Below are 115,343 nucleotides of genomic sequence, written 5' to 3'. Positions count from 1 at the left end.
ACGTGCGGCCCCACTCGTCGTCGCCGCAGAGCGCCGCGAGCGCCTTGCGCAGATCACCGGGAGGCAGCACGCCGAGCTCCTCCCGGAGCCGGCCGCTGGAGCCGCCGTCGTCGGCGACCGTGACCACGGCCGTGAGATCACCGGTGATCCGGCGCAGTGCGGTCAGGGACGCCGACAGCCCCATGCCTCCGCCGAGGGCGACGACCTTGGGCTGCGCGCCCCGTTTACGGCCGGAGAGGGCGGCCGTGGCCCTGCTCAGACGCCGCTGACGCAGATGGCGACTGGTCACTCGCGCCCCATGTCCCGGTGGACGAGGACGGTCTCGATGCCTTCGGTGGACAGCCGGGCGGCCAGCTTCTCCGACATCGCCACGGAGCGGTGCTTGCCGCCCGTGCAGCCGACGGCGATGGTCACGTAACGCTTGCCCTCGCGGCGGTAACCGGCGGCGATGAGCTGCAGGAGCTCCGTGTACTGGTTGAGGAACTCCTTGGCGCCGGGCTGGTCGAAGACGTAGTCGGACACCTCCTCGTTGAGCCCGGTGAACGGACGCAGCTCCGGGACCCAGTGCGGATTCGGCAGGAAGCGGCAGTCGACGACGAGGTCGGCGTCGACGGGCAGGCCGTACTTGAAGCCGAACGACATCACCGTGGCGCGGAGCTCCGGCTCCTCGTCGCCGGCGAACTGGGCGTCCATCTTGGCGCGCAGCTCGTGGACGTTGAGGCTGGAGGTGTCGATGACGAGGTCGGCGTCGCCGCGCAGCTCGCGCAGCAGGTCCCGCTCGGCCGCGATGCCGTCGACGATGCGGCCGTCGCCCTGCAGCGGGTGGGGACGGCGGACGGATTCGAACCGGCGCACGAGGGCGTCGTCGGAGGACTCCAGGAAGACGATCCGCCGGGTGACGCTCTTGGCGGCCAGGTCCGCGAGGGACTCCCGGAGGTTGTCGAAGAAGCGTCGCCCCCGCACGTCGACGACGACGGCGATGCGGGCGACGTTGCCCTGGGAGCGGGCGCCGAGCTCCACCATGGTGGGGATCAGCGCGGGCGGCAGGTTGTCGACGACGAACCAGCCGAGGTCCTCCAGACACTTGGCGGCGGTGCTGCGCCCGGCGCCCGACATGCCGGAGATGATGACCAGCTCGGGGATGGCGGGCGTGGTGGCCTCGGCCGTCTCCGTGGTGCTTCCGCTTCCCGTACTCACGTGTACCGCTCCGTCTGCTCGGTCGCCTTCGTCCTGGCGTTCATGCGCGTGCTCGGTCATGTCGTGCTGCCCCCGTCGTCCTCTTCAATGATCTCTCCTGTGGCGGTGTTCACGGCGGGTGCGGCCGGGGCCGCCGTGGCGAGGGCGGCGGCCACGGATTCCGCCGTCCTGCGCCCTATCCCCGGCACCTCACAGATCTCGTCGATTGTGGCCTGCCGCAGCCGCTTCACGGAGCCGAAGTACTTGATCAGCGCCTGTTTGCGGGTCTCGCCGAGCCCGGAGACGTCGTCGAGCGGGCTGGTGCGGATGCGCTTGGCCCGCTTGGCCCGCTGGTAGGTGATGGCAAACCGGTGGGCCTCGTCCCGGATGCGCTGGAGGAGGTAGAGGCCCTCGCTGGAGCGGGGCAGCACCACCGGGTCGTCGTCGTCGGGCAGCCAGACCTCTTCCAGCCGCTTGGCGAGACCGCACACGGCGATGTCGTCGATGCCCAGCTCGTCCAGCGCCCGCTTCGCGGCGGCGACCTGGGGCTGTCCGCCGTCGACGACGACGAGCTGCGGCGGGTAGGCGAAGCGCTTGGGACGGCCGTCGTCCTCGCGGGACTCCTCCCGCGACGGCGTGCCCGCGGGGTCAGTGGCTGCCGGATCCGTGGCTGCCGGATCCGTGGCTGCCGGGTCCGTGGCTGCCGGGTCCGTCCCGGGGGCGGGGACAGGGCCGGTGGGCGCCGGAGTCTCCTCCCACTCCCCCGTCCGCTCCTTCTCCTGGAGGTACCGCCTGAAGCGGCGGCTGATGACCTCGTGCATCGACCGGACGTCGTCCTGCCCCTCGAAGCCCTTGATCTGGAAGCGGCGGTACTCGCTCTTGCGTGCGAGCCCGTCCTCGAAGACGACCATGGACGCGACGACGTCGTCGCCCTGCAGGTGCGAGATGTCGAAGCACTCGATGCGCAGCGGCGCGGTGTCGAGACCGAGGGCCTCCGCGATCTCCTCCAGGGCGCGGGAGCGGGTCGTGAGGTCGGAGGCGCGCTTGGTCTTGTGCAGCCCCAGCGCCTGCTGGGCGTTGCGCTGGACCGTGCCCATCAGGTCCTTCTTGTCACCTCGCTGCGGGATGCGGAGGCTGACCTGGGAGCCGCGCCGGCCGGCGAGCCACTGGGACACGGCGTCGGGGTCCTCCGGGAGTGCCGGGACGAGTACCTCCTTGGGGACGGAGTCGCCGGACTCCTCGCCGTACAGCTGCTGCAGTGCGTGCTCGACCAGGCCGGCGGTATCGACCGCCTCGACCTTGTCCGTGACCCAGCCGCGCTGCCCCCGCACCCGGCCACCCCGGACGTGGAAGATCTGCACCGCCGCTTCGAGCTCGTCCTCCGCGACGGCGATCAGGTCCGCGTCGGTGGCGTCGGCGAGGACCACGGCGCTCTTCTCCATGGCCCGCTTCAGCGCCCCCGCGTCGTCGCGCAGCCGCGCCGCCCGCTCGTACTCCATGTCCTCGGCCGCCTGCACCATGTCCTTCTCCAGGCGGCGGATGTACGTCCCGGTGCGGCCCGCCATGAAGTCGCAGAAGTCCTCGGCCAGTTCCCTGTGCTCCTCCGGGGTGACGCGGCCGACGCACGGTGCGGAGCACTTGCCGATGTATCCGAGGAGACAGGGACGGCCCGTGCGCTCGGCGTTCTTGAACACCCCGGCGGAACACGTCCGCACGGGGAAGACCCGGAGCATCAGGTCGACGGTCTCGCGGATCGCCCAGGCGTGCCCGTACGGACCGAAGTAGCGCACACCCTTCTTCTTGGCACCGCGCATGACCTGGACGCGCGGGAACTCCTCGTTGAGCGTGACGGCGAGGTAGGGATAGCTCTTGTCGTCCCGGTACTTGACGTTGAACCGGGGGTCGAACTCCTTGATCCAGCTGTACTCCAGCTGCAGCGCCTCGACCTCGGTGGAGACCACGGTCCATTCGACGGATGCGGCCGTGGTGACCATCGTGCGGGTGCGCGGGTGCAGGCCGGCCAGGTCCTGGAAGTAGTTGGCCAGGCGCTGGCGCAGGTTCTTGGCCTTGCCGACGTAGATCACCCGGCGGTGATCGTCACGGAACTTGTAGACCCCCGGGGAGTCGGGGATCTGTCCCGGCTTGGGGCGGTAGCTGGAGGGGTCTGCCATGTCTCACACCCTACTTGCGGGCGGTGACACAGCGGCATTTCCGTGAACCGGTGACCAGTGACACGCGTGCCCGGACGGACCGCCTCGCGAGGCCGCGGGCCCCGGGTGCACCGGGCCCCGTCAGGCATCGGGGCCGGCGACGAGCCGTCCGCCCTCGACCTTCACGGGGACCGCGGGCAGCGGCACGGTGGCAGGCCCCTGTACGGCCTTGCCGGTGGTGACGTCGAAGCGGCTGCCGTGGCAGGGGCAGTTGCCCACGTTGTCCTCGACCTTGTCCAGCAGACAGCCCGCGTGGGTGCACTGCGCGCTGAACGCCTTGTACTGACCGGCAGCGGGGCAGCTCACGACGACCCGCTGTTCCCGGTAGAGCTTCGATCCGCCGACCGGAACCTCGTCCGGGGCACCGAGTTCCACGGGTGCGGTGGGCGTCGGCGTCTGCGCGTGGCCGAGCTTCGACTCGGTCGAGCAGGCGGCCGCTCCCAGCCCTGCGACGCCGGCGAGCGCGGCGCCCTTCAGCACGGTACGGCGGGCGGCGGGCAGGCCGGACATGCGGTCTCCACGGGTAGGGGGACAGAGGGCCGCCGTATCCGTCCGGGGCACCGGGTGCACGGACCCGGGTCGCGCCCGGGGGCATGGGCGACAGACCCGACGATACCGGCGGAGATCGACGGCCTTCCCACCGGCCCCACCGGCCCTCACCGCCCGCCGCCGGCACCGGACGCGGCACGGCCCCCGGCACCGGGGCCGGCCCCTCGGTACCGGGGGCCGCCCCCGTGCGTGCGGTGTCAGGCCTTCCGCGTGCGGGTGGCCTTCTTCGCGGCGGGCTTGCCGTCCGCCGCCTTCGCGGTCGTCCTCGCCGTGGCCGTCCGGCGGGCGGTGGTCGCCTTCGCGGCCACCGCCTTCTTCGCGGCCGCCCGGCCGGCCGGCTTACGCGCGGCAGGCACCGTGGCGTCGGCGACCCGGTCCGCGCCGAGGACCTCCTGGAGGAACTTCCCGGTGTGGCTGGCGGGGACCGAGGCGATGTACTCCGGGGTTCCCTCGGCGATGACGAGACCTCCGCCGCTGCCGCCCTCGGGACCCATGTCGACGACCCAGTCGGCGGTCTTGATGACATCGAGGTTGTGCTCGATGACGATCACCGTGTTGCCCTTGTCGACGAGGCCCGACAGCACCGAGATGAGCTTGCTGATGTCCTCGAAGTGCAGACCCGTCGTCGGCTCGTCCAGGACGTAGACCGTGCGGCCGGTGGAGCGCTTCTGCAGTTCGCTCGCCAGCTTCACCCGCTGTGCCTCACCGCCGGAGAGGGTCGGCGCGGACTGGCCGAGCCTGACGTATCCGAGGCCGACCTCGTTGAGTGTGCGCAGGTGACGGGCGATGGTCGGGACGGCCTCGAAGAACTCCAGGCCCTCCTCGATCGGCATGTCCAGCACCTCGGCGATGGACTTGCCCTTGTAGTGGACCTCCAGCGTCTCCCGGTTGTATCGCGCACCGTGGCAGACCTCGCACGGGACGTACACGTCGGGAAGGAAGTTCATCTCGATCTTGATCGTGCCGTCACCGGAGCAGTTCTCGCAGCGGCCGCCCTTGACGTTGAAGGAGAAGCGCCCCGGCAGATAGCCGCGCACCTTCGCCTCCATCGTCTCGGCGAACAGCCTGCGGACGTGGTCGAACACACCGGTGTACGTCGCCGGGTTGGACCGGGGCGTGCGGCCGATGGGCGACTGGTCCACGTGCACGACCTTGTCGACGAGGTCGTCGCCGTCGACCCGGGTGTGCCGCCCGGGGACCGACTTGGCGCCGTTGAGCTCGCGTGCCAGGTGGGTGTAGAGGATGTCGTTGACGAGGGTCGACTTGCCCGAGCCCGACACGCCGGTCACGGCCGTGAGCACACCGAGCGGGAAGGAGACGTCGATGTCCTGGAGGTTGTTCTCCCGGGCGCCGTGCACCGTGAGCCGGCGCTTCGGGTCGACGGGACGCCGCACGTCCGGCATCTCGATGACCCTCCGGCCCGAGAGGTACTGGCCGGTGATCGACTCCTTGTTGGCCAGGAGTTCCTTGAGCGATCCCGAGTGGACGACCTTGCCGCCGTGCTCGCCGGCGCCCGGGCCGATGTCGACGACCCAGTCGGCGACCTTGATGGTGTCCTCGTCGTGCTCGACGACGATGAGCGTGTTGCCCATGTCCCGGAGTCGGACCAGGGTCTCGATGAGCCGGTGGTTGTCGCGCTGGTGCAGCCCGATGGACGGCTCGTCCAGGACGTAGAGCACGCCGACGAGACCGGAGCCGATCTGGGTGGCGAGCCGGATGCGCTGGGCCTCGCCGCCGGACAGGGTGCCCGCGGCACGGTTCAGCGAGAGGTAGTCGAGACCGACGTCCACGAGGAACCTCAGCCGCTCGTTGACCTCCTTGAGCACCCGCTCGGCGATCTTCTTGTCGCGGGCGTTCAGCTTGAGGCGGCCGAGGAACTCGGCGCACTCGCTGATCGACATCGCGGCGACCTCGGCGATGGACTTCTCCATCACCGTGACGGCGAGCACCAGGGGCTTGAGCCGGGTGCCCTTGCACGTCGGGCAGGCCACCTCGCGCATGTAACCCTCGAGCCGCTCCCTGCTGGAGTCGCTCTCGGCCTCGGAGTGACGCCGCTTGACGTACTGCACGGCGCCTTCGAAGCGCGGGGTGGTGTAGGCGCGCTCGCGGCCGTACCTGTTGCGGTAGCGCACCTCGGTCTGGATCTTGTGGCCATAAAGCAGGGCCTTCTTGGCGCGCTGCGGCAGTCCGGCCCACGGGATGTCCGTGCGGAATCCGAGGGCCTCCGCCAGCGCGTTGATCTGGCGCCCGAAGTACTCCTTGGTGTGGCCGTGCGACCAGGGGTGGATCGCGCCCTCGTCGAGGGACTTGTCCTCGTCCGGGACGATCAGCTCCGGGTCCACCTCCATCCGCGTGCCGATGCCCGTGCAGTCGGGGCAGGCGCCGAAGGGGGAGTTGAAGGAGAAGGAGCGGGGCTCCAGCTCCTCGAAGGAGAGGTCGTCGTACGGGCAGTAGAGGTGCTCGGAGTACATCCGCTCACGCTCGGGGTCGTCCTGCTCGAGGTCGACGAAGTCGAGGACGACCATGCCGCCCGAGAGGCCCAGCGCGGTCTCGACGGAGTCGGTCAGCCTGCGCTTGGCGCTGTCCTTCACCGTGAGGCGGTCGATGACCACCTCGATGGTGTGCTTCTCCTGCTTCTTCAGCGTGGGCGGCTCGGACAGCTGGATCGTCTCGCCGTCCACCCGTGCCCTGCTGTAGCCCTTCGTCTGGAGGTCGGCGAAGAGGTCGACGAACTCGCCCTTGCGTTCGCGCACCAGCGGGGAGAGGACCTGGAAACGGCTGCCCTCGGGCAGGCCGAGCACCTTGTCCACGATGGCCTGCGGCGACTGGCGCGAGATCGGCCGGTGGCACTCGGGGCAGTGCGGCTTGCCGATCCTGGCGAAGAGCAGCCGGAGGTAGTCGTAGACCTCGGTGATCGTGCCGACCGTCGAGCGCGGGTTGCGCGAGGTCGACTTCTGGTCGATGGAGACGGCGGGCGAGAGGCCTTCGATGAAGTCCACGTCCGGCTTGTCCATCTGGCCGAGGAACTGGCGTGCGTACGAGGAGAGGGACTCCACGTAGCGCCGCTGCCCTTCGGCGAAGATCGTGTCGAACGCGAGGGACGACTTGCCCGATCCGGAGAGCCCGGTGAAGACGATGAGGGAGTCACGGGGCAGATCGAGCGAGACGTTCTTCAGGTTGTGCTCGCGCGCGCCACGGACGATGAGACGGTCGGCCACGCCGGTTCGCACCTTTCTGGAGAGAAGCGGGGGAACTGAGCCCCGTCCCAGGGTATGGGGGGCGCCACAGCGATGTATGAAGCTTTCGACTCCGAGCGTATAGCACGCACATTCGATTTACGGACGACCGCAGACACCTTCACCCGAACGAGTGTCGGAGGCTACGCTCGGCGCATGATCGACCATGCGCGTGACCTGGAAGCTGTACGTGAAGCGACCGATCGGCTGCTCAGTGCCACGGGCAAGACGGACGACGGATTCCTTGCCGGAGCCTCACGACTGCCGGGCTGGAGCCGCGGCCATGTTCTTGCCCACCTGTCACGTAACGCCGACGCCCTCGTAAATGTTCTCCACGGGCGTCCGATGTACGCGAACAGCGAAACCCGGGACGCGGACATCGAGAGGGACGCACCCCGTCCGCTCGAGGAGCAGCTCGCCGATCTGCGCGGGAGCGGCGAGGCCTTCCTGGCCGCCGCCGCGACGCCGGCCGACTGGTCGCGCACGGTCACCCTGCGCAACGGCGTGACGGACTCCGCCTCCCGGATCCCCTTCCGCAGGTGGGTGGAGGTCGAACTGCACCACGTCGATCTCGGGGCGGGCTACGAGCTGGAGGACCTGCCGGAGGAGTTCGTGATCCGGGAGAACGACTTCCTCGCGGAGCGGTTCGCCGGGCACCCCGGTGTCGTCCCCACCACGGCGGTCACCGGGGACGGCCGGATCTGGACCACCGGCGGCGGCGCCGACGGCGCCGCGGTCACGGTCCGGGGCAGCGCCGCGGACATCCTCGGCTGGCTCTGCGGGCGCCGCGACGGCTCCGCGCTCACCGCCGAAGGCGGCGGCCTCCCCGCTCTGCCTCCGCTATAGGCTGCGTCACATGACGTACAGCGGAGCGGTCAGGGTCGGCGGACCCGCGGATGTGCACGAACTGACGGATCTGATGATCTCGAAGGTCGCCGTCGGGCCGATGAACAACAACGCGTATCTGCTGCGCTGCCGGAACACGGGTGAGCAGCTCCTGATCGACGCCGCCGCGGATGCCGCGATCCTGTTGCGCCTGATCGGGGAGGACGGCATCGCGTCCGTCGTGACGACGCACCGGCACGGCGACCACTGGCAGGCCCTGGACGAGGTGGTGGCCGCGACCGGAGCGCGTACGTACGCCGGGAGGTACGACGCCGAGGGGATCCCCGTCCCGACCGATGAGCCGGTCGAGGACGGCGGCACGATCCGGGTCGGTACCGTCTCGCTGACCGCCAGGCACCTGACGGGGCACACCCCCGGTTCGATCGCCCTGGTCTACGACGACCCGCACGGCGCCCCGCACCTCTTCACCGGGGACTGCCTCTTCCCCGGTGGGGTCGGCAACACGCACAAGGATCCCGAGGCGTTCGCGAGCCTGCTCCACGACGTGGAGACCAAGCTCTTCGACCGGCTGCCGGACGAGACGTGGGTCTACCCGGGGCACGGGCACGACACGACGCTCGGAGCCGAGCGGCCGCACCTGCCGGAGTGGCGCAAGCGCGGCTGGTGAGGCGACGGGAACGCCGGACGGCCGGGCACCCCCTGGGGGCCCGGCCGTCGGCTTGTCCGCCCGGCGCTACTTCCGCGCGCCGACGTTCTCGTTGCCGTCCTCCTTGGCGGCCTCCTCGGCCGCCGTCTTCTTCCTGGTGGCGATCAGGCTGGTGATCGTGGTGACCACCAGGACGCCGCAGATGACGGTGAGGGAGAACGGGATGGAGATCTCGGGGACGTGCACCCCGGACTCGTGCAGTGCGTGCAGCACCAGCTTGACCCCGATGAATCCGAGGATCACCGACAGGCCGTAGCTGAGGTGGACCAGCTTCTTCAGCAGGCCGCCGATGAGGAAGTACAGCTGCCGCAGACCCATCAGGGCGAACGCGTTGGCCGTGAACACGATGTACGGGTCCTGGGTCAGGCCGAAGATCGCGGGGATGGAGTCGAGCGCGAAGAGCACATCGGTGGTGCCGATGGCGAGCATGACCACCATCAGCGGGGTCATGACGCGCTTGCCGTTGTTCCGGATGAAGAGCTTGGTCCCGTGGTACTTGTCGGCCACGCCGAAGCGGTGCTCGATCGACTTCAGGAGCCGGTTCTCCTCGAACTCCTCGTCCTCGTCGTCGGCCCGCGCCTCCTGGATCAGCTTCCAGGCGGTGTAGATCAGGAACGCGCCGAAGATGTAGAAGACCCACGAGAAGTTGGCGATGACCGCGGCGCCGGCGGCGATGAAGATCGCACGCAGGACCAGGGCGATCAGCACACCGACGAGGAGTACCCGCTGCTGCAGGTGGGAGGGCACCGAGAACTTCGCCATGATCAGGACGAAGACGAAGAGGTTGTCGACACTCAGCGACTTCTCGGTGATGAAGCCGGCGAAGAACTCGCCCGAGGCCTGGCTCTCGCCGAAGACCAGCAGACCGAGCCCGAAGAAAGCGGCCAGCGCGATCCAGACGACGGTCCAGATTCCGGCTTCCTTGGTCGACACGTCATGGGGCTTGCGCCCGATGAAGAAGTCGACGGCGATGAGGGCACTCAGACCGAGAATGGTCAGCGCCCAAAGAGTCCATGAAACGTCCACTGCGCCTCCGGCAGTTCGCTACGGCTATAGATCAGCGTCGTCGCTGCCGGAGGTCTCTTCCACCCGGGAGCGCGGGCTGCGCGCCGGGCCGACGCCCCGGGACCGGTCACAGTCCGTACTGACGGGAACGCCGCGATCGGGAGTACTCCCCTCCGCACCAAGAACAGTACATGAAGCACCAAGAAAAGGTAAAGTCCTTGCCAAGCCGTGATCAAAGTACCTGGTCAGGGGCGAGCGGGACGTGACCCGCGGCAGGCCTCGGCCTTCAGCGGCGACCGTCGCGCCGGGCCGCCGCCACCAGCGCGAGGACCTGTTCCAGGACGCGACTGCCCCGAGGAGTCCTGAGGGGCTCGTACGTCCACGCGTGCCCCACCCAGGGGTCGGCGAGGTGGTCGTCGGCCACGGGGGTGATGCGCAGCAGGGAACGCCACAGGGGGTCGAGCACCGGGCCGTAGGCGCGGGCGTCCTCCCGGTCGGCCACCATCATCAGGTGCACGCCCACCGAGGGGCCCTCGTCAGCGAGGTAACGCAGTTGGGTGACGGCACGGTCGTCGAAACCGTGCGGGAAGTCGTTGACGATCAACAGCTGCTCGCCGGGGTCCAGGTCCGGTGGCAGTGAGTCGGCGGCGCCGGCCCGGATCGCCATCTGCACCAGGTCCACGCGCCGGGTGAGCTGCGCGAGCACCGAGGACACGCCAGCGGCGCCGGCCGCGGGCGGCCCGTCGAGGGCGCCCGCGGCGACCAGGGGCGCGAGAGCGCCGGCGCCGGACCCCGCCGGGTCGATGACGTGGACCGAGAACTCGTGGGCGGGATGGACGGCGATGAGCCGCGCCGCCAGGGCCACCGCGGTCCCCATCGCGAGCCCGCGCAGCTGGTCACCGTCCGTGGCCGCGGCGGCCTCGGAGGCGGTGCGGCCGCTGTCGACCCAGATCCCCCGCTCCAGCGGCAGCCGCACCAGCAAAGGGATGCGCAGGTCGGCCCGCTCGGGAAGGTGGAGGTCACCGATGCGCAGCGCCATGGGGATCTCCATGGGAACGCGGTACGCGTGCCAGACGGGGTTGTCCCAGCCCGCGTACGCTGCGGGCAGGGCCGGCTCGACGACGGCGGCCTCGGCGGCCAGCTGGGCCAGGTCGCGGTCGAGCACCTCGCGTGCCCGGGCGGTCAGCTCGTCACGCCTGGCGATGGCCTCGGCCCGGGCCCGGTCACCCGTCCCGCCGATGCGGCTGCGCGGGTCGGAGAGGGTCCGTTCGAGCTCCTGGTCCATGCGGGACTCGGCGAAGTCGACGGCGCTGCGGTGGGCGGCGACCGCTCGGGCGAGGTCCTCGAACATGCCCCAGATCTGGTTGTAGAGGCGCTCGTCCATGGACCAGCCCGTGGCGTCGCCGGCGACGGGCTGCGCGGGCTGTCCGGGCGCGGTGGGCGGCGCCGCCGGAGGGGGCGGGGGCGGGGCGGAGGCCCGACGACGCGGGTGCGCGTAGTCGACGGGCCCGCCGGCGGTCGCGTCGGCGCCCTGCGGGGCGGTGCGTTCGCCCTGCGGGACGGGGGAGGGACCCGGCCCCGGGGCATCGGGCCGGGTGTCCCCCGCGGCCGGCACGGGGCCCGCGGGGTGGCGGCCCCCCTCACCGTCCGGGGTACGCGGCGGGGGCGCCACGGAGCGGGCGAGTCCGGACACCACCGCCTCCTGGATGGAGGCGGCCAGCTCCGCCGCCTCGGGAAGGCCTTGGTCGGCGAGCATCTCGGCGAGTCCCGCGGCATATCCCTGGCCGACGGCACGCACCTTCCAGACGCCCTGGCGGCGGTAGAGCTCGACGGCGGTCACGGCGGACTCGGTGTCCAGTCCCGTGAGGGTGAAGGTGGCGATCGCCGTGCCGTCGAGTCCCGTGACGGCGACGAACGGCGCGGCGACGGCGCCGAACCGGGCGGGCCGTCCGGCACCCAGGGGCAGCGCCAGGAGAACGGTGACGCGGTGCACCGCGTCGGGCAGTGCGTCGAGATCGACGGCCAGCCGGTGATCGGCCGCCGCCTGCTGCGACACCTCCAGCCCGGGCAGCCGGTGCGAGCCGGGATGGGCGATCCACTCGACGCCGCGGACCGTGCCCCGCTCGTCCCCGAGGGTGGCCCCGGCGACGACGGGCGAGCCCGCCGACACCCTGATCTCCAGACGGGTCCGGGGCAAGGCGTGGTTCTGCCCCCGGACCAGCTCGGCCGTCATTGCCCCGTCCCCTCGACGTTCGATGTGGAGCCCTGCCGTGGGCGCAGCTCCCGGCGGCTGTTGCCTCCGGGAGCTGCTCGTACGGATGGTGCGGGCCGGGTACGGCCCCCGCGGGTCTACAGGTGCGGCAGGATCGCCGGCATCAGGTCCTGGAAGGTCCGGCCGTTGGCGGGGTTGCCGAGGGCGGTCATCTGCCATCCGGCGCCGGAGCGGTGCACCTTCGCCATGATCTGCGCCGTGTACTGGCCCCCGCCGTCGAGCGTGTAGCGGGCGAGCTCCTGGCCGTTGGTCTCGTCGACGATGCGGCAGAAGGCGTGTCGCACCTCCTGGAACGTCTGGCCGGTGAAGGAGTTCACCGTGAAGACGATCTGGTCGATGTGGACCGGGACCCGCTGCAGGTCGACCAGGATGGCCTCGTCGTCGCCGCCCGAGCCCGCGCCGCCGACGAGGTTGTCGCCGGTGTGCTTGACCGAGCCGTCGTCGCTGACGAGGTGGCGGAAGAACACGACGTCCACGGGCTGCTTGTCGGCGAAGAGCACCGCCGACGCGTCCAGGTCGACCTCCCGGGTGCGTGAACCGAACAGCCCGCGGCGCGGGGCCGCCTGCCAGCCGAGCCCCATCCGTACCGCGGTCAGGGTCCCCCCGTCGCTCTTCTGCAGGCTGATGGCCTGGCCCTTGGTCATGTTGACCGTCACGCGCTGTCCCCTCTCCGCTTGCCCCGCAACCATCGGTGTGCGGCGTCCCCGCACCCTAGCCAGTGCGCCGGGGCGAGAAGCAGTGGTAGGCCGTTTTTGTGTCGGTCCTGCAACACTGCGGGCCCCACCGGTCAGGCCAGCCCCGCCTCCCTCATCTGGCGCAGCTCCTTCTTCAGCTCCCCCACCTCGTCCCGCAGGCGCGCGGCCACCTCGAACTGCAGGTCGGCGGCGGCCGCCCGCATCCGGTCGGTCATCTCCTCGATGATCCCGGCGAGCTCGGCGGCGGGGCGGTCGGTGACCGCCACGGCACCCTTCTTCGCCTTGCCTCCCGCGGCGGCCTTGCCCCCGAGCGAGGGGACGGGCGCCTTGGTGTCCTTCGCCTGCCGGTAGCCGCTGCCGAGCAGTTGCTCGGTGTCGACCTCCTCGCGGGCGATGGACGCCACGATGTCGTTGATCTTCTTGCGCAGCGGCTGCGGATCGACACCGCGCTCGGTGTTGTAGGCGATCTGCTTCTCCCGGCGCCGGTTGGTCTCGTCGATCGCCTGCGCCATCGCCGGGGTGATCTTGTCGGCGTACATGTGGACCTGCCCCGAGACGTTACGGGCGGCGCGGCCGATGGTCTGGATCAGCGAGGTGCCCGAGCGCAGGAAGCCCTGCTTGTCGGCGTCGAGGATGGCCACGAGCGACACCTCCGGCAGGTCGAGGCCCTCGCGCAGGAGGTTGATGCCGACCAGGACGTCGTACTCGCCGGAGCGCAGCTCGCGCAGCAGCTCGATACGGCGCAGGGTGTCGACGTCACTGTGGAGGTAGCGGACCTGGATGCCGAGCTCGAGGAAGTAGTCGGTGAGGTCCTCGGACATCTTCTTCGTGAGGGTGGTGACCAGGACTCGCTCGTCCTTCTCGGTCCGCTTGCGGATCTCGTGGACCAGGTCGTCGATCTGGCCCTCGGTGGGCTTGACCACGACCTCCGGGTCCACGAGCCCCGTGGGCCGGATGATCTGCTCGACGAACCCGTCGCCGCGGGACAGTTCGTACTTTCCGGGGGTCGCGGAGAGGTACACCGTCTGGTTGATCCGGCCGAGGAACTCTTCCCATTTCAGTGGTCGGTTGTCCAGGGCCGAGGGGAGCCGGAAGCCGTGGTCCACGAGGGTCCGCTTGCGGGAGGCGTCGCCCTCGTACATCGCACCGATCTGCGGCACGGTCACGTGCGACTCGTCCAGGACGAGGAGGAAGTCCTCGGGGAAGTAGTCGAGGAGGGTGTTGGGGGCGGTGCCCGGGAGGCGGCCGTCGAAGTGCATCGAGTAGTTCTCGACGCCGGAGCAGGTGCCGATCTGGCGGAGCATCTCGATGTCGTACGTGGTGCGCATGCGCAGCCGCTGGGCCTCCAGCATCTTGCCCTGCTTCTCCAGCTCGGCGAGGCGCTGCTCCAGCTCCTGCTCGATGCCGGTGACGGCCTTCTCCATGCGCTCGGGGCCCGCGACGTAGTGGCTCGCGGGGAAGACGTGGAGCGACTGGTCCTCGCTGATGACCTCACCGGTGAGCGGGTGGAGGGTCGACAGCGCCTCGATCTCGTCGCCGAACATCTCGATGCGGACGGCCAGCTCCTCGTACACCGGGAAGATCTCGATGGTGTCGCCGCGGACCCGGAAGGTCCCGCGGGTGAACGCCAGGTCGTTGCGGGTGTACTGGATCTCGACGAAGCGGCGGAGCAGCGCGTCGCGGTCGACCTCGTCCCCGACCTTGAGCTGGACCATCCGGTCCACGTACTCCTGCGGGGTACCGAGGCCGTAGATGCACGAGACGGAGGCGACGACGACGACGTCGCGCCGGGTGAGCAGCGAGTTGGTGGCGGAGTGCCGCAGCCGCTCGACCTCCTCGTTGATCGAGGAGTCCTTCTCGATGTAGGTGTCCGACTGCGGGACGTACGCCTCGGGCTGGTAGTAGTCGTAGTACGAGACGAAGTACTCCACGGCGTTGTTCGGGAGGAGCTCGCGGAATTCGTTGGCCAGCTGGGCGGCGAGCGTCTTGTTCGGTGCCATGACCAGGGTGGGGCGCTGCAGCTTCTCGATCATCCAGGCGGTCGTGGCCGACTTGCCCGTGCCCGTCGCGCCGAGGAGGACCACGTCCTTCTCGCCCGCGCGCACACGCCGGTCCAGCTCCGCGATGGCCGCGGGCTGGTCGCCGCTGGGCCGATAGGGACTGACGACCTCGAAAGGCGCCACAGAACGTTCGATCTTCGAGACTGGCCGCATGCATCCACGGTACGGCCACCCACTGACAACGGCGTCGGATCAACGCTCGCGCGACTGCCGGTACTCCCTGCGCGAGGCGGTCTCGTAGGCACGCGGAGGGCGGCGCTGGACGGGGATCGACGTCATGTGCCCGCCGCGCCGGGGCGCCTGCCCGGACTCCCGCGCGGGCTCCTCGTGGCCACCGGTCACCACGAGTGGGTCGATCATCACGACCACGGCGGCCAGCAGCAGGAAGCAGCCGGGCCCGACCATCATCGGCAGGAGCAGCGAGGTCGGGGCCTCGCCGGGCGGCGACGCCGCGGCGCCGGGGTGCAGGTGGACGACGAGCGCGGCCATGCCCGTGTAGTGCATGCCGCTCACGGCCACGCCCATGACCACGCTGGCGCCGAGGCTGGGGAGGAAGCCGTGGATGGAGACGGCCGCCCACAGGGCCGCTGTCGCGGCGACCACGGCGATGACGACGGACAGCGAGACGGTGAGGGTGTCGTAGGCGAACTCGCCGTCGAAGTTCATTCCGGCCATGCCGAGGTAGTGCATCGAGGCGACGCCGAGGCCGGTGATGGTCCCGCCGGTGACCAGCGCCATGCGCGTGGCACCCCGGTAGCCGACGAGGAAGATGCCGATGCCGACCATCAGGATCGCCACGGCGAGGCTCGCGTAGGTGAGGGGCCGGTCGTAGGTGACCGGGGCCTCCTGGACGGTGAAGCCCAGCATCGCGATGAAGTGCATCGTCCAGATGCCCGAGCCGATGGAGGTCGCGCCGAGGGCCAGCCAGCCGGCTCTGGAGACGCCGCGCGTGCGCAGGGAGCGTGTGGTGCAGCGCAGGCCGAGGGCCGCGCCCAGGCACGCCATGACGAATGCCGTCAGCGGCGTCACTAGGCCGTAGGTGAATCCGTCAACTGTGCCCTGCATGCGTGTACGCCCTTCGCGGTGGCCCGGGTTCGGGGGTGACCCTAAAGGGCAAGGCCCGGCAGGCAAACATAAGAACGGCATTTTATCCGGCCCCGGAGGCGCTCCGGTTCCGGTCCCGACAATCCGTTCACATCATGACCGTCATCGTTCTGGCGCGCTTCGGAGGGTGGCCGGGGTCCTCAGGACGCGCGGTGTCTCCCCGTCACCCCCGGGGGCTCGACCGCACTCGCGTTCGACCTCCGGCCGGCCGGCCGAAGCCCCGGTGCAGAGAGTGTGAAAACCGTCGCCCGGACGTCGTCACCGGCTTCCTGGGCACCCCGGCGGTGGCCGGCTCCGGCGTGGACGGCGTCATCACCGGCCACCCGGACGTGGCGCGGACCCAAGCCGTCGACCGCACGCCCCGGGGCCCGCGGGACTCACCCACCGACCGCACGCCCCGGGGCGTTGTCGGTGGCCGGCCGTACGGTTGGTCCATGGAGAGCAGCGAGCAGGTCGTGGAGTGGTCCGTCGTGCCGAGCACCATCGGACCCCTCCTGCTCGCCGCGACCCCGGCGGGGCTGGTGACCGTGGGCTTCCACGCCCGCCCGCCGGTCCTGGACACGGCACTCGCGCAGCTGCGGACACGGCTGGGCGCGGAGCCCGTCCGGGCGCCGGATTCCGCGCTGCTGGCCGAGCCGGTGCGCCAGCTCGCCGCGTACTTCTCCGGGGAACTGCGGGATTTCTCGCTCCCGTTGGACTGGTCACTGACCTCCGGCTTCCACCGTGAGGTGCTCCGCGAGCTGGCCTCCGGCGTGCCGTACGGGGCGGTCGTGGGGTACGGCGACCTGGCCGCCCGGGTCGGCCGGCCCGACGGGGCGCAGGCCGTGGGCGCGGCCATGGGGTCCAACCCCCTGCCGGTGGTGGTGCCGTGCCACCGGGTGGTGGAGAGCGACGGGGGCCTCGGCGGGTTCGGCGGAGGGCTGGAGACGAAGCGGCAGCTGCTGGCCATCGAGGGTGTGCTCCCGCAGCCTCTGTTCTGAGCCGCCGGGCGCTCCGGGTCGCGCGGCGCCCGGCGCACCGTGGCCCGGCCCGGCGGGCTTCCGTTTACGGCACGACCGGGGCGCCGCAGCCCGGGCCCCGCCCCTCGGGCCGATGTCGTACACGGGTGCGAGCTGGCACACTGCGGCGGTGACGACAGCCTCCTCCCCCTCACGGATCACCGCCGCCGATCTGCCGGCGCTGCAGCGCCGGACCTCCGCCGTGCTCATCGGCAGCCAGATACTCGGCGGCCTCGGCGTGGCCGTCGGTATCGCCCTCGCCCCTGTGCTCGCGGCCGAGGTGAGCGGGTCCGAGGCCCTGTCGGGGCTCGCCCCCACCGCGTCCGTGACGGGCACGGCGCTCCTGTCCCTGCCGCTGGCCGCGCTGATGGCGTCACGGGGCAGGCGCCCTGGACTCGTCCTCGCCTATCTGATGGGATCGGCCGGGGCCCTCCTGGTGGTGACCGCCACCGTGATGGGCAGTTTCCCGCTGCTGCTGCTCGGGATGGCCGGTTTCGGGGCCGGCTCGTCGGCCAACCTCCAGGCGCGGTTCGCGGCCGCCGACCTCGCGGAGCCGGACCGGCGCGGCCGCGCGATCGCCACCGTCATCTGGGCCACCACGATCGGTTCGGTGCTGGGCCCCAACATCGCCGCCCCGGCGAGCCACGTCTTCAGGGACACCTTCGTGCCCGAGACGGCGGGTCCCTTCGCCTGGGCGTCGGGCATCTTCCTGATCACCGGCGTCCTGGTCGCCGTGCTGCTGCGCCCGGACCCGCTGCTGACCGCACGCGCACTCGCCCCCCAGGACACGGCGACCGCCGCGAACCGATCGCTGCGGGCGGGCGTCGCGGCGGTCCGCGCCTCCCCGATGGCGAGGCTGGCCCTGGTGACCGTCGCCGTGTCCCACACCGCGATGGTCTCCATCATGGTCATGACCCCCGTCCACCTGGGGCACCACGGCGCGGACATCCAGCTGATCGGCCTGGTGATCAGCGGGCACATCGCGGGGATGTACGCCTTCTCCCCCGTCATGGGCCGGCTCGCCGACCGGGTCGGACGACTGGCCGTGATCGGGCTGGCCGCCGGACTGCTGTGCTGCGCGGCGTTGCTGGCCGGCACGTCGGGCGGCGGTCACGCCCGGACGGCCGCGGGTCTGTTCGTCCTGGGCCTCGGCTGGTCCGCGGGGCTGGTCGCCGGTTCGGCGCTGCTCACGGACTCCGTGCCGCAGGCCGCGAGGGCAGCCGTGCAGGGACTCTCCGACCTCACGATGAACACGGCGGCGGGCGTGGGCGGCGCCCTCGCCGGAGTGATCGTCTCCCGGCTGGGATACGGCTGGCTCAACGCGGCCGCCGCCTGCCTCCTCCTGCCGATGGCCGCGCTGGCGCTGCGCAGGTCGCTCGTGCGGCCCGACCGGGACTCCGCGAAGGCCTGACCTCCGGGCGGGTCGTGAACGACCCGGCCGTGCGGGTTTGCGGCCGGGGCCCCCGCGACAGGGATGGGGCATGCCTCTGAACCCATCGTCATCAGCGACGTCGGACCATCAGGAGACGGGCCGCTACGCCCCGTTGCTCTCCGCCGAGGTGCGCGAAGCCCTCGGCGCGGGCGCACCCGTCGTCGCCCTGGAGTCGACGATCATCGCGCACGGCCTGCCACGCCCCCGGAATCTCCGGGTCGCGGAGGAACTGGAGGAGGCCGTACGCGAGGCGGGAGCCGTGCCGGCCACGGTCGCCGTGCTGGACGGACGGGCGCACGTCGGCCTGACCGCAACCCAGTTGGAGCGCGTCGCCGTGGACCCGGACGTGCGCAAGCTGGGTCACCGCGACCTCGCGCCCGCGCTGGCCCTGGGCGCGAGCGGGGCGACCACCGTGTCGGCGACGGCGTTCCTCGCGGCCGGGGCCGGCCTGCGCGTCTTCGCGACCGGCGGGCTCGGCGGTGTGCACCGGGAGTGGGCGCAGACCCAGGACGAGTCCGCCGATCTCCGCCTCCTCGCACGTACCGGCATCACGGTGGTGTGCGCGGGCGTGAAGTCGATCCTGGACGTTCCCGCCACCCTTCAGCGCCTGGAGACGCTCGGCGTGGGTGTCCTCGGTTACGGCACGGAGTACTTCCCCGGCTTCTATCTGAGCAGTTCCGGCGAGCCGGTCGACTGGACGGTGGACACGCCGCAGGAGGTGGCGGACGTGATGCGGGCCCGGGAGGAGCTGGGCGGCGCGCAGGCCTCGCTGATCGTCGCCAATCCGGTGCCGGAGAAGGATCAGTTGGATCCGGAGCTGCACGACCGGGTGCTCGCGCGCGCCCTGGACGCCTGCCGCAGCAAGGGCGTCATGGGGCAGGCCGTCACCCCGTTCCTCCTGGAGTACCTGATGCGGGAGACCGGCGGTGCCTCCCTGGAGGCCAATCTCGCGGCCGTGCGCGGGAATGTGCGGCTGGCCGCGCGGATCGCCGTCGCGGCGGCACGGTGAGCGGCGGCGCGCTGCTCGTCGTCGGGGAGGTGGTGACCGATGTGGTCGTCCGGCACGCCTCGGCGCCGGTCCACGGCACGGACACGCCCGCGCGGATCACGACGCTGCCCGGTGGCGCGGGTGCCAACGTGGCGTGCTGGGCAGCACGTTCGGGGTGCCGGACCGTACGGCTGCTCGCCCGGGCCGGTGCCGAGTCGGTGTCCTGGCACGGGGAAGTGCTGCGGAGGGCGGGGGTGTGCCCGCTGCTGGCCGTGGACGCGGAGGTACCGAGCGGCACGGTGGTGGCCCTCGTCGACCCCTCGGCGGAGCGCACCTTCCTCACCGACAGCGGCGCGGTCCTGCGCCTGTGTCCCGACGACTGGTCCCCGGCGCTGCTCGACGGTGTCGCCCGCCTCCACGTCTCCGGTTACCTCCTGTTCGGGGAACCCAGCCGGACGACGGCGCTGCTGGCCCTGCGCGAGGCACGCCTCCGGGGCGTACCGGCGAGCGTGGACCCGGCGTCGGCGGGTTTCCTGGCGGAGCTGGGCGCGGGGGCGTTCCTCGGTCTGGTCGACGGTGTGGACCTGCTGCTGCCCAACGCGGACGAGGCGCGTGAGCTGACCGGACTGCCGGACCCCGCGGACGCGGCGGCCAAGCTGAGCCGTCACGCCGGCCGGGTCGCCGTCACGCTCGGGGACCGGGGTGTCGTGCTGGCTTCCGGCGGCGCGGTGACCGCACGCGTGCCCGCCGCGGCGGGAGCGGTGCCGGTGGACTCGACGGGGGCGGGTGACGCGTTCACCGGGGGCTTCCTCGCGGCCCTCGTCGCCGGGGCGGACGAGGTCGCGGCGGCCCGGGCGGGCTGCCGGGCGGGGGCGGACGCGGTCGCCACGCTGGGCGGGCGTCCCGGTCCGGGTCGACCCGCGTAGTCATCCGCCGAGGCCTGTCCACGCCGGGTGCCTGGGGTCGTCGGCGCGTACGACCACGTCCGCGCGGGCTGCCGGTGCGACCTCGTCGTCGTACCGCGCGAAGGCGGGCAGAGTCCACCGCTCGTCCTCCGCGGTGCGCCGTCGCAGCGCCCCCGGGGTGAGGCTCAGGTGGATGCCCAGGTCGAAGGGGAACCACTGGCCGAGGAGCAGCGGGCCGTGCAGGACGAGCACCCCGCCCTCGGGCAGCTCGACGTACGGGCTGCGGGTCGCCCGGTCCGTGACGGGGTCCCAGAGGTCGGGCAGTACGCGCCCGCTGCCGCCCGCGTCCAGCGGCCGGAACACCTCCCGCCACAGCGCGCCGGTGTCGAACCAGCCGTCGGCGTAGCTGTCGGGGTCCTCCTTGCCGTACTCGTAGCGCAGACTGGCCGGCCTCAGGAAGCCGTCGGTGGAGACGGTGAGCACGGGGCGCCCGAGGGAGCGCAGCGCCTCGGCCAGGCGTCCGGCGGGCTCCTCCGGGCGGGCCGCCGGTGCGCCGTCGACCCCGATCCGCAACCAGGACCCGCCGTCGGCCGGTTCGAGTCCGTCGGCGTGGGCCGCGAGGGTGCCGGCCAGCTTTTCCCAGGTGATGGCTTCATATCGCACGTAGGCATCATCGCCCCCCGCGCGTGTGATGCGTGGGGATCTCGCGCACCCTCCGGCAGGTGACGGCTCAGCCGGCGGACGCGCCCCGGGCGGCAGGACAGGCGACCGCGTCCGCGTCGTCGGAGAGTGCGCTGCCCGCGGGGAGGAGGTAGGTCACCCACAGCACGACGGGCTCCGTCCCGAGATTCCGTCCGATGTGCCGGTGTCGGGTGCCGGACGGCTCGATGAAGGACGTACCCGCGGGCGTCACCTCGACGGAGCAGTCGTCGAGGGTCCTGGTCAGCGTCCCGGACTTGACGACGGCGATCAACTGCCCGCTGTGCGTGTGCCAGCCGGTGGACCCGCCGGGCGCCACGGTGATCTCCCGGAAGGTCACGTCGGTGCGGCCCTTCGGTGTCTTCACCTTGAGCTTGCCCTGGGACGTGCCGACGGCGACGACCGTGGCGCTCACCCCGCTGCCCGGTGTGGCGACCGCGGCCGCCGGCAGCAGTCCGAGCACACCGACACCCGCACCGACGAGCAGGGCTCTGCGTCCCGCCCGCCACTTCTTCGCACCGCTGCCGCTCCTCGCACCGATCGTCCCGCCGAATCCCATGAACGACTCCTCAGCATCCGCGCCCGATGAACGCCCACACGCTACCGCCGAGTTGGGCTCAGCGCGTCAGGCGCGCTGCTGTCGGGCCCGCACGGAGTTCGGCGGCGAGGGGGCCGTCGCCGAGTACCTGCGCGACTCCGTCCCGCACCGCTTCGGCGAGCGTGCGGTCGCCGCGCCCGATGGCCAGGGCCACGTCGGTGGTGAGCGCGAGGCAGGCGTCCGGCTGCACGGCGGGGCCGTAGCCGTACACCTGGCCGGCGCTTGTCTCCGCTCCGGTACTGATGTGGAACTCCCCCTCCTCCAGCCTCACTTCGACGACCCCGTGACGCGTGAGGCCGTCCAGGGCGCGCAGCAGGGGCAGCGCGAACCAGTGCGCCCTGACCGCGTCGGTGGGGCGGCGCTCGGCGAGCGCGGGCGCCCCCCACCGGGCGAGGGCCGTGAGGACCGGGAGCAGTCCCCGGCCGTGCTCGGTCAGTTCGTAGACCGCCGCCGCCGCCGGGGGCGGGAGCCTGCGGCGCACGGCGAGGCCCCCCTGCTCCATGTCCCTCAGCCGGGAGGCCAGTACGTCCGTGCTCACTCCGGGCAGATCGGCGTGCAGGTCGGTGTACCGGCGTGGACCCGCCAGCAGTTCACGGACGATCAGCAGCGTCCACCGGTCACCGACGGAGTCGAGGGCCCGTGCGGCGGCGCAGTACTGGTCGTAGCTCCGGCGGCGGGCGGGGCGTGCGGGCTGTTGCTGACGAGGCATGAGACGCAGTCTAGACATGTTGTTGGACTTTCCAAGCCCGAGCTTGGTAAAACCAAGTATCGCAATCCAGGGTTGGGGAGGCACCGCATGGAGTTCCGGCAGTCCAGCAAGCTCGACGAGGTCTGTTACGAGATCCGGGGTCCGGTCATCGAACAGGCCAACGCCCTCGAGGAAGCGGGCCACAGCGTCCTGCGGCTCAACACGGGCAATCCGGCGCTCTTCGGCTTCGAGGCACCGGAGGAAATCGTCCAGGACATGATCCGGATGCTCCCCCAGGCGCACGGCTACACCGATTCACGCGGCATCCTGTCCGCGCGCCGCGCCGTGGCCCAGCGCTACCAGGCGATGGGGCTCGCCGACGTCGACGTGGACGACATCTTCCTCGGCAACGGTGTGTCCGAGCTGATCTCCATGGCGGTGCAGGCGCTCCTGGAGGACGGCGACGAGATCCTGATCCCCAGCCCCGACTACCCGCTCTGGACCGCGGTCACCACGCTGGCGGGCGGCAGGGCCGTCCACTACACCTGCGACGAGGGGGCGGACTGGAACCCCGACCTCGCCGACATGGCCGCGAAGATCACCGACCGCACCAGGGCCCTGGTGATCATCAACCCGAACAACCCGACGGGCGCCGTCTACTCCCGCGAGGTCCTCGACGGGATGCTCGACCTGGCCCGCAGGCACGGCCTGATGGTCTTCGCCGACGAGATCTACGACCAGATCCTCTACGACGACGCCGAGCACCACAGCGTTGCCGTCCTGGCGCCGGACCTGCTCTGCCTCACCTTCAGCGGGCTGTCCAAGACGTACCGCGTCGCCGGGTTCCGCTCGGGCTGGATGGTCGTGTCCGGCCCGCGGCAGCACGCCCGGAGCTATCTGGAGGGTCTGACCACGCTCGCCTCCATGCGGCTGTGCCCCAACGCCCCGGCGCAGTACGCGATCCAGGCCGCGCTCGGCGGCCGGCAGTCCATCCGGGAGCTCGTGGCCCCGGGCGGCAGGCTCCACGAACAGCGCAACCGGGCGTGGGAGCGTCTCAACGAGATCCCCGGGGTGTCGTGCGTGAAGCCGAAGGGCGCCCTGTACGCGTTCCCACGCATCGACCCGAAGGTGCACCCCATCGTCGACGACGAACGCTTCGTCCTCGATCTGCTACTGCGTGAGAAGATCCAGGTGGTGCAGGGCACCGGCTTCAACTGGCCCCGCCCGGACCACTTCCGCATCCTCACCCTGCCGCACGCCGACGACCTGGACGCGGCGATCAGCCGCATCGGCCGCTTCCTGAACGGATACCGCCAGTGACGATCTGCCGGGCCTGCCACGTCCCCGTCCTCACGCAGTTCGCCTCGCCGGATCTGGTGGGCTCGATCGTGGAGGGCGGCCTCGACCCGGCGGAGGACCCCCGGTGGGCGGAATCGGGCGCCTCGTCGCCCGCCGAATACGCACGCTGGTCCGGGCACCTGTGCGGCATGACGTGTCTGCGCATGGCGCTGGGCCCGGACTCTCCGGACCTGTTCACGCTGCGGGACGGGGCGGTGAAGTACGACGCCTACACCGAGGACACCGACGGCGTGATCAAGGGGCTGGTCTACGCGCCCTTCGCCCGGTACGCGTCCGAAGTGCACGGCCTCGACGCGGTCGTCCACCGCGAACTGTCCCCCGCCGCACTGCTCGGACTGCTGGACGAGGGGCGGAGCGTCATGGCGTCGGTGCACTACGGCATCAGGCATCCGGGGACACCGGCCCCCGGGCGTGGCGGCCACCTCGTGCTGGTCACCGCCCGTGCGGCGGACGGGGACGGCGTGCACTTCCACAACCCGTCGGGGACGACGGCGGGGACGCGTGACGCGACCCTGACGCTGCCGGTCTTCGAGCGCTTCTTCGCCCGCCGCGGAGTGTCCCTGCCGGGCGGTACGGCCGGCGGCTGACGCCCGGAGCCGCCACCGGAGAACCGCTGATCGCGCCGCGGACGCGGCCGCCGGACCGCGGGTCAGTGCCGTAGCGCCGTGAGAGTCGCGACCGGGTCGGGGTCCGGTGCTCCCCGGGGCCACCAGTCGTCCTCTCCGGGGTCGGACTCGTAGCCGTACCACCTGCCGTCGTGGGCGAAGCGGAGCTGGAGCGTGCCCGCCGCGTTGGTCAGGTGGTTGCGCCAGGGCTGGAAGCGCGGGAAGTCGGCCGCGGCGAGGGCCGGTCTGGCCCGGTCGAACGGGCCGGCCGGCGGGTCCCATGGGGTTTCCAGCATGGCGAGCCCCTCGGCGCCGCCCTGCCGCCAGGCGGCGACCGCCCGGGCCAGATCGGTGGTGCTGCGGCCGGTGGCGAAGGCGAGCTCGCGATACAGCGCCCTGGTCGTGGCGGTGAGCCCGGCGGTGGGCCTGGACGCGGCGATCCGCACGGCGTCCTGCCAGGTGTCGAAGCCGGCGAGCGGGTCCTCCCCGGTGGTCAGGAGTGCGTGGGCACGGGCGGCGGCGTCGGAGGCGAGGTGTTCGAGGCCGAGCGGGTCGCGGGCACCGGGCAGCTCCGGGTAGCCCGGCGGCTCCCCGGGGTGCGGCGGGACGGGCAGCGGCGCGGGAAGCGGCGGCAGGAAGCGCTCGGCCAGGGCCTCGCCGGCGGGGACGGAGGGCATCGTGGCGGCTTCGGGACGCTCGCGGGCGGAATGCTCGGCGTTGCGGCGGCCGAGCTCGTCGAGGAGTTCGCGCTCGCCTCGGCCGCGCATCAGCAGCAGGACGAACGGATCGCTGTCCAGCAGCCGTGCCGTCTGGTAGCAGAGCGCCGCCACGTGTTTGCAGGGCCGGCCCCGGTCCGGGCACGAGCAGTCCGGGTCCAGGTCACCGGCGGTGGGCAGCAGCCGGATGCCGATCCCGTCGGCCGTGTCCACCAGGGAGTGCGGCATCTCCTTGTCGAGCAGTGCGGACAGGTGCCCGGGCCTGGCCGCGACCGCGTCGAGGAACGTGTCCCAGTCGGCCGCCGAGAACGTACGCAGGTGGAGCTCGGCACGGTAGGGGCGGGGGCGGCTGCCGTGGACGTAGGCGATGACCCTGCCCGGGGTGACGGTGACCGCGGCGACGTGACCGCCGTCGGCGTACGTACGGCCGCGGGCGAGCCGCGCCCCGTCCATCGACAGGGACTCCAGTGCGTCGACCCAGGCCCGGCCCCACCAGCTGTCCGCGAAGGGCCCGTCTGCGGCCGCGGCACGGGCGGGCACCGCCTCGAAGGTGCGCCGCAGGTCGTCCGGGCCCGGCCGCGCCGCCGGACCGGCGCCGGGGCTCACGGCGTCCGCCTCAGCGACACGAGGTCGGCCAGGTCGCGGTCGCTGAGCTCGGTCAGCGCCGCCTCGCCCGAGCCGAGCACGGCGTCGGCGAGGGCCCGCTTGGACTCCAGGAGCTCGCCGATCCGGTCCTCTACCGTGCCTTCGGCGATCAGCCGGTGCACCTGCACGGGCTGGGTCTGCCCGATGCGGTACGCACGGTCGGTGGCCTGCTCCTCGACCGCCGGGTTCCACCACCGGTCGTAGTGGATGACGTGGGCGGCCCTGGTGAGGTTCAGTCCGGTGCCGGCCGCCTTGAGGGAGAGCAGGAAGACGGGGACCTCGGCGGACTGGAAGCGGTCCACCATCAGCTCCCGTTCGGGCACCGGTGTACCGCCGTGCAGCAACTGGGAGGGGATCGCGCGGGAGGCGAGGTGGGCGGCGAGGAGCCGCGCCATCGACACGTACTGGGTGAAGACGAGGACGGAGCCGTCCTCGGAAAGAATCGTGTCGAGCAGCTCGTCGAGCAGGGCGAGTTTGCCCGAGCGCCCGGCGAGCCGGGTCGGCTCCTCCTTCAGGTACTGCGCGGGGTGGTTGCAGATCTGCTTGAGCGATCCCAGCAGTTTCATGATCAGCCCGCGCCTGGCGATGCCCTCCGACTGCTCGATGAACGCCATCGTCTCGCGGACCGCCGCCTCGTACAGCGTGGCCTGTTCCCGGGTGAGGAAGACGGGGTGGTCGGTCTCGGTCTTGGGCGGCAGCTCGGGTGCGATACCGGGGTCGGACTTCTTGCGGCGCAGCAGGAAGGGACGGACCAGCCGGGAGAGCCGCTCGACCGCTTCCTCGTTGCCCAGGCCGGCGGCCGTGCCGGTGTTCTCCACGATCCGGGCGTGCCGTGAGCGGAAGGCCTTGAGCGGGCCGAGCAGACCGGGCGTGGTCCAGTCGAGCAGGGCCCAGAGCTCGGAGAGGTTGTTCTCGACGGGGGTGCCCGTCAGGGCGACGCGGGCCGGGGCGGGGATGGTGCGCAGTGCTCTGGCCGTGGAGGAGTGCGGGTTCTTGACGTGCTGCGCCTCGTCGGCGACGACGAGTCCCCAGGTGTGGCCGGCGAGCTGCTCGGCGCTCGATCGCATCGTGCCGTAGGTCGTCAGCACGAAGCCGCCGTCGGGGCCGGCGAGCGTGCGGTCGGCGCCGTGGAAACGGCGGACGGGCACGCCGGGCGCGAAGCGGGTGATCTCGCGGTGCCAGTTGCCGAGGAGGGAGGCCGGACAGACCACCAGCGTGGGGGCGGCGTGCGCCCGGTGCAGGTGGAGCGCGATGACCGTGATCGTCTTGCCCAGGCCCATGTCGTCGGCGAGGCAGCCGCCGAGGCCGAGGGACGTCATCCGGTCCAGCCAGGCGAGCCCGCGCAGCTGGTAGTCGCGGAGGGTGGCGTCGAGACCGGGCGGAGCCGGAAGGGTGGCGTCCTCGTCGAGGATGCGTTCGCGCAGGGCGGCGAGCGCCCCGGCCGGCACCGCCTCGACCTGCTCGCCGTCGACCTCCGCGCTGCCGGTCAGGGCCACGGCGAGCGCGTCGACGGGGTCGAGGAGTCCGAGCTCCCGCTTGCGCGCCTTGCGGACGAGCGCGGGGTCCACGACGACCCACTGGTCGCGCAGCCGCACCACGGGCCGGTGCGCCTCGGCCAGGGTGTCCATCTCCGCCTCGGTGAGGGGGTCGTCGCCCAGGGACAGCTGCCAGTCGAAGGCGAAGAGCTGTTCGGCGTCGAAGAAGGAGGTGCCGTCGGTGGCGGAACCCGGCGCGGGCCGGACCACGGCCGCAGCGGTGAGCGAGCGGGCGAGCTCCCGGGGCCAGTGGAGCGCGACCCCCGCGTCCGCGAGGCGCGCTCCGGCGGCACCGATCAGCTCGTAGAGTTCGTCCTCGGTGACGGCGAGCACGTCGGGCACGGGCTGGTCGAGCAGCCGCTCCAGTGGCGGCCAGACACGTGCGGCGCGGCGCAGCGCGAGCACGGCGTCGATCCTCGCCCTCGGCCCGAACGGTTCGCCGGCCGCACCGCTCCACAGCGCGGCGGCGTCGGTGACGTAGGTCGGATCGGCCAGGCTGTGCACCTGGGTGATGGCCGCGGCGGCATGCCGTGGGGTGCCGCCGCCCTCCGCCGCCGTCTCCGGGGCCTCGTCGGCGCGGTCGAAGGCGTCGTACGACGACAGGTCGAGGCGGAGCGAGATCCGCACCCCGGCGTCGAGCCCGGCGGCCACGTCGACGGCCCATGCGCGGGCGTCCGGCAGGTGCTGCGCTTCGTGGGCGGCGAAGGGCGCGCCCATGGCGTGGGCGGCGGCCGGTGTCCGGGGCAGGGTGTCGGCGACGGCGTCGAGGAACGCACCGAGCAGTGCGCGGGGTTCGGGGACGCGCAGGGGTGCGCTCCCTGTCGGGACGGCGTGTCCCTCGGGCGGCATCGAGGCGGCGACGGCTCTCAGATGGGCGACGTCCTCGGCATCGCGCGGTCCGGCCCGCCACGCGTCGTGGTCCTCCGCGGTCAGGCCCGGCAGGAGTCTGCCGCGCGCGACAAGGGTGAGGGCGTGCAGCGCCGCGGCCCCCCAGGCACGGGTCGCGGGGTGGGCCACGGCCCGGTGCCGGGCCCGGGCGAGCAGCGGGACCGCGTCCGCGACGGGGAGTTCCACGGCGGGCACCGTCCGGGTGCGGGCGCCGCCGTCGCCGTCGGGGACGACGACCGTGATGTCGGTGACGGTGTACGGGGTGCCGCCCGGGCCCGGGTACCCGAAGTGGCTCATCGGACCGACCGCACCCTCGGGGTCCCAGAACGCGATCCGGCCGTCCCTCGGGAGCGCGTCCGGCACGAACACGGCGGCGCACCGCATCAGCCGGTCGGTGGTCTCGTCGGACGTCTGCCGCACCACGTGCACCACCCCCTCCTGCCTCGGTCCGGTCGCACTTCGCCTGTTCGGACGAGTCTAGGCGGGGGGTGTGACAGCCTTCCGTCCCGGCCGTGTCCCCACGGGCGGGGCAGGTTCAGTGGCGGACGAAGGGCAGCGCGCCGGACTCCCGCTCCGCGGCGGACTCCGATTGCTCCGGGGGGTCGAATTCGGGCAGGCCGTCCGCCTCCGGCCCGGCCCCCTCGGAATCCGGGTCCCCGGCGGAGAGGTCCGGCGCGGGGGAATCGGGCCCGGCGGGCGCCGCATCCGGCGAGACCCCGTCCCCGGACGTCTGGGGCCGGTCCTGCTGTGCGCGCTCCAGGAAGCGGAGCAGTTCTACGGGGAAGGGCAGTACCAGCGTGGAGTTCTTCTCCGCGGCGACCGCGACCACGGTCTGCAGCAGGCGGAGCTGCAGCGCGGCGGGCTGGGTGGACATCTGCTGGGCCGCCTGCGCGAGCTTCTTCGACGCCTGCAGCTCCGCGTCGGCGTTGATGACCCGTGCGCGCCGCTCACGGTCGGCCTCGGCCTGCCGGGCCATGGAACGCTTCATCGTCTCCGGCAGGGAGACGTCCTTGATCTCGACCCGGTCGATCTGCACGCCCCAGCCGACGGCAGGGCTGTCGATCATGAGCTCCAGGCCCTGGTTCAGCTTCTCCCGGTCGGACAGCAGGTCGTCCAGGTCGCTCTTGCCGATGATCGACCGCAGCGACGTCTGCGCCATCTGGGAGACCGCGAACCGGTAGTCCTCCACCTGGATGACCGCGCTCGCGGCGTCCACCACCTTGAAGTAGATGACCGCGTCGACCCGCACCGTGACGTTGTCCCGCGTGATGCCGTCCTGGGCCGGCACCGGCATCGTGACGATCTGCATGTTGACCTTGCGGAGGCGGTCGACACCCGGAACGATCATGGTCAGTCCTGGGCGGCGCACCTCGTCGTGGAGCTGCCCGAGGCGGAGCACCACACCTCGTTCGTACTGCTTGACGACCCGCGCAGCGGCCATGGCGTAGAGCGCGCAGACCGACAGCACCGCCACCACCGCGATCACGAGTACCTGGACCATCACGACACCCCGCTTCCGGGAGCGCGTCGCGGTACTCCGTCCGGGAATGCGCTGCCGCGCCCTTCCATATCATCCCTGTTACCACGATATGCCCGATCCCGGCATCCGCGAACCCCTGTCCGGGTGTCAACGGCCCCGGCCGGCCGCCCACCGGATGCCGAGACCGGGTGGACCGGGCAGGGTGGCCAGCGCCAGCACGTCTCTGTGACGTACCGATGAGCCGGACGAGCAGATGAGGACCCGCCCATGTCCCTCAGCGCGACCCCCACCGTTCTCCGCCGACGTACCCGCATCGCGGTCGGCGCGGCCGTCCTCACCCTGACCGTCACGGGCTGTTCCGGCCTCGGACGTACCGCGGTCGGACCGGTCACCTACGTCACCGAGGGGGACAAGGTCGTCAGCGTGCACAGCCCGTCGGTGAAGGGCTGCCACAAGCTCGCGCCCGGGGGCGCGAGCAAGGTCGACAACCGGACCCTGATCGACATGGTCCTGTACCCCACCCCCGACTGCTCCGGCCGCGGGACCGCCTATGTGGCGACGACGTTCACCGACACCAACACCCCGCGCACCCTGTGGCGCAGCTACCGCTTCATCCACTGACCCGCACCGGCCTCCCGCCCACGCCCGCGCAGGAGTGCCAACAGGTGCGCGGTCCGCTCGCGCCGTTCGCGCGCGATGAGAACGACCAGGACGACGAGCACCGCCGGCATGACCGCGTTCGGCGGATCGAGCAGGGTCAGCTGGACGACGGCCGCCCCGGCCAGCAGCCCGACGAGGGCGACGGCCGCCACGCCGGCCAGCAGCGGGACCAACAGGGCCACCGCTCCGGCGAGTTCCAGGCCACCGATCGCGTACATCGCGCCACTGCCCCAGCCCATCCGGCCGAAGGACGCGACGGCGGAGTCGTGGGCCACGAGCTTCGCCACCGCGCTGAAGCCGAGGAACAGCGCGAGCGCGTAGCGCGCCCCGGTCAGGGCGGCGGAGGCCATCCGGCGGCGCGGCGCGGCAACGCCTCGGGCGTCGCTCGGGACGGGAGTGGTGGTTCCGTACATGGCGGTCTCCTCGGAGTGCCTCATGGGTGGAGTGCGCCCATGAGGGGCGCGACTCCTGCCGCGGGCCTCACCGGCGCTTACGCTTACGGGGAGACAGACCGCTCCGGGTCCCGGAACTCATCGCACCACGCGCCCTCGATCCGGAACTCCCGGTGCGCCCTCGCCCGACCTGCTCGCCGACCGCTCCGCGGCCGGCCCGGCACCCGCCCGGGGGTCGTCGTGTTCAGCGCTCGCCCGGCCTGGCGAGCACCCAGACACCGTCCGGGGTGAGATAACGGTCGACGACGAGGCCGGCGTCCCCCAGATACGTCTCGAACCGCTCCACGGACAGCCGCCGCGACCGGAACGTCTGGGTCCAGCGCGCGTCCTCGAAGACGTACTCCGCGCGCACCTCGTCCACCCCGTCGCCGACGGGGTCCGCGGACAGGATCCGGATGACGCAGCCGGCGGCGGAGTCCTCCCGCTCCCGGGGGACGTCGGTGTGGTAGACCGCGCCCTCCCGCTGCACGAGCACGACTCCGCCGTCCTTCACGTACGTACGGCAGGTCCGCAGCAGCCCGTCCCGTACCCGGTGTTCGCTGCTGTGCACCAGGAACGAGCCCAGCACGACAGCGTCGAAGCGCTCCTCCCCGAGGTCCAGCGACTCGATGGGGCTCCGCACCGTGCGGGCGCCACGGACGCGTTCCAGCATCTGCGCCGACTCGTCGACCGCGGTCACGGCATATCCGAGTCCGACCAGCGGATGTGTCACCCGGCCTGCCCCGCAGCCGAGTTCGAGCACGCTCGCCCCCGGTGGCACGACCGATCCGATCACCTCGGGCTCGGTACCGGCGGACAGCCGTGCGTACAGCTCGACCGCGCAGCCGTCGGGGGTGATCGAGCCGGGCCCCGTCCCCGCATGTCCCTGACGTGTCAGTTGTCCGCTCATGCCGCCCGAACGTCCCGGCGGCACGCGGCGTTCCTCCTCAGCGGTCCGGGTAGCGGTTTTCCGGCCACGCCACCGGGTGCTCGAACTCCATGCACAGGTCGTCGGCGAGCTCCGCGATCACCGACCTGCCCTCGGTCGCGGCGAGCCACGACGCCGGCAGCCCCGCGTCCCCGTGGAGGGCGCCCAGCAGGTTGCCGCAGACCGCGCCCGTGGAGTCGCTGTCGCCCGAGTGATTGACCGAGAGCAGCAGCGCCTCGGCCACCTCGTCGGCCTCCGGGAGCACCAGCACGCAGTACACGGCGATGGCCAGGGCCTCCTCGGCGACCCAGCCCGCACCCAGGGTCTCGACCCGCTCGGCCGCCGGCCGGCCGCGCGCAGCAAGGACGACCGCGGCCCGCAGTGCGGCGGTCGTCTCCTCGTGGCCGGGATGGCGGCCCAGCAGTTCCATGGCGCGCAGCACGGCGCCCTCCGGGGAGTCGCCCTCCAGCAGATACGTGACGATCGCCGCGAACGCACCCGCCGCGTATGCCCCGGTGGGGTGTCCATGGGTGATCAGCGCGCACCTGGCGGCCAGCCCGAAGCCGGTCGCCGCCTCCTCGCCCAGCAGGCCGAAGGGGGCCGACCGCATCACGGTGCCGCAGCCCTTGGAGTGCGGATTCACCGCGCCGGGGAGCGCGAGCGGCGTCTCCGTGCCCGGTGTGTGGCCGGACGACAGCCCGGTCAGACACGCGTTGCCGGGGGCCCGGCGCGCGTACAGCCAGGGCTGCTGCCTGAGCCACCCGGTGCGTACCTGGTTCTCCCCGCCGCGGGCCGGGGGTGACGGGTGGTTCTGGGTGTCGAGCCATCGCAGGTAGGCATTGCGGACGAACGGGACCTCGGTGCCAGCGATACCCGTGGAGGCGGCCCGGACATGGGATCTGATCAGGCCCTCGACCGTGAACAGGGTCATCTGGGTGTCGTCCGTGACGCGCCCGGTGACGCCGTCCTCGTCGGGGACGAACCCGCGTATGCCCCGCTCGCCGTGCGCCCGGCGGATCCCGTCGAGCGAGAGGAATTCGACCGGGTTGCCCAGTGCGTCACCGATCGCACCGCCCAGAAGCGTGCCCCGGACCCTGGCCCGCCGGACGGCGCCGCCCCACGAAGTCGCGCCGCGCGCCGCACGTCCTTGCTCCGCCGTCGTCACAGTCCGCTTCCCGTCGTCGTCGTGCCGTCATCGGGTTTCCCCTGCACCGCTCCGCGGGGTCATGCTGGAGGGGAGGCGATGGAGATGCGTACCGGAAGTGAACCGTCCACTGCGCGCAGTCCCCTGCGGATGCGACTCTGGCTGAGTCTATGGGGCATGCTCTGGGCCGCGTTCGGCCTGGCGGCCTTCCTGATCGTCGGCCGTGCCGGCTGGGCGACCGCCTGCGGCGTGCTGCTGGTGGTCACGGTCACGGACTTCTGCCTCGTGGTCCGCCACATGCGGCAGGGCGCGCGCTTCCAGCCCGGCAGGGACGTCCCTCCGTACGTCCCCGAGCCGGTCGGCCGGAGTCGTCACGGCCGGGGTGACCCGCCGCGGCGGGTGGGGACAGGTGGCCGGGACGAGCGGCCGTGAGCGGTCGCCGCAGGGCCACGCCTTACGGTCCCCCGCGGCGGCGGCGGGGGACCTGAAGCGTGTACCGCGGTCGCGCGCGGTCGGTGCGTGTGGTGGTCAGGGCGGGTCGTCAGGGCGCGCTCCCGTGAACAGGGCCTCACGCACGGTCTCCGCAGCAGGCCTCCGGGGCCGCTGCGGTCACGGCCTGTCGTCGAAGCGCGCGGCCTGGAGGTACTCCGGCTTCGGGTCGAGCGCCGCGGCCAGCCGGAAGTGACGCATGGCCTGCTCCGGGCGTCCCGCCCGCTGGAAGGTACGGGCCAGCGCGAAGTGCGCGAAGGCGTTGTCGGGTTCGCGCTCCAGGACGAGCTCGAATTCGAGCTCGGCCGGGCGCAGTTGCGCGGCGGCGAAGAAGGCCCGGGCACGCAGCAGCCTGGCCGCCGTGTTCTCCGGGTGGGCGGCGATCACGGAGTCGAGCAGCTTCACCGCGCCCCGGGGGTCCCGTGCGGCGAGCAGTTGCTCCGCCGCACGGAAGTCGATGACATGTGTTTCCGGGTTGCTCTCGGGCACGGTCCTATCCTTCCCCTCGCGTTCCGCTTCTCAACATCCGGTCGCGGGCCGGTATTCCGTCCGGTCGTGGGGGTCAGGTGGCGGCGGCCTTCGCGGTGAGCTCCGACCACAGCCTGCGCACCTGGGGTTCCAGCTCGTCGAGCGGACCGTCGTTGTCGACGACGAGATCGGCGACGGCCAGCCGCTGGTCGCGAGTGGCCTGCGCGGTCATCCTCGCCCGGGCGTCGGACTCCGTCATGCTGCGAAGCGTGACGAGCCGGTGGAGCTGCGTCTCGGGGCTGGCGTCCACGACCACGACGAGGTCGTAGAGCGGGGCCAGGCCGTTCTCCGTGAGCAGCGGTACGTCGTGGACGACGACGGCGCCCGCCGCGGCGGCCCGTTCCAGCTCGGCCGACCGGGCCCCGATCAGCGGGTGCACGATGCCGTTGAGCGTAGCCAGGCGACCGGGATCGGAGAACACGATCGAGCCGAGCGCGGGACGGTCGAGGGAGCCGTCGGGCTTGAGGATGTCCGGCCCGAAGGCCTCGACGACGGCCGTGAGCCCCGGGGTGCCGGGTTCGACGACCTCGCGCGCGATCCGGTCGGCGTCGATCACCACGGCTCCCAGATGTGCGAGCAGCCGCGACACTTCGCTCTTGCCGGCGCCGATCCCGCCGGTCAGGCCCACTTTCAGCATGCGCCGAGCATAGGGGCTGCCCTGCGGCGCTCCTGCGGGACACCCCCTGAGCTCCTGGCCGGGGAGCGGGAGAGGGGACGCCGGGGACGCCGTCCCGTCACCGGGAGCCGGGGGCGACGCGGCGGGCGGAAGCCGCCGCCGGCCGAGGGCGGCAGCTCAGGAATCGCCCTCGCGTTCGGCGAGGAAGCGCTCGAATTCGAGGCCGATCTCGTCCGCCGACGGAAGGTCGACCGGCTCCGCGACGAGGTTGCCGCGGCTCTCGGAACCCGCCACCGCGTCGTACTGGTGCTCCAGCCCCTCGACGAGTGTGACGAGCTCCTCGTCCCCCTGCCCGATCTGCCGCTCGATCTCGGTCTGGGTGCGGTGCGCCTCGGTGCGCAGCGTGTGAGCGATGGCCGGCAGCACCAGGCCCGTCGCGGCCGTGATCGCCTCCAGGACGGTCAGGGCGGCGTCGGGGTAGGCGGAGCGGGCGACGTAGTGCGGGACGTGGGCGGCCACACCGAGGACGTCGTGCCCGGCCTCCATCAGCCGGTACTCGACGAGCGCCTCGGCCGAGCCGGGCACCTGCGCCTCGTCGAAGGGACTGCGGTGCCCTGGCATCAGGTCGGTGCGGTTGCCGTGCGGGGTGACACCGACCGGGCGGGTGTGCGGGACGCCCATCGGGATGCCGTGGAAGTTGACCGCGAGGCGCACTCCGAGCCGCTCGACGATCTGCTCCACCGCGGCGGCGAACCTCTCCCACTCCACGTCGGGCTCGGGCCCGGACAGCAGCAGGAAGGGGGCACCGGTGGCGTCCTGCACGACCCGGACGTCCAGTGTGGGCGCCTCGAACGCGGTCCACCTGTCGCGCTTGAACGTGAGCAGCGGGCGGCGCGCCCGGTAGTCGACGAGCCGGTCGTGATCGAAGCGGGCCACGACCTGGTGCGGCAGTGTCTCGAGCAGGCCGTCGACGATCTGCTCGCCGGTCTCACCCGCGTCGATGTATCCGTCGAAGTGGTAGAGCATGACCAGACCGGCCGACTCCTGGGCGAGCGCCATGTCGACGACGGCCAGGCCCTTCGGCTCCCATTCGTACAAACTCTGCGGTTCAGGCACGGTTACCGCTCCTCCTTGTGTTCCCCGGCAAGAACACCCCGCCTGGCCACGGCATTCCCGCCCGGACCGCATTCACACGCGGTGGTGCGAGGACGGGGCTGCACCGCGCCGTGGCGGCGGGCCCCACGGAGGAGACGTTCCGGCCTTCCGGGCGTCCGCGCGGCCGAGCCGGTCACCGGCGAAGTCCGCCCGGCATCCCGCCTGTTGGGCGGAGCGAAGGCGGTCCGCCGCCGCAACTGCGTGTTCCACCGGTGGAGTTGCACGGGCGTGCGCCTCACGGACGCCGCGGGCCGAGGACGCAGAACTCGTTGCCTTCGGGGTCCGCCAGAACGACCCACGGCTGCTCGCCCTGGCCGATGTCGACGCGCCGTGCGCCGTGCGCCACCAGCCGGGCCACCTCGGCGTCCCGGTCATCGGGCCTGAAGTCCAGGTGCAGCCTGCTCTTGGACTTCCTGGTCTCTTCGAGCCGTACGAAGTCCAGCCCAGGCAGGCGGTCGGGCTCCGGGCGGATCTCGAACTCGTCGTCGGAGGAGTGGACGACCACCCAGCCGAGCGCGTCGGCCCACCACTGCCCCAGGGCCGCCGGGTCGTCGGAGTGAACGATTACCTGTTCCCATTCCAAGGTCATCCGGGGATCCTAGACCTGCCGGAGCCTCGAACGACAGGCGATTTCGTCGGCTCGCTCACGCACGCGCCCCGCCCTTCCCTGCCGGGTCCGTGGACACGAGTGAGGCCCGCCCCCCGAAGGGGACGGGCCTCACCTACAGCTCTACAGCTACCGCAGCCGATGAGCGGTCGGGGTCAGAGCGTCAGCTCTGGCCGCCGGCCAGCTTCTCGCGCAGGGCGGCCAGGGCCTCGTCCGACGCCAGGGCGCCGGAGTTGTCCGCGGACTCCGAGGAGTACGAGCCGCCGCCGCCACCGCTGCCGCCGGAGGCAGCCGGGGCAGCGCCGGCCGGGGCAGCAGCGCCCTCGGCCGCAGCGGCCTCGTCGGCCTCGCGGGACTTGATGACCTGGGCCTGGTGCTGCTCGAAGCGCTGCTGCGCCTCGGCGTACTGCGTCTCCCAGACCTCACGCTGCGACTCGAAGCCCTCGAGCCAGTCGTTGGTCTCGGGGTCGAAGCCCTCGGGGTAGATGTAGTTGCCCTGGTCGTCGTAGGACGCGGCCATGCCGTACAGGGTCGGGTCGAACTCGACCGAGGCCGGGTCCCCACCGAAGGCCTCGTTGGCCTGCTTCAGCGAGAGGCTGATGCGGCGGCGCTCGAGGTCGATGTCGATGACCTTGACGAAGATCTCGTCGTTGACCTGGACGACCTGCTCCGGGATCTCCACGTGGCGCTCGGCCAGCTCGGAGATGTGGACCAGGCCCTCGATGCCCTCGTCGACGCGCACGAACGCACCGAACGGAACGAGCTTGGTGACCTTACCGGGAACGACCTGCCCGATCTGGTGCGTGCGGGCGAACTGCTGCCACGGGTCTTCCTGCGTCGCCTTGAGCGACAGCGAGACGCGCTCGCGGTCCATGTCGACGTCGAGGACCTCGACGGTGACCTCCTGGCCGACCTCGACAACCTCGGAGGGGTGGTCGATGTGCTTCCAGGACAGCTCGGAGACGTGCACGAGACCGTCGACGCCACCCAGGTCCACGAAGGCACCGAAGTTGACGATCGAGGAGACGACGCCGGAGCGGACCTGACCCTTCTGGAGGGTCGTGAGGAACGTCTGGCGGACCTCGGACTGGGTCTGCTCGAGCCAGGCACGGCGGGACAGGACCACGTTGTTGCGGTTCTTGTCCAGCTCGATGATCTTGGCCTCGAGCTCCTTGCCCACGTAGGGCTGGAGGTCGCGGACGCGACGCATCTCGACGAGCGACGCCGGGAGGAAGCCACGGAGGCCGATGTCGAGGATGAGACCACCCTTGACGACCTCGATGACGGTACCGGTGACGATGCCGTCTTCTTCCTTGATCTTCTCGATGGTGCCCCAGGCACGCTCGTACTGAGCGCGCTTCTTCGAGAGGATCAGGCGGCCTTCCTTGTCCTCCTTCTGGAGAACCAGGGCCTCGATCTCGTCGCCGACCTTGACGACCTCGTTCGGGTCGACGTCGTGCTTGATCGAGAGCTCGCGGCTCGGGATGACGCCTTCGGTCTTGTAACCGATGTCGAGGAGGACCTCGTCCCGGTCAACCTTGACGATGACGCCGTCAACGATGTCGCCGTCGTTGAAGTACTTGATCGTCTCGTCGATCGCCGCGAGGAACGCGTCCGCGTCGCCGATGTCGTTGACCGCAACCTGCGGAGTGGTGGCGGTGGTCTCGGTGCTGCTCGTCATGTGGGAAAGGGCTCCGGTACGGACAGTGAGTCGTAGGTACTGCTACGCCGAAAGCCCGTATCGCCTCTGCAGAAGCCGGACAGCCGGGAAAGCACCTGCCCGTTTCCGGAAAGGCGCCTCGACAACCGAGGGGACATGCAACAGACGCGAGCGCGGCCTGCTAGGTCTGAGGCGCGCAGGCTCGCAGCGCAACTTGTAGCATACGGGGGCAGCCGGACAGGGTCAATGCGCGAAGGCGCACACCCGGGGCAGAGCGCCCCAATCCCGGCACAACTCACGTTCGCCGAGGCCACATCGGCCACGGCGAAGTGCCGCGCGCACACGGGCGCACTCACCCGTACGACCCGTGGAGGCACCGCGCGCAGCGGGTGAAGGCAAACTACAACGACGGGCACGATGAGCCAAGACATGCACGGGTCCGAACCCGAAGCGACCCGCCGGGACGCCGGTGAGGCCGAGAGCAGCCGGGCGAGCCGCGGCTGGTGGGACCGCAACGCCGACGAGTACCAGAGCGACCACGGGTCCTTCCTCGGGGACGACCGTTTCGTCTGGGGCCCGGAGGGCCTCGACGAGGCCGAGGCCGCCCTGCTGGGGCCCGCGTCCGCCCTGGAGGGGCTCGACGTCCTGGAGATCGGCGCGGGCGCCGCCCAGTGCTCCCGCTGGCTCGCCTCCCGGGGGGCCAGACCGGTGGCCCTGGACCTCTCCCACCGCCAGCTCCAGCACGCCCTGCGCATCGGTGGTGACGTGCCCCTCGTCGAGGCGGACGCGGGGCGGCTCCCCTTCCGGGACAGCTCCTTCGACCTGGCCTGCTCCGCCTACGGCGCGGTGCCCTTCGTCGCCGACCCCGTGCGGGTGTTCCGCGAGGTGCACCGGGTGCTGAGGCCCGGCGGGCGCTGGGTCTTCTCCGTGACGCACCCGATCCGCTGGGCGTTCCCCGACGAGCCAGGGCCCGAGGGCCTCTCCGTCGCCGCCTCGTACTTCGACCGCGTGCCGTACGTCGAGCAGGACGAGGCGGGTGACGCCGTGTACGTGGAGCACCACAGGACGCTCGGCGACCGCGTCCGGGACGTGGTGGCGGGCGGTTTCCGGCTGGTCGACCTGGTGGAGCCGGAGTGGCCCGCCTGGAACCACCAGGAGTGGGGCGGCTGGTCCCCGCTGCGCGGCAACCTCATCCCCGGGACCGCGATCTTCGTCTGCGAGCGGGACGGCCGCGACGACGCGTAGGCACCGGCCGCGCTCCCGTCGCGGGGACGGCGTACGAGACTGGGGGCGTGATCCGTACCGACGCCCTGGACCAATTGCCCGTCCGCACCGCCGTGCCCGCCCTGCAGCGGGCGCTCGACGAGCGCGGTGCCGCAGTGCTCTGCGCCCCGCCGGGGACCGGCAAGACGACCCTCGTCCCCCTGGTGCTGGCCGGCCTGGCCGGGGGCGGGCCGGCCCGCCGCGTGCTCGTCGCCGAACCGCGCCGGATCGCGGCCCGGGCGGCGGCGCGGCGGATGGCGTGGCTGCTCGGCGAGCAGCCCGGCGGCCGGGTCGGGTTCACGGTGCGCGGGGAACGGGTGGTGGGGCCCGGGACCGTGGTGGAGGTCGTGACCACGGGCGTGCTGCTCCAGCGCCTGCAGCGCGACCAGGAACTCCCCGGCACCGATGTGGTGGTCATCGACGAGTGCCACGAACGCCACCTGGACGCGGACACGGCCGCGGCCTTCCTCCTCGACGTACGCGAGACGATCCGACCGGAGCTCCGGCTGGTCGCGGCGTCGGCGACCACGGACGCGGAGGGCTGGGCACGCCTGCTGGGCGACGCCCCGGTCGTCGAGGCCCGGGGCGTGTCGCACCCGGTGGAGGTGGTGTGGGCGCCGCCCTCCACGCCGGTGCGCCCGCCGCACGGGGTCAGGGTCGACCCGGCCCTGCTGACGCACGTGGCCGGCGTGGTGCGCCGGGCTCTCGCCGAGCGGGAGGGCGACGTCCTGTGCTTCCTGCCCGGCGTCGGGGAGATCGGCCGCGTCGCGGGGATGCTCACCGGGGCGGGAGCGGAGATCCTCCAGGTCCACGGCCGCGCCCCGGCGGCGGTGCAGGACGCGGTGCTCGCCGGGCCGTCGGGCGGGCGCCGGGTGGTGCTGGCCACGTCCGTCGCCGAGTCGTCCCTGACGGTGCCCGGGGTACGGGTCGTCGTGGACTCCGGGCTGGCCAGGGAGCCGCGCACCGACCACGCGCGGGGGCTGAGCGCGCTGACGACCGTACGCGCGTCGCGGGCGGCCGGACGCCAGCGGGCGGGCCGCGCGGGACGTGAGGCTCCGGGCGCGGTGTACCGCTGCTGGGACGTGGCGGAGGACGGGAGGCTGGCCGCCTACCCCTCCCCCGAGATCAAGGTGGCCGATCTGGCGGCGTTCGCCCTGCAGGCGGCGTGCTGGGGCGACCCGGACGCCTCCGGGCTCGCACTCCTGGACGCTCCGCCCGCCGGGGCGATGGGCGCGGCGCGCGAGGTGCTGGTTGCGGTCGGCGCGGTGGACACCGCGGGCCGGGCGACGGACCGGGGCGTGCGGATGTCCCGTCTCGGCCTGCACCCCCGGCTGGCCCGCGCCCTCCTGGACGGTGCGCGGGAGGTGGGCGGACGTCGGGCGGCGGAGGTCGTGGCCCTGCTGAGCGAGCAGCCTCCGCGCGAGTACGGCGACGACCTGGCACACGCGTTGCGCACGGCACGGCGGGGCGGGGACGGCTACGCCGCGCGGTGGCGGCAGGAGGTGCGGCGGCTGTCGCAGTCCTCCGGCCGGGGAAAGGACGACGGAATCGGTACGGACGACGCCGCGGTGGGTCTGGTCGCGGCGCTGGCGTTCCCGGAGCGCGTGGCTCGCGCCCGGGGTGAGGGGGCGTTCCTGATGGCGTCGGGAACGGGCGCCACGCTGGGTGACGGCTCACGGCTGCGCAGCGCCCCGTGGCTCGCCGTCGCGGTCGCCGACCGGCCCGCCCACGCGGCCTCCGCGCGGGTGTGGCTGGCGGCCGTCATCGACGAGGACACGGCTCGGCTGGCGGCCGGGCACCTGCGGTTCTCCGGCGAGGAGGTCCGCTGGGCGGACGGCGACGTCGTGGCGCGGTCCGTGGAACGCCTGGGCGCGATCGAGCTGTCGGCGCGCTCCCTGCGCCGGCCGGCCCCGGAGCTGGTGCGCGGGGCGCTGCTGGAGGGGCTGCGCCGCGAGGGGCCCGGGCTCCTGCGGTGGAGCAGGGACAGCGAACAACTGCGGCTGCGACTCGCGTTCCTGCACCGGGTGCTCGGCACGTCCTGGCCCGACGTGTCCGACGAGGCGCTGCTCGCGCGTGCCGACGAGTGGCTGGAGCCGGAGCTGTCACGGGCCGGGCGACGCGCGGACCTGGGGCGGATCGACGCGGGGCAGGCGCTGCGCAGGCTCCTGCCGTGGTCGACGGGCGACGCGGCCCGCCTCGACGAACTCGCGCCGGAGCGGATCGAGGTGCCCACCGGCTCAAGAATCCGCCTCGACTACGCCGGCGAGCAGCCCGTACTCGCGGTGAAGCTCCAGGAGCTGTTCGGGCTGCGGGAGACGCCCCGGGTCGCCGGGGTGCCACTCCTGGTCCACCTGCTGTCGCCCGCGGGCCGGCCCGCGGCGGTGACGGCGGACCTGGCGTCGTTCTGGCGGGAGGGGTACAGGAGCGTGCGGGCGGAGCTGCGGGGCCGCTACCCGAAGCACCCGTGGCCGGAGGACCCGACGACGACGGAGGCGACCCGCTTCACCTCGGCGCGGCTGCGGCGGGAGTAGGCGTCCGGGGGCGGGGCGGCGTGTGCGGGCTCCGGTGGCCCGCCCTCCCACGGCATCTCAGGCGCGCGCCGACGCGGCGGCGACGATCCGGTTCCTGAACTCGGCTGCGTAGTGGCGGAGATGCTGCTCCAGCACGTCCTGCGGACGCTCGGTGGGCAGGTAGACCGTCAGGCTCGCGGTGAAACCGTCGGCGGTGTCACCGAACTGGGTCAGCGCCCGCCCGACGACGGTGCCGTCGGCCTGCTCGCCACCGGGCGCCCGCTCCACGGCGCCCGGTGTCCTCGCGGGCGGGTCAGGCCGCGGGGGCGGCCTCGACCTTCAGCTCGATGACCAGCGTGACGCCGTTCGCCGTGGTGAGCCGCAGCTTGTAGGTGCCCTCGACGCCGTCGGCGTAGATCTCCGGGAGCTCCAGGAGCCCGTCGGCGCCGGTGGTCAGGTCGAGGGTGCGTACGGCCTTGCCGTCCGCGTCCTTGAAGTGCGGTCCCTTGTCGTTCTCGGCCGGCGTCTCCGCGTCGGTGATCATCGTGGCCGTGACGGCGGTGTCCGCGAGCCCCTTGCCCCTGTACGTCGCCCGGACCTGGACCCGGTCGGCGAACTGGGCACCCGGAGCGGCCGTCAGCACCTTGTCGTCGGTCCGTGCGATGGCGTCCGCCTGCCGGGCGGTGACGCTCGCCGTGTAGGTGAGGGTGCGCGGTTTGACGGTGCCGGCGACGGCCGTCACCTTGAATTCGCCGGTCTTCTCACCCGCCGTCAGAACCGGTGCCGTGACGGTGCCGTCGCTTCCGGTGCTCGCGGTGACCATGGTCCTCCCGCCGGCGAAGCGGGCGTCCGTGTCACCGACCACGGTGAAGGTGACCGATGCCTTGGCGAGCGGGGCGCCGAGGGTGTTCCTCGCCCGGACCTTGACGCGCTGCGCGAACGCGTCGCCGGCGGTGGCCTTCAGAGGCGCGGTACCCGCGTTCTCCAGGCTGCCGAGGGTCGCCGGTGCGGGCGGGGTCGTCGGCGGGGTGGTCGGGGGCTTCGTCGGAGGAGGCGGCGTGGGGTCGGTGCCTGGAGGCTTCCCGCCGCCCTGCGCCGGCGGCTTCGGGCCGCTGCTCGGCGGAGGTGTGCTGCCGCCGCCCTGCCCGGACGGGGGCGTGGGTGACGGGCTGGTCATGCCGTTGCCCGCGTCCACGGGGAGGACACCGGTGCCGTCGGGGACCTCGTGGGTGCCCCGGTTGTAGAAGTCGAACCAGGAGCGCACCGTGCGCAGATACTCCTGCGAGTGGTTGTAGCTCAGCACCGCCCGGTCGAGGTCCTGGGCGAGCGACAGGTCGCGGGTGCCGGCGCAGAGGTACCGCCCGGCGGCCAGCGCCGCGTCGTAGATGTTGTTGGGGTCCTTGCGACCGTCGCCGTTGCCGTCCTGGCCCCAGGTCTCCCAGGTGGACGGGATGAACTGCATCGGGCCGACCGCACGGTCGTGGGTCGAGTCCCCGTCGTACGCACCGCCGTCGGTGTCCTTGATCAACGCGAAGCCCTGGCCGTTGAGGGCCGGGCCGAGGATCGGCGAGAAGGTCGTGCCGTTCGTGTCGACCTTGCCGCCGCGGGCCTGGCCCGACTCGACCTTGCCGATGGCGGCGAGGAGCTGCCAGGGAAGCCTGCAGGCGGCGTCGGTGCTCGCGAGACCCTGCTCGGCCTTCTTGTAGGCCGCCAGGATCGAGGCGGGTATCCCTGATTCGGCGCTGCCGGTCACCGGAAGATTCGATGACGAGCCGGGCTTGTTCGGGGTGACGAGCGGCGGAAGGTCCGTGTGGTACGGGGAGTTGCCGGTGGCGGCACTGTCCCCGGACGGCGTCGCGCCGGCCGCCTTCTGGTCGCCGGCGCTGTCGGGCTGCGGTGCCGCGGGAGCCTGCGAGGCGGACAGGGCTGCCACGGCTGCCGCCGCCACCGCGGTGGTGGTGGCCCCCCTGCGCAGTCTGCGGCCGAATTGCGCTGCCATGTGTGTCGGTCCCTCCCCGTCGGCGGCTGCCCGCGCTCCCCAGCGCGAGGACTCAGGCGACCCTACGACAACTCCCGGCGCCCGGACACCGGCCCCCACTGGTTCTTACCGTTTCTTCAGCTTCACGTCGCCAAGTCGTCGCTTCGCCCCGGACGGATGACGCGGGCTCACCCGCATACTTGCCGCCATGCCGTTCACGCTCGGCCACGCTGCCGCGGTTCTCCCCGGTGTCCGCCGGTCCGGGAGGGGCCGGGGCCCTCTGGTCGCCTCCGCACTCGTCGCGGGCTCGCTCGCACCGGACTTGACCTACTACGCGGACAGCGTCGTCCCCGGGGCGATGGGGTTCGGCGCGGTCACACACGCGGCGTGGGGGGTGGTCAGTGTCGATGTCCTGGTCACCGGCGTCCTGGTCGCCCTGTGGCTGCTGTTGCGCGAACCGCTCCTCGCTCTGCTGCCGGGGACGTCGCAGGGCCGCGTCCACAGCTTCGTGCGGGGGCGGCGGTGGGAGCCGGGCGGCCCGGTCCTGCCTCTGGCGGCGTGGTTCTCCGTGTCCGCCGTCATCGGCTCGGGCACCCACGTCGTGTGGGACGCCTTCACCCATCACGATCGATGGGGCACGGAGCTGATCCCCGTCCTCGGCCGGAGCGTCGGCGGCTTCCCCGTGTTCCAGATCGTCCAGTACGGCAGTTCGGCGGTGGCCGCGGCGGTGCTCGGCCACTTCGTGTACGCGGGTCTGCGGGACGCCGGACCCGTGCCCCGGCCGGAGTCCGTGCCCGTGCTCGGCCGGGCCGAACGCCTGGGCGCGTGCTGGCTCCTGGCACTGTGTGTCCTGCTGGGCACCGTCCACCGGTGCGCCCGCCTGTACGTCCGGTCCGGACGGATCGACAGTCCCCTCGACATCGTCCCGACGGCCTGCTTCGGGGCCGGGGCGGGCCTGGCGGCCGGTCTCGTCCTTTACGGGGCGTGGATGCGGCTGCGGAGGGGGCAGTCAGGCCCCGGCCGGCCGGAGGGGCCCGGTGCGGAGAGCGCACGGACGGGTCCGGCCGGCCGGGACGCCGGCTGAGACGTCAGTGCGCGGCGGTCTCCCAGTCCGTGCCGACGCCGACCGAGACGTCCAGCGGCGCACGGAGTTCGACCGCCGTGGACATCTCGCGGCGCAGGATCTCCTCGACCTGTTCGCGCTCGCCCTTCGCGATCTCCAGGACGATTTCGTCGTGGACCTGGAGCAGCATCCGCGACGTCAGCCGTGCCTTCGTCAGCGCACGGTCCACGTTGAGCATCGCGACCTTCACGATGTCGGCCGCCGTGCCCTGGATGGGAGCGTTGAGCGCCATCCGCTCGGCCGTCTCGCGCCGCTGTCGGTTGTCGCTGTTGAGGTCGGGGAGATACCGGCGGCGGCCGAAGACCGTCTCGGTGTAGCCGGTGGACCTGGCCTCCTCGACGACCCGGCGCAGGTAGTCGCGCACCCCGCCGAACCGCTGGAAGTAGGTGTCCATCAGCCCGCGCGCCTCGCCGGCCTCGATGTTCAGCTGCTGGGAGAGGCCGAACGCGGAGAGCCCGTAGGCCAGTCCGTACGACATCGCCTTGATCTTGCGGCGCATCTCGGCGTCGACGGCCGTCTTCTCCACGCCGAACACCTGCGAGGCGACCGTCGTGTGCAGGTCCTCGCCCGAGTTGAACGCCTCGATCAGCCCGGCGTCCTCGGAGAGGTGGGCCATGACCCGCAGCTCGATCTGGCTGTAGTCGGCCGTCATCAGCGTCTCGAAGCCCTCGCCGACGACGAAACCCCGGCGGATCGCACGGCCCTCGTCCGTACGCACGGGGATGTTCTGCAGGTTGGGGTCGGTCGAGGAGAGCCGGCCGGTCGCCGCGACCGTCTGGTTGAACGTGGTGTGGATACGGCCGTCCGCGCCGATCGTCTTGATCAGGCCCTCGACCGTCACCCGCAGCTTCGCCTGCTCCCGGTGGCGCAGCATGAGGACCGGCAGCTCGTGTTCGGTCTGCGCGGCCAGCCAGGCCAGGGCGTCGGCGTCGGTCGTGTAGCCCGTCTTCGTCTTCTTCGTCTTCGGCAGGGCCAGTTCACCGAAGAGGATCTCCTGGAGCTGCTTGGGCGAGCCGAGGTTGAACTCCCGTCCCACCGAGGCGTGCGCCTCCTTCACCGCCTGCTGCACCGCACCGGCGAACTGCTGCTCCATGCCTTCCAGATGGGCGCGGTCGGCGGCGATGCCGTGCCGCTCGAGCCGGGCCAGCATGATCGACGTGGGCAGTTCCATGTCGTGCAGCAACTCGGTGGCCCCGACCTCCCGCAGCCGGGCGGTGAAGGCGTCTCCGAGGTCCAGCACGGCCCGCGCCTGCGCCATCAGGGCGTCGGCCTCCGCACGGTCGTCCGCGCCGAAGGCGAGCTGCCCGTCGGCCGACGCGGCCGGTGCCAGCTCACGGCCGAGGTACTCGACGGTCAGCGCGTCCAGGGCGAAGGAACGACGTCCCGGCTTGACGAGATACGCGGCGAGCGCCGTGTCCATGGTGATGCCGTCCAGCCGCCAGCCCTGCTCCGGGAAGACCCGCAGGGCGTTCTTGGCGTTGTGCATGACCTTGGGCCGCTGCGGGTCGGCGACCCACGCGGCGAACGCCTGCTCGTCGGCCTCCACGAGCGCGGCCGGGTCCAGCCAGGCCGCCGACCCGTCGGCGGCGGCGAGCGCGACCTCCGTGACCGTGCCGACGCCCAGCGACCAGGTGTCCACCGTCATGACGCCGAGGGGCTGCGCCCCGTGCGCCTCCAGCCACGGGGCGACCTCACCCGGACCCAGCACCGCACCGTCCAGGTCGATACCGGCCGCCGGCTCCGGCGGCGCCGCCTCCTCCGCACCGGGGTCGACGGCCAGCAGCCGCTCACGCAGGCTCGGGTTACGGATCTCCAGGACGTCCAGCACACCGGTGACCGCCGTGCGGTCGTACGGAGCGCGCTCGAGCTCGGAGGGGACCTTCGGCAGCTCCACGTCGCGGACCATCTCGGTCAGCACACGGTTCATCTTCACCGCGTCCAGGTGGTCGCGGAAGTTCTGGCCGGCCTTGCCCTTGACCTCGTCGGCCCGCTCGACCAGCTCCGCGAACGAACCGAACTGGTTGATCCACTTCGCCGCCGTCTTCTCCCCCACGCCGGGGATGCCCGGAAGGTTGTCCGACGGGTCACCGCGCAGCGCCGCGAAGTCCGGGTACTGGGCGGGCGTGAGGCCGTACTTCTCCTCGACCTTCTCCGGGGTGAAGCGCGTCAGCTCGGAGACGCCCTTCGTCGGGTACAGCACGGTCACGTTGTCCGTGATCAGCTGGAACGAGTCCCGGTCACCCGTCACGATCAGGACCTCGAAGCCCGCCGCCTCGGCCTGCGTGGCCAGCGTCGCGATGACGTCGTCCGCCTCGAACCCGTCCACCGCGAACCGGTCCGCGTGCATCGCGTCCAGCAGTTCGCCGATCAGCTCGACCTGCCCCTTGAACTCGTCGGGGGTCTTGGAGCGGTTCGCCTTGTACTCGGGGAACTCCTGCGCACGCCAGGTCTTGCGGGACACGTCGAACGCCACCGCGAAGTGCGTGGGCGCCTCGTCGCGCAGCGTGTTCGCCAGCATCGACATGAAGCCGTACACGGCATTCGTCGGCTGCCCCGTCGCCGTCGTGAAATTCTCCGCGGGCAGGGCGAAGAACGCCCGGTACGCCAGGGAGTGCCCGTCCATGAGGAGCAGGCGCGGTCGGTTGTCTGCCGTCTTCTTCGATGCCGTCTCAGCCACGCCCCCGATCCTGCCACGTACCACCGACAATCCGGACCGGCCGCCGCTCGTCCCCGGCTCGGGCGCCGCTCGGCCCCCACCGTCACGCGCACCGGCCGGACCCTGCCGCCCGCTTCCCATTCCCGCCGGGTGCCCCGGCCCGCCTGCATGACAGGATCGAAGGACAGTGGAAGCGCGGGTGGACGTGCCAGGACGCGCCTGGACGAACGCGCGCCCGCAAGCGCTCGAAGGGGAGCACCATGGCCACCAAGCCCCCGACCGGTGACCCGGTCCAGGACGCCCCGCAGGTCGAAGAGGCCCAGCACGCCGCCGCCGGACTGCCCGCCGTCGCCCACACCCTGCGTATCGCGCAGCAGCAGATGGGCGTGCGACGCACCGCGCAGACCCTCCTCAAGGTCAACCAGAAGAACGGCTTCGACTGTCCCGGCTGCGCCTGGCCCGAGGGCGACAAGCGGCACACCGCCGAGTTCTGCGAGAACGGTGCCAAGGCCGTCGCCGAGGAGGCGACCCTGCGCCGCGTCACCCCCGACTTCTTCGACGCCCACCCCGTCGCCGATCTGGCGACCCGCAGCGGCTACTGGCTCGGCCAGCAGGGGCGCATCACCCAGCCCGTGTACCTGCCCGAAGGCGGCGACCGGTACGAGGCCGTCACCTGGGAGCGCGCCTTCGCGATCATCGCCGAGGAACTCACCGCGCTCTCCTCCCCCGACGAGGCGCTCTTCTACACCTCCGGCCGCACCAGCAACGAGGCCGCCTTCCTCCTGCAGCTCTTCGCCCGGGAGTTCGGCACCAACAACCTGCCCGACTGCTCCAACATGTGCCACGAGTCGTCCGGCTCCGCCCTTACCGAGACGATCGGCATCGGCAAGGGCAGCGTCAGCCTCGAGGACCTCCACCAGGCCGACCTGATCATCGTCGCCGGCCAGAACCCCGGCACCAACCACCCCCGAATGCTGTCCGCCCTGGAACAGGCCAAGGCCGCCGGAGCGAAGATCATCTCGGTGAACCCGCTGCCCGAGGCCGGCCTCGAACGGTTCAAGAACCCGCAGACCGCCCGCGGCATGCTCAAGGGCGCCGACCTCACCGACCTGTTCCTGCAGATCCGCATCGGCGGCGACCAGGCACTCTTCCGCCTCCTGAACAAGATGATCATCGAGGCCGACGGAGCCGTCGACACCGAATTCATCACCGAACACACCCACGGATACGAGGACTTCGCCGAGGCAGCCCGCACCGCGGACTGGGACGAGACCCTCACCGCCACCGGCCTCGACCGCGACACCATCGAGCGGGCGCTCACCATGGTCCTCGCGTCGAAACGCACCATCGTCTGCTGGGCCATGGGCCTCACCCAGCACAAGCACTCCGTGCCCACCATCCGCGAAGTGGTCAACTTCCTCCTCCTGCGCGGCAACATCGGCAGGCCCGGCGCCGGGGTCTGCCCCGTACGCGGCCACTCCAACGTCCAGGGCGACCGCACCATGGGCATCTTCGAACGCCCCGCCCCCGCCTTCCTCGACGCCCTCGACCGGGAATTCGGCATCACCTCGCCGCGCCACCACGGCTACGACGTCGTGCGGTCCATCCAGGCGCTCCGCGACGGCGACGCCAAGGTCTTCTTCGCCATGGGCGGCAACTTCGTCGCCGCCACTCCCGACACCACCGTCACCGAGGCCGCGATGCGCCGCGCACGGCTCACCGTCCACGTCTCGACCAAGCTCAACCGCTCCCACGCCGTCACCGGGACCCGCGCCCTGATCCTGCCCACCCTCGGCCGTACCGACAAGGACGTGACCGCCGGCGGGAAGCAGTTCGTCACCGTCGAGGACTCCATGGGCATGGTCCACTCCTCACGCGGCAACCTCACCCCCGCGAGCCCGCACCTGCTCTCCGAGCCCGCGATCGTCGCCCGCCTCGCCCGCGCCGTCCTCGGCCCCGCGTCCACCACACCCTGGGAGGACTTCGAGAAGGACTACGGGACGATCCGCGACCGCATCTCCCGCGTCGTGCCCGGCTTCGAGGACTTCAACGCCCGCGTCGCAAGGCCCGGCGGATTCACCCTCCCCCACGCACCCCGCGACGAACGCCGCTTCCCCACCGCCACCGGCAAGGCCAACTTCACCGCCGCCCCCGTCGAGTACCCCGAACTCCCCGAAGGCAGGCTGCTGCTCCAGACCCTGCGCTCCCACGATCAGTACAACACCACGATCTACGGCCTCGACGACCGCTACCGCGGCATCAAGGGCGGCCGCCGCATCGTCATGGTCAACCCCGAGGACGCCCGCACCCTCGGCCTCGCCGACGGCTCCTACACCGACATCGTCAGCGAGTGGAAGGACGGCGTCGAGCGCCGCGCCCCCGGCTTCCGGGTCGTCCACTACCCCACCGCACGGGGCTGCACCGCCGCCTACTACCCGGAGACGAACGTCCTCGTCCCGCTCGACGCGACCGCGGACACCAGCAACACCCCCGCCAGCAAGTCGGTCGTCGTCCGGTTCGAGACCGCCTGACGCCCCCCGGGGGCCCGGCACCGGGCCCCCGGGCACCCACAGCCCTAAGCGCACGCTCAGCGGTCTGATAAGAACAGTGCACACAGCAACGGACGAGCACACGATCGGAGCCGGACCCATGGGCGAGCACACCGCACCCACGTTCCCCCAGGAGATCATCGACGAGTACGCGGCACTCGGGGTCGATCTCCCCGCCCTCTTCTCCGCCGGACACCTCGGCGAGCGCATGGGCGTCAGGATCGTCGAGGCGTCCGCCGAGCGCGTCGTGGGCACCATGCCCGTCGAAGGCAACACCCAGCCCTACGGACTCCTCCACGGCGGCGCCTCGGCCGTCCTCGCCGAGACCCTCGGCTCCGTCGGCACCATGCTCCACGGCGGCGCCTCCAGGATCGCCGTCGGCGTCGACCTGAACTGCACCCACCACCGCGGCGCCCGCAGCGGCCTCGTCACCGGCGTCGCCACCCCCGTCCACCGCGGCCGCACCACCGCCACGTACGAGATCGTCATCACCGACGAGCACGACAAGCGCGTCTGCACCGCCCGCCTCACCTGCCTGCTCCGCGACGCACCTCGCCCCGACGCGGGCTGACCGCCCCCTCCCAACACCCCACTGCCCGGCCGGAAACGCACCGCATTCCGGACCGGGCAGACCCATATCCGAAGCAAAACACCGAAGTTGGCGGACACACACGGTCAACACCCCTGACCGCCCATGTCCTTCCATGAGCCACTTCACCGACCACACCGCCCCACCGTGTCTTCAAACACCTCCCACGGATGTAACACTCCGTAACATGTGTGCAATACACGAAAAAGCTCACGCACCGCGCGCGCACCCACCACACCGCCACCCCCCGCGCCCCATGCGCCCCATTCGCGTGACAGCACCAAGATCGCCCCAAGCCCCTTAGCAGAGCTGCGCGTTCTCACGATGCGGTCACCTCGCCGCCCACCGGAAAGCGGTACATGTCCACACAGTGACCACCAAGCCTTCCCCACGGCATAACAAGACAGTCACATCATCAGCGGACCCGTCCCGCACCCCCTCACCTGCCCTTAGAGTCACGGCCAGTCACCGCGCCGCCGGGTGCGTCTGCTGCACGGCCCTGTATCGGCCAGTACGGCCCGGCGATCGTTACGGCACCTCATGCAGAGGAGGCCGCGCCAGGGAAAGGACCTTTCGTGCGACACCGTTCTTTGATCATCCTCACAGCAGTGCTCACCACCGGTGCCCTCACACTCACCGCCTGCGGGTCGCGCGACGACAACGGCAAGGGCGACAAGGGCGGCGACAGCAAGACCACCGTCGTCATCGGCGTCGACGCCCCGCTCACCGGATCCCTCTCCGCACTCGGCCAGGGCATCAAGAACTCCGTGGACCTCGCGGCCAAGACCGCGAACAAGAACAACGAGGTCCCCGGCATCGAGTTCAAGATCGAAGCCCTCGACGACCAGGCCGTCCCCGCCTCCGGACAGGCCAACGCCACCAAGCTCGTCGGCAACAAGGACGTCATCGGAGCCGTCGGCCCCCTGAACTCCGGCGTCGCCCAGTCCATGCAGGGCGTCTTCGAGAAGGCCGACATGGCCCAGGTCTCCCCCGCCAACACCAACCCCGCCCTCAGCCAGGGCGACAACTGGGGCAAGGGCGACTCCAAGCGCGTCTTCAAGACGTACTTCCGCACCTGCGCCACCGACGTCGTCCAGGGCAAGTTCGCCGCCCAGTACCTCTACAACGACGCCAAGAAGAAGAAGGTCTACGTCGTCGACGACAAGCAGACCTACGGCGCCGGCCTCGCCGCCATCTTCTCCGCGGAATTCGAACGCCTCGGCGGCAAGGTCGTCGGCACCGACCACGTCACCGTCAAGGAGACCGACTTCTCCAGCACCGCCGACAAGGTCAAGTCCTCCGGCGCCGACTCCGTCTACTACGGCGGCCAGTACCCCGAGGGCGGCCTGCTCTCCGACCAGATCAAGAAGACCGGCGCCAAGATCCCCACCATGGGCGGCGACGGCATCTACGACCCCGCCTTCATCAGCGCCTCCGGTGAGGCCAACGACGGCGACTTCGCCACCTCCGTCGGCTACCCCGTCGAGGCCCTCCCGACCGCCAAGCAGTTCATCGCGGACTACAACGCCGGCGGCTACAAGGACCCCTTCGCGGCCTACGGCGGCTACTCCTACGACGCCGGATGGGCCATCATCCAGGCCGTCAAGGCCGTCGTCGCCGACAACGACGGCAAGCTCCCCGAGGACGCCCGCGCCAAGATCACCGAGGCCATGGCCAAGGTCTCCTTCGACGGCGTGACCGGCAAGGTCTCCTTCGACCAGTTCGGTGACACCACCAACAAGCAGCTCACCGTCTACGAGGTCCAGAAGGGCGCCTGGAAGGACGTCAAGAGCGCCACGTTCGAGGACTGATCACCCAGCACCACCCCAGCACACGCTCCTGACCGCGCGAGGGCGCAAACAGCGCCCTCGCGCGGTGTCATATCCGACAAGCTCATCGGAGGCACTGCGGTGAACGAACTGCCGCAACAGCTGGCGAACGGCCTCGCACTCGGCGCGCTCTATGGCCTCATAGCCATCGGGTACACCATGGTGTACGGCATCGTCCAGCTCATCAATTTCGCCCACGGCGAGATCTTCATGATCGGGGGCTTCGGCGCCCTCACCACCTACCTCGCGCTCCCCGGCGGAACCTCGCTCATGGTGGTCATTCCCCTCATGATCATCGGAGGCGCCATCGCCTCCGTCGCCGTAGCGACAGCCGCGGAACGCTTCGCCTACCGCCCCCTGCGCGGCGCACCACGGCTGGCACCCCTCATCACCGCGATCGGCCTCTCGATCGTCCTCCAGCAGCTTGTCTGGGGCTTCTACCCCGACGCGAAGAAGCCGCGCAGCTTCCCGGAGTTCAAGGGCGAGTCGTTCAAGATCTTCGACAACCTCTACCTCCAGCGCGCCGACGCCTTCATCCTCGTCCTCGCCCCCCTGTGCATGCTCGCCCTCGGCATGTTCGTCGCCAAGAGCCGCAGCGGCCGCGCCATGCAGGCCACCGCACAGGACCCCGACACGGCCAAGCTCATGGGCATCAACACCGACCGCATCATCGTGATGGCCTTCGCCATCGGAGCCGCGTTCGCCGCCATCGCAGCCGTCGCCTACGGCCTCGACAAGGGCCAGATCAACTTCGAGATGGGCTTCCTCCTCGGGCTGAAGGCCTTCACCGCCGCAGTCCTCGGCGGCATCGGCAACATCTACGGAGCCATGGTCGGCGGAGTCGTCCTCGGCCTCGCCGAAGCCCTCTCCATCGCCTACATCGAAGAAATCCCCGGCATGCAGCAGCTCGGCGGCGGCGCCTGGGCCAACGTCTGGGCATTCGTACTTCTCATCGTCGTCCTCCTCGTCAGGCCACAAGGCCTGCTCGGCGAGCGCGTCGCGGATCGGGCGTGAGAGCCATGACAACCGACACCACCAAAACCGCAGCCGTCACCACCCCCGCCGACACCGGCACCCGGACCGCAGGCCTGCGCCGCCTCACCGCCCTCGGCGGCATCGCGACCATCGCCAGCACCTTCATGGCCTGGACCTGGACCAGCGAATTCACCGGCGACCTCACTATCTACGGCTACCCCGCCGGCCTCCAGCTCCTCACCCTCACCTCAGGCGCCCTCGTACTCCTGTACGCACTCGCCGCCCTCGACGTCCGAGGCCTCCGCTGGATCGCCCCCACCGGCACCACCAAAGCCCTCCAGTTCCTGGCCATCGGTACCTTCACGACCACCTGGTTCACCGTCTTCGCCATTGCCATCGAACTCGGCGGTGTCGTCAACCTGGAACCCGGCGGCTACGTCGCGGCAGTGGCCTCCGCGATCCCCCTCGTCGCCCTCCTGCTCCCCGACGACACCCGCAAAGCATCCCGCCCCAAGGAACTCCCCTCCTGGGCCGAGATCCTCATCATCGTCGCAGCCTTCGCAATCGGCCTCTTCGTCGTCACCTACGGCATCGACATCGAACCCCCCGAGCTCTTCACCGGCTACCTGATCACCGCGGGCTTCGCCGTCGGCGCCCTGTTCAAATCCGGCATCATGGCCCGGCTCTCGGCCCTCACCACCAAGTACCGCTCCATCGCCGTAGCCGCCGCCTTCGTGGCCGCCGCAGCATTCCCCTTCACCCAGAGCACCGACCAGTTCACCCTCATCGCGGTCAACATCCTCATCTTCGCGACCGTCGCACTCGGGCTGAACATCGTCGTCGGCCTCGCCGGACTCCTCGACCTCGGATACGTCGCCTTCCTCGGCGTCGGCGCCTACACCGCCGCCCTCGTCTCCGGCACCACCGCATCCGCGTTCGACGTCCACTTCCCCTTCTGGGCAGCCGTCCTCACCGGAGCAGCCGTCTCCCTCATCTTCGGCGTCGTCATCGGAGCACCCACACTCCGCCTCCGCGGCGACTACCTCGCCATCGTCACCCTCGGCTTCGGCGAAATCTTCCGCATCACCGTCGGCAACCTCGACGGCGTCTCCGGACCCCAGATCACCAACGGCCCCAACGGCGTACCCAACATCCCCGACCTCGTCTTCTTCGGATACGACTTCGGCGAATCCCACACGATCCTGGGAATCGAACTCGGCGGATACGCCAACTACTACCTGCTCATGCTGCTCGCGATGATCCTCGTGGTCCTCGTCTTCAGCCGCGCCGGCAGCTCCCGCATCGGCCGCGCCTGGGTCGCCATCCGCGAGGACGAAACAGCCGCCACCGCCATGGGCATCAACGGCTTCCGCGTCAAACTCATCGCCTTCGCCCTCGGCGCCACCCTCGCCGGCCTCGCCGGCACCGTCCAGGCCCACGTACAGAGCACCGTCGTCCCGGAGATGTACGTCTTCGCCGGCCCCGTGCCGCCCAACTCCGCCTTCCTCCTCGCCGCAGTCATCCTCGGCGGCATGGGAACCATCAGCGGACCCCTGATCGGCGCGACCCTCCTGTACATGATCCCCGCGAAGCTGCAGTTCCTCCAGGACTACCAGCTCCTCGGCTTCGGCCTCGCACTCATCCTGCTCATGCGCTTCCGCCCCGAAGGCCTCATCGCCAACCGGCGCGCCCAGCTCGAATACCACGAGACCGGCCAACTCGACACACCCGAAGGCACACTGCCCGAATCCGGCGTCGGCACCGTGAAGGCGGGGGCGTGAACACCATGACGACCACCACCGAAACGACCACCACCCAGACCACCACGACGCCCGTCCTCGACGCCTCCGGCGTCACCATGCGCTTCGGCGGACTCACCGCCGTACGCGACGTCGACCTCAAGGTCAACGCAGGCGAGATCGTCGGACTCATCGGCCCCAACGGCGCCGGCAAAACCACCTTCTTCAACTGCCTCACCGGCCTCTACGTCCCCACCGAGGGCACCGTCCGCTACAAGGGCACCGTCCTGCCGCCCAAGCCCCACCTCGTCACCCAGGCAGGAATCGCCCGCACCTTCCAGAACATCCGCCTCTTCGCCAACATGACCGTCCTGGAGAACGTCCTCGTCGGACGCCACACCAGGACCAAAGAAGGCCTCTGGTCCGCCCTCCTGCGCGGCCCCGGCTTCAAAAGGGCCGAAGCAGCCTCCCACGCACGCGCCATGGAACTCCTCGAGTTCATCGGCCTCCAGGACAAGGCCGACCACCTCGCACGCAACCTCCCCTACGGAGACCAGCGCAAGCTGGAGATCGCGCGCGCACTCGCCAGCGACCCCGGCCTCCTCCTCCTGGACGAGCCCACCGCCGGCATGAACCCGCAGGAAACCCGCGTCACCGAAGAACTCATCTTCGCCATCCGCGACATGGGCATCGCCGTACTCGTCATCGAGCACGACATGCGCTTCATCTTCAACCTCTGCGACCGCGTCGCCTGCCTCGTCCAAGGCGAAAAACTCGTCGAAGGCACACCCGCCGTCGTCCAGGGCGACGAACGCGTCATCGCCGCCTACCTCGGCACACCCTTCGAAGGGGACACCCCCGAGAACGCCGACGCCCCCGCCCCCGCCCCCGCAGAGACACCGGAGACACCGGACACCGCCGAGGCCGAAGCCCCCGAGGCCCAGGCCGACAAGGCGGAGCGCACCACCAGCACAGAAGGGGAAGGCCAGTGACCGCACTGCTCGAGGTCGAAGACCTCAGGGTCGCCTACGGCAAGATCGAAGCCGTCAAGGGAATCTCCTTCAGCGTCGAAGCCGGCCAGGTCGTCACCCTCATCGGCACCAACGGAGCGGGCAAGACCACCACCCTGCGCACCCTCTCCGGCCTCCTCAAGCCCTCCGGCGGCCGGATCCTCTTCGACGGGAAGCCCCTCGCGGGGATCCCCGCCCACAAGATCGTGGCACTCGGCCTCGCCCACTCCCCCGAGGGCCGCCACATCTTTCCCCGCCTCACCATCGCCGAAAACCTCCAGCTCGGTGCCTTCCTCCGCACCGACAAGGCCGGCATCGAGAAGGACATCCAGCGCGCCTACGACCTCTTCCCCATCCTCGGGGAACGCCGCAAGCAGGCCGCGGGAACCCTCTCCGGCGGCGAACAGCAGATGCTCGCCATGGGACGCGCCCTCATGTCCCAGCCCAAACTGCTCATGCTCGACGAGCCCTCCATGGGCCTCTCCCCGATCATGATGCAGAAGATCATGGAGACCATCGTCGAACTCAAGGCGTCCGGCACCACGATCCTGCTCGTCGAGCAGAACGCCCAGGCCGCCCTCTCCCTCGCGGACCAGGGCCACGTCATGGAGGTCGGCAAGGTCGTCCTCTCCGGCACCGGCGCCGACCTCCTCCACGACGAGTCGGTCCGCAAGGCCTACCTCGGCGAGGACTGAACACCCGCCCACACGAAAGGGCCCGCCCACGGAAGAACATCCGGGGCGGGCCCTTTCGTGTACGGCCGATGACCTACTCGGCCGACTTCTTCTTCTCCTCGGCGTCCTCGATAAGCGCCTCGGCCAGCTGCTGCATCGACATCCGGCGGTCCATCGACGTCTTCTGGATCCAGCGGAACGCGGCAGGCTCCGACAGCCCGTAATCCGTCTGCAGAATGCTCTTCGCCCGGTCCACCAGCTTCCGCGTCTCCAGCCGCTGCGAGAGATCCGCGATCTCACCCTCCAGCGCCTTCAGCTCCGCGAACCGCGACACCGCCATCTCGATCGCCGGCACCACATCGCTCTTGCTGAACGGCTTCACCAGATACGCCATCGCCCCGGCGTCCCGGGCCCGCTCCACCAGATCCCGCTGTGAGAACGCGGTCAGCATCAGAACCGGGGCGATCGACTCCTCGGCGATCTTCTCCGCGGCCGAGATCCCGTCCAGCACCGGCATCTTCACGTCCAGGATCACGAGATCCGGGCGGTGCTCCCGGGCCAGCTCGACGGCCTGCTGCCCGTCCCCGGCCTCACCGACGACCGAGTAGCCCTCCTCCTCCAGCATCTCCTTGAGGTCCAGGCGGATGAGCGCCTCGTCCTCGGCGATGACGACGCGGGTCGTCAGCGGCGGGACGTGCGACTTGTCGTCGTCGGCGGCGTCTGCGGGCTGGGGCGACTCGGGCGTGGTCACGGGGCTCCTTGGTGTGGGGCGTACTGCTGCGGAGCAGCCTACCTACCCGCCACCGCCAGCAGTCACCAGGTACACTTCTGTCCGGCTACCCCGCCGGGTTGGCGCAATTGGCTGACGCGGAGGTCTCAAACACCTCTGCCCGAAAGGGCATGTGGGTTCGAATCCCATACCCGGCACTTCAGGCGATGCGGATGCTCACGTTCTCGTGAACATCCGCATTCTGCTACGCATTGCCTCGGAACGTCACACACAGTGTTGCCATGATCTTCCATGGCGCGGAAGTGCGGCAAAACGCCCTCGCCCTTCTGAATTCCGGCATCAGGAGCGCGGAAGTCGCGCGCCGCCTGCAAGTACCTCGCGGCACGGTTTCGTACTGGCTGCACATGGACCGCTCCAAGCGGAACGCCTGTCCGGGCGCACATAACCCCAGCTGTCATCGATGCGACGGTGTCACGCTCGCGGCGTCTGACTACGTCTACCTCCTGGGCCTCTACCTGGGCGACGGCCACATCAGCCAGTACTCACAGCATCGGGTGCCGAACCTCATGATCACTTTGGACGACGCCTGGCCCGGCGTTCAAGCCGAGGCGGAAACGTCGATGCGCAGGGTCTTTCCTGACAACGCCACGTGTCGCGTACGCAAGACCGGCTGCCACAACATCAAGGTCTACTCGAAGCACCTGCCCTGCCTGTTTCCGCAACACGGACCGGGCCGGAAGCACGAACGGAAGATCGAACTGGAAGCGTGGCAACAAGAACTCGTCGATGCGGACCCCCTGGGCGCTCGTTCGCGGACTCGTTCACTCCGACGGTTGCAGGATCACCAACTGGACGACACGAGTGGTCGGCGGAGAGCGCAAGCGATACGAGTATCCGAGGTACTGGTTCACCAATGTCTCGGACGACATCCGCCGGCTCTACACCGACACCCTGGACAAGCTTGGTGTCGAGTGGACGCACTGCACCCGCGCGGGCAAGGAGTACAACATCTCCGTAGCCCGACGGGCGTCCGTAGCGCTCATGGACGCTCACGTCGGGCCGAAGTACTGACGACCTCTACTTCGGGCTGTCGTCCTCGCCGATGTGGTGCACCCGTACCAGGTTCGTCGAGCCGGCGACTCCGGGCGGGGACCCCGCCGTGATGACCACGACGTCGCCCTTCTTGCAGCGCCCGATCCGCAGCAGTTCCTCGTCCACCTGCGCCACCATGGCGTCCGTCGAGTCCACGTGCGGTCCGAGGAAGGTCTCGACGCCCCACGTCAGGTTGAGCTGCGCGCGGGTGGCCGGGTCCGGGGTGAAGGCGAGGAGCGGGATCGGGGAGCGGTAGCGGGAGAGGCGCTTGACCGTGTCGCCGCTCTGGGTGAAGGCCACGAGGAACTTGGCGCCGAGGAAGTCGCCCATCTCGGCCGCAGCGCGTGCGACGGCGCCGCCCTGGGTGCGGGGCTTGTTGCGGTCGGTGAGGGGCGGGAGACCCTTGGCGAGGATGTCCTCCTCGGCGGCCTCGACGATGCGGGCCATGGTGCGGACGGTTTCGACGGGGTACTTGCCGACGCTGGTCTCGCCGGACAGCATGACCGCGTCCGTGCCGTCGATGACGGCGTTGGCGACGTCCGAGGCTTCGGCGCGGGTGGGGCGGGAGTTGTCGATCATCGAGTCGAGCATCTGGGTGGCGACGATGACCGGCTTGGCGTTGCGCTTGGCGAGTTTGATGGCGCGTTTCTGGACGATGGGGACTTGTTCCAGGGGCATTTCGACGCCGAGGTCTCCGCGGGCGACCATGATGCCGTCGAAGGCGGCGACGATGTCGTCGATGTTGTCGACGGCCTGGGGTTTTTCGACCTTGGCGATGACGGGGAGGCGGCGGTCCTCCTCGTCCATGATGCGGTGGACGTCGTCGATGTCGCGTCCGGTGCGTACGAAGCTGAGGGCGATGATGTCGGCGCCGGTGCGGAGGGCCCAGCGGAGGTCGTCGATGTCCTTTTCGCTGAGGGCGGGGACGGAGACGGCGACGCCGGGGAGGTTGAGTCCCTTGTGGTCGGAGACCATGCCGCCTTCGATGACGGTGGTGTGGACGCGGGGTCCGTCGATGCCGGTGACTTCGAGGGTGACGCGGCCGTCGTCGATGAGGATGCGTTCGCCGGTGGTGACGTCGGTGGCGAGTCCGTCGTGGGTGGTGCCGCAGGTGTGGCGGTCGCCTTCCATGGGTTCGACGGTGATGGTGAAGTCGTCGCCGCGTTCAAGGAGTACGGGGCCTTCGGCGAAGCGGCCGAGGCGGATCTTCGGGCCTTGAAGGTCGGCGAGGATTCCTACGCTGCGGCCGGTTTCTTCGGAGGCTTTGCGTACGTGGCGGTAGCGCTGTTCGTGTTCGACGTAGGTGCCGTGGCTGAGGTTGAGGCGGGCGATGTCCATTCCCGCTTCGACGAGTGCCTTGATCTGCTCGTATGTGTCGGTTGCGGGTCCCAGGGTACAAACGATTTTTGCTCGTCGCATGGTTCGAGCCTAGACCTTACCTATGGGTAGGTATTTGTCTCTGCATGACTTTCCAACGGCCCTTGTGTGACTGGCTATTGACAATTGTTGAATTGTGCGGCGGCGCGCTCCGATGAGCGCGCGCGGGGGTGGGGTGGGGGCGCCGGGCGGCCTGGTCATCAGATCGAAACCTGTTGGGGGTGTTGCGGGTGGTGAGGGCTGGGCCAGAATCTACGCGCGTTGTTCGCTCGAACGAGGAGTCAAGGATGCCGTTGAACCGCAGGACGTTTCTGGGCCGGTCGGCCGTTGCCGGTGCCGGTGTGGCGCTGGCGGGAGGGGTCGGTGCCGGGTCGGCGGCGGCCTCGGAGCCGCGTGGGCACGGTCATGGCCGTCCGGCGAAGCGGTACTCGTTCACGGTGATGGGGACGACGGATCTGCATGGGAACGTCTTCAACTGGGACTACTTCACGGACAAGGAGTTCGACGACAAGGCGCACAACGATGTGGGCCTGGCGAAGATCTCGACGTTGGTGAACGAGATCCGTGAGGAGCGGGGGCGCGGCAACACGCTGCTGATCGATGCGGGTGACACGATCCAGGGCACGCAGTTGTCGTACTACTACGCGAAGGTCGATCCGATCACTGCGCGGCGTGGTCCGGTGCATCCGATGGCGCAGGCGATGAACAAGATCGGTTATGACGCGGCTGCGCTCGGTAACCATGAGTTCAACTACGGCATTCCGGTGTTGCGCAAGTTCGAGGAGCAGTGTGATTTTCCGCTGCTGGGTGCGAACGCGCTGGATGCGAAGACGTTGCGGCCGGCGTTCGCGCCGTATGTGATCAAGCGGGTGCGTACGCCGCATGGTCGTGATGTGCGTGTGGCGGTGCTGGGGTTGACGAATCCGGGTATCGCGATCTGGGACAAGGCGAATGTCGGTGGGAAGATGGTGTTCCCGGGTCTTGAGGAGCAGGCGGCGAAGTGGGTGCCGAAGCTTCGTTCGATGGGTGCGGACGTGGTGATCGTTTCTGCGCATTCGGGTTCGTCGGGGACGTCGTCGTACGGGGATCAGCTGCCGTACGTCGAGAACGCGGCGGGTCTGGTGGCGGAGCAGGTGCCGGGGATCGACGCGATTCTGGTGGGTCACGCGCATTCGGAGATTCCCGAGTACTTCGTGACGAACAAGGAGACGGGGAAGCGGGTCGTTCTCTCGGAGCCGTTGAAGTGGGGGCAGCGGTTGACGTTGTTCGACTTCGACCTGGTGTGGGACAAGGGCCGCTGGGTGGTCGAGAAGGTCGGCGCTTCGGTGCTGAATTCGAACACGGTGGCGGAGGACGCGCGGATCACGTCGATGCTCGGGGACGAGCACAGGAAGGTCGTGGCGTACGTCAACCAGGTGATCGGTACGTCGGTGGCGGCGATGTCGACGGTGGATGCGCCGTGGAAGGACGAGCCGGTCATCGATCTGATCAACCTGGTGCAGGCGGAGACGGTGAAGGCGGCGCTGGCGGGTGGGGAGTACGCGGCGTTGCCGGTGCTGTCGCAGGCGGCGTGTTTCTCGCGTACGGCGGCGATTCCCGCGGGTGAGGTGACCATCAAGGATGCTGCGGGCTTGTATCCGTTCGAGAACACGCTGGAGGCGCGGCTTCTCACGGGTGCGCAGTTGAAGGACTATCTGGAGTTCTCGGCGAGGTACTACGTGCAGACGGCTGCGGGGGCTCCGGTGGATACGTCGAAGTTGACGAATGCGGAGAACATTCCGGATTACAACTATGACGTGGTGTCGGGGGTGTCGTACGACATCGATATCGCGAAGCCGGCCGGGTCGCGGATCGTGGGGTTGTCGTTCGAGGGGGCGCCGGTGGATCCGGCGGCGCAGTTCGTGTTCGCGGTGAACAATTATCGGGCGAGTGGCGGGGGTAATTTCCCGCATGTTCCGGGTTCGAAGCAGTTGTGGGCGAATTCGGATGAGATCCGGAACACGATCATCGGTTGGGTGAAGGCGAAGGGTTCGGTGGATCCGGCGGAGTTCGCTTCGGTGGACTGGCGTCTGACGCGTGAGGGTGTGCCGGTGTTCTAGTTTTGCTCGTCGATGGGTCCTCGCCGGTTCTGCCGGCGGGGACCCAGTGCGTTTCGGGGCGTGTGCGGGTGATGCTGGATGCGTGCGTGGCGTCGGCTCTGGGGCGCACCGGGCTGGTCGCAGGTGAGGGGGGGTGTGGCCCGCCTGCCCGTCGGTGTGGTGGCCATGGGGCAGGCGGGGTGGCTCAGATGGTGACGCAGATGCCGTCTTCGATGACTCGGCCGTCGCGTTCCAGGGCTCCGCAGACGAGGCTGGCGTTCGCCTGTTCGTAGCCCACGGCCCAGCGGTGGCTGGCGGCTGCGACCCTTCCGGAGCGGAATTCTCCCCAGTAGGCGCGCAGTGTGCCGGAGTTTCCGTCCCTGGTCTGGACGGTGATGTCCTGTACGAACCTGTTGTGGTGGGCCGTCATCACGCAGATGTACTGCCCGCACTGGCTGTCGACTGCGGCGTTCGCGGGGGCGGCGGCGATCAGGGACAGGGCGCCGGCTGCGAACAGGGTTGCGAGCTTCCTCATGTTGATCATGCTTGCTCAACGATCATGCGGCACATTCGTGACGGCTCGTGGTGAAGCTTCGCCGTCCCTGAGCGGGAGGGTGCGGGTGGGCCTAGCTGATCCTCGCTGATGCGGGCGTCACTGCCTTGTCACTGCCCTTGCGCGAGAGGGGTGAGCGGGCTGCCTTGTCCGGGGACGGCGGGGGCGGCCCGGGGGGTGAGGCCGAAAGTGGTGAAGGCGGTGCGCTGCGGTAGGGGGTAGGGGGTGGTTCCGGTGAGGTTGTTGAGGATGGTGGCGCTGCGCCAGGCGGCGAGGCCGAGGTCGGGGGCGCCGACTCCGTGGGTGTGGCGTTCGGCGTTCTGGACGTAGATGTTGCCGGTGAGGGCGGGGCCGAGGTCGAGGCGGAAGTCGGTGTGGATGCGGGGGCGTCCCTGGGTGTCGCGGCGGATGTGGGGGGCGATGCCGGTGAGGAGGGTGTCGAGGGGGCGTTCGCGGTAGCCGGTGGCGAGGACGACGGCGTCGGTGGTGAGGCGGCTTCGGGTGGCTTGCTGGGTGTGTTCGAGGTGGAGTTCGATGCGGTTTCCGCTGCCGGTGATGCGGCCTGCGGTGCGGACGCTGACGCCGGGGGTGAGGGTGGCGTCGGGCCAGCCGCCGTGGAGGGTGCGCCGGTAGAGCTCGTGGTGGATGGCGGAGATGGTGTCGGTGTCGATGCCTTTGTGGAGTTGCCATTGCTGGGGGACGAGGCTGTCGCGTACGTGCTCGGGGAGTGCGTGGAAGTAGTGGGTGTAGTCGGGGGTGAAGTGTTCGAGGCCGAGTTTTGAGTACTCCATGGGGGCGAAGGCCTGGGTGCGGGCGAGCCAGTGGATTCTTTCGACGCCTTGGGGGCGGGCGCGGAGGAGGTCGAGGAAGATTTCGGCGCCTGACTGGCCGGAGCCGATGACGGTGATGTGGCCGGCTTCGAGGAGTTGTTCGCGGTGGTGGAGGTAGTCGGCGGAGTGGATGACGGGGACGCCGGGGGCTTCTGCGAGGGGTCGGAGGGGTTCGGGGATGAAGGGGGCGGTGCCCACGCCGAGGGCGATGTGGCGGGTGTGGGTGTGGCCGTGGGTGCGGGTTTCGCCGTCGGGGCCGAGGTGGGTGTAGTCGACTTCGTAGTGGGAGTGGTCGGTGTTCCAGCGGATGGAGTCGACCTGGTGGTTGAAGTGGATGGTGGGGAGTTGTTCGCTGACCCATCGGCAGTAGGCGTCGTATTCGGCGCGGTGGATGTGGAATTGCTCGGCGAAGTAGAAGGGGTAGAGGCGGTCGCGGGTGCGGAGGTAGTTGAGGAAGGTCCAGGGGCTGGTGGGGTCGGCGAGGGTGGTGAGGTCGGCGAGGAAGGGGACTTGGAGGGTGGCGCCGTCGATGAGGAGGCCGGGGTGCCAGTGGAAGGCGGGGCGTTGCTCGTAGAAGGCGGTGGTGAGGGGCTGGTCCGCGGTGGTGGGGATGCCGTGGGCGAGGGCGGCGAGGGAGAGGTTGAAGGGGCCCAGGCCGATGCCGATGAGGTCGTGGGGCCGGTCGCCTGCGGGGGTGGTCCGGTCGGTCATCGGGGTGTGCTGCCTTCCTTGGTGGCGCTGGTGTGGGCGTGGGTGACGTGGTCGAGGAGGCGTTGGAGGTCGGTGGGGGTGGTGTGGGGGTTGAGGAGGGTGGCTTTGAGCCAGAGGCCGTTGTGGGTGCGGGCGCGGCCGAGTACGGCGTGGCCTTGGTCGAGGAGGGTGCGGCGGATGGTGGCGACGGTGGTGTCGTCGGTGTGGGTGGGGCGGAAGAGGACGGTGCTGATGGTGGGGCGGTCGTAGAGGTCGAGTGCGGGGTGTTGGTGGATGAGGTCGGCGAGGTGGTGGGCGGTGGCGATGGTGCGGTCGATGAGGTCGGCGAGTCCGTCGCGGCCGAGTGCTTGGAGGGTGACGGCGATTTTGAGGGCGTCGGGGCGGCGTGTGGTGCGCAGGGAGCGGCCGAGGAGGTCGGGGATGCCGGCGTCGGTGTCGTCGTCGGCGTTGAGGTAGGGGGCGTGGTGGTGGAGGGGGTGGAGGTCGTGGTGGTGGGGGACGGCGAGGATGCCGGCTGATGCGGGTTGCCAGCCGAGTTTGTGGAGGTCGAGGGTGACGCTGTGGGCGCGGTGGAGGCTTTTGAGGGTGTGGCGGTGGGTGGGGCTGAAGAGGAGGGGTCCGCCGTAGGCGGCGTCGATGTGGAGTTCGGCGCCGTGGGTGGTGGTGAGGTCGGCGATGTCGGTGAGGGGGTCGATCTGGCCGGTGTCGGTGGTGCCTGCGGTGGCGGTGACGAGGAGGGGGCCTTGGAGTCGGGTGAGGGCGTTGTGGAGGGTGAGGGGGTCGATGGTGCCGGTGGGGGTGGGGATGATGACGGGTTCGGGGAGGCCGAGGAGCCAGGCGGCGCGGGTGATGCTGTGGTGGGCGTTGGCGCCGCAGATGGCGCGGACGGGGCCGTGGCGTTCGCGGGCGAGGAGGAGGGCGAGTTGGTTGGCTTCGGTGCCGCCGGTGGTGATGAGGGCGTCGGGGTGGGGGGTGTGGGGGTAGATCTCGGTGGCGAGTGCGGTGGTGAGGGCGGTTTCGAGGGCGGAGGCGGCGGGTGCCTGGTCCCAGGAGTCCATGGAGGGGTTGAGCGCGGAGGCGGCGAGGTCGGCTGCGGCGGCGAGGGCGAGGGGTGGGGTGTGGAGGTGGGCGGCGCAGTGGGGGTGTGCGGGGTCGGCGGCGCCTTCTGCGAGTGCGGTGACGAGGGTGCGCAGGGCGTGGTGGGGGCCGGTTCCGTGGTCGGGGATGAGGAGGCCGGTGGTGTGGTGGAGGTGTTGGGTGACGTGGTCGGGGCCGCCGGCGGGGAGGGGGCCGTTGCGCCGGGTGGCGCCTTCGTGGAGTGCGGCGAGGACGGTGTCGAGGAGGGGGCGCAGGTGGGTGGGGCCGGCGGTGCCTCCGGCGAGGGGTGGGGTGGGCATGGGTGGTGTGGTCCTTCGGGTGTGCGGGCGGTGATGTCAGCTTGTCCGGTTTGCGGAGGGGGCGGCCGAAGAGCCCAACGATCTGAACCCGAAAGGGGTACTGCTGTCCGGTGTGGGTGAGGTGGGGGGTGTGGTGCTGGTAAGGGAGTTCGCTGTTCGCATGGCTGTGCCCGGCCCTTCGGGTGAGGGGCCGGGCACGGTGTGCGGGGGTGCTGCGTACGGCGGGTGCCGTGGGTGAGTGGGCGTGGCGAACGGCGGGTGCCGTGGTCAGTGGGCGTTGCGTACGGCGAGTGCGCGGCGGAGGTCGTCGAGCTGGTCGGTGAGTTTGCGGCGGAGTGCGGGGGTGAGCGCGGGGTCGTTCAGGGCGTCGGTGCCGAGCTTGAGGCTCTGGGGGTCGACGGCGTGGACGGGGAACGCGTGGCGTCCGGCGGCTTCGGCGATGGCGGGGCCCCGGCGGGTGGCGAGTGCGGTGGCGTCGGGGTAGTAGCGGGCGATGTAGTCATGGGTGAGTTCGTGCTGTTCGGGTTGCCAGAAGCCTTGGGCGGTGGCGGTGAAGAGGTAGTTGGACAGGGTGTCGTCGGTGAACATGGCGTGCCAGGCGGCGGCTTTGGCTTCGGGGGTGGGCAGGGCGGCGCGGCAGCGGGCGGCGCCTTCCTGGCCGGTGGCGCTGGGGTCGGTGTCGAGTTCTCGGGCGATGGCGGTTTCGTCGGTGGCGCCGAGGACGGCGAGGCGGGTGAGGATGCGCCAGCGGAGTTCGGGGTCGAGTTCGGGTCCGCCGGGGACGGTGCCTTCGGCGAGCCAGTCCTGGATGGTGTCGGGTTGGGTGGCGGCGTCGATGAAGTGGCGTACGGCGGTGAGGCGGAGGCCGGGGTCGGGGCTGCCGGGGCGGGTGGTGTCCTGGCCCTGTTCCCAGTCCTTGGGGGTGAGGCCTTCGGTGCGGCGCAGGAGGTCGCGGCAGAGGGAGATGAGGGTGGTGAGGGCGGTGTGCCGGTCTTCGGGTGGGAGGTAGCGGCCGGCGATGTGGGTGGAGGCGAATTCGAGTACGCCGTGGACGAGGGCGAGGTCGGTTTCGTAAGGGAGGTGGGTGCGGGCGGCGGTGAGGTGGACGGTGGGGTGGAGTTCGCCGTCGCGGACCATGTCGCGGGCGGTGTTCCAGATCAGGGCGCGGGTGAGGGCGTCCGGGATGCCGGAGAGGTGGGTGAGGGCAGTGTTCCAGGAGTCGGGGTCGAGGCGGATCTTGGCGTAGGTGAGGTCGTTGTCGTTGAGGACGACGAGGTCGGGGCGGGTGCCGGGCAGGGTGGTGGGGGTGTCGTCCTGGGGGATGTCGAGTTCGAAGCGGTCGCGGAGGATGAGCTGTTCGGTGCCGGTCTGGGTGTCGAGGCTGTGGTCGTAGGCGCCGACGGCGATGCGGTGGGGGCGGTTGCCGGCGTGGTCGACGGTGAGGTTCCAGCTGTGGCCGGTGTTGTCGGCGTGGGCGGTGAGGGTGTCGGCGCCTGTGGTGCGGAGCCAGGCGGCGGCCCAGGTGTGGACGTCGCGGTCGGTGGCGGTGGCGAGGTTGTCGATGAAGTCGGCGAGGGTGGCGTTGGCGAACTTGTGCCGGGCGAAGTGGGTGTTGATTCCGGCGAGGAAGTCCTTCTCGCCGAGCCAGGCGACGAGCTGGCGGAGTGCGGAGGCGCCCTTGGCGTAGGAGATGCCGTCGAAGTTGAGGAGGGCGGAGGCGGTGTCGGGGACGGCTTCGGGGTCGGGGGCGACGGGGTGGGTGGTGGGGCGTTGGTCGGCGTCGTAGCCCCAGCCCTTGCGGGAGACGCCGAAGTCGGTCCAGGTGTCGGTGAAGCGGGTGGCTTCGGTGAGGGTCTGGTAGCCCATGTACTCGGCGAAGGACTCGTTGAGCCAGATGTCGTCCCACCAGGTGAGGGTGACGAGGTCGCCGAACCACATGTGGGCCATTTCGTGGGCGATGACCATGGCGCGGGTCTGGCGTTCGGTGTCGGTGACGGCGGAGCGGTAGATGTATTCGTCGCGGAAGGTGACGAGTCCTGGGTTCTCCATGGCGCCGGCGTTGAATTCGGGGACGAAGGCCTGGTCGTAGGAGTCGAAGGGGTAGGGCTCGTCGAACTTCTCGTGGTAGCGGTCGTAGCAGTCGCGGGTGATGCCGAGGATTTCGTCGGCGTCGGCGTCGAGGTGGGGGGCGAGGGAGCGGCGGCAGTGGATGCCGAAGGGGAGGCCGGCGTGGGTGGTGGTGACCGAGTGCCAGGGGCCGGCGGCGACGGCGACGAGGTAGGTGGAGATGGGTGGGGTGGGGGCGATGGTCCAGCGGCCTTCGGTGTCCTGGGTGGTGGTGCCGTTGCCGAGGACGGTCCAGGCGGGGGGTGCGGTGACGGTGATGTCGAAGACGGATTTGAGGTCGGGCTGGTCGAATGCGGCGAAGACGCGCTGGACGTCGTCGAGGAAGAGCTGGGAGTAGACGTAGGTCTCGCCGTCGGCGGGGTCGGTGAAGCGGTGCATGCCTTCGCCGGTGCGGGAGTAGCGCATGGTGGCGTCGACGGTGAGTTCGTGGGGGCCGGGGGTGAGGCGGTCCAGGGGGTAGCGGTTGCCGTCGAGGCGTTCGGGGGCCAGTGGTCGTCCGTCGAGGCTGAGTGAGCGCAGCGTCTCCGGCTTGATCTCGAAGAAGGTGTCTCCGGCGGTGTGGGCGGTGAACCGGATGACGGTCCGGGAGCCGAAGGTCTCCTCGCCCGTGGTGAGGTCGAGGTCGACGGTGTACCGGTCTACGTCGAGGAGCTGGGCGCGGGTCTGCGCTTCTTTGCGCGTCAGTACGGACATGGCGCCCATGCTGCCGTACGGCTGCCGGGCTGTGCAGTGGGGTTCTCGCAGGGCTGACGGGCTGGTGGCGGGGCCGGGCGTGGGGGCTGCGGGGCCGGGGGCCGGGCCGTGGGGTCTGCGAGGCGGGGGTGCCGCGTGGCGGGCAGGGGGTCAGTCCTCGGTGCCGGCGGATTCCTCGGCGATGCGCTCGTGGTGGCGGATGACCTCGGCGACGATGAAGTTCAGCAGCTTCTCGGCGAAGGCGGGGTCGAGCCGGGCGCTTTCGGCGAGCTGCCTGAGCCGGGTGATCTGGCGGGCTTCGCGGGCGGGGTCGGCGGGCGGCAGGTGGTGCTGGGCTTTGAGGTGGCCGACCTGCTGGGTGGCTTTGAAGCGCTCGGCGAGCATGTGGACGACTGCGGCGTCGATGTTGTCGATGCTTTCGCGCAGCCGATTCAGTTCGGCGGTGACGTGCGCGTCCGTGTTGCTCGTGGTCATGGTCGACGAGCTTAGACGTAACGCTGGGTGGGTGGCCGGGGTGGTGTCGGTGGCCGGTGGGCGGGTCCCGGGGTCGGGGATGGACCGTGGGCCGGTGGGCGGCGATGCTGTGGGCCGTTACGGATCTCGGACACAGGGGTGATGCGCGCGATGACTGACTTCGCTGTGGTGGGCGACGATTTCCTTCTCGACGGGAGGCCGGTGCGGTTGTTGTCGGGGGCGATGCACTACTTCCGGGTGCATGAGGCGCAGTGGGAGCACCGGTTGTCGATGCTGCGGGCGATGGGCCTGAACTGCGTGGAGACGTATGTGCCGTGGAATCTGCACGAGCCGCGGCCGGGGGTGTTGCGTGACGTGGGGGCGCTGGGGCGCTTTCTGGACGCGGTGGGGCGGGCCGGGCTGCTGGCGATCGTGCGTCCGGGGCCGTATATCTGCGCCGAGTGGGAGAACGGGGGGCTGCCCGCGTGGGTGACGGGCCGGTTCGGCCGGCGGGTGCGGACGAGGGACGCGGAGTACGGGGCCGAGGTGGAGCGCTGGTTCGGGGAGTTGCTGCCTCAGGTGGTGCGGCGGCAGGCGGGGCGGGGTGGCCCGGTGGTCATGGTGCAGGTGGAGAACGAGTACGGGAGTTACGGCTCGGACGGGGTGCATCTGGAGTGGCTGGCAGGTCTTCTGCGGCGCTCCGGGGTGACGGTGCCGTTGTTCACGTCGGACGGGCCGGAGGATCACATGCTGACGGGGGGTTCGGTGCCGGGTGTGCTCGCGACGGCGAATTTCGGTTCGGGGGCGCGGGAGGCGTTCGGGGTGGTGCGCCGTCATCGGCCGGCCGGGCCGTTGATGTGCATGGAGTTCTGGTGCGGCTGGTTCGGGCACTGGGGTGCGGAGCCGGTGGTGCGGGATGCGGCGGAGACGGCGGAGGCGTTGCGGGAGATTCTGGAGTGCGGGGCGTCGGTGAATGTGTACATGGCGCACGGGGGGACGAATTTCGCGGGGTGGGCGGGGGCGAACCGGGCGGGTGAGCTCCATGACGGGGAGTTGTCGGCGACGGTGACGTCGTACGACTACGACGCGCCGGTCGATGAGTACGGGCGGGCGACGGAGAAGTTCTGGCGGATGCGGAAGGTGCTGGAGGAGTACGCGGACGGTCCGCTGCCGGGGTTGCCGCCGGAGCCGGTGGGGTTGCGGGAGCCGGTGCGGGTGGCGTTGACGGGGGGTGTACCGCTGGCGGGGGTGCTGGAGGTGCTGGGCGATCCGGAGACGGCGGAGTCGGGGGTGGCGCCGACGTTCGAGGAGCTGGGGGTGGATCGCGGTCTGGTGCGGTACCGGGTGGCGGTGCCGGGGCCGCGGCAGGCGTATCCGCTGGGTGTGGTGGGTCTGCGGGACCGGGCTGTGGTGTATGTGGACGGGGTGCGGGCGGGGGTGCTCACGGAGGAGGAGCACACGCTCGCCGGTCCGGTCGCGGGTCCGGCCGAGGTGGAGTTGTGGGTGGAGTCGCTGGGGCGGGTCAACTACGGTCCGCGGCTGGGTGAGCCGAAGGGTGTCACGGGCGGGGTGCTGCACGAGCGGCAGTATCTGCACGGGGTGCGGGCGCGGGCGCTGCGGCTGGATGCGTTCGACGAGCCGGGTGCGGTGGGGCGGGTGCGGTTCGGGGCGCCGGGGGAGGCGGGGACGACGGGCCTGTTCCGGGGGTCGTTCGACGTGGCGGATGCGGCGGGGACGGGGCACGCGGGGCTGGAACTGCCGGGCTGGACGCGCGGGTTCGTGTGGGTGAACGGCTTCTGCCTGGGCCGGTACTGGTCGGTGGGGCCGCGGCGGCCGCTGTACGTTCCGGGGCCGGTGCTCCGCGAGGGTGCGAACGAGGTGTGGGTGCTGGAGCTGGAGGGGGCCGGGGACCTGTTCGTGGAGCTGGGTCCGGGGGCGCCCGTCAGGCCGGGCGCCCCCGGGGGCGTTGTTTCGGGGTGATCGGTGTCAGAGGGTCGCGGCGGCCGACGCGATGGCGGAGGCGAAGGTGGACACCTGGGTGTAGACGCCGGGGTAGTTGGGCCGGGCGCAGCCCTGGCCCCAGCTGACGATGCCGACCTGGATCCATGCTCCGGCGTTGTCCTTGCGGAACATGGGGCCGCCGGAGTCGCCCTGGCAGGTGTCGACGCCGCCGGTGCCGACGTACCCGGCGCAGATCTCCTCGCCGGCTACGAGGTCGTTGCCGTAGGCCTGGCGGCAGGTGGCGTCGGAGACGTAGGGGACGGTCGCCTTGAGGAGGTAGCGCTGCTGACCGCCGCCTTCGGTGGCGGCGCCCCAGCCGGCGATGGTGAAGGTGCCGGTGTCGTAGGCGGTGGTGGTGGCGATCTTCAGGGTGGGCTGGTTGATGGGCTGGGCGAGCTTGATGAGCGCCCAGTCCTTGCCGACGCCGTTGTAGCCGGGTGCCTGGAGGACCTTGGTGGAGCGGACCTTGACGGCGGAGGGCGACTGGAGGTCGACGACTCCGGCGGTGGCGGTGATGGAGGTGTTGTTGCCGGATCCGCTGACGCAGTGGGCTGCGGTGAGCACGACGGTCGGGCTGTAGAGGGCGCCGCCGCAGCCCATGGAGAGCCTGACCATGAAGGGGAATTCGCCCTGGGCGGCGCGGGTTCCGCCGACGACGGGAGCGGGGGCGGCGGTGGAGGCCGAGGGCTGGAGGCTGAGGGCGGCGAGGGCGACCGCTGCTATGACGGAGCATCTCTTGAGGGTGCGCAGAAGCTGCTTCACGAGTTGGCCTGCTTTCGGGTGGGGGGTCCGGTGGAGGTGTTGCTGCAGGCGTGCGGGCGTACGTGTCCAGGTCAGCGGGCACGACCGCGCCATTCTCGGCATGCTCCCGACAAGAACGCCCCGATTATCGGGAAGCCGTCACCGCTGCCACAAGGCAGGGTTTCCGGCCAAGATCCTTCACCGCCCCGGGCCGCCTCCCCCGCCAACCGGCCTACAGTGAAGCTCCGCTGAGCGTCGTCGATGGAGGGCCTGACGTGAGTGACGGCAGGAACGGCGACGGCGGGGTCGTCCACGGGTTCCCGCACCTGGACGCGGTCCGGTCCGCGATCACCGCGCTCTACCGGCGCGTCTCCCCCGAGGGTGTGCACACCTACGCCACGAGCCTCGCCCCGGCCGACGCGGCCTTCTCCGACGTGGACGATCTGCACCTCGGCGCCCAGCGGGTGGCCGCCGCTCTCGTGGGCCACCTGCGACTGCCGCAGGCCCGCGTCGTCGTCGGCTTCCGACGCATGGAACACGCGGCGAGCGTCGAACTCACCGCGGGACCCGAGTACTTCATCGAACTCAACGACCGTTTCCGCACGCACCGCAGGGACATCGGGGCGGCCCTCGCGCACGAGATCACCCATGTGCTGCTGCACCGGCTCGGCCTGGAAATGCCCGGCACCCGCGACAACGAGATCCTCACCGACACGGTGACGGCCTACCTCGGCGCGGGCTGGCTCCTGCTGGACGCCTTCCGCCAGGACGCGGTGTCCAGCCAGAAGCTCGGCTATCTGACGCCCGAGGAGTTCGGGTACGTGCTCGCCAAGCGGGCGCGGGTCTTCGGCGAGGACCCCTCGGTCTGGTTCACCAGCCCACAGGCGTACACCGCGTACACCGAGGGGCGGGCCGAGGCACTGCGGGACCTGCGGCAGCCGCCGTTGACGGCCGCCGGGTGGGCGGCCAGGCGCCGCTACGCCAAGGACCGCCGTGACGCCGGGGCTGCCCCGGGCTCCGTCCGGGACCCGTCCGTGCCGTACGCCTTCGAGCGCGGGGCGGACGGGCTGCGGGTGTCGTTCCCCTGCCCCACCTGCCACCAGCGCGTCCGCGTCCCGGTCCGGGGCAGGACACGGGCCAGGTGCGGGCTGTGCCGCACGGTCCTGGAGTGCGACACCTGATCCGGCGGCTCCGGTCCGGACGGTCGTAGGGTCGGGGTATGACGAACGGTCCGGATGATGCTGCGACGCGCCTCTTCGACGCGCTGTACGACGGTGACGACGCCGTCGTGCGGGCGCTGCGCGCGGGCGCGTCCGCCGAGTCGCGCGACGGAGAGGGGACGACGGCGCTCTACCTGGCTTGTGTGCAGGACCTGCCCGGCACGGTGCGGATGCTGCTGGCCGCCGGAGCCGACCCGAACCGGGCGAGCGGGCCGGACGACGGCGACCTGCCGCTGTGCGGAGCGGTGTGCGGCGGTCACACGGAGGTCGCGGGGGCCCTTCTGTCCGCCGGGGCCGACCCGGATCTGCGCGAGGAGTTCGGCTTCACCGCACTGCACTGGGCGTGCGAGCTGGGCCTGGCAGAGGTCGCCGGGGTCCTCCTCGCGCACGGGGCCGATCCCGATCTGCCGGGCCCGCACGGTGAGCCGCCGCTGGTGGTCGCGGCCCGCCGGGGATCCTCCCGTACCGTCCGCACCCTGCTCGGGCACGGCGCACGCGCGCTGTCCCCCGCCCTGGACGAGGCCGGACGCGCACTGACGCTGGACGTGGAGCACGAACTGCGCGAGGCACTGCGCGCCCTGTACGGCGACGAGGGTCACGAGACGGTGGTGAGCCGCGCGCCGGTGGACGGCGGGGTGACGGTCTCCGTCGAACTGCGGCGGGACGGCGAGCCGTTCGCCGGCCAGGAGCGGCAGACGGGGCACGGGGCGGTCGCAACACTGCTGGAGGAGGCCCTGGGGCTGCGGGCACCGTTCGAGGAACTCGCGCTGCGCGCGCTGCGGGACCGGGACCCGGACCTGGACAACTGGCTGGTGTCCGTCGGCGCGCTGTGGCTGCGGGGCGACGAGGAGACGTTCCGGGAGGCGGTCGCGTGGACGGCGGACGACGACCCGCTGCGGCAGGCGTTCGGCGTGGACGTCCTGGCGCGGCTCGGATTCGGCACGGGCGGGAAGCCGTTCGCCGACCGGGCGGTTCCGCTGCTGCGGGAGGTGGCGCGGTCAGGTGCCCCGGTGCCGGCCGGCGCGGCGGCGCGCGCGCTCGCCGGGTACGGGGAGACGCCCGGGGGGTGAGGCCGCCCCGCGGGACGCGGTGACCGGCGCGGGCCGGTCACCGCGTCATCGGGTCATGCGGCCCGGCGGCCACGCCCGGGCACGCTGCCGCGCCCGGTTCCGGCCGTGCCAGCCGGTGCCGGCGACCCCGGGCGGAACCACCGGCGGACCCGGCACCACCACGAGCCGCACCGGCACCACCGCGGGCTCCGGCGCCGCCACGGGCAGCACCGCCGCCCTGCGCGGCACCCGGGGCCGAACCCGTGCCCGTGCCGCCACGACGGCCCCGGCCACGGCTGCCCGAGCGGAAGGACCCGCCGCCGGCGCCGGCGGCACCGGAGCCCTGGCCCCCGCGTGTACGCGGCTTGGGCTGCGTCGGCTGCGGCACCTCGATGACGACGGCCACACCGGAGGGCTCACGCGCGCCCGTGATGCGGCTGAGCTCCTCGTCGCTGGACTTGATCCGGGTCGTCTGCGGCGCGATACCCGCGTCCGACATCAGCCGGGTCATGTCGCGCTTCTCCTCGGGCAGTACGAGCGTGACGACGCTGCCGGACTCCCCGGCGCGCGCCGTGCGGCCGCCGCGGTGGAGGTAGTCCTTGTGGTCGGTCGGCGGGTCCACGTTGACGACCAGGTCGAGGTCGTCGATGTGGATGCCGCGGGCCGCGACGTTCGTCGCGACGAGCGCCGTGACCTCGCCGTTCTTGAACTGGTCCAGGGTGCGGTTGCGCTGCGGCTGGGAGCGGCCGCCGTGCAGGGCCGCCGCACGCACGCCGCTGGCGAGGAGTCGCTTGGCGAAGCGGTCGGCACCGCGTTTGGTGTCCACGAACATGATCACCCGGCCGTCACGGGCGGCGATCCGGGTGGCGACGGCCTTCTTGTCGGTCTCGTCCGCCACGTGCAGCACGTGGTGCTCCATGGTGGTGACGGCACCGGCGGACGGGTCGACGGAGTGTACGACCGGGTCGGTGAGGAACATCTTGACCAGCCGGTCGATGTTCTTGTCGAGGGTCGCGGAGAACAGCATCCGCTGGCCGTCCGGCTCGACCTGCTTGAGGAGGGCGACGACCTGGGGCATGAAGCCCATGTCGGCCATCTGGTCCGCCTCGTCGAGCACGGTGATGGAGACCGCGTCGAGCCGGCAGTCGCCGCGCTCGATGAGGTCCTTCAGCCGGCCGGGGGTGGCGACGAGCACCTCAGCGCCGCGGCGCAGCGCACCGGACTGGCGGCTGATCGACATGCCGCCGACGACGGTGGCGACGCGCAGGTTCACGGCGGTGGCGTACGGGGTGAGCGCGTCGGTGACCTGCTGGGCGAGCTCACGGGTGGGGACGAGCACGAGCGCCAGCGGGGCGTGCGGCTCGGAGCGGCGTCCCGCCGTGCGGGCGAGCAGGGCCAGCCCGAAGGCCAGGGTCTTGCCGGAGCCGGTGCGGCCCCGGCCGAGGATGTCCCGGCCGGCCAACGAGTTCGGCAGGGTGGCGCCCTGGATGGGGAACGGGTCGGTCACGCCCTGGGCCGCGAGGGTCTTGAGCAGTGCGGCAGGCATGTCCAGCGCGTCGAACGACTCGACGGCGGGCAGCGCCGGGGTGAGCGTCTGCGGCAGGGCGAACTCGCCACCCTGGGACGGTGCGGGCTTGCGGCGCGCGGGAGCCCTGCCGGCGCCGCGGGTGTTCGCCTGCGGCCGGTCCGCGCCGCGTCCCTTTATCGGGCGGTTGCGGGTCGGTCGGTCCTGGCGTTCGGAGCGGGTCATACGGAATTGCCCTCCTGGGGGATTCCTGGGATTACTGCCGACTCCTGCGAACTGCTCGGTCTGTGCGCCCCAGGATGCATGCACAGAGCAGGTGTCCCGTGGCGGAGCCGACGGGACAGGACGAGTCGGGAACAGCACAAACCGGGGCCCGCACCTTCACGGTGCGGGCCCCGGCTGCGAGGTACGCGTCGCGGCAATTAGGCCGGGACGATGTTCTCCGCCTGCGGGCCCTTCTGGCCCTGCGTGACGTCGAAGGAGACCTTCTGGCCCTCCTGGAGCTCACGGAAGCCCGAGGTGGCGATGTTGGAGTAGTGGGCGAAGACGTCGGCGCCGCCGCCGTCCTGCTCGATGAAGCCGAAGCCCTTTTCCGAGTTGAACCACTTCACGGTTCCAGTAGCCATGTCATTCTCCTAAAAGAGGTGCAGTGCCGAGAATCCGCACTTTACGAATTCCAAGTCGCCGCATTGAGCCCCATCCGGAGAAAGCCGGAAAACAATAAAGCGCCTGAGGAGGGTTCCCGTCAGGCGCACATAAAGTTCATGGGTACCAAAACTGCAACTGGGCAACCGTAGCACGATCCGTCGCCGGACGGCAGGGCCCTCCGTACCGGCGTGGCGCGAGTCCCGCAGACCAGGGCCGTGGGCCGGTGCCGCCCGGGCCGGAGTCCCTTGGGTGCGGCCCGGGGCTGCGAAGCGCGGAGGCCGGTTCACCTGAAAGCCGTACGGGCGGCGTGGCCGGAGCGCTCTCCGGGGGCGGTGGATTTCCGGGGGCCTTGCGCCGCCCGGGTGACGGGGAGGCCGGCGGCCGCGGTCCGGAGGCGGCCCCCGGGGTGTGCGCCGACCGGATGCGGGCCTCGTGACGGGCGCTCCCCCTTGCCGGACCGGCCGCTCGGGGCCGGGCGCCGTGCGGAGGGGGTCAGGGGGTCACACCTCGCGGACCGGGCTCGCGTCGGCGCCTCTGCGCAGGGTGCGCAGCGGGTGTCCGGGGCGCCAGACCTGTACGACGATGTCGTCGCCGTCGAGCCCGGTGCGGACGACTTCGGTGGGTTCGACGCGGAAGAGGAGGAAGGGTTCCGGCGGCGTGACCTCCTCGACGAAGCGGGCCAGGACGGCGGGGTCGGTGACCTCCACGGCGCGGCCTGAGACGCGGACGTCCCCGTCGGCCATCTCGGCGTCGGGGCCCGGGTTGGCCTGGATGGCGAAGCGGGGGTCACGCCGCAGGTCGAGCGCCTTGCGGGAGTTCGGCATCATGCCGAACCACAGGGTGTCCATCCGGAACTCCACCTCCAGGCCGGTGACCCGGGGTGAGCCGTCCTTGCGCAGGGTGGACAGGACGTGGTGCTTGTACTGCTGGAACCGTTTCTGCACGGTGTCGGCGAAGGCGGGTTGCGCCGCGCGGAAGTCCTGCCAGGTACTCGGGGTGCTCGGTGTCATGAGACCCATCGAATCCTGTAATCACGACACCCTCTGTCGGTTTTTTACGCGCGTCACCGGATCGGCCGCCGCGCCCGTACGGCGGACCGGCCAGGCGTGTGACGCGGGCCGCCTGGAGGCGTGACGCGCCCCCTCTCCTACCTGACGAGCCCCTGGGTGCGTGCCTCCACGAGCCACTGGGGGAATTCGGAGACGAGCCGGTCGTACAGTTCGGAGTCCGGGACGGCCCTGGGGTCGGGACCGGCATGGAAGAAGCCCGCGTTGTCGATCGGGCGCTTGGCCGGCACGGCGAGCTCGTCGAGTCTGCGCAGGAAGTCGAACTGTGAGCTCCGCTTGTTGCCGAAGCCTATGAACTGCCAGAACAGCGGAAGTTTCGCCGCCTTGCAGAGGTAGCGCTCCGCGGCGTGCTTGCTGACCGGGCCGCCGTCGGTCTGGAAGACGACGAGGGCGGGTGCGGTCGAGCCGCTGTCGAGGTAGTGGTCGATGACGGCGTCCATGGCCAGGTGGTAACTGGTCTTCCCCATGTGTCCGAGGCCGGCCACGATCGCGTCGATGCGGCCGTGGTGGTTGTCGAGGGCGATGTCGGTGACGGCGTCGATGTCCGTGGAGAAGAACACGACGGGCACCCGTCCGTCGTCGTCGAGGTGGGCGGAGAGCCCGAGGACCCGGTCGGCCAGGGCCTGGACGCTGCCGTCCCGGTAGTACTCCCGCATGGACCCGGAGTAGTCGAGCACCAGGTGGACGGCGGCGCGTTCGCCGCTCAGTCCGTGCTTCTCCAGCGACACATGGGCGTTCTCGTAGAGTGCGGCGATCGCCGGTGCCTGTTCCCGCACCTTGCTCAGACTGATGGCCGGGCCTGCGGCGGGGGGTGTGCCGGTCATGGCGGTCTCCGATCCTGGTGTGGTCACCGCCCTTGTGGCAAAGGGGGTTACGAGCGTATAGGCCGTCCCGCCACCCGAGTGCGCTGCTCGTCAACGGCGTTCGCTATCTTGAGCGCCGCCGCCACCAGCGGCCCCTCCTGCCCGTCCACGAGTGAAGGAGCCGGCCATGGAGGCCGCCGCCACCGCGTGTTACCGCCACCCGTCGTTCGAGACGTATGTGCGCTGCACGCGCTGCGACCGCTACATCTGCCCGGACTGCATGCGTGAGGCGGCAGTCGGCCACCACTGCGTGGAGTGCGTGAAGGAGGGGCAGCGCTCGGTGCGCCGGGCGCGGTCGCTGTTCGGCAGCGAGGTGCCGTCGGCGGCGGCGCCGGTCGTCACGTACGTCCTGATCGTGCTGAACGTCCTCGCGTACGTCGTCGAGGTGGTCCGGCCGGTGACGGTCGAGCGGTTCGGCATGCTCGGCGCGGTGCTGGTCGGTCCGGACGGCGGGCAGTACTACTACAGGGGCGGGACCACGGGCACCCCACTGGGGTTCGAGCTGACGGGCGTGGCCGGCGGGGAGTGGTACCGGCTCCTGACGGGTGCGTTCCTGCACCTGCCCCCGGACGCCTCGTTCGGGGTGATGCACCTCGTCTTCAACATGCTGGCCCTGTGGAACATCGGCCGGGTCGTGGAGGGCCAGCTCGGCCGCGCCCGGTATCTGGCGCTGTACCTGCTGTCCGCGCTGGGCGGTTCGGTGCTGGTGTACCTGATCTCGCCGGACACCGCGGCTGTCGGCGCCTCCGGGGCGGTCTTCGGCCTCGCGGCGTCGTTCTACGTCATCAGCCGGCGCCTGGGACGGGACATGCGGCCGGTCAACCAGTTCATGACGGGGTTCCTGATCTGGATGGTGGTGTCGGCGCTGTTCACCTCGTGGGAGGGGCACCTCGGCGGGCTGCTGACCGGTGGCCTCGTGACGTACGGGCTCGCCTACGCGCCGGCGAGGCTGCGGACCTCCGGGGTGCAACTGGCGGGCGGAGTGGCCCTGGTGGCGCTGCTGGCGGTGGTGGTGGCCGTGCGGACGGCGGCGCTGACCGGAGCGGTCTGACCCGACCGCGACCGGTCCGGCCGGGGCGGTGTCGTCACAGCGGTTCGCCGATGGGCAGCCGCCTCACCTCCGGCAGGTGGGGGTCCAGCTCACCGGGCGTGAAGCGGGTCATGCCCACGACGTGCCAGAACTCCCCCGCGGCGTCCCCGTCGTACTTGTAGCCGCCCGACGGGGTGAGGGTGGCCCAGCCGCCCGGCAGCCCGATCAGGGTCGCCCTCGGATGCGGCTGCGAGCCGTCGGCGGGGAGGCTCCACAGGCGTACGGTGCCGTCCTCGCCCGCGGCGGCGAGGGTGCCGCCGTCCGGGCTGAAGGCGAGGGCGAGGATCCGCCCGGCGTGGCCGGTGAGTCCGGCCAGGCGGGTTCCGGTCTCCGCGTGCCAGAGTCCGACGACACGGTCGTCGCCCGCGGTGGCGACGAGTGGTGCGGTGGGATGCGCGGCGGCGGTCCAGAGCCTGCCGCGGTGGCCGGTGAGCCGGTGCGCGGCGACGCCGTCGCGCCACAGGACCGCGAGGCCGTCCCAGCCCGCGGTGACGAGCCAGGATCCGTCGTGGCCGAAGGCCGCCCCGTACACCCGGTCGCTGTGCGCCCGCAGGTCGGCGAGGAGGTCCCCCGACCAGGGGTCCCAGAGGCGGACGGCGCCGTCGTCGCAGCCGGTGGCGAGCAGGGGGTTCGAGCCGGCTGCGAAGGCGATGGACCGGACGCGGCCCCGGTGTTCGGTCAGGGTGGCGACGGGGGCACCGGTCGAGCGGTACCAGAGCCGTACGGTGTCGTCGTCGTTCGCCGTCGCGATCAGCCGGCCGTCGGCGCTGAACGCCCCGGCCCAGATGTGCTCGGTCTCGGCGTCGATGTCCCGCAGGTGGCCACCGTCGGGGAGGGCCCGCAGGTGGATGTCGCCGTCGTTGCCGGCGGCGGCCAGTACGTCCTCGGCCGGGCTGAAGAACGCGGAGACGAGCCGGTTGCCCCGGCCGGTGATCTCCTCGGTTCGGCGTCCCGTCGACGTCTCCCAGAGGCGGACGATCCCGTCGTTGCCGGCCGCGGCGAGCAGGGCGCCGTCGGCGCTGAAGGACAGTCCGGTGACCCGGCGTCCGTGGCCGCGCAGGATGCGCCGCCCCTGACCGGTGTCGGCGTCCCAGATCTGGGCGCCTCCGTCGTTGCCGACGGTGAGGAGCTGATGGTCGCTGGGGCGGAAGGCGCATGCCCAGGCGGATCCCCGGTGGGCGGTCGGCTGACGGTCGTGGAGGGTGACGGTACGGCCGCGGCGCGCGTCGCCGGCGATTCTCCACAGCCTGACCTTGCCGTCGCTGTCGCACGAGGTGAGGAGTTGCCCGGTCGGGTGGAAGAGGACCTGGTAGACGGCGCCCGTGCCGCGTTCCAGGGCGCCGGCGGGTGTGCCGACGACGGGGTCCCACAGGCGGACCTGACCCTCGGTGCCGCCGGTGGCCAGGAGGGTGCCGTCGGGGTGGAAGTCGAGGGCGTAGACGCGTCCGCTGTGCCCGGTGAAGGTGTGCAGCAGCCGGAAGCCGACGGCGTCCCAGATGCGGACGGTGCCGCCGTCGGCGCCGCCCTGGTCGGCGGTGGCGAGGAGGGAGCCGTCGGGGCTGAACCGCGCGCGGTAGACGGAGCCGTGGTGACCGGTGAGTTCGCCGGCGCAGGAGCCGTCGGAGAGGTCCCAGCGGCGGACCCTTCCGGACGCGTCCCCGGTGATCAGCGTGCGCCCGCCGGGGCCGAACACGGCGGTGTAGACGGGCGCGGTGTGGCCGGGGAGCCGGTGCAGCGCGTCGCCGGTGGCGACGGACCAGACGGTGACCAGTCCGTCCTTGTCACCGGTGGCGAGGAGACCGCCGGTGGTGTCGAGGACGAGGGGCCAGACGCCGTCCGGGTGGACGTCGAGACGGTGACGACATGCCCCTGACACCGGGTCCCACAGGCGGACGGTGCCGTCGGAGCTGCCGGTCGCGATGGTGTCGGCGGCGATCTTCACGGCGTACACGCGTCCCGAGTGGCCCTGGAGGGTGCGCAGGGCCTGGCCGGTGCCTGCGCCGCAGATGAGGACGCCGCCGTCCTCGCTGCCGACGGCGAGGAGTTCTCCGTCGGGGCTGTAGGCGATGGGTTCGGGCAGTCGGCTGGTGCGCATGTCGAAGCCGTAGGGGACGCCCACGGAGGAGGGGCGGTGCCCGGCTTCGACGGCCATTCCCGGTGCCATGGCCGCGGCCGCGAGTTCCGGGGCGGCGCGTACGGCGTCGTCGAGGACGGGGGCGATGAGTGCGGCACGGTGCCAGCGGCTGCCGGTGAGGTCGGCGCCCCGGAGATCGGCGGCGGTGAGCCTGCTGCCGGTCAGGTCGGCGCCGGTGAGGTCGGCGCCGGTGAGGTCCGCGTGGTCGAGGCGCGCTCCGGCGAGAACGGCGTCCCGGAGGACCGCGCCGGTGAGGCTGGTCCCGGTGAGCTGGGCGTCGGTCAGGTCCGCGCCGGTGAGGTCGGCGCCGGAGAAGTCGCGGTGGGAGAGGTCCTCGCCCGCGAGCCGTGCCCCGCGCAGGTCGGCACCGGCGGGGACGCGGAGCCGGTCGCCGATCCGCAGGGCGTTGGCCCGGGCGGTCTCGCCCGAAGGTGGCCCTTCGGGGCCGAGGGTGTCGCGGACCCAGCGGGCGCAGCGCTCGTGGTCGGCGAGGTCGCAGAGGAACTCGACGGCGAGCCGGCTGAGCGTGCGGGTGGCCAGGAGTCCGTCGTCGCCCCGGTCGAGGCGGTGGGCGGCCTCGCGGGCGACCAGCCATTCGAGTACGGAGCCGTGGATGAACTGGAATACGCCGTCGTCGCTGCGCACGAGCAGGCTTCCGGCGCCGACGGCCTGGGCGCGTTCGGCGGTGGAGAGTTCGGGGGCGGTGAGGGAGGGGCCGGTGAGGCCGCTGAGCGTGCCGGCCACGGTCTCGGTGAGTTCGTCCAGGCGCAGCGCGGTGCGTCCCGATTCCCAGAGCCGCAGGGCGAGGGCGGTGACGGAGGACCAGAGGGCTTCGGCGCCGAGTCCGGGCGCGGCGCCGGGTCCGCCCTGGCCGCGCTGTTCCTCGTGGCCGATCCAGGACGTGAAGACGTCCTCGTAGAGGCGGGCGGGGCTGAGGGCGCGGCCTGCGCCGGCGACGGCGTGCAGCCGGTCCTGGCCGAGTACGGCGGCGAAGGAGAGGAGACGGGGGTTGCGGCACAGGGTGAGCAGGTCGGGGATGTCGCGCAGGAGCTGGAAGCGCTGTCCGGCGAGACGTTCGTCGCCGTAGAGGCGTTCGAGGTAGGTGCGGATCTGGTCGGGGGTGAAGCCTTCGACGGAGAGGATCCGGCGCTGCGGGAGCAGGCCGACGCGTTCGCCGAGGGCGGTGAGGATCTGGTCGTGGGACTTGAAGTGCTGGGTCCGGCTGCTGACGATGATCTTCGCGCGGTCGACGGCCGCGTCGAGGAGGACCTGGAGGTGGTCGGCCGCGCGGTCGTAGCTGACGCGGTTGACGAGTTCGTCGAAGCCGTCGAAGAGGAGGACGACCCGGCCCTCGGCGAGCATGTAGCGCAGGGCGCGCAGGTCGATGACGTCCACGTCGTGGGCGGCGAGATGGGCGGCGACGAGTCCTTCGAGTGTGTGGGCCCGGTCGAGGGTGTTGAGGGGGATGAGCAGCGGGATCAGGTGGGGCAGCTGCTCCGGGATGCGGCGGGCGAGTTCGCGCAGGGCGAAGGTCTTGCCGTGGCCGAAGTCTCCGAGGAGCAGCAGGAAGCGGCCGTGGTCGCTGTCCAGCAGGTCGATGAGGTCCTCGACGAGGCCGGTGTGCTCGCCTCCGCCGGTGCGGTCGGCGTCGCGGTAGCGCTGGGTGAGGTAGCGGGCGGGCGGGTAGTGCTCGCTGCTCTCCAGGCGCGCCGTCTGGGCGGTGACGTAACCGCGCAGGTCGAGCAGGCCCTGGAACTCGATGAAGCTGCGGAGCCTGATCCGGACGCCGCCGGAGGCCGCGTGTGCGCGCAGTGCGGGGCCGGGTGCTTCGCCGGCGTACACGACGACGGCGTCTGCTCCGGCGCCCATGGCGTGGGCCTGGGCGACGAACCGGTCGAGTTCGGCCTCGGTGGGCACGTCGGGGTGGATGGCGATGCGCTGCTGGCGCACCACTCCGTCCTCCTGCCAGGTGGCCATGATCTGGGCCATGTCGCCGGGGCCGCGGCGGGGGATGTCGCGGAGGCCGACGCCTTCGCGGCGGGCCCGGCAGATCTCCTTGACGCGGGCGGTGAGGGAGTCGTCGGGTGTGTCGGCGGGGGGCGGCCGGTCGAAGTCGGGTGCGGTGGGGGCGGCGGCCCGGGCGGGGAAGGCACGGCCGGTGTGCCGCCAGGGTCCGGTGGCGACCCGGGAGGGTGCGGCTCCGGGGGTGCGGTCGTCCCAGCGGGTGACGCCGTCGGCGGCGATCCGCAGCAGTTGGAAGCGCGCGGGTGCGGCCGAGCCGAAGACGGGCAGCCGGGCCGCTCCCGCGTCCGCCTCGGAGTGGGTGGGTTCGCCTCCGGTGGTGCGGGGGCCGCCGGTGGGGCCGTGGAGCAGGAGGTTGAGCCGGGGGCCGGTGAGCCGGGTGAGGACGTCCGCGTCGCGCAGGGGGCCGGGGCCTCCGGCGGTGTCGGCCCGGTGGCGGGCGTCGGTGAGCGGGTGGCGCAGGGCGCCGATCCGCAGCCAGCCCTCCTCCTCGTAAGCGCGCAGGGCCTCGGCGAACCAGGCGACCTGGTCACGGCCGACGGAGCCGTACTGGTCGTCGGGTCGGTGGCTGAAGGCCATGGTGGAGTTGAATCCGGCGATGACGGTGCTGAGTTCGGGGACGGGGAAGAGGGTCCAGGGCTGGTCGCTGTCGAAAACGGTGTCGAGGCCCTGGTAGAGGCTGCGGAAGAGCCGCGTGTAGTGGCGCCATTTGGGCCAGTAGGGGGCCTGGGGAGCGACCTCGTCCGCTTCGCAGGTGTGGAAGTAGCCGCGGCAGGCGGCCTGGTTGACGTCCTGGGCACCGGGTACGACGACGACGCGCTGCGGGGGGAGTTCAAGCTGGGAGCGCAGTGCGGTGAGGAAGCCGAGCGCCTGGTCGCATTCGCGGGGGCTGCCGGACGAGGTGAGGTCGCCGGTGACGACCAGCAGGTCGGGGGCGGGTGCCCCGGCGTCCCGGAGTTCGACGATGTCGCCGCGCAGCTGCCGTGCGAGGGTCTCGGGTTCGCGGCCGCGCCCGAAGTCGGGTCCGGCGAGGTGCAGCACGGTGACGCTGTCGCGGCCGGGGGCGGCCGTGGCGACGGGCGGGTATCCGGGGGCGCGGGCGGGCCTGCGCCGTCCGGTCCAGCCGGGTCCGCGGCCGGTGTCGCGGTCCGGCCCCGGCGGATAGGCCTCGGGGCGTACGGACCGGCCGGGGGCGGGCGGGGTGCCGGGGTAGCCGGGGCGCCGTGAGGGTCTGGCGTGCCCGTCCAGCGCCTGTTCCACGCGGGTCAGGAGCAGGGAGCGGGCGGCGTCGGCGGTGTCGACACCGACGAGGTCCACGTAGGTGAGGGTGGCGAGGAGCCCCTCGATGGGCATGTCGTCGACCCGGACGGTGAGCAGCCGCCGCTCCGGTGCCTCGGGGGCCGCGCGCAGTGCGGCCTGCCATTCCATGCGGCCGTAGATGGAGCGTTCGTAGTGCCGGGAGAGGACGGCGATGACGGCGGCGGACTCGCTGACCCCGCGGTCCATGTAGTCGATGAAGTTGGTGCCGGGGACGAAGTCCCACGCCTGGACGACGGTGCGGTAGCCGGCTTCCTCGAGCGTCCACGCCATCCAGGCCGCCCAGGGCTCGTCGGCGGGCGAATAGCTGATGAAGAAATCGAACTCGCTTGCTTCTGGGCTGAGTTCACCGTCTGACACCATCGTCCCATGGTAAGAGATTTCTCATGGGGGCGACTGTGGTCCGGCCGGTCCGGGGACGGTGGGCCGAAAGGCGTCGCACGGCGGCTGCATCCGCTCGACTGGCTCGCGGGCGGCCTGCTGGCCCTGGGGCTGCTCGCGGTGGTGACCGGGCTGCTGCCCACCGGTCCGGCGGAGGACCAGCTGCGGCGTGTCGGTCCCCTGGTGGTGTTCCTCGGCACCGTGATCGTGATGGCCGAACTGACGGGCCGTGCACAGGTCTTCGACGTCGTGGCCTCCTGGGTGGCACGGACGGGGCGTGGCCGTTACGCGCTGCTCTTCGGGCTGTGCGTGCTGTTCGCCTCGCTCACCACGATCACGCTGAACCTGGACACGACGGCGGTGCTGCTCACCCCGGTCATGCTGGCGATGGCGACCCGGGTGGGGATCGCGGCGGTCCCGCTGGCGATGACGACGGTGTGGCTCGCGAACACCGCGAGTCTGCTGCTGCCGGTGTCGAACCTGACGAATCTGCTGGCGGCGGACCGGGTGGCGTTGTCGCCGTCCGGTCTGGCCGCGGTGATGTGGCTGCCGCAGCTCGCGGCGATCGGTGTGACGGCGGCGTGCCTGTGGGCGTTCTACTGGCGGCGCGGCCGGCGGGGTCAGGACCGTTACACGCCGCCGGCGCCGCCGGTGGCCGAGGATCCCGTCCTGCTGAGGATCTGCGCGGTGGCCTGTGCGGGGTTCCTGCTGGCGATCCTGGTCGCCGACGTGCCGCTCTGGTCGGCGTCGCTGACCGCGATGCTGGTCGTGGTGGTGGCGTTCGCCGTACGCCGCAGGGGGGAGCTGAGCCTGTCGCTGGTGCCGTGGCGGCTGCTGGTCCTGGTGCCGGGGATGTTCCTGGTCGTGGAGACGGTCAACGCGCACGGGCTGCACGAGCTGCTGGAGTGGGTGCTCGGTTCGGACAACGGCTTCGTGGGGATGCTGCGGTCGGCCGCTGTCGGGGCGGGTATGTCCAACGTCCTGAACAATCTGCCGGCCTACGTGGCGGGCGAGGCGGTCGTCCCGGCGGGGAACCACGAGCAGCTCCTGGCCCTGCTCATCGGTGTCAACGTGGGCCCGGTCATCACCCCGTGGGCCTCCCTGGCGACGCTGCTGTGGTTCGAGCGGTGCCGCTACCACGGGACGCGGATCGAGATGGGCCGCTTCCTGTGGACGGGGCTGGTCCTGTCCGTGACGGGGACGCTGGCCGCGGTCTGCGCGCTGGCGCTGGTCAGCTGACCCGGGGGCGGGCGGGGGTGCGGCTCTCCACGGCGGCCACCTGGGCGAGCAGGTAGTCCAGGGTGTCGGCGCGGGCGGCGACGAAGCTGCGGTCCTCTCCGGGACCTTCGAAGCCGGGTCTGAACACCCCGCCGCCCAGGGTCCGCAGGAGCACCCCGGACTCGGCCGCGAGGAGCGCCCCGGCGGGCAGGTCGAGCCCTTCGGCCCGGTAGCCGACGAAGCCGTCGATGGTGCCTCTGGCCAGCATGCTCCAGCCGAGCAGCGGCGCCCACAGCTGGAGGACGCGGCGGCAGCCGAGTTCGAGGTGCTGGCGCAGGGCGGCTGCCCGGACGTTCCCGCGGCCCACGGCGTGCCCCTGGGTCCAGGCGATGACCGGTCCGGGGGCGGGAAGTCTGCCGTCGGGCCCGGTCAGCGGACCGGTGTCGGCGTGCGCCCCGTGCCCGGACACGGCGTGCCAGGTGCGGCCGGTCAGCGGTTCGTGGACGACCCCGAGCACCGGTGCGCCGGCCACGCACAGCGCGATGCCGACGACGTAGGCGGGCAGCCCGACCGCCACGTTGTTCGTGCCGTCGAGCGGGTCGACCAGCCAGGTGCGGTGGCCCGGCCCGTCCAGCATCCCGGCCTCCTCGGACAGAATGCTGTCGTACGGGAAGTGGCGTCGCAGGCGGGTGAGGACGATCTCCTCGGCTGCCAGGTCGAGCGCGGTGACGACGTCGCCGGAGGCGTCCTTGGTGCGCACCGCGAGGGGGGCGCGGAAGCGTTCCCGGAGCATGTGTCCGGCGGCCTCGGCCGCGGCGACGGCGACGGCCCGTTCCTCGGTGTACGGTCCGGCGCCGCCGGGCAGCGGCCCGGTGGCGGGCCCGGGATCAGGCGCTGACGTGCTCATCGATCCTCCTGAGGGCGGTGCGGACGGCCGCCACCGTGTGTTCCTCGTCGTACAGTCCGCGTGTCATGGTGCGCGCGGGGCCGTCCAGCGGCCCGAGCGAGAGGTCGGTCCCGCCGGGCACGGTACGGCCGAGCACGAGGGTGGCGGCGGGGGTGCGGCCGTCCGTGCAGGTGGCGTGGAACTCGCCGGCGGGCAGGGTGTACGTCTCTCCGGGGCCGTTGACGCGCTCGCGGCCGGGCTCGCCGCGCACGAGTGTGGCGGTGGGGACTATCTCGTCCACTCCCCCGGGCCCGCTGTGGACTTCGAACACGCGGTGTGTGGGGTGGCCTGCGGACGGGGTGACCAGGACCGGGACGTTGGTCACGCTTCCGTACAGGACGTGGCTGCGCAGTTCCCAGCTGTGCGCGTGCCAGGGTTCGGCGTCGTGCACGGTGCCGTGCTCCGGGTCGAAGAGGTGGACGCAGACGCCGCGCGGCCCCTCCCGCAGGAGGGGCAGGCAGAGGAAGCCCAGGGGGTGGTGCACGGCGCGCAGGGCCCGGGCCCCGGTGGCGACCTCGGTGAGGGCGCCCACCGCGGGCCGGCGGGGGTCGGGGTGCCCGGATCCGCCGCCGGAGAGGGCCAGTTCGAGCTCGTCGTAGTCCATGGGATCGCGCCCGGAGGCGCCTCACCTCCGGTAGGGGTCCTCCGCGTGCAGTGCCTTGACGATGATCTCCCCGATGTCGCTGTCGGTGAACGTCCGGGGCAGGGCGAGGTCCAGGGCCTCGAACAGCGCCCGGGTCTCGTCGACGGTGGGTTCCTCGCCCAGGGGCACGCCCACTCCGACGGGGACCGGGACCGCTTGCGCGCGGCTCTGGTGGAGTTCGGTGACGTAGTAGTCGTACAGGGGCTGTTCTCGTTCGACCAGGAGGTTGACCCGTGAGGTGTCGTCCTGGGTGATGATCAGGCAGGACTCGGACAGGTCGAAGCGCAGGGTCGGGACGGTGGAGGAGAGGTGCACCGTGATGTCCATGGTGGTGAGCCGGTCCTGGTACCAGCAGGCGGCGAGGACCGTCGCGTAGGACTCCTTGCGCACCCGGTCGGTCGTCCAGTGGCCGGCGTGTCCGGTGCTGGTGCGGGTGGCGAACATCTGGCGGAAGCGGGCGTAGGCCTGGCAGGCCCGCTCGTCGGCCGGGTTGATGATGTCGATCTTCATCGTGAGCTGGGAGCGCTGTTCCCGCGCCGCGGCGACGCACTGGGGCAGGGTGACGGCCCGTAAGTAGGTGCCGGTGCCGCCCTTGAAGTACCAGAGGTGGGTGCGCCGGCGGGCGACGCGCAGGGCCTCGGCGACCTCGTTGCCGGCGAGGGAGCGGACCATGGTGAGGTCTTCGAGGGCGCGCCGCGTGCCGGCCATGGCCTCCTCGATCGTGGCGGGCTGGCGCACGCGTTCCACGATCGAGCCGAGCGCCAGGGCACCGAGGACCACGAGCGTGGCGCCCGACGCGACATCGCTGGTGACGACGTCGCCGAAGATGTCGAGGAATCCGATGGTGAGCGCCACACCGGCGGCGATGACCACGTCGATGTTCTTGAGGATCCAGGCGACGGACCGCTCCACACGCCGTCCGCGCACCGTCATGTGATTCCGCCTCCCCCGTGGACTCCCTCGATCGTAGGAGAACGGGGCGGCCCGCCGCCAGGGGGTACGGAGGGCTCACACGGGCGGCCCGGGCGCCCGTACCGTGCGGGGACGGCCCGCGCGGGGCCCGGGCAGCGGGACGCGGGGCCCCGGACGCGCCACGGCGCCCACCGGTCCGGTCGGGGACTGGGCGGGCGCCGCGTTCAGTTCCGTACGCCGTTGTACGGGACGTCTGTTGTGCCGTGATCAGACCGTCAGGGAACGGTCCGTCGGGCGGATCGGGGCGTGCAGCGCGCTCGTCCCGGTCAGGAAGCGGTCCACCCCGCGCGCCGCGGAGCGGCCCTCGGCGATGGCCCACACGATGAGGGACTGGCCGCGGCCCGCGTCACCGGCGACGTAGACGCCGTCGACGTTGGTCGCGTAGTTCTCGTCGCGGGCGACGTTCCCGCGCTCGTCGAGGCCGAGGCCGAACTGCTGCACCAGGCCGTTGGCCTGGTCCGTGCCGGTGAAGCCCATGGCCAGGGTGACGAGCTGGGCCGGGATGACACGCTCGGTGCCGGCCTTCTGCTCCAGCTTGCCGTCCTTGAACTCCACCTCGATGAGGTGGAGCGACCGGACGTTGCCGTCCTCATCGCCCTCGAAGTGGGTGGTGGAGACGGAGTAGATCCGCTCGCCGCCCTCCTCGTGCGCGGAGGTGACCTTGTAGAGCATAGGGAAGGTCGGCCAGGGCTGGTTGGCGTTACGCTCCTCGCCCGGCTGCGGCATGATCTCCAGCTGGGTGACGGAGGCCGCGCCCTGGCGGTGCGCGGTGCCGACGCAGTCGGCGCCGGTGTCGCCGCCGCCGATGACGACGACGTGCTTGCCCTCGGCGCTGATCGGGGAGACCGTCAGGTCGCCCTCCTGCACCTTGTTGGCGAGCGGGAGGTACTCCATCGCGAAGTGCACGCCGTTCAGCTCACGGCCCGGGACGGGCAGGTCGCGGGAGACGGTGGCACCGGCGGCGATGACGACCGCGTCGTAGCGGCGGCGGAGCTTGGCGGCGTCGATGTCCTTGCCGATCTCCACCTCCGTGCGGAACTTGGTGCCCTCCGCGCGCATCTGCTCGATGCGGCGGTTGATGTGCGACTTCTCCATCTTGAACTCGGGGATGCCGTACCGGAGGAGACCTCCGATGCGGTCCGCGCGCTCGAAGACGGCGACCGTGTGACCGGCCCGGGTCAGCTGCTGGGCTGCGGCGAGACCCGCCGGGCCCGAGCCGATGACGGCGACGGTCTTGCCGGAGAGGCGCTCGGGCGGCTGCGGGGTGACGTCGCCGCTGTCCCACGCCTTGTCGATGATGGAGACTTCGACGTTCTTGATGGTGACGGCCGGCTGGTTGATGCCGAGGACGCACGCCGACTCGCACGGAGCGGGGCACAGGCGGCCCGTGAACTCCGGGAAGTTGTTCGTGGCGTGCAGGCGCTCGGACGCCGCCGACCAGTCCTCACGGTAGGCGTAGTCGTTCCACTCGGGGATGAGGTTTCCGAGGGGACAGCCGTTGTGGCAGAACGGGATGCCGCAGTCCATGCAGCGGCCGGCCTGCTTGCTGATGATCGGGAGCAGCGAGCCCGGAACGTAGACCTCGTTCCAGTCCTTGACGCGCTCGCCGACGGGGCGGGTCTGGGCGACCTCGCGTCCGGTGGTCAGGAAGCCCTTGGGGTCAGCCATTGGTCGCCGCCTCCATCATCTTCTCGGTGGTCTCCTGCTCGGAGAGCCCGGCGAGCTCAGCGGCGTCCTTGGCGGCGAGCACTGCCTTGTAGGTGGACGGGATGATCTTGCTGAAGCGGGCGACCGCGGTGTCCCAGTCGGCCAGCAGCTTCTCGGCGACCGTGGATCCGGTCTCCTCCTGGTGGCGGCGCACGACGTCGTGCAGCCACTGCCTGTCCGTGTCGTCCAGCGTCTCGACGGCGCCGACGTTGCCGGTGTTGACGTTGTCGAGGTCGAGGTCGATGACGTACGCGATGCCGCCGGACATGCCGGCCGCGAAGTTGCGTCCGGTCTCGCCGAGGACGACCGCGTGTCCGCCGGTCATGTACTCGCAGCCGTGGTCGCCCACGCCCTCCGAGACGACCGTGGCACCGGAGTTGCGGACGCAGAAGCGCTCACCGGTCCGGCCGCGGAGGAAGAGTTCCCCGCCGGTCGCGCCGTAGCCGATGGTGTTGCCGGCGATGGTGGAGTACTCGGCCAGGTGGTCGGCGCCGCGGTCCGGACGGACGATGACGCGGCCGCCGGAGAGGCCCTTGCCGACGTAGTCGTTGGCGTCGCCCTCCAGGCGCAGGGTCACACCACGCGGCACGAACGCGCCGAAGGACTGCCCGGCGGACCCGGTGAAGGTGATGTCGATGGTGTCCTCGGGCAGGCCCGCACCGCCGAACTTCCTGGTCACCTCGTGGCCGAGCATGGTGCCGACGGTCCGGTTGATGTTGCGGATCGCGATCTGCGCGCGGACCGGCTGGGCCGACTCGGCGCTGTCGGCGCCGAGGGCGTCGGCGGCGAGCTTGATGAGCTCGTTGTCGAGCGCCTTGGCCAGGCCGTGGTCCTGCTCGGCGATCTGGTGGCGCACCGCGCCCTCGGGAAGTTCGGGCACGTGGAAGAGGGGCTCGAGGTCGAGGCCCTGGGCCTTCCAGTGTGTGACGGCCCGATCGGTGTCGAGGAGTTCGGCGTGGCCGACGGCCTCTTCGATCGTGCGGAAACCGAGTTCGGCGAGGATCTCGCGGACCTCTTCGGCGATGAACTCGAAGAAGTTGACGATGTACTCGGCCTTGCCGGAGAACCGCTCGCGCAGGACGGGGTTCTGGGTGGCGATGCCGACCGGGCACGTGTCGAGGTGGCAGACGCGCATCATGACGCAGCCGGAGACGACGAGCGGCGCGGTCGCGAAACCGAACTCCTCGGCGCCGAGCAGCGCGGCGATGACCACGTCGCGGCCGGTCTTGAGCTGGCCGTCGGTCTGCACGACGATGCGGTCACGCAGGCCGTTGAGCAGCAGGGTCTGCTGGGTCTCGGCGAGGCCGAGCTCCCAGGGACCGCCGGCGTGCTTGAGGGAGGTGAGGGGCGAGGCACCCGTACCGCCGTCGTGGCCGGAGATGAGGACGACGTCCGCGTGGGCCTTGGAGACACCCGCGGCGACCGTGCCGACGCCGACCTCGGAGACCAGCTTCACGTGGATGCGGGCCGCCGGGTTGGCGTTCTTGAGGTCGTGGATCAGCTGGGCCAGGTCCTCGATGGAGTAGATGTCGTGGTGCGGCGGGGGCGAGATCAGGCCGACACCCGGGGTGGAGTGCCGGGTCTTGGCGACCCACGGGTAGACCTTGTGGCCGGGCAGCTGGCCGCCCTCGCCGGGCTTGGCGCCCTGCGCCATCTTGATCTGGATGTCGTCCGCGTTGACCAGGTACTCGCTGGTCACACCGAAGCGGCCGGAGGCGACCTGCTTGATGGACGAGCGTCGGGCGGGGTCGTAGAGGCGCTCGGCGTCCTCGCCGCCTTCACCGGTGTTGGACTTGCCGCCCAGCTGGTTCATGGCGATCGCGAGGGTCTCGTGCGCCTCCTGCGAGATGGAGCCGTAGGACATGGCGCCGGTGGAGAAGCGCCTGACGATCTCGGAGGCGGACTCGACCTGGTCGATGGAGATCGGCTCACGGCCGCTCTTGAAGCCGAACAGTCCGCGGAGCGTCATGAGGCGCTCGGACTGCTCGTTGACCCGGCCCGTGTACTGCTTGAAGATGTCGTACCGGCGGTTGCGGGTGGCGTGCTGGAGGCGGAAGACCGTGTCCGGGTCGAAGAGGTGCGGTTCGCCCTCACGGCGCCACTGGTACTCGCCGCCGATGTCCAGCGCGCGGTGCGACGCCGAGATCCCGGATGCGGGGTACGCCTTGGTGTGCCGAGCGGCGACCTCCTTGGCGACGACGTCGAGGCCGGCGCCGCCGATCTTGGTGGCGGTGCCGTTGAAGTACTGGGCGACGAAGGCTTCGTCCAGGCCGACGGCCTCGAAGACCTGCGCGCCGCGGTAGGACGCGACGGTCGAGATGCCCATCTTGGACATGACCTTCAGGACACCCTTGCCGAGGGCGTAGATCAGGTTGCGGATGGCCAGCTCGGGCTCGATGCCCTCGATGAACGTACCGGCGCGGACGAGGTCCTCGACGGACTCCATCGCGAGGTACGGGTTCACGGCGGCGGCGCCGTAGCCGATGAGCAGCGCGACGTGGTGGACCTCGCGGACGTCACCGGCCTCGACCAGCAGGCCGACCTGGGTGCGCTGCTTGGTGCGGATGAGGTGGTGGTGGACGGCGGAGGTGAGCAGCAGCGACGGGATCGGCGCGTGCTCGGCGTCGGAGTGCCGGTCGGACAGGACGATCAGGCGGGCACCGTCCTCCATGGCGGCGTCGACCTCGGCGCAGATCTGCTCGATCCGGGCGGCCAGGGCCTCGCCGCCGCCACTGACGCGGTAGAGGCCGGCCAGCGTGGCCGCCTTCATCCCCGGCATGTCGCCGTCGGCGTTGATGTGTATCAGCTTGGCGAGCTCGTCGTTGTCGATCACCGGGAACGGCAGCGTGACGCTGCGGCACGTGGCGGCGGTCGGCTCCAGGATGTTGCCCTGGGGGCCCAGCGAGGAGCGCAGCGAGGTGACGAGTTCCTCACGGATGGCGTCCAGCGGGGGGTTGGTGACCTGGGCGAAGAGCTGGGTGAAGTAGTCGAAGAGCAGCCGGGGGCGCTCGGACAGCGCGGCGATGGGCGAGTCGGTGCCCATGGAGCCGAGGGGTTCGCCGGCGGTGCGGGCCATCGGGGCCAGGAGGACGCGGAGCTCTTCCTCGGTGTAGCCGAAGGTCTGCTGGCGGCGGGTGACCGAGGCGTGGGTGTGGACGATGTGCTCGCGCTCGGGGAGGTCCTCGAGCTCGATCTCGCCGGTTTCCAGCCACTCCTCGTACGGGTTCTCGGCGGCCAGGGACGCCTTGATCTCGTCGTCCTCGATGATGCGGTGCTCGGCGGTGTCGACGAGGAACATCCGGCCGGGCTGGAGGCGGCCCTTGCGGACGACCTTGGCCGGGTCGATGTCCAGGACGCCGACCTCGGAGGAGAGGACGACGAGCCCGTCGTCGGTGACCCAGTAGCGGCCGGGGCGCAGACCGTTGCGGTCGAGGACCGCGCCGACCTGGGTGCCGTCGGTGAAGGTGACGCAGGCGGGTCCGTCCCAGGGCTCCATCATCGTGGAGTGGTACTGGTAGAACGCGCGGCGGGCCGGGGTCATGGAGGCGTGGTTCTCCCACGCCTCGGGGACCATCATCAGCACCGAGTGGGGCAGCGAGCGGCCGCCGAGGTGGAGCAGCTCCAGGACCTCGTCGAAGGAGGCCGAGTCGGAGGCGTCCGGGGTGCAGACGGGGAAGATCCGGTCGAGCTGCGCCTCGCCGAAGAGGCTGGAGGCCAGCTGGGACTCGCGGGCCTTCATCCAGTTGCGGTTGCCCTTGACCGTGTTGATCTCGCCGTTGTGCGCGACGAAGCGGTACGGGTGGGCGAGCGGCCAGCTCGGGAAGGTGTTGGTGGAGAAGCGGGAGTGGACCAGTGCGACCGCGGTGGCGAAACGGCGGTCGGAGAGGTCGGGGAAGAACGGCTCCAGCTGCCCGGTGGTGAGCATGCCCTTGTAGACGATCGTGCGGGCGGAGAGCGAGGGGAAGTACACCCCGGCCTCACGCTCGGCGCGCTTGCGCAGGACGAACGCCTTGCGGTCCAGTGCGATGCCGGCGCTGCCGCCCCCGGCGACGATCAGCTGGCGGAACTCCGGCATGACGGCGCGGGCGCCGTTGCCGAGGATGTCCGGCGTGACCGGGACCTGGCGCCAGCCGAGGACGTCGAGGCCCTCTTCGGCGGCGATCTTCTCGATCTGCTGGACGGCGTCGGCGGAGTCGTCCGCCGGCAGGAAGGCGATGCCGACGGCGTACGAGCCGGCCTCGGGGAGTTCGAACTCGACCTCTTCGCGGAGGAAGGCGTCCGGGACCTGAAGGAGAATGCCGGCGCCGTCGCCCGAGTCGGGCTCGGATCCTGTGGCGCCGCGGTGTTCGAGGTTGCGCAGTACGGTCAGCGCCTGCTCGACCAGCTCATGGCTGGCCACACCGGTCAGAGTGGCCACGAACCCGACGCCACAGGCGTCGTGCTCGTTACGGGGGTCGTACATCCCCTGCTGGACAGGGCGACCGTCCATGGGCGACCAGGCGTGGATGCGCATCGGCACTCCCGTCGTCGTCGTGGCATGTGCTGTGCCGAGGGACGACGTTGGCCCTCTGCGAAATTTCGTGCAGGTTACATGATGGAACGCTTCTCAAAAAGCGAATAGGACGTTCCAGCATGCGGACACCGCGGAGCCGCGGTGCGGGTGGGTCACGAGGGGACGGATCATGGTGGACCACTGTCCTGGGAGACCGCAGAGAGCGAGCGTCGTTGCCCGCGGTGTCTACGGCTCTTGCCCGCCGGTCATGGAATCGAAACCGCCAGGTAACGGCTACTTATGTGTAGCTCTGCATAGCGTCTCACTTTAGGGGCCGCTTACCCATAGGCCCAGTGACGTGCGCCAAGACGTACGTCACATCGGTACAACGCCGCGGGACGCGGACAAAGTCCCGCACCCGCGGCCGGAAGCGCCTGCGAGGAGCGACAGGGCTGGACGTGCCCGCCCGCCGGGGCGTGGCACGGGCGGGCGGCGGCCTCAGCCCGCGGCTACACCGAACAGGGTGCCCAGTCCGTACGTGAGCGCGGCGGCCGCTCCTCCGAGGAGGAGCTGGCGCAGGCCGCTGAACCACCAGCTGCGGGCGGTCACCCTGGCCACCACGGCGCCGCAGCCGAACAGGCCCACGAGGGCGAGCAGCACGGCGGGCCACAGCCGCGTGGCGCCGAGCAGGAAGGGCAGCACGGGAAGCAGCGCGCCCAGGGCGAAGGCGCCGAAGGACGACACGGCGGCGACCAGCGGTGAGGGCAGGTCCCCCGGGTCGATGCCGAGCTCCTCGCGGGCATGGATCTCCAGGGCCTGCTCGGGGTCCCTGGACAGCTGCAGCGCGACCTCGCGAGCGAGCGCCGGCTCGACGCCCCGGGACTCGTACAGGGAGGCGAGCTCCTCCATCTCGTCGACGGGGTGCCTGCGCAGCTCGCGACGCTCGACGGCGAGCTCCGCCTCGACGAGCTCGCGCTGCGAGGCGACGGAGGTGTACTCCCCGGCGGCCATCGAGAACGCACCGGCGGCCAGTCCCGCGAGGCCCGTGATCACGATGGTCTGGTGGGAGACCGCGCCGCCGGCGACGCCCGTCATCAGCGCCAGGTTGGAGACCAGGCCGTCCATGGCCCCGAACACGGCGGGACGCAGCCAGCCGCCGTTGACGTCACGGTGGGTGTGGTTGTCCCGGTGCGCCTCGTGCAGTACGGCGTCGGTCTCGATGATGGACACAGCTCTCCCCATTCCGGGAGCGGGCCCCGAACGTGTCACTTCCGCTCCGCACACTCGAAAGTACGCACGAAAAAGGCCTCCCGCCAGCAAGGAAGGCCGAACTTACCTGCCTCGCGAGCGTCACCCGGGCGGCCGATTTATACGGTTTGAACGCCTCTCTTCCGCCCGCGCGTGGAATCCCCTTCTATCCGGGTCGGCCGGTTCGTCCGGAGACCCGGACGCGGGTGGCCGGTGCGAGTGACGGATGCGAGCGAAGGGGCGACACGATGGAGCTGACAGCCGACGGCCCGGCGGCGGACACGGGCGACCGGGCGCGGGGGGCGCTGCTGGGGCTCGCGGTCGGTGACGCGCTCGGCGCCCCGGCGGAGAACCTGCGGCCGTCCGAGATCCGTCGCCGTTGGGGCCGCATCGAGGGCTTCGTCAGCGACGACCCGGCGGGAACGGACGACACCGAGTACGCGATCTTCTCCGGGCTGCTGCTGGCCCGGCACGGTTCCGCACTGACCGTCTCGCACGTCGAGCGGGCGTGGCACCACTGGATCGCCGATCTGGACGAGGGCCCCTTCCGGGGGGCGGGATTCAGCGAGCGGGGCACGCTGGAGAACCTCCGCAGGGGTCTCGCCGCGCCGATCTCGGCGCAGCACCGGCACGCCTGGAGCGACGGTCTCGCCATGCGGGCGGCGCCGTTCGGGGTCTTCGCCGCGGGACGGCCTGCGGAGGCAGCCCGCCTGGTGGCCGTGGACGGACGGGTCAGCCATGACGGCGAGGGCATCTACGGCGGTCAGGCGGTCGCGGCCGGTGTGGCGGCCGCGATGGTCGGGGCCGGGCTCGCGTCGGTCATCGCCGCCGCGCTCTCCGTCGTACCGATGGACTCCTGGACCGCCCGTTCGCTGCGGCGTGCGGTCACCGCCGCGCAGCGCTCGTACCCGGACCGGCTGGCGGGGGAACGCGCGGTGCGCTCCGCCGTGGTGATCGGCGGCTACCCCTGGACGGATCTGGCGCCCGAGGCGGTGGGCCTGGCGTTCGGGGCGTTCACGGCGGCGCGCGGTGACTTCCGTACGGCGGTGCTCATGGCCGTGAACATGGGCCGGGACGCCGACACCACGGCGGCCGTCGCGGGGGCACTGGCCGGGGCGCTGCACGGGGCGTCGGCGATCCCCCGTGAATGGGCGTCGGCGATCGGGCCGGTCCGGGGCAGCTGCCTGCCGTCGATGCGGGGCTATCACGTGCTGGACATCGCGGAGCTGCTGACCCCGGACGAGGCCGAGGCTCCCCCGAGGGGCACGGGGAAAACGCCGGGCCGGGAGCACGCCTTCACCGCACCGCCCGGCGGGGCCGGCGGGCACGCTCCGTTTCCCGCGGCCCCCGGGGCCCGTGCCCGGCAGGCCGGCCGGTGACCGGCGCCCCGCGCGCCCCCGGGAGCGCGTCCCCCGCCACCGGTGATCCGGCGGCCCCTCACGTAGCCATCCGCATCACCGCCGAACCGGCCGCCCGCCCGGCCCCCGGCTCCCAGGGGCACGGCGCTCCCGGGAGGCAGGCCAGGATCGAGGGCCTGCTGCTCGGCCTGGCGGCCGGGGACGCGGCCGGATGGCCCGCGGCGCGGCACCGGGCCGCGCGCATGCCGGAGTGGACCCGGCGGCTCACCCGGGAGCTGGACACCTTCGCGGAGCAGAACGCGACCACGACACTTCCCGTCCCCATCGCCCTCAATCAGCCGCCCGAGCCGCTGCGGCTCGGGCCGTCCGACGACGCCGAGTGGGCCGCGTTCACCGCCCGGACCGTGCTGGCCGCCGCGGCCGACCACGCGCCCGGTCTCTCCCCCTCCAGGCGGATGCGGGACGCGATCGACCGGTCGTGGAACGCGCTGGCCGCGAAGGTGGCCGCCGCGAGCGCCCGCGCACCCGAGGTCGAGGCCGCCGTGCTCCCGCTGCGTGCCAGGATCTCGGTCCGGGCCGGGCTGGGCAATCTGGCCGCGGGGCTGCGGCCGCCCGCCACCGGCCACGACAACCCGCACTACTTCGACGACGCCGCCTGTGTGCGGGCCGCTGTGCTCGCGATCGTGCACCCCGGCGACCCGTCGGCGGCGGCGGAGCTCGCCGAGTTCGACGCCCGGTACACCCAGGACGGTGACGGGGTGTACGGCGCGCGGGCGGTCGCCGCCGCGATCGCCGTGGCGCTCGCGGGGGCCGATGTGGACACGGTGGTCGACACGGCGCTCGAACAGCTGCCCGACGGCACCGAGATCGCCCGCAACGCCGTCCACGCCGTGCGGCTGGCCCGGGAGTTCGCCGGTGAGGCGGCGGGCGCCTTCGCGCTCGTCCCGGTGCTGGAGCATCAGATCGTGGACCACGTCTACAGCTACGGGATCGCCGCCGCCGAGACCGTGCCGGTCGCCCTGGCCCTGACGGCCGCGGCCCGGGGTGAGATCGCGCAGGCCGTCCCGGCCGCGGCCTGCCTGTCCCGGGTCGCCGATTCGGCCCCTGCCCTCGCAGGGGCGCTGACCGGTGCGCTGGGCGGAATCGGCGCGGTGCCGGCCGGCTGGCGGGAGGCCTGCCGCACGCTCGCCGGATGCGCCCTTCCACGCCTGGCCGGCACCGATCTGATCGAACTCGCCGGGTTGCTGGCAGCCACGGAACCGGTCACCCCGGGTGGACAATTCCGACATGACGCACAAAACAACTCAAGCTCCCGCGGCCGTCCCGACCCTCACCCTGGATGAGCGCATCACCGGAGCACTCGTGGGCGCGGCCGTCGGCGACGCCCTCGGCGGCCCCGTCGAGGGCTGGACCCCCGAGCAGATCGCGGAGCGTCACGGCGGCCGGGTGAGCGGTGTCGTCGGCCCCTGGTACGGCGACGACTGGCGCACCGCACGCCCCATCGCCCCGTATCACAAGGGCGACGGGCACGTCACCGACGACACCCTGATGACCCATGCCCTGGTGCGGGTGTACGAGACGGTCCGCGGCCACCTCGACGCGTACGACGTCGCCGACCACCTCGTCCCGGACCTGATGTCGCGGCCCCGCTGGATCCCCGAGCTGGAGGCCGAGGCGCTCCCCCTGCAGCGGATCTTCCTGGCGGAGAAGTGGATCGTCACACGGCTGCACTACGGCCACGCCGACCCCCGCGAGGCGGGCTCGGGCAACATCGTCAACTGCGGGGCGGCGATGTACATGGCCCCGGTCGGCCTGGTGAACGCCGCCCACCCGGAGGCCGCGTACGCGGAGGCGCTCGACGTCGCGGGGGCCCACCAGTCCTCGTACGGGCGGGAGGCCGCGGGGATCCTGGCCGCCGCGGTCGCGGCCGCCTGCACCCCGGGCGCCACGCCGGATTCCGTCGTCGAGGCGGCCCTGGCGCTCGCCAAGGACGGCACCCGCTCGGCGATCGAGGCCGTGTGCGAAGCCGCCGCGGGGCACACGGACTTCGAGTCGGCGCTGGCCCCGCTGCGCGCCGCCGTCGCGCCGTTCGACACGGTGGGCCCGCACTACCGCGAGCCTTCTCTCGGTGCCCGCAGGCCCTCGCGGCTGCATTCCGTCGAGGAACTGCCGGTCGCGCTCGGAATGCTGCTCGTCGGCGGGGGCGACTACCGCCGCACGGTGCTCGGTTCGGTCAACTACGGCCGCGACTGCGACTCGATCGCCACGATGAGCGGCGCCCTGGCGGGGGCGCTCCACGGCGAGCAGGGCATTCCCGTCGACTGGGTGAAGACGGTCTCCGAGGCCAGCCGCCTCGATCTGCACGCTCCCGCGCGGGCCTTGACGGAGGTCGCCCGCGAGGTCTTCGCGCGGGACACGGCACGGCGGCGCACCCACGAGGCGGCGTTCGCCGCGCTGGCGGGCGGCGGCCGGTGAGTGTGCGCCTGACCTGGGTCCAGCCCGAGGACCTGGTGGGCCACGAACTGCGCCAGGCCGCGCAGGACGGCCGGGACACCGCGGACATCGGGAAGCGGTGGTACGCGGCGGGCGGCGCCCCGGCCCCCGAGCGGGCGGGTGCCTCCGAACCGCACGCGCCGCCCGGGCTGCGCCCGCTCGCCGAGGAACTGCTGGACGAACTCGGCCGGCTGGACAGCCCCCGCGCCCGGGACGAGCCGACGGAGCTCCCCGCGATCAGGGCGGTGTGTCCCCGCTGGCCGGCCCCCCGTGCCGGCACGATGTTCCCGGGACCCGACCGCCTCCACGCCGCCTGGCTGGGCCGGGCCGCCGGCTGTCTGCTCGGAAAACCGGTCGAGAAGCTCCCGCTGGAAGGCATCCGGGCCATCGGCCGCGCCACCGGGAACTGGCCGCTCACCACCTGGTTCACCGCCCGGGGGCTGCCGGCCGCCCTCGCCGCCGCGCATCCGTGGAACCGGCGTTCGGCGCCCACCTCCCTCGCCGAGAACATCGACGGCATGCCGGAGGACGACGACCTCAACTTCCCGCTGCTGGCACTGCTGTTGCTCCAGCGCCACGGCCCGGACTTCACCACCGACGACGTCGCCCGCCTCTGGCTCGCCGAACTCCCCGCCGGACGCGTCTTCACCGCCGAACGCGTCGCCTACCGCAACCTCCTCGACGGCGTCGAGCCACCGGACACCGCGCGGCACCGCAACCCCTTCCGTGAGTGGATCGGCGCCCAGATCCGGGCGGACGTGCACGGCTGGACGCACCCCGGCGACCCGGCCGCGGCCGCCGAACAGGCACACCGGGACGCGGTGCTGACACACACGGCCAACGGGGTGTACGGCGCGATGTTCACCGCCGCGGCGCTCGCGGAGGCGGCGGGCGGCGAGACGGACGTGCACGGCTGCCTCGCGGCGGGACTCCGTGTGGTCCCGCCCCGTTCCCGCTACGCCGCGGCCGTCCGGCTCGGCATCAGGACGGCCCGCGGCGAGGCGGACTTCGACACGGTCGTGGACCGCCTGCACACCACCTTCGCGGCCACGCACCACTGGGTGCACGTCCTGCCCAACGCGGCACTGCTCGCCGCCGCCCTCACCCACGCCGACGGGGACTTCGCCGGCTCCGTCTGCCGCGCGGTGTCCGGCGGCTGGGACACCGACTCGAACGGCGCGACCGCCGGTTCGCTCGCGGGCCTGCTCGCCGGCCGGGCCGACGCACTGCCCGACCGGTGGACCGCGCCGCTCAAGAACAGGCTCGCCACATCCGTGGCCGGCTTCGGCTCCATCGGCTTCGACACCCTCGCGGAACTCACCTACCAGGAGGTACGCCGCCCATGACAGCGATCGCGGTGCTCGGCAGCACCAACATGGACCTCGTCGCCTACGTCGCCCGGGCACCAGGGCCCGGGGAGACCGTCACCGGACGCGAGTTCCGGACCGTACCCGGCGGCAAGGGCGCCAACCAGGCCGTCGCGGCCGCGCGCGCGGGCGGCGACGTCGTGATGATCGGCGCGGTCGGCACGGACGAGTACGGCTCGCGGCTGCGGACGAATCTGGAACACGCGGGCGTGGACACCGAACTGCTGCACACCGCCGCGGGCCCCAGCGGAACCGCGCACATCGTCGTCGACGACGAGGGGGCCAACTCGATCGTGGTCGTCCCCGGTGCGAACGGCACCGTGATCACGCTGGGCGCGGGTGAGGAGGCAGCCATCGCCGCTGCCGCCCTGCTGCTCCTGCAGCTGGAACTCCCGCTCGCCGTCGTGACCGAGGCGGCGCGGACGGCGAGGGCGCGGGGCGTACGCACGATCCTCACACCGTCGCCCGTACAGCCGCTGCCGTCCGAACTCCTGGAGGCGGTCGACCTGCTGGTCCCCAACGAGCACGAGGCCGCGGCCCTCACCGGTTACGAGGAACCGCACGCGGCGGCGCAGATCCTGCTCCGCCAGGTCCCGGAGGTCGTGATCACCCTGGGGCGCAGGGGCTGTCTCTACGCTGCCCGGGGCGGCGAACCCGTCCTGTTCCAGGCGCCCGAGGTCACCGCCGTCGACACGACGGGCGCCGGGGACACGTTCGTCGGCACGCTCGCCGTGGCCCTCGGCGAGGGCAGGTCCGTGCCCGAGTCGCTGGCCTGGGCGTCCTCGGCCGCCGCGCTCTGCGTACAGCGGGCGGGCGCCTCGACGTCGATGCCCTTCCGCAGTGAGATCGATGCCGCGTGACCGGCCCGGAGACGACACCGCCGCTCGCCGGCCTGCGGGTCCTGGACCTCGCCACGCTCTTCGCCGGGCCTCTCGCGGCCACGATGCTCGGGGACTTCGGGGCCGAGGTCATCAAGGTCGAGCACCCCCGCAAGCCCGACCCCTCACGCGGCCACGGTCCCTCGAAGGACGGCGTCGGGCTCTGGTGGAAGCTGCTCGGCCGCAACAAGCGCACGCTGACCCTGGACCTGTCCAGCCCCGGCGGCCGCGACGTCCTGCTGCGGCTGGCGGCGGACACCGACGTGGTCATCGAGAACTTCCGGCCCGGGACGCTGGAGCGCTGGGGACTCGGCTGGGAGGAGCTGAGCGCCGTCAACCCGCGCCTGGTCCTCACCCGGGTCACCGGCTTCGGCCAGTCGGGCCCCTATGCGCACCGGCCCGGTTTCGGCACGCTCGCCGAGGCGATGAGCGGCTTCGCCGCCGTCACCGGGGAACCGGACGGTCCGCCCACGCTGCCCCCGTTCGGACTCGCCGACTCGATCGCGGCGCTCGCCACGGCGTACGCGGTGATGACGGCGCTGGCCGGACGTGACCGGACCGGCGGCGGACAGGTAGTGGACCTGGCGATCATCGAGCCGATCCTCACCGTGCTGGGCCCGCAGCCCCTCTGGTACGACCAGCTCGGTTACGTCCAGCCGCGCACCGGCAACCGCTCCCGTAACAACGCCCCGCGCAACACCTACCGCACCTCCGACGGGCACTGGGTCGCCGTCTCGACGTCGGCCCAGTCGGTCGCGGAGCGCGTCATGCGCCTGGTGGGGCGCCCCGAGCTGATCGACGAACCATGGTTCGGTGCCGGGAGCTCCCGCGCCGAACACGCCGACGAACTCGACGAGGCCGTGGGGCACTGGATCGCCCGGCGTACCCGGGAGGAGGCCGTGGACGCGTTCGAGAAGGCCGAGGCGGCGATCGCCCCGATCCAGGACGTACGGGACGTGATGGAGGACCCCCAGTACCGGGCGCTGGGCTCGATCACCGAGGTCGAGGACCCGGAACTGGGGCCGCTGCGGATGCAGAACGTGCTGTTCCGGCTCTCGGAGACCCCGGGGGCGATCCGCTGGGCGGGCCGGCCGCACGGGGCGGACACGGAGGAGATCCTGACGGCGCTCGGGCTCTCCGCGCCGAGGATCGCCGAACTGCGGGAGGAGGGTGCACTGTGAACGGGGCCGCGGTGGCACTGACCTGGCTGTACGTACCCGGGGACAAGCCCGCCGTGGTCCGCAAGGCCCTGGGCTCGGGCGCGGATGTGGTCATCGTCGACCTGGAGGACGCCGTCGCACCGGACCGCAAGGAGTACGCCCGGTCGGCGACGGCGGAGCTGCTCTCCGATCCCCCGACGCCCGGCCCGTCGGTGGCCCCGGTCCACGTCAGGGTTCACGGCGAGGGGGACGTCAGGGCCCTGGCGCGGCTGCCCGGGCTGTCGGGGATGCGGCTTCCCAAGATCACCCACGCGGCGTCGGTGCACCACGTCGCGGCATTGGCACCGGGTGTGCCGCTGTATCCGCTGCTGGAGTCGGCACTGGCGATCGAGCACGCGTACTCGATCGCCGGGGCCCATCACGACGTGCGGGGGATCGCGCTCGGCGAGGCGGACCTGAGGGCGGATCTGGGGGTGCGGGACGACGCCGGACTCGACTGGTCACGCAGCCGTGTGGTGATCGCGGCGCGGGCGGCCGGTCTGGCCCCGCCCGTCATGTCCGTGTTCCCGGACGTCCGGGATCTGTCCGGGCTGCGGTCGTCCTGCGCCCACGGGCGGGACCTCGGCCTGCTGGGGCGGGCGGCGATCCATCCGAGGCAGCTGCCGGTGATCGAGCGGGCGTTCCGGCCGACATCGCGTGAGGTCGAGGCGGCGGAGCAGATCGTGGAGGCGGCCCGCACCCAGGAGGGCGCCCAGGCCCTGCCGGACGGAAGGTTCGTGGACGCGGCCGTGGTGGCGAGCGCGGAGCGCACGCTCGCACTGGCCCGGCGCCGCTGAGACCCCGGGCGGGCGGAGCTGCAGGGGACCGCCCCTCGGGGCGGGCGCGGATGCCTTCTGTCCGGTCTTCGCCGGATCCCGGACGGCCCCGGACCGCCGGGGACGACGCGAAGGGGCCGCCCGACCCGTGCGGGTCGGACGGCCCCTTCGTGCTGTCGGTGTCGTCAGCTCCGGTCGGCCTTCTGCGGGGCGGCTCCGTCGTCCTCAGGCTCCTGGGGCCCGTCGGCGGAGGCGTCGGGTGCGCTGTCGGACGAGGCGTTCTCCACGGAGGCCGCGTCGTCGGACGAGGCGTCCTGCGGGGTGGTGCCTTCGGCGGAGGCGTCGTCGGAGGGGGCGTCGTCGTCGGAGGAAGGGCTCTCGTCGGATCCGGACTTCCCGCCGTCCTTCGTCAGGTCGGGCTCGACGATCTCCTCGCGGCCCGGCCGCACCCTCGCCGAGATCACGATGTACGTGACCGCCAGCGCGAACACGATGATCGCGGTCCACACGTTGAGCCGGAGGCCCAGCACGTGGTGCGCCTCGTCGACGCGCAGGTACTCGATCCACCCGCGGCCCACGCAGTACGCCGCGACGTAGAGCGCGAACGCCCGGCCGTGGCCCAGCTTGAAGCGGCGGTCGGCCCAGATCACCAGCAGTGCGACACCGACGCACCACAGGGACTCGTAGAGGAAGGTCGGGTGGTACGTCCCCTCGACCCGGTTCGTGCCCTCGCTGATCTTGAGCGCCCACGGCAGGTCCGTCGGCTTGCCGTACAGCTCCTGGTTGAACCAGTTGCCCCAGCGGCCGATCGCCTGGGCGAAGGCGATCCCGGGCGCCAGCGCGTCCGCCCACGCAGGGAGCGGGATGCCGCGGCGTCGGCAGCCGATCCAGGCGCCGACCGCGCCGAGCGCGATCGCGCCCCAGATTCCGAGGCCGCCCTCCCAGATCTTGAAGGCGTCCACCCAGTCCTCACCGTCGCTGAAATACAGCTGGTAGTCGGTGATGACGTGGTAGAGCCTGCCGCCGACGAGGCCGAAGGGCACGGCCCAGACGGCGATGTCGGCCACGGTGCCGGCTTTGCCGCCCCTGGCGATCCAGCGCTTGTTGCCGAACCAGACGGCGACGAAGACACCGATGATGATGCAGAACGCGTAGCCGCGGAGCGGGATCGGGCCGAGCTCGATCACCCCGGTCGACGGGCTGGGAATGAAGGCAGAGTTCATGACGAGGTCGACGCTACCCTGCCGGACGGGACGTACGGCAAGCCGTCCGGCAACTTCTGGGTAACGGGCCCCGGCCGCACACCCCCTCCGCCGGGGCCGGGACCGCGCTCAGGACGACGAGGGTGTCGCTCCGACGGTCCCGGGCTTCTTGCCCTTGTTGGCCTCGGCCACCCACTTCTTGATGTTGGCGGCGGAGATCTGCTCGTTCCCCTTTTTCGGGAAGATCGACTCGCCGTTGAGGAGCGCCGTCGGCGTGCCTTCGAAACCGCCCTCGCCGAACGCCTTGTTCGACTTCTCCACCCAGCTGTCGTGGGTGCCGTCGTCCACACAACTGCGGAAGGCGGGCGTGTCGAGGCCCTTCACCGAACCGGCCAGCTCGATCAGCCTGCTGTTCTTGGCGAAGGCGTCGTCGGTCTCCGCCGGCTGGTTGCGGTAGAGGACGTCGTGGTACGGCGCGAACTTGCCGGCGTCCTGCGCGCAGGCGGCCGCGTTGGCCGCGCGCAGGGATCCGGTGCCGCCGACATTGCCGTCGATGATCGTGGCCAGGTGGTACTGCACCTTGAGCTGTCCACTGTCCGCGAGCTCCGTGAAGGTGTCGCGGAAGGCGTTCTCGAACTGGGCGCAGACCGGGCAGCGGAAGTCCTCCCAGATCGTGAGCGTGGACGGGGCGTCGTCCGCTCCGACCTGGAGAGCGAGCCCGTCCTCCCCCATCGCCCCGGACGGGGTGACGGCGGGCCCCGCCTCGGAGTCCTGGTCGTCCTTGCCCGCGTTGGCGGCGATCAGGCCGATCACAGCGGCCAGCGCCAGCACCCCCACCACCGCCGTCGAGACGATCAGCGTGCGGCGGCGGCGCTCCCGCGCCCGGTCCTGCTCGCGCTGCTGGACGAGCCGATCGCGCGCGGTCCTGTTTCGGTCTTGGTTCTCACTCACACCGCGCAAACGAACCGGGGAGGCACGTCAGCGCCTCCCCGGTCCCAGGTCCACCCATACGGATGACGAGCGCTGTCAGCGCTTTCGAACGCCTTCGGCCAGTTCGGCCGCCAGCGCACGGACCGCTTCGAGGCCCGTGGCCTCGTCCGGCGCGTCGAGCATCCGCTTCACGAAGGCCGAGCCGACGATGACCCCGTCGGCGAAGGCCGCGACCTGCTGGGCGTGCTCGGCCGTGGACACGCCGATGCCCACGCAGACCGGCAGGGAGCTGGTGGCGCGGGTGCGCCGCACCAGGTCCTGGGCCTGCTCGCCGACGGATTCGCGGGTGCCGGTGACGCCCATCAGCGAGGCGGCGTACACGAAGCCGGAACCGGCGGCCGTGATGGTCGCGAGGCGGGCGTCCTTGCTGCTCGGCGCGACGACGAACACGGTGGCGAGGTCGTGCTTGTCGGCGTGCTCGCGCCACAGCGCGGACTCCTGGACCGGAAGGTCGGGCAGGATGCACCCGGCGCCGCCCGCGTCGGCCAGTTCGGCGGTGAAGCGCTCCACGCCGTACCGGTCGATCGGGTTCCAGTACGTCATCACGAGGATCGGCGCGCCCGTCGCCTCGTGGGTCTCGCGGACGGTGCGCATGATGTCGGCGATCTTGACGCCGCCGCGCAGGGCGATGTCGTCGGCGGTCTGGATGACCGGACCGTCGAGCACCGGGTCGCTGTGCGGGAGGCCCACCTCGATGATGTCGGCGCCGCCGGCGACGGCCGCCTTGACGGCCTCGATCCCGCCGTCGACGGTCGGGAACCCGCCGGGCAGGTAGGCGATCAGCGCCGCCCGGTCCTCGGACGCCGCCTCCGCCAGCTTCGCTTCGAGGAGCATTCGGTTGCCGCTCACTTGGTGACCTCCACCTCTCCGTCGGCCACGTCGGCCTCGACGACCGCGTCGGCACCGTCGTACAGGCCGAAGTAGCGCGCGGCCGTGTCCATGTCCTTGTCGCCGCGTCCGGACAGGTTGATCAGGATCAGTCCGTCCTCACCGAGCTCGCGCCCGATCTCCAGGGCGCCGGCCAGCGCGTGCGCGCTCTCGATGGCCGGGATGATCCCCTCGGTACGGGAGAGGAGGCGCAGCGCCTGCATGGCGGCGGCGTCGGTGACCGCGCGGTACTCACCGCGGCCGACGTCCTTGAGGTAGGCGTGCTCGGGGCCGATGCCCGGGTAGTCGAGGCCGGCCGAGATCGAGTAGGGCTCGGTGATCTGGCCCTCCTCGTCCTGGAGGACGTACGACCGTGAGCCGTGCAGGATGCCCGGCTCGCCCGCGGTGAGGGTCGCCGCGTGCTCTCCGGTCTCCACACCGTGTCCGGCGGGTTCGCAGCCGATCAGCCGGACGTCGGTGTCCGGGATGAACGCGTGGAAGAGGCCGATGGCGTTGGACCCGCCGCCGACGCACGCGACCGCGGCGTCCGGCAGCCTGCCCGCGCGCTCCAGGATCTGGCGCCGGGCCTCGACGCCGATGACCCGGTGGAAGTCGCGGACCATCGCGGGGAAGGGGTGCGGCCCGGCGACCGTGCCGAAGAGGTAGTGGGTGCGGTCCACGTTGGCGACCCAGTCGCGGAACGCCTCGTTGATGGCGTCCTTCAGCGTCCGGGAGCCGGACTTCACGGCCACGACCTCGGCACCGAGCATCCGCATCCGCGCCACGTTCAGCGCCTGCCGCTCGGTGTCGATCTCGCCCATGTAGATGGTGCAGTCCAGGCCGAAGAGCGCGCATGCGGTCGCCGTGGCGACCCCGTGCTGGCCGGCCCCGGTCTCCGCGATGATGCGGGTCTTGCCCATGCGCTTGGTGAGGAGCGCCTGGCCGAGCACGTTGTTGATCTTGTGCGAACCGGTGTGGTTGAGGTCCTCGCGCTTGAGGAAGACGCGGGCTCCCCCGGCGTGCTCGGCGAAGCGCGCGACCTCGGTCAGTGCGCTGGGCCGGCCGGTGTAGTCGACCATGAGCGCGTTGAGCTCGGCGGCGAAGGCCGGGTCGGCCTTGGCCTTGTCGTATTCGACGGCGACCTCGTCCACGGCTGCGACCAGCGCCTCCGGGATGAACTTGCCACCGAACGCGCCGAAATACCCCTCGGCGCTGGGGATCAGACCCTCGGGGTCCGGAATGAAGAAGTCGGACGACATGCGACGTGCTCCTCGACTTGCGACGGGTGGGTTCACCGTATGCGCCGTGAGCGAAGCGCCCCGTCGGCCGGTGGACGGCCTGTGGGGTGTGTCGTGCGGATCCCGCGCGGGGCGGGGGTACGACGGCCGGGGCTCGCTACTGCGCGGACCCCGTGCGCCATCGCATGCCGTTGACCTGTCCGGGCTCGTCGCCGATGACGTACCGCACGCGCCGCCCGTGCACACGCCGGGCGGGGGCGCGGCAGCCTCGGTGCCAGAAGGGCGGCGCGCAGCGCCTCGGTTGAGGGTGGCGGAGGGAGACGGGTGGGCGGCAGCCGCGCGCCGGCGGCGCGTGCGGGTCCCGGGCGCTCGCCCCGGCGGGGCGCGGGCCCGGCAGGATGCGGGCGGCGGGCACGGGTCGGGTCAGCCCCGTCCGTGCCGCAGGGCGGGGTGCGCGCCGGCGGCGACCAGGTCGGCGACGGCTGCCCGCGGGTCACGGCCGGTGACCAGGGACTCGCCGACGAGCACCGCGTCCGCGCCGGAGTTGGCGTAGGCGATGAGGTCGTGCGGGCCCCGGACGCCGGACTCGGCGACCTTGACGATGTGGTCGGGGATCTCGGGGGCGACGCGCTCGAAGGTGGAACGGTCGACCTTGAGGTCCTTCAGGTTGCGTGCGTTGACACCGATGATCTTGGCTCCGGCGTCCACGGCACGCTCCGCCTCCTCCTCGTCGTGCGCCTCGACGAGCGGCGTCAGGCCGATCGACTCGGCGCGCTCGATCAGGGAGACGAGGGCCTCCTGGTCGAGGGCGGCGACGATCAGCAGCGCGAGGTCGGCGCCGTAGGCCCGCGCCTCCCACAGCTGGTAGGAGGTGACGATGAAGTCCTTGCGCAGCACCGGGATGTCGACCTTGGCCCGGACGGCCTCCAGGTCGGCGAGCGAACCGCCGAAGCGGCGCTGTTCGGTGAGGACCGAGATGACGGACGCGCCACCGGCCTCGTAGTCCGCGGCGAGCGCGGCCGGGTCGGCGATGGCGGCAAGGGCGCCCTTGGAGGGGCTGGAGCGCTTGACCTCGCAGATGACGGTCACGCCCTCGCCCCTCAGGGCGGCGACTCCGTCCTTGGCCTGGGGAGCGCGTGCGGCGCGTTCCTTGAGCTCGTCGAGGCTGACACGCGCCTGCCGCTCCGCGAGGTCGGCGCGGACGCCGTCAATGATCTCGTCGAGCACACTCACGCGAGCGGCCCCCTTCCGAAGCGGTGATGAGGAACAGGATCAGCCATATCGATGGTATCCGCAGGAGGCCGCAGAGCCCGCATCCGGCGACCGTGCGTCCCACCGAGTGGGCATTCAGGGGGCCAGCGCCGCACCGAACGGAAGATTGCGGATCACCGAGAAGACCAGCAGGACCGCGCCGACACCCCACCAACAAGCCGGCGCGACGGCGATCCGCAGGGGCCGGCCCCGGCTCGCGCGGACGGTCCAGAGCAGCCAGACCGCGGCGAACACGGCGTAGCCGACGACGGCCAGGGCGTTGGAGCCGAGGGCCGCCGGGATGTCCCCGTGGGCGAACGCGTTCGCGCTGCGGAGGCCGCCGCACCCGGGACAGAACACCCCGGTGAACCTGAGCAGGGGGCAGACCGGGTAGTGGCCCGGTTCGTTGGGATCGACGGCCGCGACGTAGCCGAAGGCGGCGACGACGACGGCCATGACGCCGGCGGGCGTGGCCAGCCGCCTCGTCCGGGAGACCGGGGCGGGGGCCTGCGGGAGGGCGGGGCCGGGCGCCCGGGGTACGGGGGCCGGGTCAGGGGCGGCGGGAGAGGCTGAGGCGTCCACGCGGTGATTCTCCCCGCTTGTCCGACGAGGCGCAGCCCGGTCGGGGCTGCGCCTCGTGTCGTGTCCGTGGACCGGCACCCGCGCCGGTCGTCCCGTCGGGTCGTGCCGGGCTCGCGTGCTCAGGCACCGCTCCCCGTCCGGCCCGATCCGGACACAGGACCTTAAGCCGTGGCCTGGGCCCGCGCGGCACGGTCCCGGGCGGCGGCCATCTCGGCCGACTCCTTCGGCATGCCGAGGCCGGCCATCTTCATCGCAAGACCGACGATCCCGCCGAGGGCGACGACCACGATGCCGGCCCAGAAGCCGAGCGGCTCGGCCGCGACCATGAAGACGCCTGCGACGCAGAAGCCGATGAAGCAGATGATGGCACCTGTCCAGGCGGCCGGGGTGTGTCCGTGGCTGCTGCCCGCCATGAGTTGCTCCTTGTTGATGTCGCTCTGAAGATAACGCTGTCGAAAAAGCTCTCTGCCATTGTCCCGTACGTACGGAGTGACGTGAGGCTCGGGGGTCATGCCTCGCGCGTCGGGTCCTCGCCGCGGTCCAGGGCCTTCCACAGTTCCTCGGGACGGTCCGGGTCCGGGGCGGTGCGGGGGGCCTTGCGCGGGCGGGGGGTGCCGTCGCGCTCGTACCGGCCGGACATGGCGGGCCAGCCTCGGCCGAAGCGCAGTGCGAGCAGCCCGGCAAGCAGGATCAGCAGCCCGCCGGCCGCGGTGACGTAGGGCCAGGCGGTGTGGCTGAGCGCCTCGACCGTGGCCGAGGTGTTGCCGGTCGTCTGCGCGGCCTGCTCGTCCAGGGCGGCGCTGTCCGAGGCGCCCGCCCAGGCGCTCAGCCCGGCGCCGAGGCCGCTGAGCGCGAGGAGCCCGGCGACGAGGATCCGGCTGCCGCCGCGTACGGCGAAGACCGCGACGAGGGCGGCCAGGCCGACGACGGCGAGGGCGGCGGGGAGGCCGGTGACGTCCTGGCCGTCGGCGCTGAGCGGCAGAATGCCGCCGCCGACGGCGGCCTTGCCCTCGGCCCAGGTCTGCCCGGAGGCGAGGAGGACGACGGTGGCGCCGGCGGCCCCGAGGAGCAGGCCGGCGCCGAGGCTCCGGCGGCTTCCCGCACTGTCGGGCGCGGAGGCGGCTCGGGCATGGGGCTGGGGTACGGGGACAGCACTCACGGACTCCACTATCCCCTACCGGCTCAGTGGGCCCGGAGGCGGTTGGCCGTATGGACCGCCCGCAGGACCGCAGCGGCCTTGTTGCGGCACTCCGTGTCCTCGGCGACGGGGTCGGAGTCCGCGACGATGCCCGCTCCGGCCTGCACGTATGCGGTGCCGTCGCGGAGCAGGGCGGTCCTGATGGCGATCGCGGTGTCGGAGTCCCCGGCGAAGTCGAGATATCCGACACATCCTCCGTAGAGGCCGCGCCGGCTCGGTTCCAGCTCCTCGATGATCTGCAGGGCCCGTGGCTTGGGCGCGCCGGAGAGGGTGCCGGCGGGGAAGCACGCGGTGAGGACGTCGAACGCGGTGCGGCCTTCGGCCACGCGCCCGGTGACGGTGGAGACGATGTGCATCACGTGCGAGTAGCGCTCGACCGACATGAAGTCGACGACCTCGACGCTGCCGGGTGCGCAGACCCGGCCGAGGTCGTTGCGGCCGAGGTCGACGAGCATCAGGTGCTCGGCGCGCTCCTTCGGGTCGGCGAGGAGTTCGTCGGCGAGCGCCTGGTCCTCGTGCGGGGTGGTGCCGCGGTGCCTGGTCCCCGCGATGGGGTGCACCATGGCCCGGCCGTCCTCGACCTTGACGAGCGCCTCGGGGCTGGAGCCGACGACGTCGAAGCCATCGAAACGGAAGAGGTACATGTAGGGCGACGGGTTGGTCGCCCGCAGGACCCGGTAGACGTCCAGCGCGCTCGCGGTGCACGGGGTCTCGAAGCGCTGCGAGGGGACGACCTGGAAGGCCTCGCCCGCCCTGATGCGCTCCTTGATGTCGGCGACGGCGTCCTGGAACGCCTGGCCGCCCCAGAGCGCGGTGTACGGAGGGAGTTCCGAGGGCGGGAGGGCGGCGGCGACGTTCTCCACGGGCCGCGACAGGTCCCGCTCCATGGCGTCGAGCCGGGCGACGGCGTCCGCGTACGCCTCGTCGACACCGGTGTCGAGGTCGTTGTGGTTGATCGCGTTGGCGATCAGCAGCACCGTGCCGTTGACGTGGTCGAGCACGGCGAGGTCCGAGGTGAGCAGCATCGTGAGCTCGGGCAGCTTCAGGTCGTCGTCGCCGTGCTCGGTGATCCTCTCCAGCCGGCGCACGACGTCGTAGCCGAGGTAGCCGACCATGCCTCCGGTGAACGGCGGCAGGCCGTCGTCGCCGACCAGGTCGCGCGGGGTGTGCAGGGTCTCGATCGTGGCTCTCAGGGTCTCCAGCGGGTCACCGTCGACGGGGACGCCGACGGGAGGCGTGCCGAGCCAGCGGGCCTGTCCGTCGACGGCGGTCAGGGCGGCGGCGCTGCGTACCCCGATGAAGGAGTAGCGGGACCAGGTGCGGCCGTTCTCCGCGGATTCGAGGAGGAACGTGCCGGTGCGCTCGGCCGCGAGCTTGCGGTACAGCCCGACCGGAGTGTCGCCGTCCGCCAGGAGCCGGCGGCTCACGGGGATGACGCGCCGGTCGACGGCGAGCTTGCGGAAGGTCTCAAGATCCATGGCGGCTGACCTTACCGGGGCCCGGTGAGCGGGAGGACGTCCTCGTCGAAGCAGGTGCGGGCACCGGTGTGGCAGGCGGCGCCCGTCTGGTCGACCTTCACCAGGACGGTGTCGGCGTCGCAGTCCAGGGCGACGGATTTCACCCGTTGGACGTGACCCGACGTGTCGCCCTTGACCCAGTACTCCTGGCGGCTGCGTGACCAGTAGGTGCAGCGGCCGGTGGTCAGGGTCCGGTGCAGCGCCTCGTCGTCCATCCAGCCGAGCATGAGCACCTCGCCGGTGTCGTACTGCTGTGCGATGGCCGGGACCAGTCCGTCGGGGCCGCGCTTGAGGCGGGCGGCGACTGCCGGATCGAGGCTGCTTGCGGGTACGGGGCCGGGCGCGCTGGTCATGCGCCCCATTGTGCCGCGCCGGAGTGGGTGCCCGGCCGTGCGTCCACTGGGCGGACCCCGTGCGGCGGCCGTACGCTGGCGGGCATGTCGACCCATGCGAAGCGTGAACGTCTTCTGCTCGCCGACCTGTTGGAGGCGGCGGGCCCGGAGGCCCTGACCCTGTGCAACGGCTGGAAGACCCGGGACCTGGCCGCCCACGTCGTGGTGCGCGAACGCCGGGCGGACGCGGCGGGCGGGATCCTGCTCGGCGCCCTGAAGAACCGGCTGGAGCGGGTGCAGGCCGAGTTCGCCGCCAAGCCGTACGAGGAGCTGATCCAGCTCATCCGTACGGGACCGCCCCGGATGTCCCCCTTCGGGCTGAAGCAACTGGACGAGGCGGCCAACACCGTGGAGTTCTACATCCACGCGGAGGACGTGCGCCGGGCCCAGCCCGACTGGTCGCAGCGGGAACTGGACCCCGTCTTCGCCGACGTCCTGTGGTCACGTACCGAGAAGACCGCCCGGATGATGGGCCGCCGGGCTCCGGTGGGCCTGGTGCTGCGGCGCCCGGACGGCCAGACGGTGGTGGCACACAAGGGCACCCCGGTGGTGACGGTCACCGGGGAGCCGGGCGAGCTGCTGCTGTTCGCGGCGGGGCGCCAGGACGCGGCGCGGGTGGAACTGGAGGGGGACAAGGACGCGCTGGCCCGGCTGCACACGGCGGAACTGGGGCTCTGACCCGCGCCGCAGCCCGCCGCACCGTCCGTTCAGGCCCCGCTGCGGGCCCGGGCGGGTGGCCGGCGGGTGCGGTGGCGGTGGCGGGCCTCGTCGTCGGCGGCGTCCGGGCCGCGGCCGCTCCCCAGCAGCCCGAGGAGGAAGCCCGCCGGGACGGTGACGAGGCCCGGTGTCTGGAGCGGGAACACGTCGAAGTCCCACTCCGGGAACAGCGCGACGGGCGTGCCGGAGAACGCCGGTGACAGGACCATCAGGACCGCGATGAGGGGAAGCGTCCCGTACACGGTCCACCGCACCCCGCGCGCGTCGAAGCGCGGGCGGAAGAGGGCGTACAGCAGGACGGGCGGCAGGATCGAGGCCGCCGCCGCGAACGACAGGGAGAGCAGCACCTGAGGGTTCCGGTCGTGGGTGTACGCCGAGAGCAGCACGGCGAGTGCCCCGATGGCGGCGACGGCCCAGCGGGCACGCCGGATCTCCCGGCCCGAGGCCTTGCTCTCACCCTGGGCTCCTCGCCGCGCCGTGAAGTCGCGGGCCACGGACGAGGCGGCCGCCAGGGTGATACCGGCCACCGCTGCCAGGGTGGTGGCGAAGGCGGCGCAGGCGACGAGCGCGAACAGCGGGCTGTCGCGCGGTCCCGCGGCGCCCGGGTCCAGTGCGCCCGTCACCATCAACAGGGCCGTGCCGCCGGCCGGATCGGCGGCGCGCAGCAGGTCACGGCCGACCAGGGCGGACGCACCGAGTCCGACGACGACGATGCCCGCGCACAGCAGGGCGACCGGGGCCACGGCCCAGACGCCGGCCCGGCGCGCCGTCCGGGCGTCGCGGATCGGGTGGAGCCGCATCATGATGTGGGGCATGCAGGCCGCACCGAGCACCAGGGTGATCTGGAAGCCGATCAGGTCGAGCCCGCCCGCGAGCCCGTGGCCGAACTGCAGGCCGGGGCGCGCGTAGTCGCCGCCGGCCTTGCTGCCCGCCCGGGCCGCGTCGAAGAGGGCGAACGGGGACCAGCCGAAGCGTGCGAGGACGAGTCCGGCGAGCAGGGTGACCGCGCCGAGGACGACGGCCACCTTGAGGATCTGGATGTAGCCGGTGCCGCGCATGCCTCCGAAGGCCGAGTAGCAGACCATGAGCGCCCCACTGGCGACGGTGCAGCCGGTGAGCGCGCCGTCGGGAAGGCCGAACATGGCCGTCATGACGTGCCCGGCGGTGGTGAGCTGCACCAGTAGCAGGGGCGCCAGGACGACGAGCGTGGCCACGCCCAGTGCCCGGCGTACGGAACCGTCGCCGAGCCGGTCGGCGAGGAAGTCGCCGAGCGTGAACACGCCCCTGCGGCGCAGGCGTTCGGCGAACAACCGCATGACCAGGGCCAGGGACGCGACCGTCGCCAGGGCGAAGAGCAGCCCGTCGAAGCCGGCGAGCGCGACGGAACCCGTGGTGGAGAGGAGCGTGGCGGCCGAGACGTAGTCCCCGGCTATGGCCAGCCCCCCGCCGACGGGACCGAGGGTGGAGCCGCCGGCGTAGAAGTGG

The 115,343-nt window shown here is 71.6% G+C and carries 92 protein-coding genes, 1 tRNA gene and 1 pseudogene (2 of these 94 running past the window's edge); 36 read left to right on the top strand and 58 right to left on the bottom strand.

Annotated elements, in window-relative coordinates; genetic code table 11:
- The 5 genes from OG206_RS24845 to uvrA form a co-directional block, all read right to left on the bottom strand.
- Window positions 1-289 carry the 5' portion of a gluconeogenesis factor YvcK family protein gene (locus OG206_RS24845; RefSeq protein WP_327119734.1) on the bottom strand. The gene continues 746 nt to the left of window position 1, outside the view, so 289 of the gene's 1,035 nt are visible here — the first part of the coding sequence; the start codon lies at window positions 287-289; the stop codon falls past the left edge of the window.
- Entirely contained in the window at window positions 286-1,257 is a 972-nt protein-coding gene (gene rapZ / locus OG206_RS24840; protein WP_327119732.1) for an RNase adapter RapZ, read from the bottom strand. The genes OG206_RS24845 and rapZ overlap by 4 nt, the downstream gene beginning before the upstream one ends.
- Entirely contained in the window at window positions 1,254-3,347 is a 2,094-nt protein-coding gene (gene uvrC, locus OG206_RS24835) for an excinuclease ABC subunit UvrC (protein ID WP_327119730.1), read from the bottom strand. Before uvrC ends, rapZ begins: the two co-directional genes overlap by 4 nt.
- Window positions 3,348-3,467: 120 nt before the next feature.
- The gene (locus tag OG206_RS24830; protein ID WP_327119728.1) at window positions 3,468-3,896 is read right to left on the bottom strand and encodes a Rieske (2Fe-2S) protein; all 429 of its coding nucleotides are present in this window, start codon (window positions 3,894-3,896) and stop codon (window positions 3,468-3,470) included.
- A 236-nt stretch (window positions 3,897-4,132) separates the two neighbouring features.
- A complete protein-coding gene (gene uvrA / locus OG206_RS24825) occupies window positions 4,133-7,153 on the bottom strand; it encodes an excinuclease ABC subunit UvrA (RefSeq protein ID WP_327119725.1) in 3,021 nt (1,006 codons plus the stop codon).
- A gap of 174 nt (window positions 7,154-7,327) precedes the next feature.
- Here uvrA and OG206_RS24820 point away from each other — a divergent pair, with 174 nt between their 5' ends.
- A complete protein-coding gene (locus tag OG206_RS24820) occupies window positions 7,328-8,017 on the top strand; it encodes a maleylpyruvate isomerase family mycothiol-dependent enzyme (protein WP_327119723.1) in 690 nt (229 codons plus the stop codon).
- A 10-nt stretch (window positions 8,018-8,027) separates the two neighbouring features.
- A complete protein-coding gene (locus OG206_RS24815; protein WP_327119721.1) occupies window positions 8,028-8,684 on the top strand; it encodes an MBL fold metallo-hydrolase in 657 nt (218 codons plus the stop codon).
- Between the two features lie 66 nt (window positions 8,685-8,750).
- On the opposite strand, the gene OG206_RS24810 is transcribed toward OG206_RS24815, so the two are convergent.
- The 5 genes from OG206_RS24810 to OG206_RS24790 form a co-directional block, all read right to left on the bottom strand.
- On the bottom strand, window positions 8,751-9,749 hold the full coding sequence (locus OG206_RS24810; RefSeq protein ID WP_327119719.1) for a TerC family protein: 999 nt from the start codon (window positions 9,747-9,749) through the stop codon (window positions 8,751-8,753).
- Between the two features lie 265 nt (window positions 9,750-10,014).
- On the bottom strand, window positions 10,015-11,961 hold the full coding sequence (locus tag OG206_RS24805; protein WP_327119717.1) for a TerD family protein: 1,947 nt from the start codon (window positions 11,959-11,961) through the stop codon (window positions 10,015-10,017).
- Window positions 11,962-12,077: 116 nt separating this feature from the next.
- Entirely contained in the window at window positions 12,078-12,656 is a 579-nt protein-coding gene (locus OG206_RS24800) for a TerD family protein (RefSeq protein ID WP_327119715.1), read from the bottom strand.
- Window positions 12,657-12,787: 131 nt separating this feature from the next.
- On the bottom strand, window positions 12,788-14,908 hold the full coding sequence (gene uvrB / locus OG206_RS24795) for an excinuclease ABC subunit UvrB (RefSeq protein ID WP_327119713.1): 2,121 nt from the start codon (window positions 14,906-14,908) through the stop codon (window positions 12,788-12,790).
- A 39-nt stretch (window positions 14,909-14,947) separates the two neighbouring features.
- Window positions 14,948-15,820, bottom strand: coding sequence for an MHYT domain-containing protein (locus OG206_RS24790; RefSeq protein WP_327119711.1), 873 nt, complete (start codon window positions 15,818-15,820; stop codon window positions 14,948-14,950).
- Window positions 15,821-16,293: 473 nt separating this feature from the next.
- Here OG206_RS24790 and OG206_RS24785 point away from each other — a divergent pair, with 473 nt between their 5' ends.
- From OG206_RS24785 to OG206_RS24770, 4 genes are all read left to right on the top strand, one after another.
- Window positions 16,294-16,839 (top strand): methylated-DNA--[protein]-cysteine S-methyltransferase, encoded by a 546-nt coding sequence (locus OG206_RS24785; RefSeq protein ID WP_327119709.1) that lies wholly within the window; start codon window positions 16,294-16,296, stop codon window positions 16,837-16,839.
- Between the two features lie 220 nt (window positions 16,840-17,059).
- On the top strand, window positions 17,060-18,268 hold the full coding sequence (locus OG206_RS24780) for an MFS transporter (RefSeq protein WP_442805961.1): 1,209 nt from the start codon (window positions 17,060-17,062) through the stop codon (window positions 18,266-18,268).
- A gap of 70 nt (window positions 18,269-18,338) precedes the next feature.
- On the top strand, window positions 18,339-19,298 hold the full coding sequence (locus OG206_RS24775) for a pseudouridine-5'-phosphate glycosidase (RefSeq protein WP_327119705.1): 960 nt from the start codon (window positions 18,339-18,341) through the stop codon (window positions 19,296-19,298).
- The gene (locus tag OG206_RS24770) at window positions 19,295-20,203 is read left to right on the top strand and encodes a carbohydrate kinase family protein (protein ID WP_327119703.1); all 909 of its coding nucleotides are present in this window, start codon (window positions 19,295-19,297) and stop codon (window positions 20,201-20,203) included. Before OG206_RS24775 ends, OG206_RS24770 begins: the two co-directional genes overlap by 4 nt.
- On the opposite strand, the gene OG206_RS24765 is transcribed toward OG206_RS24770, so the two are convergent.
- From OG206_RS24765 to OG206_RS24755, 3 genes are all read right to left on the bottom strand, one after another.
- Window positions 20,204-20,845 (bottom strand): uridine kinase, encoded by a 642-nt coding sequence (locus OG206_RS24765; RefSeq protein WP_327119701.1) that lies wholly within the window; start codon window positions 20,843-20,845, stop codon window positions 20,204-20,206.
- Window positions 20,846-20,912: 67 nt separating this feature from the next.
- Window positions 20,913-21,440, bottom strand: a complete 528-nt coding sequence (locus OG206_RS24760) for a cupin domain-containing protein (RefSeq protein WP_327119699.1) — start codon at window positions 21,438-21,440, stop codon at window positions 20,913-20,915.
- Between the two features lie 58 nt (window positions 21,441-21,498).
- Window positions 21,499-22,188 (bottom strand): winged helix-turn-helix transcriptional regulator, encoded by a 690-nt coding sequence (locus tag OG206_RS24755; protein ID WP_327119697.1) that lies wholly within the window; start codon window positions 22,186-22,188, stop codon window positions 21,499-21,501.
- 87 nt (window positions 22,189-22,275) lie between these two features.
- Here OG206_RS24755 and OG206_RS24750 point away from each other — a divergent pair, with 87 nt between their 5' ends.
- Together OG206_RS24750 and OG206_RS24745 are read left to right on the top strand one after the other, a co-directional pair.
- Window positions 22,276-23,487, top strand: coding sequence for a pyridoxal phosphate-dependent aminotransferase (locus OG206_RS24750; RefSeq protein ID WP_327119695.1), 1,212 nt, complete (start codon window positions 22,276-22,278; stop codon window positions 23,485-23,487).
- Window positions 23,484-24,113 carry a peptidase gene (locus tag OG206_RS24745; RefSeq protein WP_327119693.1) on the top strand — a complete coding sequence of 210 codons (630 nt, stop codon included), beginning with the start codon at window positions 23,484-23,486 and terminating at the stop codon, window positions 24,111-24,113. The genes OG206_RS24750 and OG206_RS24745 overlap by 4 nt, the downstream gene beginning before the upstream one ends.
- Before the next feature lie 62 nt (window positions 24,114-24,175).
- On the opposite strand, the gene OG206_RS24740 is transcribed toward OG206_RS24745, so the two are convergent.
- The 3 genes from OG206_RS24740 to OG206_RS24730 all read right to left on the bottom strand — a co-directional run bounded on the left by OG206_RS24740 (window position 24,176) and on the right by OG206_RS24730 (window position 29,416).
- The gene (locus tag OG206_RS24740; protein ID WP_327119691.1) at window positions 24,176-25,453 is read right to left on the bottom strand and encodes an SWIM zinc finger family protein; all 1,278 of its coding nucleotides are present in this window, start codon (window positions 25,451-25,453) and stop codon (window positions 24,176-24,178) included.
- The gene (locus OG206_RS24735) at window positions 25,450-28,299 is read right to left on the bottom strand and encodes a DEAD/DEAH box helicase (protein ID WP_327122394.1); all 2,850 of its coding nucleotides are present in this window, start codon (window positions 28,297-28,299) and stop codon (window positions 25,450-25,452) included. The genes OG206_RS24740 and OG206_RS24735 overlap by 4 nt, the downstream gene beginning before the upstream one ends.
- Before the next feature lie 151 nt (window positions 28,300-28,450).
- A complete protein-coding gene (locus OG206_RS24730) occupies window positions 28,451-29,416 on the bottom strand; it encodes a slipin family protein (protein ID WP_327119689.1) in 966 nt (321 codons plus the stop codon).
- A 246-nt stretch (window positions 29,417-29,662) separates the two neighbouring features.
- Here OG206_RS24730 and OG206_RS24725 point away from each other — a divergent pair, with 246 nt between their 5' ends.
- Entirely contained in the window at window positions 29,663-30,016 is a 354-nt protein-coding gene (locus OG206_RS24725) for a hypothetical protein (RefSeq protein WP_327119687.1), read from the top strand.
- Here OG206_RS24725 and OG206_RS24720 read toward each other — a convergent pair.
- The 3 genes from OG206_RS24720 to OG206_RS24710 all read right to left on the bottom strand — a co-directional run bounded on the left by OG206_RS24720 (window position 29,998) and on the right by OG206_RS24710 (window position 32,579).
- On the bottom strand, window positions 29,998-30,468 hold the full coding sequence (locus tag OG206_RS24720) for a DoxX family protein (RefSeq protein ID WP_327119685.1): 471 nt from the start codon (window positions 30,466-30,468) through the stop codon (window positions 29,998-30,000). The genes OG206_RS24725 and OG206_RS24720 overlap by 19 nt on opposite strands.
- 223 nt (window positions 30,469-30,691) lie before the next feature.
- Window positions 30,692-31,396, bottom strand: coding sequence for a class I SAM-dependent methyltransferase (locus OG206_RS24715; protein WP_327119683.1), 705 nt, complete (start codon window positions 31,394-31,396; stop codon window positions 30,692-30,694).
- A gap of 37 nt (window positions 31,397-31,433) precedes the next feature.
- Entirely contained in the window at window positions 31,434-32,579 is a 1,146-nt protein-coding gene (locus OG206_RS24710; protein WP_327119681.1) for an ADP-ribosylglycohydrolase family protein, read from the bottom strand.
- Between the two features lie 84 nt (window positions 32,580-32,663).
- Between OG206_RS24710 and OG206_RS24705 the strand changes: the two genes are divergently transcribed.
- Window positions 32,664-32,990: a DUF6343 family protein gene (locus OG206_RS24705; protein ID WP_327119679.1), complete on the top strand. Its 327-nt coding sequence runs from the start codon at window positions 32,664-32,666 to the stop codon at window positions 32,988-32,990.
- 177 nt (window positions 32,991-33,167) lie between these two features.
- Here the strand turns inward: OG206_RS24705 and OG206_RS24700 are convergent, their stop codons facing one another.
- The 5 genes from OG206_RS24700 to rpsA all read right to left on the bottom strand — a co-directional run bounded on the left by OG206_RS24700 (window position 33,168) and on the right by rpsA (window position 37,634).
- Window positions 33,168-33,536 (bottom strand): tetratricopeptide repeat protein, encoded by a 369-nt coding sequence (locus OG206_RS24700; RefSeq protein WP_327119677.1) that lies wholly within the window; start codon window positions 33,534-33,536, stop codon window positions 33,168-33,170.
- Between the two features lie 73 nt (window positions 33,537-33,609).
- Window positions 33,610-34,212, bottom strand: coding sequence for a dephospho-CoA kinase (gene coaE / locus OG206_RS24695; protein WP_327119674.1), 603 nt, complete (start codon window positions 34,210-34,212; stop codon window positions 33,610-33,612).
- Window positions 34,213-34,368: 156 nt separating this feature from the next.
- On the bottom strand, window positions 34,369-35,307 hold the full coding sequence (locus tag OG206_RS24690) for a PAC2 family protein (RefSeq protein ID WP_327119672.1): 939 nt from the start codon (window positions 35,305-35,307) through the stop codon (window positions 34,369-34,371).
- A gap of 274 nt (window positions 35,308-35,581) precedes the next feature.
- Window positions 35,582-35,935 (bottom strand): VOC family protein, encoded by a 354-nt coding sequence (locus tag OG206_RS24685; protein ID WP_327119670.1) that lies wholly within the window; start codon window positions 35,933-35,935, stop codon window positions 35,582-35,584.
- A gap of 181 nt (window positions 35,936-36,116) precedes the next feature.
- Window positions 36,117-37,634 carry a 30S ribosomal protein S1 gene (gene rpsA / locus OG206_RS24680; RefSeq protein WP_327119668.1) on the bottom strand — a complete coding sequence of 506 codons (1,518 nt, stop codon included), beginning with the start codon at window positions 37,632-37,634 and terminating at the stop codon, window positions 36,117-36,119.
- Between the two features lie 408 nt (window positions 37,635-38,042).
- On the opposite strand from rpsA, the gene OG206_RS24675 reads away from it, so the two are divergent.
- Both OG206_RS24675 and hrpB read left to right on the top strand, forming a co-directional pair.
- On the top strand, window positions 38,043-38,858 hold the full coding sequence (locus tag OG206_RS24675) for a class I SAM-dependent methyltransferase (RefSeq protein WP_442805894.1): 816 nt from the start codon (window positions 38,043-38,045) through the stop codon (window positions 38,856-38,858).
- A gap of 47 nt (window positions 38,859-38,905) precedes the next feature.
- A complete protein-coding gene (gene hrpB, locus OG206_RS24670; RefSeq protein WP_327119664.1) occupies window positions 38,906-41,407 on the top strand; it encodes an ATP-dependent helicase HrpB in 2,502 nt (833 codons plus the stop codon).
- Window positions 41,408-41,464: 57 nt separating this feature from the next.
- Here hrpB and OG206_RS24665 read toward each other — a convergent pair whose 3' ends face one another.
- Both OG206_RS24665 and OG206_RS24660 read right to left on the bottom strand, forming a co-directional pair.
- Window positions 41,465-41,674 (bottom strand): hypothetical protein, encoded by a 210-nt coding sequence (locus OG206_RS24665; protein WP_327119662.1) that lies wholly within the window; start codon window positions 41,672-41,674, stop codon window positions 41,465-41,467.
- A gap of 25 nt (window positions 41,675-41,699) precedes the next feature.
- Window positions 41,700-43,385 carry a lytic transglycosylase domain-containing protein gene (locus tag OG206_RS24660; RefSeq protein ID WP_327119660.1) on the bottom strand — a complete coding sequence of 562 codons (1,686 nt, stop codon included), beginning with the start codon at window positions 43,383-43,385 and terminating at the stop codon, window positions 41,700-41,702.
- A 187-nt stretch (window positions 43,386-43,572) separates the two neighbouring features.
- On the opposite strand from OG206_RS24660, the gene OG206_RS24655 reads away from it, so the two are divergent.
- Entirely contained in the window at window positions 43,573-44,448 is an 876-nt protein-coding gene (locus OG206_RS24655; protein ID WP_327119658.1) for a DUF4184 family protein, read from the top strand.
- A 4-nt stretch (window positions 44,449-44,452) separates the two neighbouring features.
- On the opposite strand, the gene polA is transcribed toward OG206_RS24655, so the two are convergent.
- Entirely contained in the window at window positions 44,453-47,164 is a 2,712-nt protein-coding gene (gene polA, locus OG206_RS24650) for a DNA polymerase I (protein WP_327119656.1), read from the bottom strand.
- A 239-nt stretch (window positions 47,165-47,403) separates the two neighbouring features.
- Here polA and OG206_RS24645 point away from each other — a divergent pair, with 239 nt between their 5' ends.
- From OG206_RS24645 to OG206_RS24615, 7 genes are all read left to right on the top strand, one after another.
- Complete coding sequence (locus OG206_RS24645) at window positions 47,404-49,674, top strand: FdhF/YdeP family oxidoreductase (protein ID WP_327119654.1); 2,271 nt, start codon at window positions 47,404-47,406, stop codon at window positions 49,672-49,674.
- 118 nt (window positions 49,675-49,792) lie between these two features.
- Entirely contained in the window at window positions 49,793-50,263 is a 471-nt protein-coding gene (locus tag OG206_RS24640) for a PaaI family thioesterase (protein WP_327122393.1), read from the top strand.
- A gap of 593 nt (window positions 50,264-50,856) precedes the next feature.
- A complete protein-coding gene (locus OG206_RS24635) occupies window positions 50,857-52,092 on the top strand; it encodes a branched-chain amino acid ABC transporter substrate-binding protein (RefSeq protein ID WP_327119652.1) in 1,236 nt (411 codons plus the stop codon).
- A gap of 99 nt (window positions 52,093-52,191) precedes the next feature.
- A complete protein-coding gene (locus tag OG206_RS24630) occupies window positions 52,192-53,124 on the top strand; it encodes a branched-chain amino acid ABC transporter permease (RefSeq protein WP_327119650.1) in 933 nt (310 codons plus the stop codon).
- A gap of 5 nt (window positions 53,125-53,129) precedes the next feature.
- Window positions 53,130-54,866 (top strand): branched-chain amino acid ABC transporter permease, encoded by a 1,737-nt coding sequence (locus OG206_RS24625; RefSeq protein WP_327122392.1) that lies wholly within the window; start codon window positions 53,130-53,132, stop codon window positions 54,864-54,866.
- Window positions 54,867-54,871: 5 nt separating this feature from the next.
- Entirely contained in the window at window positions 54,872-55,816 is a 945-nt protein-coding gene (locus OG206_RS24620) for an ABC transporter ATP-binding protein (protein WP_327122391.1), read from the top strand.
- Window positions 55,813-56,529 carry an ABC transporter ATP-binding protein gene (locus OG206_RS24615; RefSeq protein WP_327119648.1) on the top strand — a complete coding sequence of 239 codons (717 nt, stop codon included), beginning with the start codon at window positions 55,813-55,815 and terminating at the stop codon, window positions 56,527-56,529. The genes OG206_RS24620 and OG206_RS24615 overlap by 4 nt, the downstream gene beginning before the upstream one ends.
- Before the next feature lie 73 nt (window positions 56,530-56,602).
- Here the strand turns inward: OG206_RS24615 and OG206_RS24610 are convergent, their stop codons facing one another.
- On the bottom strand, window positions 56,603-57,259 hold the full coding sequence (locus tag OG206_RS24610; protein ID WP_327119647.1) for an ANTAR domain-containing response regulator: 657 nt from the start codon (window positions 57,257-57,259) through the stop codon (window positions 56,603-56,605).
- Window positions 57,260-57,351: 92 nt separating this feature from the next.
- On the opposite strand from OG206_RS24610, the gene OG206_RS24605 reads away from it, so the two are divergent.
- Window positions 57,352-57,435 (top strand) — tRNA-Leu (locus OG206_RS24605).
- An 84-nt stretch (window positions 57,436-57,519) separates the two neighbouring features.
- A pseudogene (locus tag OG206_RS24600) lies at window positions 57,520-58,309 on the top strand (helix-turn-helix domain-containing protein).
- 6 nt (window positions 58,310-58,315) lie between these two features.
- Here the strand turns inward: OG206_RS24600 and pyk are convergent.
- A complete protein-coding gene (gene pyk, locus OG206_RS24595) occupies window positions 58,316-59,749 on the bottom strand; it encodes a pyruvate kinase (protein WP_327119645.1) in 1,434 nt (477 codons plus the stop codon).
- Between the two features lie 245 nt (window positions 59,750-59,994).
- Here pyk and OG206_RS24590 point away from each other — a divergent pair, with 245 nt between their 5' ends.
- On the top strand, window positions 59,995-61,806 hold the full coding sequence (locus OG206_RS24590; RefSeq protein WP_327119643.1) for a bifunctional metallophosphatase/5'-nucleotidase: 1,812 nt from the start codon (window positions 59,995-59,997) through the stop codon (window positions 61,804-61,806).
- Window positions 61,807-61,990: 184 nt separating this feature from the next.
- Here OG206_RS24590 and OG206_RS24585 read toward each other — a convergent pair whose 3' ends face one another.
- From OG206_RS24585 to OG206_RS24565, 5 genes are all read right to left on the bottom strand, one after another.
- A complete protein-coding gene (locus OG206_RS24585) occupies window positions 61,991-62,320 on the bottom strand; it encodes a hypothetical protein (protein ID WP_327119641.1) in 330 nt (109 codons plus the stop codon).
- 128 nt (window positions 62,321-62,448) lie between these two features.
- The gene (locus OG206_RS24580) at window positions 62,449-63,879 is read right to left on the bottom strand and encodes a lysine N(6)-hydroxylase/L-ornithine N(5)-oxygenase family protein (RefSeq protein ID WP_327119639.1); all 1,431 of its coding nucleotides are present in this window, start codon (window positions 63,877-63,879) and stop codon (window positions 62,449-62,451) included.
- The gene (locus tag OG206_RS24575) at window positions 63,876-65,276 is read right to left on the bottom strand and encodes a pyridoxal phosphate-dependent decarboxylase family protein (RefSeq protein WP_327119637.1); all 1,401 of its coding nucleotides are present in this window, start codon (window positions 65,274-65,276) and stop codon (window positions 63,876-63,878) included. Before OG206_RS24575 ends, OG206_RS24580 begins: the two co-directional genes overlap by 4 nt.
- 267 nt (window positions 65,277-65,543) lie before the next feature.
- Window positions 65,544-68,096, bottom strand: a complete 2,553-nt coding sequence (gene pepN, locus OG206_RS24570; protein WP_327119635.1) for an aminopeptidase N — start codon at window positions 68,094-68,096, stop codon at window positions 65,544-65,546.
- Window positions 68,097-68,246: 150 nt separating this feature from the next.
- A complete protein-coding gene (locus tag OG206_RS24565; RefSeq protein ID WP_327119633.1) occupies window positions 68,247-68,570 on the bottom strand; it encodes a chorismate mutase in 324 nt (107 codons plus the stop codon).
- 150 nt (window positions 68,571-68,720) lie between these two features.
- On the opposite strand from OG206_RS24565, the gene OG206_RS24560 reads away from it, so the two are divergent.
- Window positions 68,721-70,529 carry a glycoside hydrolase family 35 protein gene (locus tag OG206_RS24560; protein ID WP_327119631.1) on the top strand — a complete coding sequence of 603 codons (1,809 nt, stop codon included), beginning with the start codon at window positions 68,721-68,723 and terminating at the stop codon, window positions 70,527-70,529.
- Window positions 70,530-70,535: 6 nt separating this feature from the next.
- Here the strand turns inward: OG206_RS24560 and OG206_RS24555 are convergent, their stop codons facing one another.
- Entirely contained in the window at window positions 70,536-71,312 is a 777-nt protein-coding gene (locus OG206_RS24555) for a S1 family peptidase (RefSeq protein ID WP_327119629.1), read from the bottom strand.
- Window positions 71,313-71,566: 254 nt separating this feature from the next.
- On the opposite strand from OG206_RS24555, the gene OG206_RS24550 reads away from it, so the two are divergent.
- Together OG206_RS24550 and OG206_RS24545 are read left to right on the top strand one after the other, a co-directional pair.
- Window positions 71,567-72,472 carry a hypothetical protein gene (locus OG206_RS24550; protein ID WP_327119627.1) on the top strand — a complete coding sequence of 302 codons (906 nt, stop codon included), beginning with the start codon at window positions 71,567-71,569 and terminating at the stop codon, window positions 72,470-72,472.
- Window positions 72,473-72,510: 38 nt separating this feature from the next.
- Window positions 72,511-73,581 (top strand): ankyrin repeat domain-containing protein, encoded by a 1,071-nt coding sequence (locus OG206_RS24545; protein WP_327119625.1) that lies wholly within the window; start codon window positions 72,511-72,513, stop codon window positions 73,579-73,581.
- 37 nt (window positions 73,582-73,618) lie between these two features.
- Here OG206_RS24545 and OG206_RS24540 read toward each other — a convergent pair whose 3' ends face one another.
- The 4 genes from OG206_RS24540 to OG206_RS24525 form a co-directional block, all read right to left on the bottom strand.
- Window positions 73,619-75,310, bottom strand: a complete 1,692-nt coding sequence (locus OG206_RS24540; protein WP_327119623.1) for a DEAD/DEAH box helicase — start codon at window positions 75,308-75,310, stop codon at window positions 73,619-73,621.
- 197 nt (window positions 75,311-75,507) lie between these two features.
- Window positions 75,508-75,711 (bottom strand): cold-shock protein, encoded by a 204-nt coding sequence (locus tag OG206_RS24535; RefSeq protein ID WP_003969786.1) that lies wholly within the window; start codon window positions 75,709-75,711, stop codon window positions 75,508-75,510.
- 522 nt (window positions 75,712-76,233) lie between these two features.
- Window positions 76,234-76,752 (bottom strand): pyridoxamine 5'-phosphate oxidase family protein, encoded by a 519-nt coding sequence (locus OG206_RS24530; RefSeq protein ID WP_327119621.1) that lies wholly within the window; start codon window positions 76,750-76,752, stop codon window positions 76,234-76,236.
- 128 nt (window positions 76,753-76,880) lie between these two features.
- The gene (locus tag OG206_RS24525) at window positions 76,881-77,624 is read right to left on the bottom strand and encodes a vWA domain-containing protein (protein ID WP_327119619.1); all 744 of its coding nucleotides are present in this window, start codon (window positions 77,622-77,624) and stop codon (window positions 76,881-76,883) included.
- Window positions 77,625-77,790: 166 nt separating this feature from the next.
- Here OG206_RS24525 and OG206_RS24520 point away from each other — a divergent pair, with 166 nt between their 5' ends.
- Window positions 77,791-78,714: a rhomboid family intramembrane serine protease gene (locus OG206_RS24520; RefSeq protein WP_327119617.1), complete on the top strand. Its 924-nt coding sequence runs from the start codon at window positions 77,791-77,793 to the stop codon at window positions 78,712-78,714.
- Window positions 78,715-78,748: 34 nt separating this feature from the next.
- Here the strand turns inward: OG206_RS24520 and OG206_RS24515 are convergent, their stop codons facing one another.
- Window positions 78,749-84,589 carry a TIR domain-containing protein gene (locus OG206_RS24515; RefSeq protein WP_327119615.1) on the bottom strand — a complete coding sequence of 1,947 codons (5,841 nt, stop codon included), beginning with the start codon at window positions 84,587-84,589 and terminating at the stop codon, window positions 78,749-78,751.
- Between the two features lie 6 nt (window positions 84,590-84,595).
- Here OG206_RS24515 and OG206_RS24510 point away from each other — a divergent pair, with 6 nt between their 5' ends.
- Window positions 84,596-85,846 (top strand): SLC13 family permease, encoded by a 1,251-nt coding sequence (locus OG206_RS24510; RefSeq protein WP_327119613.1) that lies wholly within the window; start codon window positions 84,596-84,598, stop codon window positions 85,844-85,846.
- Here the strand turns inward: OG206_RS24510 and OG206_RS24505 are convergent.
- The 6 genes from OG206_RS24505 to OG206_RS24480 form a co-directional block, all read right to left on the bottom strand.
- Window positions 85,839-86,732, bottom strand: coding sequence for an inositol monophosphatase family protein (locus tag OG206_RS24505; protein WP_327119611.1), 894 nt, complete (start codon window positions 86,730-86,732; stop codon window positions 85,839-85,841). The two genes, OG206_RS24510 and OG206_RS24505, sit on opposite strands and share 8 nt — an antisense overlap.
- Complete coding sequence (locus OG206_RS24500) at window positions 86,713-87,375, bottom strand: hypothetical protein (RefSeq protein ID WP_327119609.1); 663 nt, start codon at window positions 87,373-87,375, stop codon at window positions 86,713-86,715. Before OG206_RS24500 ends, OG206_RS24505 begins: the two co-directional genes overlap by 20 nt.
- A gap of 21 nt (window positions 87,376-87,396) precedes the next feature.
- Window positions 87,397-88,347, bottom strand: a complete 951-nt coding sequence (locus OG206_RS24495) for a hypothetical protein (RefSeq protein ID WP_327119607.1) — start codon at window positions 88,345-88,347, stop codon at window positions 87,397-87,399.
- Window positions 88,348-88,593: 246 nt separating this feature from the next.
- Window positions 88,594-90,054, bottom strand: coding sequence for a glutamate synthase subunit beta (locus OG206_RS24490; RefSeq protein ID WP_327119605.1), 1,461 nt, complete (start codon window positions 90,052-90,054; stop codon window positions 88,594-88,596).
- Window positions 90,047-94,606 (bottom strand): glutamate synthase large subunit, encoded by a 4,560-nt coding sequence (gltB, locus tag OG206_RS24485; RefSeq protein WP_327119603.1) that lies wholly within the window; start codon window positions 94,604-94,606, stop codon window positions 90,047-90,049. Before gltB ends, OG206_RS24490 begins: the two co-directional genes overlap by 8 nt.
- A gap of 477 nt (window positions 94,607-95,083) precedes the next feature.
- Window positions 95,084-95,815, bottom strand: coding sequence for a VIT1/CCC1 transporter family protein (locus OG206_RS24480; protein ID WP_327119601.1), 732 nt, complete (start codon window positions 95,813-95,815; stop codon window positions 95,084-95,086).
- A gap of 266 nt (window positions 95,816-96,081) precedes the next feature.
- Here OG206_RS24480 and OG206_RS24475 point away from each other — a divergent pair, with 266 nt between their 5' ends.
- Genes OG206_RS24475 through OG206_RS24445 form a run of 7 tightly spaced genes read left to right on the top strand, consistent with a single transcriptional unit; the run spans window position 96,082 to window position 103,925 of the window.
- Complete coding sequence (locus OG206_RS24475; protein ID WP_327119599.1) at window positions 96,082-97,212, top strand: ADP-ribosylglycohydrolase family protein; 1,131 nt, start codon at window positions 96,082-96,084, stop codon at window positions 97,210-97,212.
- Entirely contained in the window at window positions 97,209-98,534 is a 1,326-nt protein-coding gene (locus OG206_RS24470) for an ADP-ribosylglycohydrolase family protein (protein WP_442805893.1), read from the top strand. Before OG206_RS24475 ends, OG206_RS24470 begins: the two co-directional genes overlap by 4 nt.
- Window positions 98,479-99,666, top strand: coding sequence for an ADP-ribosylglycohydrolase family protein (locus OG206_RS24465; protein ID WP_327119597.1), 1,188 nt, complete (start codon window positions 98,479-98,481; stop codon window positions 99,664-99,666). Before OG206_RS24470 ends, OG206_RS24465 begins: the two co-directional genes overlap by 56 nt.
- Window positions 99,663-101,030 (top strand): ADP-ribosylglycohydrolase family protein, encoded by a 1,368-nt coding sequence (locus tag OG206_RS24460; protein WP_327119595.1) that lies wholly within the window; start codon window positions 99,663-99,665, stop codon window positions 101,028-101,030. Before OG206_RS24465 ends, OG206_RS24460 begins: the two co-directional genes overlap by 4 nt.
- Entirely contained in the window at window positions 101,027-101,911 is an 885-nt protein-coding gene (gene rbsK, locus OG206_RS24455) for a ribokinase (protein WP_327119593.1), read from the top strand. Before OG206_RS24460 ends, rbsK begins: the two co-directional genes overlap by 4 nt.
- A complete protein-coding gene (locus OG206_RS24450) occupies window positions 101,908-103,110 on the top strand; it encodes a CaiB/BaiF CoA transferase family protein (protein WP_327119591.1) in 1,203 nt (400 codons plus the stop codon). Before rbsK ends, OG206_RS24450 begins: the two co-directional genes overlap by 4 nt.
- Window positions 103,107-103,925: an HpcH/HpaI aldolase/citrate lyase family protein gene (locus tag OG206_RS24445; RefSeq protein ID WP_327119589.1), complete on the top strand. Its 819-nt coding sequence runs from the start codon at window positions 103,107-103,109 to the stop codon at window positions 103,923-103,925. The genes OG206_RS24450 and OG206_RS24445 overlap by 4 nt, the downstream gene beginning before the upstream one ends.
- Window positions 103,926-104,089: 164 nt before the next feature.
- Here OG206_RS24445 and lgt read toward each other — a convergent pair whose 3' ends face one another.
- From lgt to hisI, 11 genes are all read right to left on the bottom strand, one after another.
- Complete coding sequence (lgt, locus tag OG206_RS24440; RefSeq protein ID WP_327119587.1) at window positions 104,090-105,127, bottom strand: prolipoprotein diacylglyceryl transferase; 1,038 nt, start codon at window positions 105,125-105,127, stop codon at window positions 104,090-104,092.
- 108 nt (window positions 105,128-105,235) lie between these two features.
- On the bottom strand, window positions 105,236-106,057 hold the full coding sequence (locus OG206_RS24435; protein WP_327119585.1) for a DsbA family protein: 822 nt from the start codon (window positions 106,055-106,057) through the stop codon (window positions 105,236-105,238).
- A gap of 75 nt (window positions 106,058-106,132) precedes the next feature.
- Window positions 106,133-106,945, bottom strand: a complete 813-nt coding sequence (gene trpA, locus OG206_RS24430; protein WP_327119583.1) for a tryptophan synthase subunit alpha — start codon at window positions 106,943-106,945, stop codon at window positions 106,133-106,135.
- Window positions 106,942-108,222 (bottom strand): tryptophan synthase subunit beta, encoded by a 1,281-nt coding sequence (trpB, locus tag OG206_RS24425; protein ID WP_327119581.1) that lies wholly within the window; start codon window positions 108,220-108,222, stop codon window positions 106,942-106,944. The genes trpA and trpB overlap by 4 nt, the downstream gene beginning before the upstream one ends.
- Before the next feature lie 136 nt (window positions 108,223-108,358).
- Window positions 108,359-108,628 carry a tryptophan biosynthesis modulator TrpM gene (gene trpM / locus OG206_RS24420; protein WP_327122389.1) on the bottom strand — a complete coding sequence of 90 codons (270 nt, stop codon included), beginning with the start codon at window positions 108,626-108,628 and terminating at the stop codon, window positions 108,359-108,361.
- Window positions 108,625-109,434: an indole-3-glycerol phosphate synthase TrpC gene (gene trpC / locus OG206_RS24415; protein ID WP_327119579.1), complete on the bottom strand. Its 810-nt coding sequence runs from the start codon at window positions 109,432-109,434 to the stop codon at window positions 108,625-108,627. The genes trpM and trpC overlap by 4 nt, the downstream gene beginning before the upstream one ends.
- A gap of 114 nt (window positions 109,435-109,548) precedes the next feature.
- Complete coding sequence (locus tag OG206_RS24410) at window positions 109,549-110,034, bottom strand: DUF2752 domain-containing protein (protein ID WP_327119577.1); 486 nt, start codon at window positions 110,032-110,034, stop codon at window positions 109,549-109,551.
- Window positions 110,035-110,195: 161 nt separating this feature from the next.
- Window positions 110,196-110,447 (bottom strand): HGxxPAAW family protein, encoded by a 252-nt coding sequence (locus OG206_RS24405; RefSeq protein WP_327119575.1) that lies wholly within the window; start codon window positions 110,445-110,447, stop codon window positions 110,196-110,198.
- A 95-nt stretch (window positions 110,448-110,542) separates the two neighbouring features.
- Entirely contained in the window at window positions 110,543-111,202 is a 660-nt protein-coding gene (locus OG206_RS24400) for a TIGR02234 family membrane protein (RefSeq protein WP_327119572.1), read from the bottom strand.
- A gap of 14 nt (window positions 111,203-111,216) precedes the next feature.
- On the bottom strand, window positions 111,217-112,710 hold the full coding sequence (locus OG206_RS24395; RefSeq protein ID WP_327119570.1) for an anthranilate synthase component I: 1,494 nt from the start codon (window positions 112,708-112,710) through the stop codon (window positions 111,217-111,219).
- A gap of 11 nt (window positions 112,711-112,721) precedes the next feature.
- Window positions 112,722-113,102, bottom strand: a complete 381-nt coding sequence (gene hisI, locus OG206_RS24390; RefSeq protein WP_327119568.1) for a phosphoribosyl-AMP cyclohydrolase — start codon at window positions 113,100-113,102, stop codon at window positions 112,722-112,724.
- Window positions 113,103-113,186: 84 nt separating this feature from the next.
- Here hisI and OG206_RS24385 point away from each other — a divergent pair, with 84 nt between their 5' ends.
- Window positions 113,187-113,819 (top strand): TIGR03085 family metal-binding protein, encoded by a 633-nt coding sequence (locus OG206_RS24385; RefSeq protein ID WP_327119566.1) that lies wholly within the window; start codon window positions 113,187-113,189, stop codon window positions 113,817-113,819.
- 29 nt (window positions 113,820-113,848) lie between these two features.
- Here the strand turns inward: OG206_RS24385 and OG206_RS24380 are convergent, their stop codons facing one another.
- Window positions 113,849-115,343: the 3' portion of a sodium/solute symporter gene (locus OG206_RS24380; protein WP_327119564.1), read on the bottom strand. It continues 110 nt past the right edge of the window; only the last 1,495 of its 1,605 coding nucleotides appear in the window; its start codon lies off the right edge, out of view; the stop codon is at window positions 113,849-113,851.

Source organism: Streptomyces sp. NBC_01341, assembly GCF_035946055.1.
Lineage (GTDB): Bacteria > Actinomycetota > Actinomycetes > Streptomycetales > Streptomycetaceae > Streptomyces.
Note: the sequence above shows the minus strand (reverse complement) of the source record. Positions and strands in the feature narration are given on the sequence as shown.

What these genes read in the sequence shown, in the direction of transcription:
- OG206_RS24405 (WP_327119575.1), bottom strand. Translation starts at nt 110,447, where the DNA reads ATGGCGGGCAGCAGCCACGGACACACCCCGGCCGCCTGGACAGGTGCC.
- OG206_RS24815 (WP_327119721.1), top strand. Translation starts at nt 8,028, where the DNA reads ATGACGTACAGCGGAGCGGTCAGGGTCGGCGGACCCGCGGATGTGCAC.
- OG206_RS24575 (WP_327119637.1), bottom strand. Translation starts at nt 65,276, where the DNA reads ATGCCCACCCCACCCCTCGCCGGAGGCACCGCCGGCCCCACCCACCTG.
- OG206_RS24580 (WP_327119639.1), bottom strand. Translation starts at nt 63,879, where the DNA reads ATGACCGACCGGACCACCCCCGCAGGCGACCGGCCCCACGACCTCATC.
- OG206_RS24755 (WP_327119697.1), bottom strand. Translation starts at nt 22,188, where the DNA reads ATGCCTCGTCAGCAACAGCCCGCACGCCCCGCCCGCCGCCGGAGCTAC.
- OG206_RS24590 (WP_327119643.1), top strand. Translation starts at nt 59,995, where the DNA reads ATGCCGTTGAACCGCAGGACGTTTCTGGGCCGGTCGGCCGTTGCCGGT.
- OG206_RS24820 (WP_327119723.1), top strand. Translation starts at nt 7,328, where the DNA reads ATGATCGACCATGCGCGTGACCTGGAAGCTGTACGTGAAGCGACCGAT.
- OG206_RS24790 (WP_327119711.1), bottom strand. Translation starts at nt 15,820, where the DNA reads ATGCAGGGCACAGTTGACGGATTCACCTACGGCCTAGTGACGCCGCTG.
- OG206_RS24725 (WP_327119687.1), top strand. Translation starts at nt 29,663, where the DNA reads ATGTCCCTCAGCGCGACCCCCACCGTTCTCCGCCGACGTACCCGCATC.
- pepN (WP_327119635.1), bottom strand. Translation starts at nt 68,096, where the DNA reads ATGTCCGTACTGACGCGCAAAGAAGCGCAGACCCGCGCCCAGCTCCTC.
- OG206_RS24510 (WP_327119613.1), top strand. Translation starts at nt 84,596, where the DNA reads ATGGTAAGAGATTTCTCATGGGGGCGACTGTGGTCCGGCCGGTCCGGG.
- OG206_RS24540 (WP_327119623.1), bottom strand. Translation starts at nt 75,310, where the DNA reads ATGACCCGCTCCGAACGCCAGGACCGACCGACCCGCAACCGCCCGATA.
- trpB (WP_327119581.1), bottom strand. Translation starts at nt 108,222, where the DNA reads ATGTCGTCCGACTTCTTCATTCCGGACCCCGAGGGTCTGATCCCCAGC.
- rbsK (WP_327119593.1), top strand. Translation starts at nt 101,027, where the DNA reads ATGACAGCGATCGCGGTGCTCGGCAGCACCAACATGGACCTCGTCGCC.
- OG206_RS24465 (WP_327119597.1), top strand. Translation starts at nt 98,479, where the DNA reads ATGACGCACAAAACAACTCAAGCTCCCGCGGCCGTCCCGACCCTCACC.
- OG206_RS24750 (WP_327119695.1), top strand. Translation starts at nt 22,276, where the DNA reads ATGGAGTTCCGGCAGTCCAGCAAGCTCGACGAGGTCTGTTACGAGATC.
- OG206_RS24515 (WP_327119615.1), bottom strand. Translation starts at nt 84,589, where the DNA reads ATGGTGTCAGACGGTGAACTCAGCCCAGAAGCAAGCGAGTTCGATTTC.
- rpsA (WP_327119668.1), bottom strand. Translation starts at nt 37,634, where the DNA reads ATGACGAGCAGCACCGAGACCACCGCCACCACTCCGCAGGTTGCGGTC.
- OG206_RS24735 (WP_327122394.1), bottom strand. Translation starts at nt 28,299, where the DNA reads ATGCGGTGCGCCGCCGTGTTCGTGCCGGACGCGCTCCCGAGGGACGGC.
- pyk (WP_327119645.1), bottom strand. Translation starts at nt 59,749, where the DNA reads ATGCGACGAGCAAAAATCGTTTGTACCCTGGGACCCGCAACCGACACA.
- coaE (WP_327119674.1), bottom strand. Translation starts at nt 34,212, where the DNA reads ATGCTGAAAGTGGGCCTGACCGGCGGGATCGGCGCCGGCAAGAGCGAA.
- OG206_RS24525 (WP_327119619.1), bottom strand. Translation starts at nt 77,624, where the DNA reads ATGACCGGCACACCCCCCGCCGCAGGCCCGGCCATCAGTCTGAGCAAG.
- OG206_RS24545 (WP_327119625.1), top strand. Translation starts at nt 72,511, where the DNA reads ATGACGAACGGTCCGGATGATGCTGCGACGCGCCTCTTCGACGCGCTG.
- OG206_RS24655 (WP_327119658.1), top strand. Translation starts at nt 43,573, where the DNA reads ATGCCGTTCACGCTCGGCCACGCTGCCGCGGTTCTCCCCGGTGTCCGC.
- OG206_RS24495 (WP_327119607.1), bottom strand. Translation starts at nt 88,347, where the DNA reads ATGACGGTGCGCGGACGGCGTGTGGAGCGGTCCGTCGCCTGGATCCTC.
- OG206_RS24395 (WP_327119570.1), bottom strand. Translation starts at nt 112,710, where the DNA reads ATGGATCTTGAGACCTTCCGCAAGCTCGCCGTCGACCGGCGCGTCATC.
- OG206_RS24660 (WP_327119660.1), bottom strand. Translation starts at nt 43,385, where the DNA reads ATGGCAGCGCAATTCGGCCGCAGACTGCGCAGGGGGGCCACCACCACC.
- OG206_RS24585 (WP_327119641.1), bottom strand. Translation starts at nt 62,320, where the DNA reads ATGAGGAAGCTCGCAACCCTGTTCGCAGCCGGCGCCCTGTCCCTGATC.
- OG206_RS24565 (WP_327119633.1), bottom strand. Translation starts at nt 68,570, where the DNA reads ATGACCACGAGCAACACGGACGCGCACGTCACCGCCGAACTGAATCGG.
- uvrC (WP_327119730.1), bottom strand. Translation starts at nt 3,347, where the DNA reads ATGGCAGACCCCTCCAGCTACCGCCCCAAGCCGGGACAGATCCCCGAC.
- OG206_RS24625 (WP_327122392.1), top strand. Translation starts at nt 53,130, where the DNA reads ATGACAACCGACACCACCAAAACCGCAGCCGTCACCACCCCCGCCGAC.
- OG206_RS24490 (WP_327119605.1), bottom strand. Translation starts at nt 90,054, where the DNA reads ATGGCTGACCCCAAGGGCTTCCTGACCACCGGACGCGAGGTCGCCCAG.
- OG206_RS24705 (WP_327119679.1), top strand. Translation starts at nt 32,664, where the DNA reads ATGCGTACCGGAAGTGAACCGTCCACTGCGCGCAGTCCCCTGCGGATG.
- OG206_RS24685 (WP_327119670.1), bottom strand. Translation starts at nt 35,935, where the DNA reads ATGACCTTGGAATGGGAACAGGTAATCGTTCACTCCGACGACCCGGCG.
- OG206_RS24730 (WP_327119689.1), bottom strand. Translation starts at nt 29,416, where the DNA reads ATGGTCCAGGTACTCGTGATCGCGGTGGTGGCGGTGCTGTCGGTCTGC.
- OG206_RS24620 (WP_327122391.1), top strand. Translation starts at nt 54,872, where the DNA reads ATGACGACCACCACCGAAACGACCACCACCCAGACCACCACGACGCCC.
- OG206_RS24805 (WP_327119717.1), bottom strand. Translation starts at nt 11,961, where the DNA reads ATGACGGCCGAGCTGGTCCGGGGGCAGAACCACGCCTTGCCCCGGACC.
- OG206_RS24715 (WP_327119683.1), bottom strand. Translation starts at nt 31,396, where the DNA reads ATGAGCGGACAACTGACACGTCAGGGACATGCGGGGACGGGGCCCGGC.
- OG206_RS24520 (WP_327119617.1), top strand. Translation starts at nt 77,791, where the DNA reads ATGGAGGCCGCCGCCACCGCGTGTTACCGCCACCCGTCGTTCGAGACG.
- rapZ (WP_327119732.1), bottom strand. Translation starts at nt 1,257, where the DNA reads ATGACCGAGCACGCGCATGAACGCCAGGACGAAGGCGACCGAGCAGAC.
- OG206_RS24645 (WP_327119654.1), top strand. Translation starts at nt 47,404, where the DNA reads ATGGCCACCAAGCCCCCGACCGGTGACCCGGTCCAGGACGCCCCGCAG.
- OG206_RS24505 (WP_327119611.1), bottom strand. Translation starts at nt 86,732, where the DNA reads ATGAGCACGTCAGCGCCTGATCCCGGGCCCGCCACCGGGCCGCTGCCC.
- uvrB (WP_327119713.1), bottom strand. Translation starts at nt 14,908, where the DNA reads ATGCGGCCAGTCTCGAAGATCGAACGTTCTGTGGCGCCTTTCGAGGTC.
- OG206_RS24535 (WP_003969786.1), bottom strand. Translation starts at nt 75,711, where the DNA reads ATGGCTACTGGAACCGTGAAGTGGTTCAACTCGGAAAAGGGCTTCGGC.
- OG206_RS24720 (WP_327119685.1), bottom strand. Translation starts at nt 30,468, where the DNA reads ATGTACGGAACCACCACTCCCGTCCCGAGCGACGCCCGAGGCGTTGCC.
- OG206_RS24475 (WP_327119599.1), top strand. Translation starts at nt 96,082, where the DNA reads ATGGAGCTGACAGCCGACGGCCCGGCGGCGGACACGGGCGACCGGGCG.
- hisI (WP_327119568.1), bottom strand. Translation starts at nt 113,102, where the DNA reads ATGACCAGCGCGCCCGGCCCCGTACCCGCAAGCAGCCTCGATCCGGCA.
- OG206_RS24500 (WP_327119609.1), bottom strand. Translation starts at nt 87,375, where the DNA reads ATGGACTACGACGAGCTCGAACTGGCCCTCTCCGGCGGCGGATCCGGG.
- OG206_RS24560 (WP_327119631.1), top strand. Translation starts at nt 68,721, where the DNA reads ATGACTGACTTCGCTGTGGTGGGCGACGATTTCCTTCTCGACGGGAGG.
- OG206_RS24385 (WP_327119566.1), top strand. Translation starts at nt 113,187, where the DNA reads ATGTCGACCCATGCGAAGCGTGAACGTCTTCTGCTCGCCGACCTGTTG.
- OG206_RS24830 (WP_327119728.1), bottom strand. Translation starts at nt 3,896, where the DNA reads ATGTCCGGCCTGCCCGCCGCCCGCCGTACCGTGCTGAAGGGCGCCGCG.
- OG206_RS24785 (WP_327119709.1), top strand. Translation starts at nt 16,294, where the DNA reads ATGGAGAGCAGCGAGCAGGTCGTGGAGTGGTCCGTCGTGCCGAGCACC.
- lgt (WP_327119587.1), bottom strand. Translation starts at nt 105,127, where the DNA reads ATGAACTCTGCCTTCATTCCCAGCCCGTCGACCGGGGTGATCGAGCTC.
- gltB (WP_327119603.1), bottom strand. Translation starts at nt 94,606, where the DNA reads ATGCGCATCCACGCCTGGTCGCCCATGGACGGTCGCCCTGTCCAGCAG.
- OG206_RS24530 (WP_327119621.1), bottom strand. Translation starts at nt 76,752, where the DNA reads ATGGGTCTCATGACACCGAGCACCCCGAGTACCTGGCAGGACTTCCGC.
- OG206_RS24640 (WP_327122393.1), top strand. Translation starts at nt 49,793, where the DNA reads ATGGGCGAGCACACCGCACCCACGTTCCCCCAGGAGATCATCGACGAG.
- OG206_RS24675 (WP_442805894.1), top strand. Translation starts at nt 38,043, where the DNA reads ATGCACGGGTCCGAACCCGAAGCGACCCGCCGGGACGCCGGTGAGGCC.
- OG206_RS24760 (WP_327119699.1), bottom strand. Translation starts at nt 21,440, where the DNA reads ATGGGATTCGGCGGGACGATCGGTGCGAGGAGCGGCAGCGGTGCGAAG.
- OG206_RS24775 (WP_327119705.1), top strand. Translation starts at nt 18,339, where the DNA reads ATGCCTCTGAACCCATCGTCATCAGCGACGTCGGACCATCAGGAGACG.